We start from the raw sequence: 115,343 nt of genomic DNA, 5'->3' as shown, positions 1-115,343 counted from the left end.
CAGCGCCGGGTGCAGCGTATCGCGCGCGATCAACTCCACGGTTGTCTCGATGGTCGCCGTGGGTTTGGGAGGCAGGTTGTCGGCCAGATCGAACGCGCCCATTGGCACTTCGAACTGGCTCAGGAACGGGAAGCTGCGCACGTAGGCTTTCGCCTGCGTGAAGTCGAGGAGCCGGATATCGGGCGTGCGGATCATTTTCTCCATGAGCGCGGGGCGCGCGGAATCAGCCGTCAGGAAGGCCACGTCGACCTTGCCCGCCAGTAAGGCGTTCACGGCGTCCTCGCCGACGAGCGGCAGCATCTGCGCGTTGTTGTTCGGTTCGACGCCGTTTGCCTTCAGCAGTAACAGCACGATCTGGCGCGTGCCGCTGCCTTCGCGGCCGATGGCGAGCCGTTTGCCCTTGAATTCCGAGAGCCGCGTGAGCTCGGGGCCGCGATAGAAGACGAAGAGCGGCCAATTGCTGACGCTGCCGAGCGACATCAGGCCTACCTGCCGCGTGTCGGGCGAAACGACGCTCGGGATACTCGTAAGGCCGCTCTGCACGAAACCGAGATCGACATGAAAGGCGGGATCGGCGAGTCGATCGAGGTTCTCCAGCGTGCCTGACGACGTCAGCACGCGCAGCGTTACGCCGTTGCGCGCGAAGATCTCCTTGTACTTTTGCGCGGCATACCAGAAGCGGCTGTACTCGGGACCCGCGGAGATTGTCAGAGTATTAGGTGGAGCGGGCTGGATGACGCGGATGGCCACCCAGATCACCACGGCACCGACAATCACCATTATGCCGAGTGAGACGGCCAGGTCGAGCCACGAAATGCCGACATAATAGGCGGCGTGGCGGGATCCAGGCTCATCTGGCGTGGTCTTGTCCGGATGGTCCGGAGAACGTCCGGTGGGAACATTGTTATCCATTTTCGACGCAGACAGCGTAGCTTCAGGATCCGGAACTGGCCGACAGTGTTTGACAAACCTTTCAGTCCGGTGCGGCCTTCAGGGATCAATGGAACGGAACATGCCAATTTAAGGCAACCGGAATGCCGTCCAGCGGCGGGAAATGGTGCAGCGGCTAAAGACCTTCAGCAGCACTATCAAACTCGGTCGAGGCCGTTCGCCGCCCGTTGATCGACTCATCTATTCTAGTTCTTCGGGCAGCGGCATATAGCAGGCTTGCAATTCCAGGAGCGCCCGAACTTCGGGAAAGCGCGGGTACACAGTGCGCGTTCGACGGTGATCACGCGCGGCGTGTCGCTAGCGAATAGGGGGCGGCCGTCGAAATAGCCCCAATCCGTTCACCCTGACCTCTCGCTCTTAACGTCCCACCACCCCATCCACCGCTTTCAACACCAGTCCGAAAAACTCATTGGCGTGAGCGGAATTCAGCCAGCGGACCACCACCGCCATCTTGCGCTCCGGTTCGATCCATGTGAACGAACTACCCGCGCCAATGGCAAAGTAGCTCGACGCCGGCACGCTCGGAAACACGCGGCGTTCGTGATTGAGCCACACCAGATAACCGTAATACGGCGCAAGCGCACAAGGCGTTTTCATACGCGCGAGCCATTCGCTCGAGATGATCCGGCGCCCGTCCACTATTCCATCATCGACAAAAAGACGCGCCACCTTGAGCTGATCATTCGCGCTGATCGACAGCCCGCCACCCCAGTGCGTTCCCCCCGGAATCGACTGCACGCGCTGCCCGTTGAGTTCAATCCACGCATTGTCATATCCCACCCATTGCCAGTCGTCACTCGCTCCAAGCGGCTGCATGATCGCTTCGCGAAACACCTCGGGCAGCGGTCGGCCGAACAAATGCAGCAGCGCCAGTGAAAACTGGTTGATGCGGACATCGTTGTATTCCCAGTACGTTCCAGGTGCTTGCACTCGCCGCAAATCGCCCTTCTTGCCATCGGGTGCACGACCGAACGTCACTGCACGAAAGTGGTCCGCCTGATCTGTCAGTCCGAAGCACTCACCTCGCCATTCACTGGTCTGCTGAAGCAGGTGCGCCCAAGTGATGCGAGCATTGTGCTCATCGTCGAAACCGATACCCGGTACGCGTATATGGACCGGCTCGCTCACATTCGGCAGCAAGCCGCGATCAAACGCCACGCCCGCCAGCAAGGCAAGGTAAGTCTTGGCGATGCTAAAAGTCAGGTCGGCGCGATCAGGCTCACCCCACGTCGTGAGCATCTTGCCATCGACGGAAATCGCACCGGAAACCGGACCGCGATCATGCACGGGACCCAGCAACCGGTTCCATGGCGGCGGGTCGTTTACATGTACGCCCCAAGTGCCATCGACATTGCGGTCCCAGAGCGATTCATGAACTATCGCGAACTGTATGGCTTGCTGCAAATCCTTCATATCTGTCATGTCCAGTTGTTCATCCAACGGTTTAGTGCACTTTCAGGCGCGTTCGCGCCCACAGCAGCGTGAAGAGACTGATGATGGCCGCGAGCATCAAATAGAACCCAGGCGCCAGGTTATTGCCGGTAACCGCGATCAGCGAAGCGACCGCAAGCGGTGTGAACCCGCCGAAGACAGTCGTGCCAACGTTGTAACCCACCGCCATGCCGGTGGTGCGCGTACGGACCGGGAAAAGATCCGACATCAGCGCGGGAATAGGTGCGAAATAGATGGCCTTGAGTACCGCGACCCAGATAATCGCGGCCAGCAATGTGAGCAGCGATGGATGCGCATTCATGAACATGAACGCCGGATAGATGGTCACGAAAAATACCGATCCCGCGCCAAGCATGATGCGGGTGCGGCCCACTTTGTCGGACCAATGGCCGACCATCGGCGTCAGCACCATGACGATAAAACCTGCCGCCAGCGTCGCGATAAATCCATACGAGGGTGCAAGCCCAAGCTGCCTGCTTGCATACGTCGGCATGTAGAGCAGCATGTAGTTGGCGGTAGTCGTCAGCACCAGCGAACCGATGCACACCAGCACCCGCTCCTTCTGCGTAGCCATCACTTCACGAATGGGCGAAGCGGATCGTTCCGTGCGTTCGAACTCGGGGGTTTCATCGACATGCCGGCGGATATACCAACCCACCGGGCCAATCAAGAGGCCGAACAGGAACGGGATGCGCCAGCCCCAGCCTTCGAGTTGCGCAGGCGTGAGCGTGCTCGTGAGCACCGCGCCGAACGCCGATGCAACCAGTACGCTTGCTCCCTGGCTCGCGAACTGCCAGCTCGCCATGAAACCGCTGCGCGCGGGCGCATGCTCGGTGAGGAAAGCCGTCGAGCTGCCAAACTCGCCGCCCGCCGAAAAACCCTGCAACAGCCGCGACGCAAAGATGCCGATGGGCGCGAGCACACCAATGGTCGCGTAACCGGGCATCAGCGCGACCATGCCAGTTCCGAGGGTCATCATGGCGATGGAAAGCGTTAAGGATGCCTTACGTCCTTTGCGGTCGCTGTACGAGCCCAACACGAACGCACCCACCGGACGCGCAAGATACGACAAAGCAAAAGTACCCAGCGTCAGCAGCAACGACACCGTTTTATCGGTGGTCGGAAAGAACAGTTTCGATAACGTCGAGGCGAAATAACCATAGACCACGAGATCGTAGAACTCGAGCGCATTGCCTATTGATGTCGCGACAATCAGCCTGTAGATGCTGACATGTCGCCTTGATGCGGGCAAGACGGTGACGGCGGAGTCAGTGCTCATCGCGCTCCTCCGCTCGAAAGCGAGCCGTCAGGTTGGCCGAGATCCCAGAACAAACCGGCCATGATGCACAGCCCCTCTCGTACCACCGGGCCGAGCAAATGCTCATCGGGTGCGTGCTGCGAGCAGCCGGGGTAGGAATGCGGCACCCAAAGCGTGGGCATGTTAAGGATCTCCGCGAAAGCGTCGTTGGGCAGCGTGCCGCCGAGGTTCGGCAAGAGCACGGGCGCTCGCCCAGTGGTGCGTTCAAGCGAGCGCTCGGCCCATTTCACCCACGCGTTATCGGGGTCCACGCGCGTGGCGGGCGAGCCCCGCTCCACCTCGATACTGACCATTTCAAAGCCTCGTTCATCCAGATGACGACGCACGATCTGCTCGAGATTTTTCCAGTCCGTTCCGACCACGAAGCGGATCTGCATGTACGCGAATGCGTGCGGCGGGATTGCATTGACCGGCTTCTCGGGATTGCCGGTCCGGAACGCCAGCACCTCCAGGTTGTTCCAGCCGAATACACGTTCAGCGGGGGTGAGGCCGGGTTCGCCATAACCCGTGTCGACTTCCGGCTCGCCCGGATTGCCGCCGACCGTAATGCCCTCCAGCGCGCGCCGCACCGCTTGCGGCACTTCAGGTGGCCTGAGGCCTTCAACGAGGATGCGCCCGTTGGCGTCGACCATCGACGCAATCGCGCTGGCCAGCACCACGCCGGGATTGCGCAACAAGCCGCCCCAGTTGCCCGAATGATGGCCGCCTTCGCGCAGGTTTACATCGAGCTTGAAATTGATGACACCGCGCGAGCCGAGAAAGATCGTCGGGTGCGCGGCGCCTAATCGCGGGCCATCGGACGCAATCAAAACGTCGGCGCTCAATTCGTCGCGAAGCATCTCGCACACTGCATGCAGGCCGGGCGACCCGACCTCTTCACCGGTTTCAACCAGCAGCTTCAGATTGAAGCCGAGCCTTCCGCCTCGGGCGTCGAGCACGGCCTTGAGCGCGGCCAGGTTGATGCTGTGCTGACCTTTGTTGTCGGCGGTGCCGCGTCCGTACCAGTGATCGCCGGCGACAGTGACTTGCCACGGTGACATGCCATCGCGCCACTGCGCGTCGTAGCCCCGTACGACGTCGCCATGCCCGTAGGTCAGGACCGTAGGCAGGTCATCGCTCTCGTGACGATGAGCGACCAGGAACGGCCCCGCGCCCTTCGCGGGATTGTCGACCAGCCGCGACGTGAATCCGAGTTCGGCGAGAGCAGGCGCTATCTCGTCATTGAGATACGCGCTCAGCCACGGACCGCTTTCCGGCTCCTGACTTTCGGTGCGCATCGCCACGCGGCGCCGCAGGTCTTCGAGAAAAATGCCTGAATCGTACAGATCGGCCGCAGCTTGAATAGCAGACTCGCGCGTCACTTCTTGTCTCCGGTAAGGCACGGCAAAGGGCACGCCAAAGGCGTTGGGTCTTCTGATCCGGGAAATCGATGACGCGATCTTGATACCGCCGATATTTATGGACAATGACAATATTTGGCACTTTCCCTTGCCGAAAAGGCAAAGCTCCTACGAGACTGCATCATGCAAACCACCGCGCTGCGTTATTTCCTCGAAGTCGCTCGAAGCGGGTCGCTAAGCAAGGCGTCCGAGCGGCTGTTCGTCGCCGTATCCGCACTGAGCCGGCAGATTGCAAAGCTGGAGGACGAGATGGGTATGCCGCTGTTCGAGCGTCGGCCGCGAGGCATGGTCCTCAGCGAGGCGGGACGTCTCTTGGCCGCGCACGCGCATCGCAGCCTGATGGAGCAGGATCGGGTGACCGAGGAGATCAGAGGCTTGACGACGGACCGGCGCGCCACGATCCGCGTGTCGAGTTCCGAAGGGGTTGCCCGGGATTTCTTGCCGCAGGTGTTTGTGCACTTCCTGAAGACCTGGCCGGCGGCGCATTTTCAACTGGATGTCGACGGGCCGTCCGAAGCCACGCAGAGAGTGCGCGATGGCACCGCCGACATTGCCGTGTGTTTCAGCGTCGCGCCGGAAAAGGACGTCAACGTGCATTACGCGCAGCGCGCACCGATCTTCGCGCTGGTCGCGCAAGACCATCCGCTAGCGCAGCAGAAGTCCGCCTCGCTCGCCGACCTGAAACCATGGCCGCTTGCGATCTTCCATGAGGGCGTAACCGTCAGACAATTATTCGATATCGCCTGCAGTCTCGAAGGCCTGAGCTTCGAGCCCGTGTTCGTGAGCAACTACGGCGGAGCACTGCAGACGTTCGTTCAGCAAACCAACGCGGTCACGCTGGTCGGTTACCTGACGGTGCGCAGCCGCCTCAAGTCGGACAACCTGGCGGCTGTACCTATCAGCAATCCTGAGTTGCATCAGCGGACGCTGCAGGTCCAGACCATGGCCGGGCGCACGTTGCCCAAGGCCGTGAATGCGTTTCTTGAACTGCTGATTACGGCAATTCAAGATCCCTCGTGTCTCGACTGACGCGCCCTGTTTTTACTCGCTAGCGCTGTGTTCATTTCCACCAGTGCGAAAAGGCCGATGCCCAATCCTGATTGGACACCGGCCCTCTAGCGCGCCTTTGTTTTCAACAACGCTTTCGTTCTTCGGCAAACTTCGCTTTAGAAATTGAAGTTGTCGATATTCGAAGAATCAAACGTGGTCGGCGGTCCAAGCACGACTTCGCCGCTCTTGCCGACCGTGCGTTTGCCCAGCTTGCCTGCGTCGAAGCTATCGCCTTCCTTGCCCGTGATCGTGCCTGAAGCAAGGTTAGCCGCCGCGTACGCCGCGAGGTAACCGAGTTGACCCGGATCCCACAACTGGAATGCCTTCACTGTGCCGTTCTTGATGAACGCTCGCATCTGGTTCGGCGTGCCGAGTCCGGTCACCATGACCTTGCCTTTGGCCGGGGAAGTCGAAACATAACGGGCTGCCGCCGATATACCCACGGTCGTGGGGGAAATGATGCCCTTCAGGTTCGGATACGCCTGCAACAAACCCTGCGTTTCGACGAACGACTTCTGGTCGTCGTCGTTACCGTAGGCAATCTTCACCAGCTTCATCTTGGAGTATTCCGGCTTCTTCAGCTCCTCCTCCATCCACTTGATCCAGGTGTTCTGGTTCGTGGCGTTCGGCGTGGCAGAGAGGATCGCGAACTCGCCCTCGCCTCCTATGAGCTTCGACATCAACTGCACCTGCCCTCGTCCGATCGCCTCCGAGTTGGCCTGATTGACGAAAATCTGGCGGCCGTCGGGTGCTGTATCCGAGTCGAAAGTAACAACCTTGATGCCCTGAGCCATCGCCTTCTTCAGGTACGGAACAACCGCGTTGGCGTCGTTGGCGGCGATCACGATCGCGTCCTGGCGCTGCGTGATCAGCGTGTTGATGTACTGGACCTGTGACGAGGCACCGGCATCCGATGGCCCGACTACCTTGCCCTGCCCGCCCATCTCCTTGATCGCCGCCAACCCGCCGTCGTCGGCAATCACTTCATACGGGTTGTTGATCTGCTTGGGCAGGAACGCTATTTTCAGGTCTTTTTTCAGATCCGCGGCGTTCGCGCTGAGCGGAATCATCGCCGCCGCGGACACCGCGATCAGCGCGGCGCATAGCGCCGGACCGCGAATGGACTTGAAGGGTTTGAACATGCTTGTGTCTCCTGATGTCGCGCGCTGCTCCGGTTCAATCGATGGCCGGAGTCTTCACGCTGGTTTTAAAAAGCCAAGCTTCATGAAAGCGTCTGCGTCATCAAGCGCTTTTCGCGCATGACACGCCAACGTGCAACAAGGTTCGGAATCAGCACCGACGACAACAACAAACCACCGGTCACAATGGTCAGCGTCTCGCTCGACACATCAGAGAGCGTCAACGCATTGCGCAACACGCCAATGATCAGCAACGACAGAAGCACGCCGATCATGGACCCGCGTCCACCGAAAATGCTCACGCCGCCGAACAGCACGGCCGCGATCACCGACAATTCGAAGCCCTCGCCGTTGTCGCCGCGAGCGCTGGTGAAGCGCAACGTGTAGACCACGCCTGCGAGCGCACTCATCGCGCCGGACAGCATGAAAAGCTTGAGCTTCGTACGCGCCACGTCAATGCCGGAAAACTGCGCGGCAACCGGATTCGCGCCTATTGCGTAGAGGCTGCGCCCGAACGGCGTAGCCTGCAGCAGCACAGTGAATACGACAGCCCCAATGATGACCAGGACAAAGGGCATGGGCAGGAACGCGGCAACCGTATCCATCCCGAACGCTGTATAGGACGCGGGAAAATCCGCGACAGCCTGGTCACCGAGCAGCACGTACGCCAGGCCGCGAAACAACGCCAGGGTGCCGATGGTGACGGCAAGCGAGGGAAGATTGAAGCGCACGATCACCAGCCCGTTGAACAGGCCGGCAAGCGTTCCCGCGACCAATACAATCGCAATCACAAGCGGCATGGGCAGGCCCATGTGCCAGAGCACGCCCATCAGCGCACTCGATGCGCCGAGCACCGACGCCACCGACAAATCAATTTCAGCCGCGACAATGATCAGCGTCATTGGCAAGGCGATCAGCGCGATTTCGGTGAAGTCGGCGAGCATGTTCGAGAGGTTGGCGCTCGAGAGGAACATGGGCGACAACACGCGCCCGAGGATCAGTCCCAGCACGAGCACCACCACGAGCATGGTCTCCCACGAGAGATGCCGGCGCCGGGTCATCGTCAGTGCGGAATCGGGTTTAGCCATGATCGCGTTTCCTCATCATGCGACGCGCGACCGAGCGCGCCAGCAGTGTGTCGAGCGTGATCGCCGCGACGATCAGCGCTCCCTGAATGGCTTGCTGCCAGAACGGTGATACGCGCAACACCACCAGCGCAATGTTGATCACGCCAAGCACGAGGGCACCGAGCGTCGCGCCGAGGATGGTGCCCACGCCACCCGTGATCGCCACGCTACCCACCACGGCTGCGGCGACCACCTGCAGTTCGATGCCCTTCGCGGTGCTCGCTTCAACCGTACCGAAACGCGCCAGCCACAACACGCCCGCGAGACCCGCAATTGCGCCGGACAACAGGAAGCCGATCATCACGCGACGCTCTACGCGAATACCTGCCAGCCGTGCAGCCTCCGGGTTCGACCCGATCGCGTAATGCTCACGCCCGCCGCGATATTGCTTGAGATAGACACCAATCGCGAACAGCACGGCCACCGCTATCAGCACCAGGTTCGGCAAGCCGAGCAGCGAACCCGTTGCAATGCGAGAAAACGCATCTGGAAGGCTCGTTGCATTGATCTGGCCGCCGTGGACCCAGGCGTAATCGGCGCCGCGCACTATGTAGAGCGTCGACAAAGTCGCCACCAGCGAAGGCACGCGCCCGAACGTGATCAGCGTGCCGTTCACCGCGCCAATCGCAAGGCCGATACCAATGCCCGCGAGCATTGCGACCGCGATCGGCATGTGCGGGAACATTACGAAGAGACTACCGACCGAATAAGCGCTGACACCGACAACGGACGCCACCGAGAGATCGATATGCCGCATCAGCATCACGACGGTCATGCCCGCCGTGAGCAAGCCGATGATCGATACATTGAGCAGCACGTCGCGCAGATTCTGCAGATTCAGGAACTCGGGTTTCACTGCGGCGGTAGCCGCGACTAGCGCGATCAGCACGACAAATAACGTCGCCTCGCGGCTGCGAACCAGGTTTGCCAGCAGGTTGCGGCGTTTGGGCTTGGGCGCGTGCACGGCGGGCATGGCGGGAGAATGTCGTGTCATCATGCCGCCTTCCCCAACGTGGACGGCGACGCGCCGAGTGCGGCGCTCATCACGCGTTCTTCGTTTGCATCGGCGCGTGCGATGTCAGCGCTGATGCGCCCTTCGTGCATGACAAGAATGCGATCGGCCATGCCAAGCACTTCGGGCAGTTCGCTTGAAATCATCAGGACTGCCATGCCTTCGCGCACCAGTTCCGCGAGCGTTCGATACACTTCCGCCTTGGCGCCGACATCAATACCGCGGGTCGGTTCGTCGATGATCAGCACTTTAGGCCCTGTAGCCAGCCACTTTCCGAGTACGACCTTTTGCTGGTTGCCGCCCGACAGTGTGCCGACCGGCGCGTCCAGATCGCTTGCTTTGAGCCGCAGGCGTTTGCCCCAGTCGGCGGCGAGCGTATTTTCACTGCGCGACGAGATCAATCCGTGTTTGACAAGCCGTCCCAGCACCGTCAGTGAAGCGTTGCGCGCAATGCTCAGTTCCAGCGCGAGACCTTGCGCACGGCGGTCCTCGGGCACAAGCGCGAGCCCGGCGCGGACTGCCGCCTGCGGCCGGCCGAGTTGCAACGGCTTGCCCACGATATGAACCTCGCCCCCATCCACCTGATCGATGCCAAAGATCGCGCGCGCCACCTCGCTACGGCCTGCGCCAACAAGCCCTGCCAATGCCACGATCTCGCCTGCGCGGACCTCGAACGAGACGTTCTTGAACACGCCGTCGCGCGTCAGGTTGCGAACTGACAGACGCACCTCGCCGGGCGCGACATCGGCTTTCGGATAGAAGGTATCAAGATCGCGTCCGACCATCTTGCTGACGATCGAATCAATGGTCATGTCGGCGGTCATGGCGTCGAAGACCTTGAGGCCGTCGCGCATGATCGTCAGGCGCTGCGTCAGCGCGAATACTTCGTCCAGCCGGTGCGTGATGAAAAGAATGGCGGCATCGCGTTCACGCAATGCGCGCACGATTGAGAACAGGCGCTCCACCTCGGTCAACGACAATGCCGCTGTCGGCTCGTCCATGATCAGCACATTCGCGTTCAGAGAAAGTGCTTTAGCAATTTCGACCACTTGCTGATCGGCGATGGACAAACCGCGCACCAGCCCTTCCGCACGCAGATTAACACCCAGCGATTGCAGCAGCGCGTCCACTTCGCGATTCATTTCGTCATAGCGAATCCGACCGAGCCGGTCGCGCGGCTGACGTCCCATGTAGATGTTTTCCGCGATGGACAGGTCCGCAAACAATGTAGGTTCCTGATAGATCACGGCGAGACCCGCATCGCGTGCTTCAGCGGGATTCGCGAACGTACGGGCGTGTCCGTCGACCAGCAATTCGCCCGAGTCCGGCTGGTAAACACCTGCTAGGAGCTTAACGAGGGTCGACTTGCCTGCACCGTTCTCGCCGAGCAATGCATGCACTTCACCCGGCCACATCGCGAGGCTGCCGTCGCCCAGCGCACGCACACGGCCAAACGACTTACTCGCGTGCCTTAGCTCAAGCCGAGGCGGATTGTTGTTGCCCATACTGTCTCCTTCAGATGCGATAGATACGTTCCGCGTTGCTCTTGAACAGGGCATCTATTTCGGTATCGCTTAGGTCTTTAACAATCGACGCATACGCGTTCCACAATCCTTCATATGTGGCAAACAAACGGTCGACCGGAAAGTTCGACGCGAACATCGCGCGCTCGCAACCAAACGTATCGATCGTCTCCAGCACATACGGCCGAAAACTTTCAACGCTCCATTGATGATCGAACATGGCAAGACCGCTGATCTTCACCGCTACATTCGGACATGCGGCGAGCGCACGCAAACCGTCACGCCATGCACGAAACCCCTCCACCGACGAACGATCCACGAACATGCCCGCATGATTCACGATGAACTGCGTATCAGGATGTTCCCGCGCAAGCTCAGCCGCTTCTTTCATTTGCGACGGGTAGAGCTGCAGATCGAATGACATCGAATACTTCTTCAGTAAAGCGAAGTTTTCTCGCCATTGCGGTTCACGCATGTAGTGCCGGCCCACGTAGTCATAAAGCGGATTCGCGTGCACGTTTAGAATCTGCCGAATGCCGCGTGTGTTGGCGAATGCGGCGTGCCCTTCGAGCACTTCCTCAGCGTTATCCGCCGATAAATCAGCGCCCGCGACAATCGCATCCGGCAACCCATTGCCTTCGTTATCTGCAACATGCTGCAGCCAGCGCGTTTCTTCTACTGGATCGGCGGGATCGTGATTGGCATCCACATGCACGAGCTTCAGCACCTGGACCGGCGTTGCATCCCGCAACAAGTCGCCGATCAGATAGTCGTGCTTCAGCTCGCGTGCATCGCCGACGAACGACTTACCCGGATTCGCCAACCACGGATAGTGATGCGTCTTTAAATCCCAAAGGTGAATGTGCGGATCGACAACCTGCATGGATATGTCCTCGTGCCGCTAAAACTCGCCAGAAGCGCGTCAGGGTAGATGGAAGACCGGCACGAGCGCGTGCTGCACCGGCGAGTGGTCAGGGTTTGTTTCCATCAAGTCGGCCATGCTGTCCCACCATTTGCGCATGATGGGCAGATCCGGCAAGGCGTCCATGCTGTGGTCGCGCTCACGCTTGAGCGTGGCGAACAGGTGCCCGGTGGTTTCGTCGAGAAAAATCCGATAATCCCGGATCCCGGCTTGACTTAACGCCTCGGCCAGCTCGGGCCATATGTCGCGATGACGCCGCTCGTATTCATCGCGCTGGCCCGGTTTGAGGGTCATCCTGAACGCAATCGTCTCCATTGCGGCTTGCCTTTTTTTAGGTGTTGAACCAGTTGAATCCCGGCCTTTGCGTTACGACTATAATTCGCCGACTGATAACATGACAATCCGAAGTCAAGATCAGCCGATCGCAAAACCGAATCGCATTATGGACGCACGAGGACGCCCGATGACCCAGAACGTCTCCCAGATTGCCCTCGTCAACCGCCTGAAATTCAAACATCTCGCGCTGCTTGTCGCCCTCGACGACGCCCGCAACCTGCACCAGGCCGCCGAGACAATTAATGTCGCGCAGCCTAGTGCCAGCCGCATGCTGAGCGACATCGAAGAGGCGTTCGGCTTCCTCCTGTTCGAGCGTAATGCTCGCGGCATGCAGCCCACGCCGCTCGGTGTCGCCACGCTCGCCTATGCGCGCCGCTCGCTTGCTGACCTCACCCGCTTCGCCGCCGACCTCGAAAGCAAACGTCGCGGCGGTCATGGTCAACTGACCGTGGGCGCAATCATGGGCGCAGCGCCCGACGTGCTCGCCATGGCCATCGCCGAACTGAAAAGCGAGCGGCCGCTGCTCAACGTTCGTATTCTTGGCGAGACCAGCGACCAAGTGGTGCAATTGCTGCACCGCCGCGAAGTAGATCTCGCACTCGGCCGTCTCACCACGCCGCTGCAGCACAACGACTTCGACTTCGAACCGCTCTCGCGCGAGGCCATGCGGCTGGTCGTGCGCGCCGCGCATCCGCTTGCCCATGAAACCTCGCTTTCACTCGACGCGCTGATCTCGTGGCCCTGGATCCTGCAACCGATCACCAGTCCGGCGCGCGCGTTGTTCGAAGAAGAGCTTGCACGCGCCGGGCTTGCTTCGCCCTCCAACGTGGTCGAGTGCGCGTCGATCTTCGCCACGCTTCAGCTTTTGCAGAATAGCGACGCCGTCGCCATGCTGCCGGAATCCGTCGTACGCGATTACCTGCGCGCGCATTTGCTGATCGAACTGCCCATCGAGATCGGCAAAAGCCTCTCGGGATTCGGCTTGCTGCGGCGCAAACATGAAACGCTCAGCGAACCCGCCGAATACTGCATTGCGTTGCTGCGCAAGTACTCGGCCGGCTCGTTCACTGAAGGTTGACGAACAAGCCGCCGTCCACTAGCAGCGATGCCCCCGTCACATAGCGCGCGCGATCAGACGCGAGAAACGTCACGCACTGTGCAACGTCATCCGGTTCGCCCAGGCGTCCGAGCGGAATACGTTTTTCGAAGTACGCTCGCTTCTCGGTATCGGCGAGATCTTCCGCGTTCAGGTCGGTTGCAATCGTGCCGGGCATCACCGAATTGCAGCGGATGCCGTAAGGCCCCAACGCGATCGCGCACGACTGCATCAGCGAATGAACACCCGCCTTGGTCGGCGTGTAATGCGTCTGCATGGCGCCGCCGACGAGCGCGCTGATCGAACTCGTCGCGACAATCGAACCGCCGGTGCCTTGCAGTTTCATCTGGTTGGCGACAGCCTGAGTCACATAGAACGCACCGTTCAGGTTGACGCCAATGGTCGCTTCGTACACCGACGCCGGCATGTCGAGGAACGAGTGAAATGGACAGATGCCGGCGTTGCTGGCGAGGACGTCGACATGACCGAACGCGTCGACTGCCTGCTTCACGAGTTCGAGCCCCGTCTCACGCTGCGCGACATTTCCTTCGACCGCGATGACTCGCCGGCCAAGTGTCTCTATCTCGCCGACCACTTCCTGCACAGCCGACAAGCGTCCATACGAGCGGTCGTTATCGCCCCAATAGTTCAGTACGACGTCCGCGCCTTCCTTCGCGCAGGCCACGGCAATCGCGCGGCCAATGCCTCGCGATCCACCCGTGACGATCACCACCTTGTTCTCGAGCAGCACGATTAAACCTCAGCGTTTCAATGTTTCAGTGTGTATAAGGACGCACAAGGGTGCATTCAGGATTGAGCCGCACACCGAAACCGGGTGTCTCCGGCACCTTCATCCGGCCGTTCACGGGCACGGGTTCATCGAGCAACAGCGGATTGAACATGGGCACGACTTCGTCGGCTTTCGGCGCCATCATCAGGAACTCCGCGAACGGCGAGTTGTGCCGCGTCACCACGAAGTGATAGCTATAGACGGATGAACCATGCGGCACGACCAGCACGTTATGAGCATCAGCTAGCGCGGATATCTTGATCAGTTCCGTGATGCCGCCGCACCATCCCACATCCGGCTGAACCAGATCGGCACAACCCATTTCAAACAGCATGCGGAAACCCCAGCGCGTGGCTTCATGTTCACCGGTCGTCACCATCATGCCGCGCGGCACCGAGCGCCGCAGTTCGGCGTAACCCCAATAGTCGTCGGGCGGCAGCGCTTCTTCGAGCCACTTCAGGCCGTATTCCTTGGCCGCGTGCGCGAGGCGCGTTGCGTAGTTCAGGTCGAGGCTCATCCAGCAGTCGAACATCAGCCAGAAATCATCGCCTACTTTCGCGCGCATATCGGCGAGCTTCGCAATGTTCTTCGCCAGCCCCTCCTCGCCTTCCGCGGGTCCGTGCTGCAACGGCATCTTGCCGCCGATAAAACCCATCTCCTTCGCGAGATCAGGACGTGCGCCGGTTGCATAGAACTGCAGTTCGTCGCGTACAGGTCCGCCTAAAAGATGAAACACCGGTTCCTTGCGAACCTTCGCGAGCAGATCCCATAGTGCAAGATCGACGCCCGATATCGCATTCAGCACAATGCCTTTGCGCCCGTAATAGAGCGTGGCGAAATACATCTGGTCCCACATCTTTTCGATGTCGGTCACGCGTTGGCCTTCGAGAAACCGCGCCAGATGTTTCTCCACGATAAACGCGCCGATCTCACCACCAGTGGTAACCGCGAAGCCGACTGTGCCATCGCTTGCTTCAATTTCCACAACCAGCGAACCGAGCACATTAATGCCGAACGACTGGCGACTTTGCCGATACTCGGGGTACCGCGCCATTGGCGTGGAGATATGGTCGTCGATCCAGTGATCGGCGCCCTGGTCGTGATAGTCGGCGCCACCGCCGCGGACGGTGAACGCGCGAACGTGACGGATGGTGGGCATGGACATGATCGGACTCCGTAAGGGTTCTAATGTTCAGGACGCTTTGGTGCGCTTGTCGTCGATATACGCGGACGCATTCGCGGGCCGTACGAATACGATAATCGCCAACGCTGCGAGCACGGCGACGAATCCGAGCAACACGAGGCCGGCACTCGTCGATACATACACGCGTTCCGCAGCCGTGCGCACCATGGGCGCGACGAAACCGCCGAGGCTACCGAGCGAATTGATCAACGCGATGGCTCCGGCCGCAGCGGCGCCAGTCAGGTAATGCGTGGGAAAAGTCCAGAACAGCGGTTGTGCTGCGATCAGGCCGCTCGCCGCGAAACACAACGCGATCAGCGAGATCACGGGTTGACCTGCGAGTCCCGAAATCGCGATACCGGCACCGGCCACGACCAGCATCAGCACGGCGAGCCATCGATGCTGGCCATGACGATCCGCATACCGCGGCACCGTCCACGTGACCAGCACAGCACACAACCAGGGGATGGCCGTGACGAAACCGACCTTCGCACCCACGTTCGCGCCAAGCAATGCCGCTACCTGTTGCGGCAGATAAAAGATCACGCCATACACGGACATCTGAATCAGGAAATACACGGCCGACAGGATCAGCACACGCGGATCGATCAACGCGGCGAGCACACTGCGCGGCCCATGCGCGGACGCTGTCTGTGCATCGTGGGAGAGTCGCGCAAGCAGCAGCTCACGTTGAGAGGCATCTAGCCAGCGGGCCTTGGACGGATCGTTGTCGAGATACCAGAAAGCCCATATACCAACGATGGAGGCAAGAACGCCTTCCACCAGGAAGAGCCATTGCCAGCCTGCAAAACCGAGCGCGCCATGCAGGTCGAGCAACGCACCAGACAATGGACTGCCGAAGATGAACGCAAGCGGTGCGCCGAAATAGAACACGCCTAGCGCCCTCGCTCGCGCCGATTGCGGAAACCAGCGCGTGAGGTAATACACAATGCCGGGGAAAAAGCCTGCCTCAGCCACACCCAGCGCGAAGCGCAGGACATAGAACATGGTGGCGGTATGCGCGAACGCCATTGCTGCGGAAACAAGCCCCCATGTGACCATGATCCGGCACATCCAGAGCTTTGCCCCCACGCGATGCAGCAGCAAGTTGCTCGGCACTTCAAAGAGCGCATAGCCCACAAAAAACACGCCCGCCCCGAACGCGAAGGCCGCATTCGAAAGACCCGTATCGTGCTGCAGCGCTTTCTGCGCGAAGCCGATATTTGCCCGATCGAGAAACGCCAGCATGTACATCAGCAGCAGGAACGGCAGCAGACGACGCATCACGCGAGCGACGACGGCGTCCTCCGCAGTAGCGGTATCGCTCATGCGTGTCTCCAGATATTTATTCCAGATATTTTTATGAGGCAGGCGTGCCGTCAGCGACACCCGCCACGCTTCAGTAGGTCGCGCGGCCACCGGACAGATCGAACACCGACGCTGTGCTGAACGCGCAGTCTTCCGAGCTGAGCCACAGGATTAGCGACGCCGCTTCTTCCGGCAGGAGGAAACGATTCATCGGGATCTTGGAGAGCATGTAGTCGATATGCTGCTGCGACATGGAATCGAAAATCTCGGTCTTCGCAGCGGCCGGCGTCACCGCATTCACCAGGATGCCGCGCGTGGCGAGCTCCTTGCCGAGCGACTTCGTGAGCCCGATCAGGCCGGCTTTCGAGGCGCTGTAGTGCGACGCGTTCGGATTGCCTTCCTTGCCTGCCACCGACGCAATATTCACGATCCGGCCGTAGCCTTCTTTCAGCATGTGCGGTACGACGGCGCGGCAGGTGAGATATGGGCCAACGAGGTTCACGTCAATCACGCGGCGCCAAACATCCGGCGCGAGTTCCCAGGTCGTGCCGTTGCCACCCGTGATGCCCGCGCAGTTGATCAAGACGTCAATCTTTCGATGTGCTTCCAGCGTCTGCTGCGTTGCTTGCTCAACCGATGCTTCTTCCGTCAGTTCGACTACGGCAACGCTGACCTTACCGCCCTTGGCGAGTTCGCCGCGGGCCCGCTCAAGGCGTTCGGCGTCGATGTCCCAGAGCGCAACTTCAGCGCCCGAGGCGAGCGCGCGTTGCGCCACCGCATAGCCAATACCGCGGGCGCCGCCGGTGATCACCACGGTGCGTCCGGCCAGATCGATCTGGTTCATCGTGTCTCCTTTGTCTCTAGGACGATTGTTCGTTTCGGCACCCTGTTTCGGCACCTGCTTAAAGCCACTCATGAATGAACTATAGGGGCACACTCATAGCCAAACAATCCGACTATCCGATGGTCCGATAGCAAAAGTGAATCACAAGGCAGTAGAGGAACTGTTCGGGTTCGGGTTTAGCCTGATGACGCCTGCCAACGTTAAGCGCCAAGCTTGGTGAATCGGTCGTTCTTGCCGCATGGCCCGTTGCGGGCACGCTGCTTGCTCTAGCCGAGAGGCCCATTGATTCAGGGGGAACATGGACATCACTAACCAACGATGCCTCCCGTAAGTATTGTCATCATCATGCCGGTAGCCTGCTACGCGCATTTAACCTGACGGAGAACGTTATGGAACCTGTTTCACACGGAATCATTTTCTGGCTGATCATTGGCGGAATTGCCGGCGCGCTCGCTGGCCGAATCGTTGATGGAGGCGGCTTCGGAATTATTGTGGACATCATTGTCGGCATTGTCGGCGCGTTCATTGGCGGCTGGCTGGGCGGCGTGCTCGGCTTGCATCTGGGCGGCGGTATCATTGGTTCGCTAATCACTGCTTTGATTGGCGCCGTGATCCTGCTAGCCATTCTTCGACTCTTTAGCCGAGGGCGAACCGTTTAGCCGCATACGCACCGGGCCGACACTTTAATTACACCGGGTGGCAATAACCGCAATTTGTTTGACCAAAATCCCGCGCAGGTGCTTTGCCTGCGCGGGATTTTTCCGTTGGTTTCTCCAAATCTACAAACCTTCTAAAATTTTTTCATCCCTTGTTCATACCTCGTCTTTCATCCTCGCCTTCATGCTCTAAGGCATCCTGATTAGTCTAGTTAAAAGCTGATTGAAAACCGGCCCCTGTCCAGGTTGATTGTCTGCGGGTTGATCGTATATTTCAAACGGTCCTCAGCGCCAACACCAATGGTTCTGGAACTATCCTTCTGTCATTCTCGACGTGTCTTTCCTGCGAGTCAGCAAAGCTCCGCCAAGCTTTGTTTTGGCGCAGGATTCACGCATTTCACGGCCGCTACGCCCAAGGAAAATACAATGATGGGATTGAGACGTCCACGCTGGGTTTTACGCCCTTCATTCATTGCGCAGAATTTCATTCAACATGGTTAAGAGAAAAAGTACAGAACGGTTCCATGCTTCCCTGAAAGCTCACGGACCGTTTTTTGGGCGCGTGCTTGCCACGCTGGCTGTCCTTCTCACAAGCGCTGCGCTCTGTGCACCGGCAGCGGCTGACGCACCGTCGCTTAAGGGCAAGCGGATTGGCATCTCCGTTGCAGGAACCGAGCATTACTGGGACTTGAAGGCTTATAAGGGACAAATTGATGAGGTGAAGCGTCTTGGTGGAATACCCATAGCGCTTGACGGCGGTCGCAAGGATAGCCAACAGATCGCGCAGCTCCAGGCGCTGATCGCGGAAAAGCCCGACGCCATCATTGAACAGCTTGGCACCGCGGCCGTGCTCGAACCCTTGCTCAAGAAAATCCGTGAAGCGGGCATTCCGCTATTTACGGTCGATACCGCCAGCCCGTCGAGCATCAACGTAACGACATCGGATAATTTCTATATTGGTGAGCAACTTGCGTTGAAGCTGGTCAACGATCTGCATGGCGAAGGCAATATTCTCGTCTTCAACGGTTTCTACGGCGTGCCGGTCATGGCCATGCGCTACGACCAGTTGCGCGAGGTGCTGAAGTGGTATCCGAAGATCAAGATCATTCAGCCCGAGCTGCGCGACGTGATCCCGAATACCGTGCAGGACGCTTACTCGCAGGTCAGCCAGTTGCTGGCCAAGTATCCGACCGGCACCGTTCAGGCTATATGGGCAGGGTGGGATATACCGCAGATCGGCGCGACGCAGGCTGTTGACGCGGCGCATCGCTCAGAGATCAGGACCTACGCGGTCGACGGCAGTCCCGACTTCGTCGCGCTCGTCAAGAACCCTCAATCCAGCGCCTCGGCGGTGGTCGCCCAACAGCCTTATCTGATCGGCAAGACTGCTGTGGACAACGTAGCCCGCTATCTGGCGGGCGATCACACGCTGCCGCTCGCCACCTATGTGCCATCGATTCTCGTCAGCAAGGACAACGCTGCAGAAGCGCAGAAGACGCTGGGCCAGGCCGATGCCAAGTGAACGGATCAACACTCGCAGGCTGGCCGGACACCCCGGCGAGAGGTATAGGGACACCGAGGCGTTCAAGCGTAACGAAGCGGCCGGGTCGTTGGTTAGCTTGAACGAATAGCAAGCTCTCTTGCGCGGCTAAACGAGTAGTCTATTCATCGGCAAATATTCTTCTTCCTTCGAAGCGGATAGGCACGGGTGTCAGGCGTGCGCCAAGGCACGGACCGTCAACGCACACGCCGTCGTCGAACCGGAACATCGCGCTGTGATGGGCGCACATGAGAAGCTCGCCGCCATAGGCGCAAAACGTGTTCGGTTCATAGTTCAACGGTATGGAGAAGTGCGGGCATACGTTGCGATAAGCCCACGCTGTGTCCCCTCTGCGTAGCACCACGACTTCGGTCCCTGCTTCAAGACCGCCACCGTCGGGCACGTCGTCGAGATCACAGAGGGGCACTCTGTTGCTCGCTCTTTCGTCCATGGCACCTCACTCCTTTGCAATCCGGTTCTGCGGGTCGTTCATCGCGCTTTTCTCAGTGCGCTGCGTGCCGGGGATTCGCTGATTCCTTGCGCGCGGGCAGAACCATGGTCCCTGGATCATGGAACACAACACGCCGGCCCACGGGGAAAAGCTGCAGCCCGAACCGTCGCGATACATAACCCCACAGACCTTGAGGAAAAAACATCGTGACGACGATGGCGAGCGTGCCCAGTCCGATCAAATACCAGGTCCCGAAATCCGACAGGAACTTGTTCAACAGGAAAAATATCAGCGTGCCAATGATCGGCCCTTCAAGCGTCCCCAACCCGCCAATCATCACGATGAAAATCGCAAAAGCGGTCCAGTTCACGGAGAACGCGGCGTCGGGTGAGATCCGAAGATTGCTTACAAAATAGAGCCCACCCGCGAGCGCGGCGCCGCCTGACGACACGAGATACACGCTAAACCTGGCACGTTTCACATCAACACCCTGACTGTTCGCCGCCACCGCGTTGTCGCGCATGGCAGTGAGCGCGAGGCCCCGTTTCGAGCGCAGGAAGGCGTACAGCAAGCCGATAGTGACAACCACAATTGCCAGTGCCAACCACAACGTCAGCGATTCGCGCAGTGACCTCGGTACGTCTTGTAGCGCCGTCAAGCTTGTGCCCGACCCACCACCGAGCCACGACAGGTTTGCCATAGTCAGGCGGAAGACCTCCGCGATCACCCATGTGCCTATGGCGAAGTACCCGCCCTCCAGCCGGAACGCGACCAGCGAGACCGGCACCGCGATCAGTGCGGCTATAGCGCCAGCCACCGGCACGGCTACAAAGGGCGACAAGCCGCCGTAGTTCGCGAGTATCAGCATGGCGTAACCGCCAATACCGAAATACGCCTGTTGGCCGATCGACACCATGCCGCCGTAACCTGCGAGCAGGTTCCACATCATGGCGAAGACCAGATACGCAGCAATTTGCGTGAAGTCGCGCAAGGTGTCACGGCCGGCCCAATAGGGAAAACTCGCGACCAGCACAGCGACAATCAACAGCGCAAGCACGGCCACCCTGCTCGCCCTTGTTGCGCGCCGGATTTCGAAATGTCGTTCAGAGACGTTCATGTGATTAACCTCCCGGCGCTCATCACGCGGTCTTGGGCAACAGGCCTTGCGGCCGGATCGTCAGCAGAGCCAGAAACAGCACGTGCCCCAGCCAGATGCCCCAGCCCGGGTCGATGTAAAAACCGATCTGCTGAGCAACGCCGAGTGCGACTCCGCCGAGGAACGTTCCCCAGAACGAACCCATCCCGCCGATGATCACCGCCTCGAACGCATAGAGCAGCAGCGAGGGGCCATCGGACGGAGAAACGGCCGTACGCATGGCATAAAGCGTGGCGGCAAGCGCGATCAGCACGAACGCGATGCCCATTGCGAGGGCGAACGTCCTGCGTGGCGAGACGCCCATCAGTTGCACGATCTCGCGATCGTCTGAAGTAGCGCGAAAGACCCGGCCGAGTGGCGTGCGGCCAAAGAGCCACTGCAGCCCAAGCGTGGCCGCCACCGTGACGGCAAACGTAAGAAGTGGCAGGAGTCCGAGCGCTATCCCACCGGGCAACGCGATGCTCATGGACTCAAAGCCACCGGTTGCTAGCGCGCGCGGGTCTGCGGAAAACACTTCCTGCAGCACGTTCTGAATCACGATCGAGAGGCCGAAGGTGACGACAAGCGATGGCAAGGGGTCACGGCCGCTGACCCGATTGAGCACGGCGTATTGCAGTGCATATCCCGCGCAGAACGCAATCCCGATCAACACCGGGACGGCAGCCCACAGCGGCATATGAGCCAGGTTGGTCAGCACGAACAAGACGAACACCAGCAGCACGATGAAGTCACCATGCGCGGTATTGGTCAGGCGCATGACACCGAACACCAGTGACTGACCCATTGCGAAGAGCGCATAAAGCGCCCCAAGCAGCACGCCTTGCAAGAGGATATTGAAGATTGAACTCATGACACCGCTCCGAAATAAGCTTGCGTAATAGCCTCGTCGGAAACTTCCGCCGACGCGCCCGCCAACGACACGCGGCCCTCCTGAAAGCAATAGAATCGCTTCGACACGCGTCGCGCCAGTTGCACGTCCTGCTCGACGATGATCGCGCTCATACCGTCCGCAACAATCGACGGCAGCGCTGCATAGATTTCCCTGACCACGACCGGTGCGAGACCAAGTGAAAGCTCATCGCACATGAGAAGATCTGGATTACTCATCAATGCACGACCGAGTGCCACCATCTGCTGTTGGCCACCGGACAACGCGGTTGCCGGACGGTGGCGCCGCTCCTTCAGGATGGGGAAAAGCGCATAGACCGTGTCAAGGGTCCATCGACCGGGCCGCGAAGAATATGCGCCGAGCAAGAGGTTTTCCTCAACGGACAGACTCGCGAACAGCCGCCGCCCCTCAGGCACAAGCGCGATCCCCATTCCGACAATACGTGCGGCAGCCACGCCGCCGACCGCCTCACCCTTATAAACAATCTGCTGCGCAGGCGCAGGCAACAGTCCGGCCAGCGCCTTCAGTAAGGTGGACTTCCCCGCACCGTTCGACCCAATCAGCGCAATCACCTCGCCGCGCTCGACCGTGACATCAATGCCGAAAAGCGCCTGGAAATCCCCATAAAAAGCGGTCAGGCCGTGAGTTTCAAGAATGGCCGGCATGATCAACCCTCCAGGCCAAGATAGACGCGCCTGACTTCGGGGTCGTCCATCACGGCTGCCGGGCTGCCCTGGGCAAGGTGCTTGCCAAAATGGATGACCAGTAACCGGTCGGCGACGGCGAGCAGCGCATGCACCACATGCTCGATCCATACGATCGTCACTCCCCGCTCCTTCACGCTGCGAATTTCATCGACGAGTTCGTGTGTCTCGCGCTCCGTCAGGCCACCCGCTATTTCATCAAGCAGCAGCAGTTTCGGCCGGGTCGCCAGCGCGCGAGCGAGTTCAAGACGCTTGCGGTCCAGCAGCGTAAGCGTGCCAGCCAGTTGGTCCGCACGGCGCTTGAGACCGGTGCGCTCGAGGACATCGACACACAGGTCGGCCGCTTCACGTTCCTTCAGCGCGCCGCCAAAGGTGGCGCCCACCAGCAGGTTCTCGAAGACCGTCATGCCGCCGAATGGCCGCGGCACCTGATACGACCGGCCGATGCCCGCTATACATCGGCGGTACGGCGCCAGCTTGCCGATATTGGCTCCATCGAATTCGATCGTGCCGGCGTCCGGCCGCACGTCACCACTGATGAGGTTAAATAGTGTGGTCTTGCCCGCGCCGTTCGGTCCGAGAATGCCGTAGGTCTCGCCTTGCTCGATCGCGAAGCTGATGTTGTCGGTGACCTTCAGCGCACCGTAGCTCTTCGACACACCGGTCAATCTGAGAACGCAACTCATGCTCGCCTCCCTCTAGCCAATCAACTTGAGCGGGCCTGACAGCGGCACGTTCGGCGCGAGCTGGTTGTTCACGATCGCGAGGTCGAAGCGATGCGTCTGCCCCTTGATCCACTGACCACCAACCAGCGGGGTCTTCGCCACGTTCTTCACCGGCCCGCTTCCCCATGCAACGTGACCGACGACCGTATCGAGCTTCGTCGATGCCACCGCGTCGCGAATCGCTTCGTTCGAGTCCACGTCCTTGCTACGCTTGAGCGCGTCCACCGCGATCTCAAACAGTGCGTGCGCGAACCCGATAGGCTGGGTCCATTGTTTCGATGTCGCCTTCTCGTACGCATCGGCTAACTGGCGGGCCGACTGCCCCGTCAGCGACGACTTGAACGGGTGGGAGGGCGACCACCACACTTCCGTGGAGAGACCGTCACCAAGATCGCCGAGCGCTTCTATCGAAGTGGGAAACAGGAGTGCCTTTCCGATCGAAATAACCTTCGGCTTGAAACCCTGTTGGCGCGCCTGCACGAGGAAATTCTTCGCGTCGGGCGGAATCACGACGCCCGTCACGATCTGTGCGCTGCCTTGCTTGAACGCTGCGATTTGTGCCGAGAAGTCCTGCGTCATGGATTGAAAGCGGCCGGGGTCCTTCAACGTAAAGCCCTTTTGCGCGAGTACGGGCGGGAAGCCGAGCTTGCCGTCGCCCCATGCGTTGCCGTCACCGTCGTTTGGAAAGAGTCCTCCGACCGACTTGTTGGTCTGCACCGATTGCCACATGCCGGTGTACACGGCGATCACATCTTCAAGGCCCCAGAAGAAGTGGTACGTAAAACGGAAACCCTTCTTGGGATCGCCCTTCCTGCCGAAGAACCACGGTTGCCACGGGACGACCGTGGAGACGCACGGCATCTCGTTGATCTCGCACGCGTCGCTTACGGGATTGGCCGTCTCCGGCGTACCCGAAACCAGCATGATGTCGACCTTGTCCTTCAGGATCAGATCATTCGCCACCTCGCCGGCGCGGTTCGGATTCGACTGGCTGTCCTTGACAAGGATGGTGACCGGATACTGCTTTCCGTTGATCGCAATGCCGTTTTTCAGCGCCGCCTGCATCTGTCCGATGACAAAACGATCGGCTTCGCCGAATGGTGCGAGCGGGCCAGTTTGCGGCGACACGTAGCCAATCTTCAGCGTGCGCGGACTGGCCGCGCTCGCGATGCGCGCAAACAGGGGTGAAGCCGCGACAAGCGCACCGCCCGCCGCGAGCTTCACGAAATAACGACGAGCGCCGTAGATGGAATGATCGTCCATGTTTGTCTCCTTCAGTCTTTTATGGGCTGAGCCGGCCTTCTTGCGTGCCTGGCTCAGCGCGCATCAGTTCGGGCGGCGGCCCTCGTAAGCGGCTTCGAGCAAGGCCCGCAATGCGGCACGCTCGATCGGCCTCGGATTCCAGTAGGGGTTCTTCAACGCGATATCCAGCGCCACGCCAATATCCGATTCCTTCAGGCCAATATCCTTCAATGCCGTCGGTGCACCGTTGTCACGGGCGAGATCGAACACGCCAAGCGCCGCATCCGGTGCCCCAAGCGCACGCGCGATCCGCTGCATGGCGTGCGGCGCGGCTTCGCGGTTGTACGCAAGCGCATGCGGCAACACGATGGTGTGTGTCTCGGCGTGCGGCAAGTTGAAGGTGCCACCGAGCGTGTGGCACAGCTTGTGATGCAACGCCATGCCAACGCTGCCGAGCACGGCACCGCACAGCCACGCGCCGTAGAGGCAATCGGCGCGGGCATCGAGATCATCAAGGCGGGAAACGACGCGGCCTATGCCTGCTCCCAGCGCGCGAATGCCCTCCTCCGCCATCAATCCGGTAATCGGATTTGCATCTTGCGCGTAGAGCCCCTCGGCCGCGTGCGCGATTGCGTTGATGCCGCTTGTGACGGAAAGCGAGGCTGGCAGCGACAGCGTCAGCTCAGGATCGTAGATCACCGTCTTCGGCAACACCCGCAGGTCGCGCCCGGTCTTCTTCAAGCCGGCTTCAGTGAGTCCGTAGACAGGCGTCATTTCCGAGCCTGCATACGTGGTCGGAATTGCAATAATCGGCAGGGAGGTAGTCAGTGCGATTGCCTTGCCGAGTCCGGTTGTGGACCCACCACCTATTGCCACGGCACAGTCCGCGCCCAGCTTCGCGGCGTAATCGCTGGCCTCCTGCGCGGTCTCGACAGGCACATGCATGACTGCCTTCGAAAACACGCCAACCGCCCGCGACCCGAGTCGCGCGGCGAACGCTTCGGCCTGTTCGCGCTGCTGCGGTGCGGACAGCACGATGGCTCGTTTAGCCCCCAGCAAATCGATCTCGCGCTCGAGGTGGACAATGCTGCCTGCACCAAACACCACACGCGAAGGCAAGCCCTGATAGATGAACGGGTCCATGATCAGCGCGGGTAGTAAGGCGGAATGTTGGCGTCGACGTTCACCCAGACCGACTTCGGCTGCGTGTATTCGCGCATGACTTCAAAGCCCATCTCTCGGCCATATCCGCTCGAACCCACTCCACCGAACGGTGACGCTGGGCTCACGCGCTTGTAGCAATTGATCCAGACCATGCCGCTTTTCAACTGACGTGCAAAGAGATGCGCGCGTTGCAGGTCACGTGTCCACATACCCGCACCCAGGCCGTATTCGGTGCCGTTTGCAATGGCCAAAGCCTCTTCGTCGCTCCCGAATGTGCTCACCGTGACGAACGGTCCGAATACTTCTTCCTGCGACACGCGATCAGTCGGCTTAGCGGCAACAATAGTCGGCTCTACATAACAACCGTTGGCTAGCGCGGCGCTATCCGGCGCCTTGCCGCCTGAGAGAATTCGGCCTCCCTGTTCGCGTGCGACATCGACATAAGACAGCACGCGGTCCCGATGATGGCGCGACGTCAACGGCCCCATCTCGGTGGCCGGATCGAGCGGATCGCCAATCTTGATCGAGCGCGCCAGCGCGATAAAACGCTCAAGCAGTTCGTCCGCGACCGATTCATGCACGATCAGCCGCGATGCAGCAATGCACGCCTGCCCCTGGTTATGAAAGATACCGAACGCGGAGCCTTGCACGACAGCGTCAAGATTGGCATCGGCGAATACGACGTTCGCTCCCTTGCCGCCCAGTTCGAGTTGCACCTTCTTGAGATTGCCGGCCGAGGCCTGCACGACCTTGCGCCCGACGGCGGTCGAGCCGGTGAACACCACCTTGCTGATCTCCGGGTGCTCGGCAATATATTGCCCTGCGACCTGACCCAGGCCAGGCACGATGTTGACCACGCCCGGCGGGAAACCTACCTCGGCCATCAGTTCGGCAATCGCGAGGCTGGAAAGCGGCGTGAGTTCGGCCGGCTTCATGATCACGCAATTACCCGCCGCAAGCGCGGGCGCCATCTTCCAGCTGGTGAACATCAGCGGGAAATTCCACGGCACGACCTGTCCGACCACGCCGACGGGTTCGCGCATCACATAGTTCAGAAAGCCCGCTTCAACTGGAACAACCGTCCCTTCGAACTTGTCCGCCATGCCGCCGAAATAACGGAATGTGACGGCCGTGCGCGGCACGTCGAGATTGCGTGTATCGCGAATCGGATGGCCCGTATCCAGCGATTCGAGCCGGGCCAGTTCATCGGCATTTGCTTCAATAGCGTCGGCGAGCTTGAGCAGCAGGCGGCCGCGATCCATCGGCGCCATGTTGCTCCACTTCGGAAACGCGGCTTTCGCCGCGGCGACGGCGCGGTCTATATCCGCAGGCCCGGCCATCGACACATTTGCGATTACGGAGTTGTCGTGCGGGTTGAGCGATGGCAGCGTTTCACCGCTCTCGGCGGGAACGAAGCGGCCATTGATGAATAGTTGCGTTTGCATAGTGGTCCTGCCTGATGGGAGCTGAAGACGAAGCCCTGCCCGCGACGCCGGCAAGACCGGCGTCGTTCGGGACCTGACGAAGCAAAAGGGGTTTAAAGCGGTACCGGATATGGCGGGAGTTCACCGCTCTCATAACGCTTGGGCAAATCGGGTGTCGCGTTCTCCCACACGAGCAGCATCGAACGCTTTTGCGAATAGCCCTTGTGGCGAATATCGGCAGGCATGGCCGCGATGTCGCCAGCGTTCATCGTGATACGGGCGCGGGGTTCGCCCGTGTCCTTGTCGCCGACGTCCCAGATGATCTGGTCGGAGAGTTGCAGGAACCACTCCACGCGATCGTTACCGTGAAAGACCGGCAGCACGAATTCCTCTGTGGTCGGGCAAAAGAGACTCTGCTTGCACACGGAGGTGACCGACGGATTCCAGGTAACGTCCGAGCGCGAGAGGTATTTGAAAAGACTGAACGCATGCAGCTCATGTTCGAAGCCCGGCTCGGCGTGGATCTCCGGCTCGTCCTGGCCGACATCCGCGAATTGGCGGTTGACCGGGAGGTCATCGCGCAAGGGCGAATCACCCACGAGTCCCGGCATGCGTTTCGTCGCAATGCGCGTGCGCTCGATCGCGCCAATGTTGTCACCATGCTTGATACCAAATGCGGAACCCGTTTCTTCGGGAGCGGCGAACGGATCAAACCCTTCGTTGACCCAGTCCTTCAGGATTGCCTTGAAGGTCGCCATGATCAGCGGCGTTTCGAATTGCTGCGTGTAGTCGACGCCGGCTTCCTTGAAGCTCGCGTTATACGAACCGGCATACATGTCCACGCGGCCGTAGTGATTGCGTGTGCCGATCACTTCGTCGAAATTGACCCAGCCGTAGAAAAATCCCCACGCCACGTCACGCATCATTGCGCGCAGGAAGTCGTCGGCGTGCATCTGGTGCGAACGCCTTTCTCCGTTCGACGGCCATTTGACCGTGACAAAATACGCATCGCGGCTGAATTCGAAATCGCCTAGCGTGAAAGTACGGTAACCGCTCGTTGCGTCCGGGTCGGTCGCGGTGACACTTTGAAAACCTGCTGACTGGTCCATGGTTTGTTCCTCGAAAATTGATCAGGTCGTTGCGACGGCTCGCGGCGTCACTGAATACAGATCTCCGCCCACTTCTCGACCGAGCAGGACCCAAGGATGGTCTGGACGAGCAGGACGCCTGTTTCACGAGCTTTGAATTGGTAAGCAGCGCCCGCTGGCAGCAGCGCTTGATGACCGCGGCGCAGACGCACATAACCCATCGGCTGGCCTGCAGGTTCACCTTCGAGACGCACGCTGCCTTCCGTGTCGGCGTTGACGAGCGGACCGTCGGAGGGCTTGATGAAAAACACGTCGATCTCGCCGTCGAGCACTACCGCGAACTCGTCGTGCGACGCGCTGAACCATGGCGAGACGCCTTCGGCACGAACAGTCTCGATCACGTATTTAAGGTTTTTGCCGACGACCACTTTTTCGTACGGTGCAGCGTGGCTGGCCACCTCGAATACATTGGACATGGCGTAATGTCCGGGTTTGCCCTTGATGATTTCGATGGTGCCCTTGCGGTAATTGCCGAGGCTGCCGAGATAGGTCTCTTGCATGTCTGTCTCCATTGCTCCGTAAAAGACGGTTGTGAACGCGTTGCCTTGGAACGAAGATTAGGGCGGCGCGCGCAACGGGGCAATGGATTGAGGTTCGCGTTTGGCGAACCATGCGTGCTCGGAAAAGACGCTAGGGAAAGTACTGAGGAGCGTACCGGGAAGCACGCCGCTCGGCGCTTGTCCCGCTTCTCCCACTTATCCCGCTCATGCGTCACCGAGCTCATCGTCGACGCTCTTCGTTTCATCATCGGGCGGCGAGATACCGAGCGCCCGGTCCCACTGCGGTTCGCGCAGGTAGCGCGCACGCAGGAACTCGACGAACGCCTTCACTTTAGTGGTCGACCTGTGGGACGCAGGATAAACCGCCGAGAGCCATAGCGGCGGTGCAGCATACTCGGGCAGTACACGTACGAGACGTCGTTCGAGCAGGTCGGCGGCTGCCACCATGGTCGGCAGATAAGCGACGCCAGCGCCGGCGCGAGCGAATTCGAGGAGCAGGTGAACGCTGTTTGTCTTGAGCACCGGATTGAGTGCGATCTCGAAACATTCACTGCCCTTCATGAGGGGCCAGTTGTCGCCCCACGGGTAATACGAATAACGCGCAAAGTCGTGCCGCACGAGGTCAAGCGGCGTTTCTATGACGGGTTCTTCCTTCAGGTAACCGGGCGCCGCGCACAGCACGCCACGCACCGGAAAGAGCTTGCGCTCGACCAGCAGGTTCGACGCGGGCGGGTAGATCTGCAATGCCAGGTCAAAACCCTCCTGCACGGGATCGATCACGCGATCGTTGACCGTGACCACGAATTCGATACGGGGATGCGCCTCGCGAAAAGCAATCAGCGCGTGCGAAAAGTGACCCAGCGCGAAACCAGGCAGCACGTGAACGTTGAGCGTCCCGCTGAGCGAGTGTGTTTCGGCGCTCGTACGACCGGACAGTTCGTGGACTTTATTGACGAGCTGGGCGCAGTCGCGATAATACGACTCTCCCACTTCGGACAAGCGCACGGCGCGCGTGGAGCGATGAAAGAGCGCGACGTTGAAATGCTCTTCAAGCTGCTTGACTCGCGATGTCACGACCGACTTTGCAACACCGAGCTGACGTGCCGCGTTTGCGAAGCTCTGCGCCTCGGCGGCGCGCACGAACGCTTCCATCGATATGAAAAGGTCCACGCTGTCTCCTGATCGTTTTGTCTGAAGCGCTATTCTCTAGTGGAGATTCTAGTTTCTTTGGCAGCCACGCGGCGGCACGTTAAGCGCTGAGCGGCGCCCACGACCTGAATTGATCTTAAAGCCCGCGCACGCAGCCGCATTCCAGTTACACACAGTCCGCAACCGATCGATTCAAATCGACGATCCAGACACACCGGATACCGCGTAAAGCGCATCCTCGGCAAGATTACAAAAGGGAAAGCTGAAATGAAGCTGTCATTCGAAGTCCTTGAAGCGCTGGACGCAATCGACCGCACTGGCACGTTCGCCGAAGCGGCCGAGTTGCTGCACCGGGTGCCGTCGTCGCTCAGCTACCTTGTCCAGAAGCTCGAAAGCGATCTCGACGTCGTGCTGTTCGATCGCACCGGCAGGCGCGCCAAGCTCACGCATGCGGGACGTGTCGTGGTCGAGGACGGCAGGCGGCTGTTGCATGCAGCAGAACAACTGGAACAACGGGCGCAACGCATCCAGGAAGGCTGGGAAGCGGAGCTGCGAATCTGTATCGACGAGATCCTGCCGCTCGATGCTTTCTGGCCTTATGTACATGCGTTCTACGACCTGAAGATGGATACGCGGCTGCGTCTGTCGAGAGAAGTGCTTGGCGGCACCTGGGACGCGCTTGTCACGCGGCGCGCGGATCTTGTGGTCGGCGCGGCCGGCGAGCCGCCGCATCTGCCTCATCTCGTGGCGCGACCGGTCGGATCGCTGCGGCATGTGTTCGTGGTCGCGCCCGATCACCCGCTTGCGGACCTGCCCGAACCGCTTGGAATAGATACCGTTGCGCGTTATCGCGGCGCGGTGATCAGCGATACATCGCGCGAGTTGAGGCCCCGGTCGGTCGCCACCGCGACCACGCAGGAATGCATCGCGCTGCCCACGCTCAGCGCCAAGCTCGCCGCACAATGCGAAGGTGTGGCCGTGGGCACCATTCCGGAGTGTCTCGCCGCGAGACCGATCGCCGAAGGCAAACTTGTAGCCAAGCGCGTGACCGGCATGCGCGAAGTCACTGACTGCTACCTCGCGTGGCGCGACGATGAAACCGGACGGGCGTTGCAATGGTGGGTCGAACAACTGGATCAGCCCGATCTGATCGATCGTTTCATAGCACGCATCTAAAGGGGGGCGCTCGCGCCGGTGGACGGGTTTTGGGTTCTGGCGGGAATGGTCGGAGGTCTATGCCGGGTTGTTAGGTTCCGGGGTTAATGGTCGGGGTCTATGCCGGGTTGCCAGGTTCCTGCGTTAGCGATCGGGGTCAGTGCCGGGTTGCCAGGTTCCTGCGTTAGCGATCGGGGTCAGTGCCGGGTTGCTGCTTTCGGACTTAGTGGTCTGCATGAGTCAGATATTCTCTTTATCGCTATTAGCCACTGTGCGTGGCCGCACGTCATTTCTTTGTCCAAAGCGACAAAGAAACGAAGCAAAGAAAACGCTTTCAGAACGAGGGCTCACAAGTGTCCACAGCGTGCAGTTCCCATTCATGGGTGCCCCAAAAGCACGGTGCTCGCCAGAGCCACGGATGTGTGAACCCCTCTTTCTCCGAACACGGATACCCACACGCTTCGCCACCAGTGACTGAACCTGCCAAAGGAACACGCCGCGCTATCCGCGAACAACCTCCCTCCAAATTTGTACGCACGTCGAACCTCGCAGCCAAACCCACGAAATAACAAAGCTCAAAAATACGTAAGGCCGTAACCCACGAAAATGGGCCTGCTAGCCCGCAGCTAACTCACCAAAATCTGAGGCAGTAAATACGCGTCAAGCTGCTACGGATCAAGCTGTGATCTACGAATACGACCGCGCAGATCAGGCAGTCAACCTAGAAAAAAATGCAGCCGTCAATGCGCGTGAGGCCGTGCGGATTTCTTGGCAATGGTGCTTGCCCGAGAGCGTTGGGGGCGAAGCGTGTTCGTGTCAGGATTCGCGAGAAGGAGGGGTTCAAACATCCGTGGCTCTGGCGAGCACCGTGCTTTTGGGGCACCTATGAATAGAAACTGCACGCTGTGGACACTTAGGGTAGCGTGGTTTGAAAGCGCTTTCTTTGCGTCATTTCTTTGTCGCTTTGGACAAAGAAATGACGCGCCGCCACGCGCAGTGGCTAAAGGTGATAAAGAAATTAGCTAACCTAAGCAGACCACTAACACTGAAAGCAGCAACCCAGCATTGACCTCGACCGCTAACCCTGGAACCCGGCAACCGAGCACCTACCCCGACCAACCCCTCCCCCTACCACCCGTATTTAACCTCCACCCCAATATAATCGGCATTGCTGCCGCCCACCGCGCGAATCGCATCGCCGACCTGGAAATGCACCGCCTCGACCGAGCCGATCAGATTCGCCGCGATGGTCCAGTCCGCGCGCAATTGCACATACATGCCGGTCCACAAGCTGCCGTGACCGGCCGTTCCCGGCACAGGCACGGAGCCTTGCGCATACACGGCGTCGGCCGTGGTCTCACGCCACTGGAAGCCGACGGCCGCCAGCAAGGACAAGTTGCTCACCGGCTTCAACGTAATGCTCGGCTTGACGTGAATCAGGTTGCTGTAGCCGGTATAACCGGCCAGCGTGAAATAGTAGCCGTTGGGAAACAGCGGGTTGAACGTCCCGATCCTGCCATCACCCGGATGACGATCGCCCGATGCCGCGTCAATTTGAATACCCGCACGCGGCGTCCCGGGAACATCACTGAAGGTATAACCGGCCAGCGACCCAAGCGCCCACGCACCAATCGTGCTATTGCCAACATGCCCGCTTTGCAGCATTGACTCGACATCCCAATCCACCTGTCCCGCCTTGCCGGTGTAACGCAAGTCGAATACATCGCGATGCTCATCGCCGGTCGCGTCAAGAAACTGCGCGTTGTCGCGGTTATAGCGCGAGTAGTATCCGGACAGATCGCCCGGCCCCACGTCCTGACGCTCGAAACGCACACCGCTGAACGTCAGGTGACGGTTCGAGACGTCATCGAAGTCGCTGGCATCGCGGTACTGAACCGGCTGCGTGGCATAGGCTATGAAACGCCAGCGCTGGATCTCCCAGTCGGTCCAGACCCCGTCGAACGCTTGCCGCACATTCGGACCGTCGCGGACCGAAATAAAGCGCTGCAAGTCGAACGCCATCTCCTGACGTCCCACCCTGAACTTGAACGTGCCGCCACCGAGCGACCCGACGTAAGTGATGAACGCCTGCTCGAGATCAAGCGGGTTTTTGTCGACCGGTGTCACGGAGTCCTTACCGTAAGGCTGAGCATCTTCGATCTGCGTAAAGATCTGCAGATGATCGCCGAGGCGGAGGTCGGCGTGTACTTCGGCGCGTTGCAGCAGGTAGGTATCGTCGTGATTCGCACCCACCCCGAACAACGCCGCATTGTTGACTTCCAGCCGCTCGCGCAAGTTCGCACCGAGCGAGAGGTACGACGCCGGATCGTTACCCAGCGGCATGGTCTTGAGGCCGTCCAGCGGCTCGCGCGGCACGCACGGATTCGCGAGCACCGACCAGTCCTCTTGCCATCGATTGAACAAGACCGTGGGGCGCTTAGCGTCGCAGGTCGTCACGGGCGTGGGCGCAGGCGGCTGTACATCGCCCGCATCCGATGCAGCGCGAGCGTCCATTGCCGCAACGCTCGCACTCATCGCCAACGTGAAACCCGAAAGCGCCAGCAATCTTCCCGAGCACCGCGAACGTCGCGTCTGCGTCATTGAGCGGCTGTGTCGTGGATCTCGGCGATATACCCCCCGGGGAATTCGACGATCGACGTTTTGCCCCTGCCAGTCTGGTACGGCGCAAACAGTACCTTGGCGCCTGCCGCCTCGGCCTTCGCCAGTGTCGCTGCGAGGTCCGTCACCTGGTAGCCGGTCGTCTCACGCCCGAACGGATACGGGAGCTTGCCGTCGGTCACGAACACCATCATCTTGCCGAAGCCCGATTCAATCCGGATGCAGCGCATGGTTTCTCCTGGACGACCGATCACGCCGGCATCCGCATGCCGATCGTCTGACACAACCTTGCCTTGCGAGAACCGCACGAACCGGCGCACGAAGCCATCGACGGCCGAGCGGGACATGTACACGCGATTGTCCGGCACCGATTCAAGCCGCCCGTATGACGGCGCTTTCGTATGCCAATACAACTGCATGTTCAAGCCGCCGGGCCAGCGGATCAGCGCGTCCTTGCCGATAGGGTCATCGAATGGCTCGACAGTCACATCCGCACCCGCGGCACGGGCCGCGTGCACGGCGCGGTCCATGTCGGTCACGAGATAGCCGGTACGCTCGTCGCCGAACGGATACGGGATTGGCGTCTGGAACGCAAACACGGACAGCATGCCGACCGGCGTCTGCACGTATTGGGACGCGGTCTTGCTCGGCGTCGGCGTCACGGTGAAGACCGCACGCGGCGAAGCCTTGCCGCCGAAGGTCGCCAGGAAGCTGTTGACGAATGCATCGATATCTTCGTTTGACACATACACGTGGGTCGTATCGTACTGAGGACCGACGGCGACGTTCGTACTCGCCGACGCGGGCTCGAGTTCAGCCGCGGCCTGAACGACACCGGGCGCGCTCGCCGCGCCGAGCAACGCGCAGGCGAAGGCGACTGCGGCGGCGAGCCGGGAGACAGTAATGCGCGACATGAAAACTCCTGTTTTTATTCGGTATAAAGGTAGATAAGAAAGCGGCGCGCTTGATTCACTTGCCGCCGTTTCCCGGCTCGGCGCCGGGCGCCGCTTTCGCTGATGCGGGCGTCTCCATTTGCTGGACCTGAACGCTGACCGGGAACAGATGAGCACGCACCACGGGTATCGTATGCTCCCCGAGCACGATGCCCAACAAACCTGCGAGCGCGATCAACGGCGGTGCGGGTGATTGCACACGCACCAGGCAATACAGCAGGCCGACCACAAAGCCTGCTGCAAGCGAAATAAGATAGGGCATCGTCGAAGCCTCTTGTCTAAGCTAAAGCTACTCTTTCCAGTCGGAGCCCAGAATCAGGCCGCAGAAATTCATGCGCCGATAGTTCGGATCGCAACGCTCGAGTACGTCGGCGTTGACCGTACCGAATGTTGTTGCGGGACGGTTCGCCATCGCCTGCGCGAACACATCGATGATCTGTTCCTTGAAGCCCTTACCGCGCGGATATTCGACTAGTACTGCGTTGCGCTCCGCGCGGCCGACCTCATCGAAATGCATGCCGAGCAGATCCGTCTCGACCCCGGCCGCGACCAACCCGGTCAACGCGGACATGTGCGAACAGATGCCGAACGTAGTGTGCAGCGCAATCGCATTCCAGACATCGGCTATGGCGTCCTTGGGCACGTCATAGCCGTCAAGAAATTCCCTGACCGCATTGGCACCGTCCACTTCGAAGCGCAACTGAGAGTCGCGGTAAAGCGCGGTCAGCCCCATGTCGTGAAAAAGCGCGGCTACGTACAGCAGTTCGGCGTTGAAGACAACCCGCCTGCGAACGCCGATCAGCGCCGCAAACAGGAACACCCGCGATGAATGGCGATAGAGAATGTCCGGCTCGATAGCGCGCGAAGCGGCAGCCGCCGCACGCGCCATCTTGCTGTCTGGAATCGCGATTCCCGCGATGCGCTTTGTCATCGCCATCTCCTTGCCCGGGCTTGCCATCACCTCTGCTCATATGCCCTCATGCAGCCTCAAGAAACCTGAATCGTCCTGAATTCGCCGCGACGTTTCAGAACGCGAAACAACTGCAACCGAGGGCGCCCCAGAAGCCGTTTGGATCACTGACCGGGACCTGCTTGCGCCACGCCCACATGTGACCATGAGCATGGATGCCGCACAGGTTGGCGCAACCATCAGCGCACGCCTGCTGGACGACCGCGCCGGGCTGGTATCGGCTATAACCACCGAACTCCGCTACCGGCGACCACGACGGACTAACCGGCAACGGCGGCGGTCCAAGCGCGCTGAACTCGGCATCCGCATGGACAACCCTTCCGTTGACCACGGTCAGTACTGACGACAGGTATTTGATCCGCGTTTCATCGACCGTGAAATAGTCGTCGTTAAGCGCAGCGAAGTCCGCAAACTGCCCGGGCACCAGCGCGCCCTTACGCGCCTCTTCGCCCGAGAACCAGCTACTGCCCACCGTATAGCGGCGCAGCGCTTCCATGCGGTCCAGGCGGTCCTGCGGTGCGTACATCTGCATGCCGCCAACCGTGCAGCCCGACACCATCCAGTACAGCGACACGAACGGATTGAAACTTGCCACGCGCGTGGCGTCGGTACCTGCGCCTACTGGCAGGCCTGCTGCCAGCATCTGTTGGATCGGTGGCGTCCTGGCGGCTGCCTGCGCCCCATAGCGATGGACGAAATACTCACCCTGAAACGCCATGCGGTGCTGGATGGCGATACCGCCGCCAAGCGCCGCGATGCGGTCGATGTTGCGCTGTGAAATGGTTTCGCAATGGTCGAAGAACCAGCGCAGGCCGTTGAACGGCGTGTCCTTGTTGACGCGTTCGAACACGTTCAGGAAGCGGTCGACGGACTCGTCATAGGTCGCATGCAGACGGAACGGCCAGCGGTTCTGCACAAGCAGCCGGACCACCGCTTCCAGTTCCGCTTCAAGCGTCTCCGGGAGCTCCGGACGCGGCTCGAGAAAGTCCTCGAAATCGGCCGCGGAAAAGACCAGCATTTCACCTGCGCCGTTCAGACGCAGGAAGTCATCGCCTTCGCCCGGCTTGGTCATCTTCACCCAACGCGCGAAGTCCTCGATCTCCTTCTTCGCATTCTGTGTGAAGAGGTTATAGGCAATGCGCATGGTCAGCTCACCGCGTTTGGCCAGCGACATGATCACGGCGTAGTCGTCAGGATAGGCCTGGTATCCACCGCCTGCATCAATTGCACTTGTGACGCCGAGACGGTTGAGTTCGCGCATGAAATGCCGCGTCGAATTCACCTGGTCGTCGTAAGCAAGCTTGGGTCCTTTCGCGAGCGTCGCATATAGCAAACCCGCATTGGGGCGCGCAATCAACATGCCGGTCGGATTGCCGCGCTTGTCGCGCTGGATTTCGCCGCCCGGCGGGTCAGGCGTGTCCTTGCTATACCCCACTGCGCGTAGCGCCGCCGCATTCAGCAATGCGCTGTCATAGAGATGCAGAATGAACACGGGAGTGTCCGGCGCAATGGCGTTGATCTCTTCGAGCGTCGGACCGCGCCGCTCCGCAAACTGCAGCTCGTTCCAGCCGCCGATCACGCGCACCCATTGCGGTGCGGGCGTACGCGCCACTTGCCGGCGCAGCATCTCGAGCGCATCGCCAAGCGACGGCACGCCGTCCCAGCGCAATTCCATATTAAAGTTCAGGCCGCCCCGGATCACGTGCAGATGCGAGTCGTTAAGCCCAGGGATTACAGTGCGCCCTTTCAGGTCGACACGTTGAGTGCCGGCGTGGGCGAATTGCATCGTGTGAGCGTCAGTGCCGGTGGTGAGAATTTTTCCGTCCTTGACCGCAAGTGCCGTAACGAAGGATCGCTTGTCATCCTGGGTAGCGATCTTGCCGTTAAAAAAGATGGCATCCGCAGACGCGGCGGCAGGGGTTGGCGCTGTCATCGTCGTCCTCATGCTTTAGGGTACGCAACGGCGGCGAACGTGGTCCATCCAAAGGCGGAAATCACTGTTCGCGGCCGTGTGTTGACGTGCTTATCTATGTGCTTGTCTAGGTGCTTCTTCCATATGCTTCGGTGCCGCGCGTTTCAGCCGCCCGCTTCGCTCGCGTGCTCGCCGAGGATCTGCTTCGCGTAACGCACGCCAATACCGTAGGCGCTATGTGCCTTGAAGATATCCATGCAGCCCTCGTATGTCTCGCCGCGACCCCAGTCGCGTTGCAGCTCGCACATGAATTGCAATGAGGTCATGGGGACAGCGCCAGCCTGGATAATCCGCTGCACGGCACGCTCATGCGCTTCTTCGGTGATGTCTCCGCAAGCGTCGGTCGGGACGTAGATCTCGTATCCCGCGGCGATCATCTGCACGGTCGGAAACGCCACGCAGACTTCCGTCCACAAGCCGGCGAGCACGATCTTCTTGCGCCCGGTCGCTTCAATCGCCTTGCGGAAGTTCACGTCCTCCCAGGAGTTCATCGAGGTACGATCGATCGGTTTTTGCTCAGGAAAGACGGCCTGAGGTTCCGGGATGAACTCGCCGCTGAAAGTCTGCGCGGCGATCGTCGTGAGGATCGTGGGAACCTTGAACAGCTTTGCGGCTTTCGCGAGGACCTGGACGTTGTGCACGATGGTCGTGCGGTCATGGGAATGCGTTCCGAAGAACATCTGCGGCTGGTAGTCGATCAACGCTAGAGCACAGGTATCAGGGGTGAGTAATTCATGCGGCATGGAATGCTCCTTGGTCTGGCCTCAGACTGAATCGGCACGGCGACGCACACCACCGTGTAAAATGTCGGCAACCGGGATGGCAGGCAATGAGGCGCATATGAGCCGCATCTGAGCTGCATCTCGATTCCGGTTTGAGGCTACAGAGAGGGAGTCTTAAAGTCCTGAGGACGACCTGAATCCTTCTTAAAGGATCGAGCCGCTCGCGCGTGGACGCGCAGCCGCAGCAAGGCCGCATTCGGCGGACGATGCGGGGGCAACATTCAGTGGCGGGAGGATATAGCCGGGTGCAGCAATGCCATGGCTGTGCTCAGGCATAGGTACGTCAGATAATGGATGAGGCAACCGCATTTCGCTCGCATCGCCCTGCCTTTTTTGAAGCTCGTCGAGGCTTGCGGCGGCACGGCGTTCGAGTTCGCCCGCGCCTTGGCGCCGCGCATGATCGAGTGCGGATACGAACCACGATTCAGCGTCCGTCGTCTGGTGCGCAGCGAGCGCGATCTCCCCTCTCACCCTGCGCAGTTCCGGGTAGTACCAGCGCTCGCCCGTTTCCTCGCAGTGACGCAATGCTTCGTTGATTGCGGTCATCGCATCGTCACGCCGTCCGCCACCCAGCGAAGCCCGTGCGAACTGCGCAAGCAGCAGCGTCAGCGGTGCAAGAAAGCCGCTCTTGCGCAATGCGTCGAGCGACGCGCGGAACTGCGGCAACCGACACTGACCTTCGCCGGACATCGATTGCAGGTATTCCTCATAGCAGTCACAGCAAGTCGCCCAGATCGCGAAGCCCGCGTGCGATGCACGGCTTCTCAACATAGCGATGCCAGCCTCGGCAACAGCTTGGTCAAACATCAGCAGTGCGATCGGTATAAGCGCCTCAACGAGTACGTAACACGTCACCATGTCATGCTCGTATTCAAGCGCGGCATCGAGCGCGTGTTGTGCGAGCCTCAACGCTTCCTGCGTTTCGCCCTGAACCCATGACACCCGCGCAAGCGTAGCGCGCGCGACAATGCCGTGATCGATCCGAAAGCCGACTGTGTTCCAGCGATGCTGCCCATACACGTACGCGTTCAGCATCCCTTCGAGCTGCTCGCGGGCAGCCGACGGCTCGCCCGCATAGTGCAGCGCAACGCCTTCGATCCGGCAGCCGATGACACGCTGGGTCCGGTTCTCGAACTGCTGTGCAAGCGCGCCGAAGCGGCGCGCGAGCAACAGCGCTGCCCGTGCTTCGCCGCCGTACTGGAAAGCATTCCACAAGCCCCAGAGAGCGCGCGATTCGAACTCGGTGTCGCTCGCAGCCACGGCGAGCGACAACACCTCGGACCAGGCATCGCGCACCGCCACTGTCGGCCCCTCCGTGTACACGAGCGCCGCTGCATAGGCCGCCAGAAGCCGCAGCTTCGTGTTGACGGATACGCTTTCAGGATCAGCGCGGCTCACCGCATCGATCGCGATGCGAGCCCGCTCGCAACACTCGTCCACGAGTGAGACATCGAAGAGAAACGGTACCGCCATCGCGGAGAGCTCAATGCCGACCGACCGGTCGCCGCCGGGAGCAAACGCCCAGTCAAGCGCGGTACGCAGGTTGCCCACTTCATGGCGGAACTCGGCCAGCCATTCGCTGGGCGGACGTTCTGTGTGGTGATACGGAGCACGATCGAAGATCGTACGCACCCAGGTCGCGTGTGCCAGCGCGGCGGCCTTGCGCTCGCCGTTGTCTTCGAGCTGCTGCAACGCGTGGGCCCGCGTGGTCGCAAGCAGGCGATAGCGCGAAGGCACCGCGCCGCTATCGTGAATCACCAGCGACTTCGAGACCAGGCCGCTAAGTGCATCGAGGATCTCGGTTTGCGAAAAGCCGTGGGCGGCCACCATGTGACAGGCGGCATCGAAGGAAAATCCGTTCATGAATACGCCGAGGCAACGCAGCAACGTACGCTCGGTATCGTCAAGAAGACGATAACTCCAGTCGAGCATGGCCTTCAACGTCTGATGGCGTGGCAACACGCCCCTGAAGCCACCGGTCAGGATGCGAAAACACTCATCAAGATGGTCAGCCAGCACTTCAATGCCAAGCACGGCCGCACGCGCCGCCGCCAGTTCGATCGCAAGCGGTATGCCGTCGAGCCGGCGGCATACAAGGCCGGTGAGAAAGAGGCTGCGTTTATCGAAAGAAAAGCATGGATCGATCGTGCGGGCGCGGGCAAGGAACAGCTGCACCGCACTTGTCTGAAGGATCTCGTCGCCAAGGCTTGCATCCTGGGGCACATCGAGCGGCGGCACGTGATACAGCACCTCGTCCTGGATGCGAAGTGCCTCGCGGCTGGTCGCAAGCACGCATAATGCCGGGTTCGCGGCCGTCATGGCGCGGGCCATCTCCGCGGCCGCGTCGATCACATGCTCGCAATTGTCCAGCACGATCAGCACACGACGGCCGGCTATTTCGGCTGCGATCAGATCGGGCGATAAACGCCCCGCTGGCAACTTCATACCAAGCGCACCGGCCAGTGCTTCCAGCGCGAAGCGCGCATTCGATACCGAAGCAAGCGGCACGAACACCACGCCGTCCGGAAAACGCATGGTGGCCTGACCTGCAACTTCCAGCGCAACCCGCGTCTTGCCAATACCGCCCGCGCCGACCAGCGTCAAAACGCGTGCAGCATTCAGAGCACCCAGCACTTGTGCAACCAGGGCCTGGCGGCCAATCAAATCCGATACGCCGGCAGGAAGCATGGTCGAAGTGCATGTCAACAAACACGCGTCGTCTTCACACTGCAAGGGTGGCTCTTCATGCGCCGGTATCAGCCGATAACCGCGGCCCGGGACCGTCTTGATCAGATCACGATCCGCGCCGAGCGCCTTGCGCAAGGCAGCAACATGAACCTGCAGATTGTTTTCCTCGACCACCGTATCGGGCCATACGCGACGCATGATCTCGTCCTTCGAGACCAGCGTTCCCTGCGCGCGGATCAACAGCTCGAGAATGTCGAATGCGCGGCTGCCAATACGCAGCGACTCGCTATTGAGCTGGATTTCCCTGCTCTCCAGGGATATGAGAAGTTGCCCGATCCGGACCATCGCACGCTCGATTCCGAAGGGTGACGGGTGAAAAAAGGGTTGCGGCGCTAAGCGATTCAGTTGGCAAATCTTACGGCACGGACACGAATGGAACATTGAAAAATTTCGATTCGACAAATCGAAAATCTTGATGTGTCTCGGTTAGCAAGCCGTGCGAGCGGGCGCAATGTAGGCGGCACGATATGCAGGCGCTTAGGCCAGCAGTAGATCATCGCCTGCCTTGACGGCTAATTCACCCCTTGTACTATTCAGTAAATCAGGCGTTCCTATAGCGATGATTTTTTAGCTATATAACGCATGAGGGCGCCTTTTTAAGTCGGCTGCATGACAGCTTTAAAGATGGTTTTTGTGCCGGCATGAGTTGAATGCAAGTCGATGGAACGCGGCTGTGCGTCACGGCTCGCCAGGCTGCTCGCTTGGTGGATTCGTTAAGTGGTCAGTTCATGCAGCTTGTGCATGCCTTCGCGCAGCCAGTCCAGCAGCGTGCGTTCGGTGCCCACCGGCACAGGTATCTCAGTGTTCAGCTTGCGCAGGGAGTCCTGCCGTTGCGAAAGCAGGTGACACATCTGCTGACCTATTTCCGGCCGGCTCTTTAACAAGGGCGTCAGGTCCACCTTGTCCAGCCGATAGATTACGGCATGCGTCAAAGCCGTGACTTGCGCTTGAATCGGCAAACCCGCCAGGATGCCTGCTTCACCGATGGAGTCGCCAGGTCCCAGGCGCGCGGATTCGACCGGGCCTGAGGGCCCCGTCACCATCACCGACACAACCCCCGACGCGACGATCATCAGGTAGTCCATCACCTCATCTGACTTGACGACCACCTGATCCGCTTCATATTCATGGCGCGACAGTCTCCTGGATAGCGCCTCGATTTCCTCGCTCTTCAAGGCCCGGAAAAGATCGACGCGCGACAGGAGCCGTTGGCGGCGATCGGCGGCGTCGTGACGAGGCGGCCGTGGAACGCTCAATGGCCAGAGCTCGATTCCCGCAGCGGCGAGATGACGATGGCACAGGTCGTAAAGCTGGTTCGTCACGGCCACGGACTTGCCCATGTCATCGATATAAACCGTGACTTCGTATTCAATCGAATTGATCGAGGCCTGCTTGATAAGCGCATAGGGTGCCGGCGTTTGCAGCACCATACTGCTTCCCGCTACCGCGCGCTCCAACGCGCCAAGGACGGTAGCCGGGCGTTCTTCCGGTGAAATCTGGAGCGCGATGGTCACGCCGTGAAGCGCAACGGGACGGCTGCTGTTGGTGATTTTCGCCTTGGCCGCCACACTGTTTGGGACGATGACAATATTGCCTTGGGACGTGAGCAGGTGCGTCGCGCGCCAGTTCATCTCAAGTACCTTGCCGTCCACGCCATCAACCGAGACCCAGTCCCCAATGTGATAAGGCTCGGTCGTGTTCAGCACGATCCCGGCGAACACATCGCTAAGCGTGCTTTGTATGGCAAGGCCCAGCACGATTGCCAGTGCACCGGAGGTGGCGACCAGTCCGGTCACCGGCAACCCCAGCACGAATGCAAGCGAAGCGACGACGGCTGCAAGAAAAACCAGCGCACCGAGTACGTCCTGGAAGAGGCGTTCCCTGTGCCAATGGCGCGATCGGAACGCTGCATCCAGCGATAACGTAAGAAGACGCGCGCCGATGAGCCACCACGAAACCTCAAGGATCTGAGCCGCAAGATGACGGCCCGGGGACTCAGGCCAGGGGGCCGGCGTGAACGGACTCAGGGCCGATCCGAACAGCACCGCACTCAGCAGCGCGAAGATCCCGAGTCTGAGCAGTAAGCGAAGGGTGTCGTTGCGTGGAAACGCTGCCCGCCAGAGCACGACGTCCACCATGACCAACACAAAGCCAAGAACCAGCGGATCTTTCACAAGACTGCTCCCGACATAGAGAATCTTCAGTGTTGGTGCGCCAAGAACGGGTGCGCACAGTCACATGTTGTTTTGTCTGAATGCCTTCGCATTCTACGGTTTCCTGGTCTTATCGGTCTTAACCGTAGAACGTGTTGTGCGTCCGGCGTTCACAACGTACGCGATGCAAACGCACGAACTTGGGCGAGGAACGCGGGAGCCGTCCTGATCCGGCATACGCCTGGCAGGCGCCTGGCAGGCGCCTGGAATCGAACCCGTCAGGCGTTGCGCGGACCGTCCGGACCGTTGTTTGACCGCAGCTTCACAGCCTGCCAGCCGGCTCGCGCTTCCACCCACTCTGCGACCGCGAGCAAACGCTCGTCGTGTTGTGCCCCACCGATCAGTTGAGCGCCGAGCGGAAGACCAGCGGGCCCGAGGGCGATCGGCAGGGTGATGGCGGGTACGCCCAGGAATGTCCATGGAGCGCACAGCGAAGCGTCGCCGGTATAGTCGAGTCCGACCGGCGCTTCCCCTGTGGCCGGCGCGACGAGCAGCACGTCAAGACGCATCGTTTCCTGCAACCAATGGTCGAAGAGATGAGCCAGCCGCACCTGCGCAGCCCTCGCTCGCGCATAGTCAACGCTCGATACGCCGCGGCCCTCGTTGATCAACGACGTCATCACCGAACTGATCAGGCCGGGCGACCCGTCCAAAAGTGCACCGTGCACCACCGCCGCTTCTACGGCCAATATCGTCGATATCAACGCCCCCATGTCCTCCAGTTCCGCCGGCAAATCGACCGTGACGACCTGCGCTCCATCGGCTTTCAGTTGTACAGCCAACCGGGCCAACGCGCTGTCCTGAGCCGCTTCCATCGCGGTGCCAACTTGCCTGCGCAACATGCCGATACGGATGGCTGCACCGCCGTCGTTGCCCCTGCTTTTCTTCGTGCTGTGTACATGTGAAGAGTGAAAGTCCTGGTCGTCGGAACCCGACACGACTTTAAAGGCGTACGCCGCATCCCCGACGTTGGCAGTAAACATTCCGATGTGATCCAGCGATGGCGCCAGCGGCAACACGCCGGTTCTGGCAATGCTCCCATAGGTCGGTTTAAATCCCACGACACCGCAATACGCTGCGGGGCGAATAATGGAACCGAACGTCTGGGTCCCGAATGCAAGAGGAACAATCCCCGCTGACACAGCCGCGGCAGAGCCGCTGGACGAGCCGCCCGGCGTATGCTTTTCATTCCATGGATTGACCGTCGGACCCGGTTGGCGCCACGCGAACTCTGTTGTAACCGTCTTTCCTACAATGCTTCCACCTGCTTGCCGCAAGCGCGCCACGAGTACCGCATCAGTCTCGGGCATGCGGCCCGCGTACGCCGGCGAGTTGTACTCGGTCGGCATGTCCGCCGTGTCGATGAGATCTTTTATGCCGATGGGAACACCCGCGAGCGGCAACCCTATCTCGGCTTGATTGACCACCGGCTCGTCCGGCAGATAACTGAATGCGTGCAACCACGGTTGAGTTCGTCGCGCGGCCTTATCGGCGGATTCAATGCTTTGCTGGATTGTCAGAACACCGCTCTCGACAGCACGGCGGATGTCGCGCAGGGTAAGTGCGTTTGCTGGTTCGGTCATCTCGTGAATAGTCCCGGTGTATATTGCGTGGCACAAGCGTAGCGTGGCCTAAGCGCGCTAATAGTTTAGTATGCCAGCCACTTGACCCAAGAGAATAATGGCAAAGGGGGTACGTATTTGTCCAACTACCTCTAGCCGGACTGTCTTTGAGCCCGGGCGTTTGCCCAACCTTAGTAGGCATTTTCTCCCGGAAGCCTAATCAACCCGCGAGTGACGGGCATGAGAGACGCGCGTTCATCCCTGACTGAGCGGTTGCGTCCCAAGACGCGAACGTCGGCCGGCCAAACCCCATACGATCACGGCAATGACCAGCGCGAGCACGCCGGCCACGCACAGCGCCGAGGCGAAACCACTTGCGAAACTTGCCGGAGCCGCGGTTGCCAGTAACGCCTTTGCGGTGGGCGCTAAACGCTCGGTCGCGTGAACCGCGTCTCCGGCCAACAGTCTGGACATGAAGTCGGCATCCAGCGAATTCCTTACTGCTGGATCATTGGCCAACGCTGCGTCAAGCGCGGTTTGAGTTCGCGATGCAAGCACCGCACCAAGCACCCCTACTGACATGACGATCGCGGTAAACCGTGTGGTCGTGCTGATGCCGGAAGCCATGCCGGTCCGATTGGGCGGAACACACGCCATGATTGCCTTCTGCGTATCCCCGTTCAGTATGCCGGCACCACAACCCGTGACGATCATGCCCAGCGCGACCAACCAGTACCTCTGATCCATCGATACTAAGGCGGTCAATAAATTCCCCGCGCCGATCAGGCCGAGCCCGACCGTCAACAACGTGACGCTGGAAAACCGGCCCGCAAGCCATGCCCCTATGTAGGGACCCGCAATCATGGCAGTGGCAAACGGAAGCATCCCGATGCCCGCGCTAACCGCCGGCCATCCGAACGCGTTCTGCAGATACAAAGGCAGGAACGTCATCATGACCTGAGCACAGGCTGCATAGCCGAACATGCCAAGCACAGCAGCAACAAAACGCGCCTGACGAAACAGCGACAAGTCGATCATTGCATGAGCGCGGTTCTTCTCCAGTTTCAGAAATACAATAAGTAATCCTGTACATCCGCAGAACCTAGCTGCTGTTCGCAAACTTTCCCAGCCGTCTGTTTGTGTTCCGATCAGCGCCCAGATACCGAGCGCCAGTGAGGCACCGAACAACAGGCTCCCCATTACATCAATAGCCTGAGATTGTGGGTTGTGCGACTCGCGAATAGAGCGGTGCACGCACCAGGCGAGCACCGAACAGACTGGAAGGTTCAGGAGGAAAATCCACCGCCACCCGAGCCACTGCGTAATCACGCCGCCGATTAACGGCGCGACCGTGGTCGCCAGCCCCATGCACATACCCCATACAGCCCAGGCGCGCGCTCGCGAGGGTCCCTCCTGGAAGGTATTCGCTATCACGGCGAGCGCGGCGGTCAGCAACATCGACGCGCCCACCCCTTTTACCGCACGAGCGAGATTCAGGAAAAGCGCGGTGGGCGCGAGCCCGCATCCGAGCGATGCCACGCAGAAGACACCCAGGCCGATCATCATCATTTTTTTTCGGCCGAAGCGATCGGCTATGCCGCCAGCGGCCAGCAAGCACGATGCGAAGGCGACCATGTACGCACTCACGACCCACTCAACGTCCGCAAAACCTACGTGGAACGATCGCGCGATCGAGGGCAGGGAAACGGCAACGACGTTGGTATCGAGAACGATCAACGCGCAGGTTGCTGAGGCGGTGCCCAAAACAAATCGCGCTGCTCGCTTGCTCAACGGCGGGTTGAAATCCGTATCAGGCGAACGCTCGTTGTCCGCAGGCAAAGGGCTATCCGGGCGCTGCTGTTGAGACGATTGCTCATGGTTTATAAGCGGACATCTTCGAAACATGGATACCACCATCGAGAGGAAATTGATGGAGGTCATCCTATCTGTAGCCGTATTAAGCGTCACTAACGTAAGATCACAGAATTATTCACGAAAATGTTAATACAGTGAAGCTCGAACTTCGTCATATCCGATGCTTCGTTTGCGTTGCCAAGCACCTCCACTTTGCCCGCGCGGCTGAGGAGCTGGACATCGCACCGCCCTCGCTTACCAAGCAGATTCAGGAAACCGAGCGGCTGTTGAACGTGCGGCTGTTTCATCGGACCAAACGCAGCGTTGCGTTGACTGCGGCTGGAGAGGCTTACTTGCCTGAAGCGCTGGCCGCCCTTGCCCACTTGTCACGCGGGCAGGAGCTTGCCGCGTTAGCCGAGCGTGGAGAGCTGGGCCGGATCGAAGTGGGATACGTTGCGTCGGCGGCATTTGCGGGCGTGCTTCAAAGCACCGTCCGAGGATTTCGCCAAGACAATCCCCGCATTGAGATAGTCCTTAGCGAACTTGCGATGGACCGCGTGCCGGCAATGCTTGCTGAAGGTCTTATCGACGTCGCGTATGTCAGGCCGCCCATGCACTATCCAGAGGAAATCCAGGCGATCACGCTGTATCGCGATGATTTCATTCTTGCAATTCCTGAAGACTCGCTGCTGGCGGAGTCGGCAAGTGTTTCTCCTGCCCAATTGCGCGACTGTGTTTTTGCGGTGCCCGAGCAGGACTTTGGGACGTTTGAAGTCGGGCGAAGGGGGCGTTTTCAACCGCAGTTGGGCCAGAGGCCCGGACCGTTGGCAGCAGTACTGGCTTGTGTTTCGCTAGGGGGAAATGTTGCGGTGGTACCGCGCACGCTCAGCGACTGCGTTTCATTTCCAGGCGTGATTTATAAGGCGATTACTGGCAAACCGATCGTATCGGAAGTCGCCATGGCATTTCGCCGCCATGAACGTGCACCTGCCGTACGCGCTTTTATCAGTTATACGAAGCAGTTGTAGTTCGACGGCGATAGCCGTCGAATATGAGTTGAGCTCGGGCGCTTGTTTGGAGCAGGGCTCGCCGGGAACCGCGTTTCAAGTGTTGCCGGTTGACACGCGTCGGCAAGATAGGCGTTGAGGTGGCGCGCGGAGGACACAGCGGCTGTCAATGCCGTGTCCTCCCCGTTTTGGTCGTGCGTCGTTGCGTTAGTGACCGCCACCGTTTCCGCCGCCGTTTCCGCCACCGTTTCCGCTGCCGTTTCCGCTGCCATGGCCACCACTGCTTCCGCCACCGCTCGATCCTTTCCCGGATGAGCCACCGCCCTTACCACCAGCGTTTGCGCCGCCATTAGACCCTTGGCCGGATGAGCCTTTGCCCTGGCCGCCGGATGAACCACTGCCTTCGCCTCCGTTAGAACCGTGGCCCGACGAGCCAACTCCATGGCTGCTGCTGCCGTGGCCGCCGTCGTTGCCATGACCGCCATCGTTGCCGCGACCACCATCGCTTCCGTGGCCGCCATCGTTGCCATGGCCACCGTCGCTGCCGCGACCGCCATCGTTGCTGCCGTGACCGCCGTCGCTGCCGTGACCGCCATCGCTGCCGCGACCACCATCGTTGCCGTGACCAGCATCGCTGCCGTGACCACCGTCGCTGCCGTGACCGCCATCGTTGCCGTGACCACCGTCGCTGCCGTGACCGCCGTCGCTGCCGTGACCACCATCGCTGCCGTGGCCGCCGTCGCTGCCATGACCGCCGTCGTTGCCGCGACCACCGTCGTTGCCGCGACCGCCGTCGTTGCCACGACCGCCGTCGCTGCCGTGACCGCCATCGCTGCCGTGACCGCCGTCGTTGCCGTGACCACCATCGCCGCCGCGACCGCCGTCGCTGCCGTGACCGCCGTCGCTGCCGCGACCACCATTGCTTCCGTGGCCGCCGTTGCTGCCATGACCGCCGTCGTTGCCGCGACCACCGTCGCTGCCGTGACCGCCGTCGCTGCCGTGACCGCCGTCGCTGCCGTGACCGCCATCGCTTCCGTGGCCGCCGTCGCTTCCGTGGCCGCCGTCGCTGCCATGACCGCCGTCGTTGCCGCGACCACCGTCGCTGCCGTGACCGCCGTCGTTGCCGTGACCACCATCGCCGCCGCGACCGCCGTCGTTGCCGTGACCGCCGTCGTTGCCGTGACCGCCGTCGTTGCCATGGCCACCATCGCTGCCGTGACCGCCGTCGTTGCCGTGACCGCCGTCGTTGCCATGGCCACCATCGCTGCCGTGACCACCATTGCTGCCGTGACCGCCGTCGTTGCCATGGCCACCATCATTGCCATGACCGCCATCGCTTCCGTGGCCTCCGTTGTTGCCGTGGCCGCCGTCGCCTTGACCTGACCCGCTGCCCGTATTACCGCCAGAGTTTCCCCCTGAGTTACTGCCAGAACTACTACCGGTCGACCCGGAACCACCACCAGAGCCAGCACCTGCGCCGCCCGAACCACCGGACGCACCGCTGCTGCCACTGCCACTGCCCGACCCACCACTACCACCGTTAGAACCCGATCCGCTACCCGCACCGGCGCCGCTGCCGCCCGACCCACCGCCGGATGCACCGCTACCACCGCCACTTCCACCACCACTCCCCGACCCGCCGCTTCCGCCGTTAGAACCCGATCCGCTACCCGCGCCGGCGCCGCTGCCGCCCGAGCCACCGCCGGACGCTCCGCTACCACCGCCACTTCCACCCCCACTCCCTGACCCACCGCTTCCACCGCTAGAACCCGATCCACTACCCGCACCGCCCCCGCCGCCTGAGCCACCACCGGATGCACCGCTACCGCTGCCGCTGCCACTCCCACCACCGCTCCCATGTCCGCTGTTACCGCCAGATCCCGAGCCGCCGCTGTTGCCGTTGCCAGACCCCGTACCGCTACCGCCACCACCGGTACTACCGTTGGCCGTCCCCGTCCCAGCGCCAGTACCGCTTCCCGAACTCCCTGCACCACCTCCGCTCGCACCGGCACCACTACCGCCTGAGCTGCTGCCTGTACCGCCGCCCGACACGCCACCCGAGGCTCCGCTCCCCGTCCCCTTGCCTTGGTTACCTGATCCCGTACCGCTACCTGAAGTCCCGTTCGACGAATCATCGCCGTGCCCTTCAGCGGCAACGCCGCTGTTAGACCCTGTCGCCGACGCGACGGCGGAACCCGACTCCTCTGAACTGGATGTATCGGACTCCATGCCATATCCATCATTCTCGGGTCCGCAATTTCCCGCCATCAGCTTGTGGTGACTGTCGTAACAAGGCAGCAATGGTGCTGCCGAAAGCGGTGTGCTTCCGGCTTGCGCATTGGCCATCGGCGGAATGGCGCTGGCGATAACAATGCAGCTCACTCGAAGAGCGGTCTTCAAATTTCTTTTATAAGCAGTACTCATATTTCCCCCGGATTGAAACGCGTTGTTATTCCGCGTTCCCCCTCAATCAAGGACGCGACGTGATCCTAGAATGACAGCCTGAAAGAAGCGTTCTGTGCGCTGCGCCACGTGAGTCGGGGGAGATGGTTCGAGAGGGTGCGAGAGAGCGCAGAGAACGTTTGCGCATACCGGTCAAAGACACATGGAAAACCCGGTACGCTAATCGAAAACCCTGATGCGGCGCCTGTTTTATAGGGGTTTTATCGATTCCGAACGCCCATCACGTGTTCAATTCCGATGCACCCAGATCTTGTGCAACGCAATAAGACTCAAACACGTAGAAAACAACCGTCGACAACGCTCTCGTCGTGACTGCGAGGTCATCTTGCAGAGGGAGCGAGGGGTTGGCGATGCAATCGAAAAAACAAGGTGGAAATCACAACATCGCGTAGGGAAACACCGGCGTGATTGCTGCTGGGGAGATAAACCGAAGGATGGTAAAACGATGGAGAAAAGAGATCACCGCCTAGCCGAACTATCTATTGGCTGGCCAGCCGGCGGGTCAGGCCACCGGCGCCGGATTAAAAAAAACGGGGGTGGTATGCAGCAACAACCCGCCTTTCCTGTTTCCCAGCGTGGTATTCGCGCTGCGGTCCGCGCCGCCGCGCTTCAGATCCGTGTCGTACCACTGCATCTCGCGGATGATCGCCCGTGCAACGTCCGCGTTGGCGGTGCGGCTCGTCAATTGGTCTACGCCATCGCCGACCTCGGTCACTTCGGCTTCGGAAAACATCACGGTCGCGCCCGCATGCATCGGAAGATCTGTCGCAAAGCCGACGGCGGGAATCGCCGCGAGTCTGGAGAGGGCGTCGCTGCCGCCGCATGCACGCCGATCGCAAGATCGGAGGCAGGACACGTTTCGCGCAGCCACTGATTCAGCCGTTCTAGATAATGCGTAGCAGTACACATGATGTAGTCGATCATCGACTGGAAACCGACGTGTGCGTTGGCCTGCAGCACGACAACGTCACCATCGAATCGCCCTGCCGTTGCAATCGGACTCGCGCGGACAGGCATCAAGTGCTCAGGCGGTAGCTTTCCGCACCGGAGGCTCACGGTCATCACTTCGCCGCCAAAGTTTGGAGTGAGGCTGATATTGCGCACGGCGCGAATAGGCGCCATGGCCTCGCGACTGCTCGCCCATCACTGACGCTGTTCCTTGACGCGCGAAACGAGTTGCGTCGGGCTCACGAACTGCAGCGCGATCAATACCCATACCAGCGTGATCGCCATGTAGATCATCGCCATTGCATCGATGGATTGAGGCGCGCGCACGCCCGTCGAAAAGACCGCGTAATACAGCGCGACCACCAGCGTTTGCGTTGTCGGCCCGGCGGTAAAGAACGTCAGCTCGAACATGCCGATAGTGCGCACGAGCACTAGCAAGCCCGCCGCCAACATGCCCGGCATCAGCAGCGGCAGCAGCACGTAGCGGAAATACTTCGCTGTGTTCGCACCGAAAATACGCGCGGCTGCTTCAAGGTTCGGATCGATCTGTTCAATGAACGGTGTCATCACGAGAATGACGAACGGCAGCGCGGGCACCAGGTTCGCCAGGATCACGCCGCTCAACGTCCCGGCAAGACCGACCTTATACATGACGGTTGCCATGGGGATACCGTAAGTGACGGGTGGGACCATCAGCGGCAGCAGGAACACGAGCATCGCGAAACGCTTGCCGCGAAATTGCACGCGGGCAAGCGCGTACGCGGCCGGCACACCCAATGCAATCGACAGGAGCACCACCGCGCCAACCACCTCGACCGTCACCCACAACACGCTCGCAAGCTGGAAGTCGCTCCATGCCTGCGCGTACCAGTGCAGCGTGAATCCTGCCGGCAGCAGCGTGCCGAACCAGCGCGTTGCGACCGAGTTGACGGCAACGGTCGCGATCAGCAGCAGCACGTTGAACAGGAAGAACGCCATCGCGCCCCAGACGAACATCTTCCAGAGCCGGTCGCCAAGGCTTAAGCGCGGTTTCATCGGCTTGGCCGGTTGTGCGCCGTCGTTGTGGCTATCGCGAGTAGCCGAGGTCTGAGTGGGAGCCGTCCAGGCAGGTGCATGATTATCGGTCACCATCAGCCTTTACCTCCGGTCACCGGACCTGTGTAGAAGAAGCGGCGCGCGCTCAGCATGCCTGCCACTACCAGCAACTGTACAAAGCCCATCACCATCGCGATCGCCGAGGCGAGGGAATAGTCGTAGCTTTCGAATGCGGCTTCGGCCGCGGCTATCGAGATTACTCGCGTGGGTCCGGCCGGTGCACCAAGCAGCACTGCCGACGGGAACACCGAGAACGCCTGCACGAAGGACAAACACGCGGCCATGGTCAACCCGGGCATCAACAGCGGCAGGTAGATCTGGCGAAACTGCTCCCTGGGACTGGCCCCCAAGGTGGCCGCAGCGCGCGCAAGCGTAGGATCAATGCCTGTCACATACGAGAGCGTCAACAGAAAAGCGAACGGAAACCCCGACACGATCAGCGATATCAACACGCCCCAATAGTTATGCGTGAGACGCACTTCATCGCTATATAAATGCAGTCCGTGCACCGCTTGAGAGAACCATCCGTTCGGACCGAAATAGGTCAGCATGCCGTCGGCGATCAGCACCGTGCCCAATGTCACGGGAATCACCAGCAGCGTGGTCACGAACTTCTGATACGGCGAACTCCGGCGCAAAGCAAAGGCGACCGGAACCGAGAGACCCACGTTGATGATCGTCGCCGGCACCGCAAGCTTCAAGGTGACGATGATGGTGGGCCACATCGCGGTGTCGGTGAAAAAGGCGATGTAGTTCGCGAACGCGGAGCCGCCGTTCATCGGCTGGAACGACAGCACGAGGCCGTACACGAACGGATAAACAAACAGTGCGAGGATAAAGATCAGCGCGGGAGAAACCAGCCACGCCTTCGCGTCACGCGGGACGGCGGAAGGGAGCGGAACGTTCGGCAGGGTCGGCGAGTTCATGGCGTTTCCCCGTCGTACACCAGCGTGCGCGATGGCGGAACACGCAGGCAAATTGGTTCACCCACCGCCACGTCACCCGTCACGCGTGCCCACAGATTGCCGAACGCGGCCTTCACGCGAATCAGCGAATCGTGGCCGCCGTACTCCACGGTCAGTACCTCTGCATCGAACGCATTCTCGGCTCCTGGCGCAGACCGATCAAGGTCTTCGGGACGCATGGCGACACTCACGCGTTTGCTGTCGAAGCCGGCCATCGGCATGCCGATCAGCCGCACGCCGTCCGAGCTCACGGCCACCCCTTCGCCCTGCATGCCTTCAAGCGTAAATTGCGCCACGTTCCGATACCCCATGAAGCGCGCGACATGCAAGTTGCCCGGCCGTTCATAGATTTCCTTCGGCGACGCGACCTGCTGCACGGTCCCTTCACGCATTACGACAATGCGGTCGGCCATCGAAAGCGCTTCGTCCTGATCGTGGGTCACGTAGATCGTTGCGCGTCCGAGCTGGCTGTGAATGCGCCGGATCTCGGCACGCATTTCAATGCGCAGCTTGGTATCCAGATTCGACAACGGTTCGTCCATCAGCACAAGCGCCGGTTCGATCACGATCGCCCGCGCGATAGCAACGCGCTGCTGCTGGCCGCCGGACAATTGCCCCGGCAGCTTCTTCTCCTGACCAACGAGCTGCACCATCTGCAGCGCTTCGTACGCGCGACGGGCGGCTTCGCTCTTCGCCATGCCGCGCATCTTGAGACCGAACCCCACGTTGTCGAGCACGGACATATGCGGGAACAGCGCGTAGTTCTGGAACACCATGCCGAAGCCGCGTTTTTCCGGCGGCAGAACATCTATCCGCTGGTCGTCGAGCCAGATCCGTCCGCCGGTGAGCGGTTGCAAGCCGGCGATGCAATTAAGCGCCGTCGACTTGCCGCATCCGGACGGCCCCAGCAACGCGATAAATTCCCCGCGTTGGATGTTCAGGGCGAGACCGCGGAGCGCCGCGACCGCCTGACCTTCGGCGTTCATGAAACTGCGGCTGACCGAATCAAGGCGCAACTCATCAAACTGATGCTTCATGGCAGGTTCCCGAGGCTAAGAACGACACCGTGCAGCGGACTTGACGCAATCATCAAGCCGCCGCACGGCCGTTAAAATTACGCCGACTCTAAAACTACTTCGACTTCTGCGAGCCGATCTCGCGGTCCCATTTCTGGAACGCGGCGACCATCGCGCTAGCGCTCAGCGGCACCACATGCGGATGATCGGCAAGCAGCTTCGCGTATTCCGGCCGGCCGTACTTCTTGATGACTTCCTGGCTCTTCGCCGGCGCCTGATCGATCGTCACGCCCTTCACTGCCGGACCCGGATAGAAATAACCATCGTCGAAGGTCATTGCCTGCTGCGCGGGTTCAAGCATGAAGTTCATCATCTTGTAGAGCACGTCGAGCTTTTCCTTCGGCACGCCGTTCGGGATCACCATGTAGTGGGCGTCGTTGACCCACGTCATGTTGTCGAAGGACTGGACCTTGAATTCGGCCGGCACGATGCCGAGCGCGCGCGGGTTGATATCCCAGCCGGTCACGGTCACCGTCATGTCGCGCGAGCCTTCGCCCAGTTCCTTCATCACTGCCGACGTGCCACCCGGGTAGTAAGGAATGCAGTCGTTCAGTTGCTTGAGGAACGCCCAGGTCTTGTCCCAGCCGTTGATCGGGTCTTGCGGATTCTTGTCGCCGAGCACATAGGGCAAGCCCATCAGGAAGGTGCGGCCGGGACCGGAATTGGCCGGGCGTGCATAGATCAGCTTGTCCGGATGCGCCTTGCACCACGCGAGCAATTGGGCAGGCGTCTTCGGCGGATCAGTCACCTTGGCCGGGTTGTATTCGATCAACGGACCCGCGGGCATGTACGTCACTTCAATGCCGTAGCCTTGCGCCAGATCCTGCATCTTGCGCGGACCGGGCGCGTATTTATCGAGTACGCCGGGGAATGCCGCGGCTTGATCCGGCAGCAGCTTCATCCAGAGCTTTTGTTCGATACCCGCGGCAAGCGCGTCCGTGCCGGTCAGCACGAGGTCGATATCCGAGCGGCCGGCCGCCTGCATCGCCTTGATCTTGCCGGGCAACTGCGGTGCGGGTGCGTTGGTGAACGTGATGTTGGAGACGAGTTGCGGGTACTTCTCCTTGAAGGCTTCGAACGCCTTCTGCGTCAGTTGCAGGTTGCCCGCCACGTCCACGATGTTGATCGCCACCGGGTCCGCCGCGTGTGCGGCAGGTGCGGTAACCATAGACACCGCGGTGACCGCGGTAACCGCCGCCACGGCGCTCAACGCCATGCGCAGCACTCCCAGCTTCGCCGACAAACGGACGGACCGAATCATTTCGTCTCCTCGTTCTTTGTATGGATTTTATTGCGGATCGCGCGCCACGAATGGACCGCAGCAAGATTGGCTTCGCGGCGCATTCATCGATGTATGTTGTCGTATAAGAACATAGCGGTGACGAGGCGCGTTTTCTATCACCGTAAACCCCTAACCGCAATGACTTGGGTCTTCCAGGCAAAAGTCCGACAGATATCGCTCTAACCCGCTCCAACCCTTCTGGATATTCGTTCCCACGATTTAAACGGAGACGAAATCAAATCAATACGAAGGCAGCATGACGTCGAACAGGGGCGTAAATATCATAGGCCACGTTGTACGACAACCTATGTTTTGAGCGAACGAAGAGATACGGTGTTTAGTAACACGAAAAAAGCGAATGAAGGAAATTATTGCCCAAAAGAGCCGCTCCCCGGCGCGCGAAGCGCCGGGCAAGCCTGGAAACCAACATCCATCTCAATGACCTGCCGAGGCCGGCTGCATTGGCACTCCGGACGACGCATCGGCGGCCGGTGATCCAGGGCGCGCACTCTCCTCGCTGCGCGACGCGGCGACCGAGAACGCGAATGTGTTGACGCCCCCGACGCTGGCAGCGGACACCTTGCCACCATGCATTTCCGCAGTCGCCTTGACGATCGCCAAGCCCAGTCCATGATTCTCACGGCTGTTGGTCCGGGAAACCTCCGCGCGATAAAACCGGTCGAACAGATGATCGAGCACGGAGCGCTCGATCGGCTCCCCCGGATTGGCCACAGCCACGCGCACCTGATCACCTTCGCGGGTGATCGAAACCTTGATGGTCGATCCCGGCGCGCAATGCTGGATCGCGTTCATCAGGAGATTGATGCACGCGCGCCCGAATAGCGACTTGTTCACCTGCACGAGCGCGTCGCCGGTAGCGACCGCGCGCACGTGCGCCTCCTCGAGCGGGATCTCTAGAAACTCCAGCGTGTGGGCGACTTCCGCGGCAAGCGATGCATCGACAAGCCCCGTCGCGCGTTCGCCCTGATCGGCTCGCGCGAGAAACAGCATGTCGTTGATGATCGCCCGCATGCGCTCGAACTCTTCCAGATTCGACTGCAACGTGTGACGCAGGTCGTCGACCGAGCGGTTGCGGGTCAGCGCCACTTCGGTCTGCCCGATCAGGATGGTGACGGGCGTGCGCAACTCGTGTGCGACATCGGCATTGAACGATTCAAGCCGCCCGTAAGCGCCATCAAGACGCTCAAGCGCCCCGTTGAATGAGTTGGCGAGATCGTTGAGTTCCAGCGGCAGCGAGCGCGTATTCAGCCGCTGCGAGCGATTGTTCGGGCTCACCGCCGATGCATCGCGGGTCAGCCGCGTGAGCGGCGCAAGCCCGATCCGGGTGACCGAATAACTCAGCAGCAGCACCCCGAGACTGCCCAGGGCGGACAAGGCGGCAAGCGCAAAGCCGAATGCCCGCATGGTCCGTGCGTTGGCTGAATAACCGGCCGCGACTTGCAGCATCACGGCCGGCCGCGCGCCATACGCGGGCAGCTCGACCGTGTTGGTCAGCATGTCGTTTTCGCTGCCGGGACCGGTTCGCACCCGTGCATAGCCGCCCGACCAGCGGTCCATGACCTGTCCGGTGACGGGCTTGCCGAAGTGGTAGGACGAATCGGCGCTCCACACCGAATACAGCGTGACCCCGTCGCGCGGGGTCATGTCGGTGAGCTTCTCGCGCGCCATTTTCCATTTTTCAGGCGTGATCGCGTGATAGACGATGATCCGCGCGATCTGCGTGCGGTCGTCGAGTGACTCGCGCAAATGCAGTTCGAGTTGCGTGCGCAACACCAGGAAAAGCCCGGTTCCGACCAGCGTGAAGACAAACAGCGCGACGGCCGCGAACATGAAAGCCAGACGTCGGGCGATGGATCGATTCATGATGTTCCCGCTTCTTCGCGGACCTCCAGCACATAGCCCATGCCGCGCACCGTGTGCAGTAATTTGGTCGGGAATGGGCCGTCCAGCTTGGCCCGCAAGCGCTTGATCGCGGTTTCCACCACATTGGTATGGCTGTCGAAATTGACGTCCCAGACCAGTTCGGTGATCGCCGTCTTCGACAGGATATCGCCCTGGCGGCGAGCCAGCACGCTCAGCAACTGGAATTCCTTGGCCGTCAGGTCCAGCCGCACGCCGTCACGCGTGGCCCGCCGGCCGATCAGGTCGACGTACAGGTCGCCCAGGGAGATCAGCGTCGACTCCTGCACGCGAGTGCGGCGCGCCAATGCATGCAGCCGCTCGACCAGTTCCAGGAAGGAGAACGGCTTGGTCAGGTAGTCGTCGGCGCCTTCGCGCAGGCCCCGCACCCGGTCGTTGATCTGGTCGCGCGCGGTCAGCATGATGACGGGCGTGGCCTTATGCGCGCGTAGCGACTTCAGCACGCTGAAGCCGTCGCGTTTGGGCAGCATCACGTCGAGCACGATCACGTCGTAGTCGAATTCGATCGCGAGATGCGTGCCTTCCTCGCCGTCAAGGGCAACGTCGACTATCCAGCCCTGCTCGGTCAAGCCGGAGCGCAGGTAGTCAACCACCTTGTGTTCGTCTTCCACGATGAGCAGTTTCATGCGCGCCTTCTTATGTACGTCTTCCCATTATAGGAAAACGTTGTGTCCCCCTCCGGCGAGTGGCGAACCCCGGTCTGGCGTGCTCCGGCGCGCGCGGCCCGGGTCGGGCCTCGCCACTCGCGTGTCAAATCAGTCCGGCGGGCTGGTGTTGGTTGCCGCCGTTTTCTCCGGTGCTGCCGTGGTCACATCCCAGCCGCCCCCCAACGCTTTCACCAGCGACACCGACATCGTCCATTGCTGGCCGTGAATCTGCACGTCCTGGCGCTCGCTCGTGAGCAGCGACTGCTGGGCAGTGATCACATCGAGGAAGGCAACCAGGCCGCCCGAATAACGATCGTTGGCAAGCGAGAGCAAACGCCGCGCGTCAGTGACGGCCTCCTGCGACTCCTTCGATGCCGCGTCGAGCACCGACAACCCGGTCACGCCGTCCTGCACCTGCTGGAACGCATTGAGCACCGTCTGGCGATAGTTCGCCTCAGCCGCCTGGTACCCCGCACTCGCAAAGTCGACATTGGCGGCACGCCGGCCGCCATCGAAGACGACTTGCGAGAGCGTTGCACCCAGTGTCCACATCAGCGTCGGTGCGCTCAACAAGCTGGCGAACTGCGTGCTTTCCCAGCCGATGCCAGGCATCAGCGAAAGGCTCGGGAAAAACGCGGCTTTCGCCACGCCGATCTGCGCGTTTGCAGCAGCCATCGCGCGTTCTGCCGACGCAATGTCAGGGCGCCGCTGCAGCAGATCGCTCGGCAGTCCGAGCGGAATCGCGGGCACAGCGGTATCGATCACCTTCGGCTCAATGGCGAACTGCGGTGCGGGAACACCGATCAGCGCAGCAATCGCATGCTCGAACTGGGCGCGCTGGTTGAGCAGCAAGCGAGCCTGGACCTTTGTAGAGTCGAGTTCGGATTTCTGCTGCAGCACGTCAAGCCCGGATACTGAACCGAGGTCATGTTCCGTGGTCACGTAATCCAGCGCCTTCTGCTGCAGGACAACTGAACGGTTCAGCACGTCGATCTCGGCATCGAGTTCGCGCATTGAAAAGTAGTCGCTCGCCAGGTCCGTGGTCAGCACGAGCCGCGCGTTGGCGAGATCGTCGCGTGATTGTTCGGCGGATGCTGTCGCACCTTCCACTTCGCGGCGAATCCGGCCAAACAGGTCGGTGTCGTAGTTGATAGTGGGACCGAGCTGGATGTTGTTCTGCACCGTCGACTGGGTCGGCGTGGCGTAGTTGGTCAGCGGCCGGTTCTGCGATATCCGGAAGCGCGACCCGTTGGCGCCCAGATCGACCTCGGGCACCTGCTGCGCCTTGTTGTTCGCGAGCGTTGCACGTGCCTGCGCGTAATGCGCGCTGGCGGCGGCGAGCGTCTGGTTCTGCGCAAGCGCTTGCTGTTCGAAGCCGTTCAACGATTCATCGCCGAAACTGGTCCACCACTCCGGAGCCAGCGGCGCGTGCGACGGCTCGGCGAGACGCCAGTACGAGTCGGTATGCCACGCGGGCGGTGCATCGGCGTGAGGCTGCTTGTAGTCCGGCCCAACCGTGCAAGCGGACAGCAGAACCGCTCCGGACGCCACCACGGTCGTACTGGCCAGCAGCGTCTTGAGCCGTGCCGGCAGAGTCGGCCGCTGAACCGGCCGCTGAACCGGCCACTGGCGCGCGCGCTTCACGACGTCCCCTTCTTGGCAGGCTGCTGCGGCGCGATCAGGACATGGTCGCCGTCCGCAATCGAATCGCTCGGATTGATGATGATCTTGTCGGTTGCTTCAATGCCGCTTTCAATCTCCAGCGACGGTCCCAGGTCCTGCGCAATCACGATCTTGCGCAGGTCGACCTTGCCGTTCTGGTCGACCACCGCAACCCGCGGCCCTTCCGAGCGAAACAGCAGCGCATTGCCCGGCACCAGCAAAGGTGCCCGCACGGTAGCCGGCAGCGCTACCTGTACATACGCACCCGGGCGCAGCTTGTTATCCGGATTGGGCAGGCGCACTTCGATCTGCAGCGAACGGGTCGGGACATCGATTGCGCCGGAGATATTGGCAATCGAGCCGTGGAACTGCTGGCCCGGCAATTCCGCCTGCGTGACGATGACATCCTGCCCTTGCTTCACGTTCTGCGCATAAGCCTGCGGAAGCTGCACATAGACTCTGAGCGGGTCCGACTGCGCCAGCGCGAAGAGCGCCCGGCTTGCACCGCTGCCGGCATCGATCAAATCGCCCACGTCCACGTTGCGCTGCGTCACCACGCCTGCGAACGGAGCGACGATGCGCTTGAACGATTCAAGCTGCTTCAGGCGCTGAACGTTGGCGTTCGCTGCCGCAAGATTCGCGACGTCCTGCGTGTACGTGCTCTGGCGTTCATCGAGTTCCTGTTGAGACACCGCATCGCGTTGGCGCAACTGCTGCCAGCGCTCGAACGAGCTCTTCGCGAGCACGAGACTGGACGACGCCTGGTCCCGTTGCGCCACCGCCTGCGCGAGTTCCTGATCGATCTCAGGGGTATCGAGATCAGCGAGCAACTGGCCTTGCTTCACCCGCGTGCCAATATCTGCATACCAGTGCAGCAGATAACCCGTGGCGCGCGCGTAGATAGGCGACTCCACGTAGCCGCGCAACGTGCCCGGCAGCAACGTGTCACCGCCGCCCGCAGCTTGCTTGGGCGAGACGACGTTCACATACACCTTCGCGTTTTGCTGCGAGGTCGCGGCCACCGAGTGGCTTTGCATCACGTCCGACACCACCGTGCGCCCGGCGCCCAGTACGAGCAGGACCAGCACCACGATGATCGCGATCTTCGCGCGTTTCCATTCACGGCCGCGAGGCGGTAGTGCGTGGCCGCTCTCGGTGTCCCTTGCAGGGATCGCCAGTGAAGCATGAGTTTTTTCTGTCATATCAGTCAGCCATATTTAACTTGGAGCATGCTCGCCGGCGCCATGACCCGGGCCATCGTGGCCGGGGCGGCCGGGGTGGCCTGAGTTGCCGCCGCCATGATCGTCGCCGTCACCCGCCAAACGATCACGCCGCCGGGCCAGCCGGCTGTGAATACCCGCAAACACGAGCGGCACGAAAAAGAGTGTGGATACAGTAGCAAACAGCAATCCGCCGATCACCGCCCGCCCGAGCGGCGCGTTCTGTTCGGCGCCTTCGCCGAGACCGAGCGCCATCGGAATCATGCCGATGATCATGGCAAACGCCGTCATCAGCACCGGCCGGATACGGCTCGCGCCGGCTTCCAGCGCTGCAGTGAGCGGCGGTGCGCCGGCTTGCAACCGCTGGCGCGCGAAGGACACCATCAGGATACTGTTCGCGGTCGCGACACCCATCGTCATGATGGCGCCGGTGAGCGCCGGAACGCTCAGGTGCGTGCCGGTGAGGAACAGCATCCAGACGATGCCGGCAAGCGCCGCCGGCAACGCGCTGACAATGATCAGCGGGTCAACCCACGACTGGAAATTCACCACGATCAGCAGGTACACCAGCACGATCGCCATTGCCACGCCGACACCCAGCCCAAAGAACGACGATCGCATGGTCGCGACCTGGCCGCGCACGATGATCTGGCTGCCGCGCGGCAGGGTTGCGCGGGCCTGGTCCACGAGCTTGTCGACCTGCCGCGCAATGCTGCCGAGGTCACGCCCTTCCACGCTCACGAACACGTCGATGACCGGGCGGATGTTGTAGTGCGTCACCACCGCGAACTGGTTTTGCGGCGTGACCTGCACAAGGTTGCCGAGCAGTTGCGTGGGCCCGGTGGCGCTGCCGGAAACCGGCGTGCGCAGCAATTCGTCGATCGATGACACCTGGTACTGAGGCGTCTGCACCGCGACCTGATATTCAACGCCGTTCTTGTTGTTGAACCAGAAACCCGGCGATGTCTGCGAGCTGCCCGACAGCGAAATCAGCACGTTCTGCGCGACGTTGCTCGCCGTCAGGTTGAGCTGCTGGAGCCGGGTGCGGTCCATCTGCAGGTTGAGCGCGGGTTCGTCGAGCTTCTGCTGGATGTGTGTGTCCACCGTGCCGGGAATCTGGCGGATCGATTTCATCAGCTTCGCCGCGACTGCGAAATTACCCTGCTGGTTGGCGCCGGAAATCTGCACGTCGATAGCGGCCGGCAGACCGAAGTTCAGGATCTGCGTCACGATGTCCGCAGGCTGGAAGAAAAATTCGACGCCCGGAAAGCGCTGCGGAAGTACGGCACGCAACTTGTCCACGAAGTTCTGCGTGGGCTCGTGGTCCGGCTTCAACGCCACCTGGATCTCGCCGTCGAGCGTACCGATCGTGCCCGCGTTGCTGTACGACAAGTTGATGCCGCTATACGGCAAGCCGAGGTTATCCAGGATTGTGTTGAGCTGAGCCGCGGGCACGACCTGCCGCACCACGTCTTCAACGTGATCAGCCAGCCGCGCGGTTTCCTCGATCCGCGTACCCGTTGGCGCACGCATATGCAGGCGAATATCGCCGGCGTCGACCGTCGGGAAGAAGTCCTCGCCAAGCACGAACACCAATCCCACCGACAGCACGCAAAAGCAGAGAAACATCGTTGCGAACATCCGGCGCCGCACGAGCAGCGTGCTCAGGATCACGATGTAGGTGGCGCGCATGCGCTCGAAGCCCGCATCGAAACGGTGATACAGACGCATGAACAGATTCGGCTTCGAACCGTTCTTCGGCTTGTGCGCATGGCCCATCAGCAGCATTGCGAGTGTTGGCACCAGCGTACGCGACAGGATGTACGACGCCAGCATCGCGAACACCACGGCCTCGGCGAGCGGCACGAACAGGAATTTCGCCACGCCCGTCAGGAAGAACATGGGCACGAACACAATACAGATACACAGCGTGGAGACGAGTGCAGGAACCGCGATTTCGCCGGCCCCTTCAAGAATGGCCTCGTGCAGGTCCGTACCCATGTGCAGGTGCCGCTCGATGTTCTCGATGGTCACCGTGGCATCGTCCACCAAAATACCCACCGCCAGCGCGAGCCCCCCCAGCGTCATGATGTTGATGGTCTGCCCGAGCGCATGCAGCACCAGCAATGACGAGAGGATCGACAACGGAATGGAGACCGCGATAATGCAGGTGCTGCGCCAGTTGCCGAGGAACAGCAGGATCATCGCGGCCGTCAGTGCGGCGGCGATCAGCGCTTCGCGAATCACGCCCTGCACGGCTGCCTTGACGAACACCGACTGATCGAAAAGCGGCGTGATGACGAGGTCCGGCGGCAACGAGGCCCGCGCACTCGGCAACAGCGCGTAAAGAGAATTGACGATGGACAGAGTAGACGCGCTGCCGCTTTTGAGTATCGAGATCAGGACGCCGCGATGACCGTTCTGACGCACGATATTCGTCTGCGGAGAGAACCCGTCGCGCACATGGGCGACTTCTCTCAGGTAGGTGGTCGCACCGTTGAGCGTGCGCACCGGAATGTCGTTCAGCGCGGCAATGGTGGCCGGCGAACCATTCATGTTGATCGTGTATTCCTTCATCCCGATCTTGGCCGTGCCGGTCGGCAGGATCAGGTTCTGTGCGTTGAAGGCACTCACCACGTCCGAGGGCGTGAGGCCCTTCGCCAGCAGCGCGCGTGTATCCAGATCGACCGAAACCAGCCGGCTTTTGCCGCCGTACGGATAAGGCACGGCCGCACCGGGAATGGTCACCAGTTGCGGTCGCAGAAAGTTCAAGGCGGTATCGTTCAGGTCCTGCTCGGACAGCGTGGTACTGGACAATCCCAGTTGGATCACCGGGATACTCGAGGCCGAATAACTGATCACGAGCGGCGGCGTGGCGCCCGGCGGCATCTGCTTCAACTGAGCCTGCTCGACCGCTACCGTCTGGGCAATAGCGGTCTGGATATTCGCAGTGGGTTGAAGAAATATCTTCAGGATCGCGATACCGGGCAGCGATTGCGACTCAATGTGCTCGATGTCGTTGACGGTCGTGGTCAGGCTGCGCTCATTGACCTGCGTAATACGGTTGGCCATGTCCTCGGCTGACAGGCCCGTGTAATTCCAGATGATGCTGACGACGGGGATGTTGATGTCCGGCAGGACGTCGACCGGCGTTGTCAGGAGCGCAAACGGCGTCGCCAACAGGATCAGGATGGCCATCACGATAAACGTGTAGGGCCGCTTTAGCGCAACGTTGACGATCCACATTGAGGCGCGCTCGAAAAAAGCAGGAAAGAAAAATGAACCGCTGGAATGCAGCCACGACGCCGTCCAGGCAAAGCCATCAGGCAATGCTTGCACACGACGAGCCGGATCGAGTGCGGCCCGAAGCCGTGCGGCCTTTCATGCAGCCAACAGGCCACCGATAGGCAACTCACGCCCCGATCTTAACGGGCAGGTGCCAACGCCTAGATGGCGCCAAAATGGCAGAAATGTCAGGAAACGGATCTTTCAGCTGATTTTCCAGCGGCAAACGTTTTCGCGTAATCGGACTCCCTTTCATACTCGATACAACCTCGATACACGCGGGAGACTTCACGATAGTTTCGCGTCCACCCACGACACAAAAGCGGCCACCAGCGGCGACTCCGTCAGCTCGTGCCGGCGCACCCAGTAGTACGCGTGCTTGGCCGGCACCGTGATACGAAACGGCCGAACAAGCGTGCCATCGGCAAGATCGTCCCGGGCGGAAAAGCTATCGCCCAATGCTACTCCCTGCCCCCGCACTGCAGCCTCGATACCCACATGCGCAACGCCAATTTCAAGAATACGCAAACCTTCGAGTTTGTCAGCCGAAGCCTCTGCCAACCATCGCATCCACGATTCGGCGTGCTCGCAGAACAAGGTCCGGTTCGCCAGGTCCTGCACGGTGCGAATCGCGCGAGGCCCGTTCATCAATGCCGGGCTCACCACCGGGAACAGGACCGGATGCGTGATGAGCTTGACATCGCGATCACGCCAGCGGCCCTCGCCGTATCGGACGCAGAGGTCGACATCGGAGGAGTAGATTTCCTTGTCGGTGTTGGACGGGATCAGTTTTAAGTTGACTGCGGGGAACTGCTCGAGGAAGTCCCCTATATGCCGCGCCAGCCATCGCGAGGTGAACAACAGCGGGGCAGACACCACCAGATCCCCCGCAATGACGGGCGATTCCAATCTGACCACTGCTGTTGCGATCATGTCGAACGCATTCTTGACCGGTTGCAGCAGCGCCTCGCCGGCGGGTGTCAGTTTCACCCGCGCCTTGGAGCGGATGAACAACGCCACGCCCAGGGTGCTCTCCAGCACGCGCACCTGATGGCTGACCGCGCTTGCCGTGACGTTGAGCTCCTCGGCCGCGCTCGCAACCGTCCCATGGCGCGCCGTTGCTTCGAACGCACGAAGGGGATTGAGCGGGGGCAACCGATGGCGCATACGTAAACCCGGAGCAAATGAAGAAACGGAAGATACTGAGAAAAATTTGATTTAAGGTTAATTTAATTCTCTCTACAAGCAAAAAATTTGATTGCTTAAGCTAAGCGTCACTCCGAAACACTTCCAGGCAAACGCATGAACACGACTGACGCAACCGAACGCCTCTGGGGCGGCCGCTTCAAATCAGGGCCCTCGCTGGCGCTGGAAAACTTGTCCCGTTCGGACCCCAGCTTCTTCCGTCTTGCGCCTTACGATCTCGCCGGTTCGCGCGCCCATGCAAACGAACTGAAGCGAGCCGGCATCCTCACCGCCGACGAGCTTGCGCAACTGCTCGATGCAATGCAGCAAATAGAGACCGAGTTCGTTGCGGGCGAGCTCGCCCCTATCCTTGCCGACGAAGATGTCCATACCTTCCTCGAGCGTGAACTGACGCAGCGGCTCAAGGCGATCGGCGGGAAGTTGCGCGCGGGCCGCTCACGCAACGATCAAGCGGCAAACGACCTGCGTTTATATCTGCGCGACAAGGCTCGCAAGCTGGCATTGGCCGTGATCGAATTGCAGCACGCGCTGGTTGAACAGGCCGAGGCGCACGTGCAAACCGTGACCGCCGGCTTCACGCATTTGCAGCCGGCACAGCCGATCGTGTTCGCACATCAGTTGCTGGCGCATGCGCAGTCGATTTATCGCGATGTCGATCGGCTGGTGGACTGGGATCGCCGCAGCGCGCGTTCGCCACTGGGTGCAGCGGCGCTGGCGGGATCGGCAATCTGCTTGCGGGCCGATCTGTCCGCGCTAGAACTCGGCTACGACGGCCCGTGCGAGAACTCCATCGACGCCGTCGCTTCGCGCGACCACGTTGCCGAGTTCACGTTCATCACGAGCATGCTCGCGGTCAACCTGTCGCGGCTCTCGGAAGAAGTGATCCTGTGGACCTCGCGGCAGTTTCGCTGGGTCGAACTCGACGACGCGTATGCGACCGGCAGCTCGATCATGCCGCAGAAGAAAAACTCGGATATCGCCGAGCTGACACGTGGCAAGGCAGGCCGATTGATCGGCAACCTGAGCGGCTTGCTCGCCACGCTCAAGTCGCTGCCGCTCGCTTATAACCGCGATCTCGCGGAAGACAAGATCGCGGCATTCGACAGTATCGATACACTCGAACTTGTGCTGCCCGCCATGGCCGGTATGATCCGCACCATGCACGTGAACGTGGATGAAATGCGCCGCCAGGCGCCGCTCGGGTTTACGCTCGCCACCGAAGTCGCGGACTGGCTCGCGCTGCGCGGCGTGCCGTTCAGCGAAGCGCACGAGATCACTGGCGCGCTGGTGCGGGCCTGCGAACAGCAGGGCATTGAACTGGGCGACGTGTCGGTGGCAACGCTCGCAGCGGTGGATGCGAGACTTGAACCCGGCGTCCTCGATCATGTCACGCTGGACGCTGCCGTCGCGGCGCGCAGCGGTTACGGCGGCACGGCGCCGGCACGCGTGGCCGAACAGATCGCGCGCCTGCGCAGCGCTATTGAAGAACAGGTCGCGTGGGCGGCTTACTACAAGGGACCTTCATGCTGAGCGCATCGAATGACCGTGCAGGGGCATCCGGCAACGCCGACAGCTTCACTGATATCTCGCACTTCGAGCACGTACCGCGACGCTATTACGGGCGTTATCTCGCCTCGGTCGTGATCCTTGCGATCATTGCGTATGTTGTCGTGGCATTCGCACGCGGGCAGATCGACTGGGTTGTCGTCGGGCGTTTCCTGACGGCCAAGTCAATTCTCACCGGCCTCGTTAATACCATCGTCATGACGATCCTCGCGATGGCGCTGGGCATCGTGCTTGGGGTGATCGTCGCGATCATGCGGCTCTCGACCAACCCGGTCATGCAAGCAGTCGCGCACGGCTATGTATGGCTGTTTCGCGGCACGCCGGTGATCCTGCAATTGTTGTTGTGGTTCAACCTCGCGCTGGTGTTTCCGGTCATGGGCATTCCCGGCCTGTTCGAATTTCGCACGGTCGACATCATGACGCCATTTCTCGCCGCCCTGCTCGGACTGGGAATTAATCAGGGTGCCTACACATCGGAAGTCGTGCGCGCGGGGTTGCTCTCGGTGGACACTGGCCAGTACGAAGCCGCGAAGTCCATCGGCATGCCGAGACTCCAGGCGCTGCGCCGAGTGATCCTGCCGCAAGCCATGCGCGTGATCGTGCCGCCTATTGGCAACGAACTGATCGGCATGGTGAAGCTGACCTCGCTGGCAAGCGTGATCCAGTACGCGGAGATGCTGCACAGCGCCGAGAACATCTACTATGCGAATGCTCGTGTGATCGAATTGCTGATGGTAGCGGGCGCCTGGTATCTGGTCATTGTCACGGTTCTTTCCCTGCTGCAGTCGCGGGTCGAACTGCGCTTCGCGCGCGGCGCGGGCCGCCCATCAGCGAAGCGGTAACTTCACTCAACCGCGAACCCAGGCAACCATGAACCCACTAGTCAAAGCGGTCGACCTGCGCAAGTCCTATGGCGAGTTCCAGGCCCTGCACGGCATCAACCTCGACGTCGCGAAAGGCGAAGTGCTGTGCATCATCGGACCATCTGGCTCGGGCAAAAGCACCTTCCTGCGCTGTATCAACCAGCTCGAAACCATTACCGGCGGCGCGCTATGGGTCAATGACGAACTGGTCGGATACCGGCGTGTCGAGAACAAGCTTTATCCGCTGTCTGAAAAGCAGATGGCGCGGCAACGTCTTGCAACCGGCATGGTGTTCCAGCGCTTCAATCTTTTCCCGCACATGACGGCGCTGGAAAATGTGATCGAAGGGCCGGTTCAAGTATTGAAGAAAAAAAAGTCCGAGGCAGTTGAAGAGGCGCGCGCGTTGCTGACTCGGGTCGGGCTCGGTCACAAGTGCGATGCGTTTCCGGTCGAGTTGTCGGGTGGCCAGCAACAACGGGTTGCCATTGCACGGGCGCTTGCCATGCATCCTCAACTCATGCTCTTCGACGAACCCACCTCCGCCCTCGACCCCGAGCTGGTAGGCGAAGTACTGAGCGTGATGCGCGACCTGGCCAAGAGCGGCATGACAATGATCGTTGTCACGCACGAACTCGGTTTCGCGCGCGAAGTGGCGAACCGCGTGGTCTTCATGGACCAGGGCAAAGTGGTCGAAAGCGGCTCGCCCGAACAGGTGCTGTCGCGACCGCAACAACAGCGGACTCAAGAGTTCATTTCGGCCGTCCTTTCCTAGAGTGACGGGCGCGCGTGGCAACGGCTTGCAAACCCGCTTTTAAACCTTCCGTCAACCTCATGTCCAGGCGACTTTTTATGATCGATTCCTTATTCCGGCGCACCCTTGTCAGCCTCGCGTTTGGCGCAGTTTCGCTTGCCGCATCGTTGGCTCATGCCCAGACGCCCGTGGCGGGCAACGGCACGCTCACCGCCGCTATCGTGCCGAACTATCCGCCGTTCGAATACAAGGACCCGGCAACCGATGAACTGACCGGCTTCGACGTCGATCTCGGCGTGGCGCTGGCCGCAAAGATGGGTGTGAAACTGAAGTGGGAAGAGACCAACTTCGACCAGATGATGAGCGCGCTGACCACGCACCGCGTGGATGTGATCCTGTCGGGTATGACGGACTTGCCGACGCGCCGCGAGGCAGTCAACTTTCTTGACTACATCAAGTCCGGGCCGCAGTTTTATACGCTGAAGGCGCGCAGTGGCGAGTTCAAATCGATCGAAACAGTGTGTGGAAAGCATGTAGGCGCGAGCCGCCGTACGTCGTGGCCCGACGACATCAAGACGTGGAGCGACGAGCACTGCGTCAAGGCAGGGAAGCCGGCTGTTATTGTGGTGGGTACTGATGGTTCAGCCGATGCCCGCTTGCAGTTGCGTCAGGGGCGCATCGACGCTGCTGTGCAAGGCGGTGAGACGCTTCCTTATCAGAACACGCTTGAGAAAGACGCGTACGCGCCGATCGGCCAACCGTTTTTGTCGCAATACACGGCTATTGGCATGGCGAAAAACAGCCCGGCTTTAAACGATGCGCTGAGCCAGGCATTCGGCAAGCTGATCGCCGACGGCACCTACGCAAAGATCCTGAAGAAATGGGGCTTGCAGGAGCATGCGGTGTCGAAGGTCATCATCAATTCGCAGGAGTAAGAGAGGACCGTCAGACGCTGATTGACGCGTAAACGTAAAACGGGCGTTGTCAGGGCTCCCCTGACAACGCCCGTTTTTTAATCCCGCTTCAGATTACCGTTCGACCTGACGATTCCAGCGCGCGTCCCATTGCGGACGATTTGCGTTGATCACATCCCAATCAACCACGTTGACCTTCTTCACGAGGTCATCGAGGTTGCCCAGTTGCTTCTGCATCGAGTCGGGCATGGTCGCCTGGCGGTTGGTCGGGATCTGGCGGCCGGCGCTCGCTGCCTTGCTTTGTGCAGATGCCGAGATCATGAACGCCGCGAGCTTTTGCGCGAGGACCGGATCGGGGTTGTTCGCGACCACACATTCATCGACGAGCAGCAGCACCGGACCTTCCTTGGGGTTCACGTAGGCGACGGGAATTCCCTTTGCCTGCAGGTCACCCACTGCAGTCGGCGTGAGCGGGAACAGGCCGGCTTGACCGGTCTGGACCATCTCTGAGATCTTCGCCGAGTTCGGGATGTACTCGATCACGTTCCGGCCCACGGTGCTTTGCCATTTCGTGAAGCCAGGTTCGACGTTCTTCTCTGAGCCACCCTCAAGCCGGTTGATCATCAGGAAGCCATGCAGGCCGAACGTGCTGCTCGAGGCCGACTGGAACACCACTTTGTCCTTGTATTTCGGATCAGCGAAATCGAGCCACGACGTTGGCGGCGCCCAGCCATTTGCCGCAAAGAGTTTCGTGTTGTACGCAATGCCGGTCATGCCGAGCTGCACGCCCGCTCCGATGTCGCCCTTCATGCGAGCGAACGGATAGAGCTGCTTGAGTTCGGGGCTGTCGTCGAGTTTTTGGCAGACGCCCATGCTGACTGCGCGTGCCATCACGCCATCGTCGAGGAACACTACGTGGATTTGTGGTTTGGCTTTGTTCGCGAGGAGCTTGGCGAGAATGTCTGATGATGTGCCGGGCACCACAACCACTTTTACGTTGTTGGCCTTTTCGAATTCGGGCAGGACCTCGCTCGTGTAGGCCTTTTCCATCGGGCCGCCGTTCATGCCAATGTATATGGTTTTGTCTTCGGCTTGCGCGGACGTGGAGAGGGCTGCTGCGCACAAGGCAGCTATGCCCACACTGGCTACTGTATGAAACGCTTTCATTTACTGATCTCCTTTAGAGGTGGTCCTGCCAGATTTTGTTCGCACTTTTTTGGGGTCGTTCAGGCAAATCTCTCGATAGAAAATGCATCGATAAGCGTGCTCGTCGCGCCCTCTACAACCAGGTCGGAAAGCACCTCCCCAACCCCCGGCGCAAGCAAGAAACCCCCACCCGAAAATCCAAACGCATGCAGCAGTCGCGGCGTGGTCCGGCTAAAGCCGATCACTGGGTTATCGTCAGGTGTACTGCCTTCCACACCTGTCCAGGTCCGCAATAACAACGCCTCTTTCAACGCGGGTAAAAGCGCGCACGCCGCCCTCATTACCGTCTGCGTAGTCTCCGTGAGCGGCTGCGCATACTCACCATCGCCCAACCCACGACCACCACCAATCACTACATTACCGCGCGCCACCTGACGGGCATAAATACCACCGCCATAGACCCCAAGATTGTGATCGATGAAATACGGCAGCGGCTCAGTCACCCACATGTTCGGATAGATCGGCTCCATTGGAATGGTCTCGCCAAAATACCCGGCCACCGTGTTGCCCCACGCGCCAGCCGCATTGATCAGCCAGTCGCTCTGAACCTCGATCGCAGCGCCCGAATCATGCCGCGCCTCCACAACAAACCGTTCCCCCGCACGCACGATGTTCGTCACCGCGGTCTGCTCGCGAACATCAGCACCAGCGGCACGCGCCGCGCGCGCAAACGCGGGCGACACCACGCGCGGATTTGCGTGACCGTCACCAGGACACAACGAGCCACCCACCGCAGCCGCCCCCAGCCACGGGTAACGACGCCTGAACGTAGGTCCGCTCATCAACTGCAAATCAAGGCCGAACGGGTTGGCAAGCTGCGCATACGCTTCAAGCGCCGCCAGATCGGCAACGCTGCGAGCCAGCCGCAAATGCCCCGAAACAACGAACTCTCCATCCGTGCCCACGAGTTCCGGCAGCCGGTCCCAGATCGATCGTGCACGCACTGCCAGCGGTAATTGCTCGGCCGGCCGCCCCTGACGGCGCACGCCGCCGTAGTTCACGCCGCTCGCCTGCGCGCCGCAATAACGGCGCTCGAAAAGCCCGACCTTCAGACCGCGCTTTGCAAGCATCAAGGCCGTCGATGACCCTACCAAACCGCCGCCCACCACCAGCACGTCAAAGCGCAAAGTCTCAGTCATCGCGTGCGTGCTCCGGCATGGCCGACAGATGATCCGCTTGCGAGCCTTCGTCCATCATCGATATCGATAAAGGCACGGGTTTGATCGGCGCCTGTCCACGCAAACGCCCGACCTCAGCGATGGGTTTGCCCGTCTCCACGCTCAGCAATTCCGCCGCTGCGGCGCCGCACATGCGCCCCTGGCAACGACCCATGCCCACGCGTGTGAGCGCCTTCAGCCTATTGACCTCACTCGCTTCGCCCGCACGAATGCAGCGGCGCAGCGTGCCGGCATCGATCTCCTCGCAACGGCACACCGTCATATCGTCCGGCCAGTGCGACGCGCAATCGAGGGGCGGCGCAAACGCCTGCTCCAGCCCAACACGAAATGCGGCGATGTTCGCCAGTCGCCGGTCCAGCTTCGCTGCCTGAGCCTGAACGTTAGCGTTCCAGGCGCGATGCCCGAGGTCTTCCAGCATCGCCAGCGCCGCGCGACGGCCAGCCAGTTCCGCCGCATCCGCACCCGCGATACCCGCGCCATCGCCGGCAAGATAAACGCCCGGCACCGAACTGCGACCGGCCGGATCGCGCTCCGGCAACCACGCGCGATTAAGCTCATCGAAGCGGAAGCGGCAACCTGCCAGGTCCGCAAGCTGCGTTTCGGAACGCAGGCCATAACCAAACCCGACCGCATCGCAGGGGATGGTCAGCTCTTGCTCGCCATTGCCATCGCGATAGGTCATGGCCTGCACGGCTTTATCGCCCGCCGCGCGCACAAGCGTCACGCCACGCTCGATACGAACGCCACGCGCCGCCAGCCAACCAACGTAATAGAGACCCTTCGCAAAGGTCGACGGCTGCCGCAACAAACGCGGCGTCGCGGCGAACTGGCGCGCGAACGGATTGGTATCGAGCACCGCCTCCACCTGCGCGCCCGCCTTGGCGTATTGATACGCCACGAGGTAAAGCAACGGCCCCGTTCCCGCGAACACCACGCGACGCCCAATCGCGCAGCCCTGCGATTTCAGCGCAATCTGCGCCGCGCCGAGGGTATAGACACCCGGCAGCGTCCAGCCCGGAAACGGCAGCACGCGGTCGGTCGCGCCGGTCGCTATCAGCAAATGCGAATAAGGCACTGCGCGCTGACGTCCAGCATGCAGCGTGTCGAGCCGCGCGGCGCCGCATCCCCACACCAGCGTGTCTGGCCGATAGTCGATCTTCGAAAGCAACCCAGCCATGGTCGTATGCACCGCGTCGGCCTTGCCTGCTTCCATGCCATACAACGTGCGTTTGCTGCGGGCGAAACCCGCATCCGCTGGCGGCTGCCTATATATCTGCCCACCGGCACGCGGCGCTTCATCGATCACGACCGGCACAATGCCCGCCGCCACCAGCGTCTCAGCCGCCCTCACACCGGCCGGTCCCGCCCCGACAATAACGACCCGACGCATGCTGTTTTTATCAATCGTCGTACTCACGTTCCGCTCGCTCCCGCAGGCCGGGTCAGCACGCGCATGCCTTCCTTCACGAAGGTCGAGCACGCCCTGATCCTTGTGCCCTCTTCCAGTTGCACCCAGCAGTCCTGACACGCGCCCATGAGACAGAATCCCGCACGCGGTTCACCGCTGAACTCGGTGTCACGCACCCGCCGTGTGTGCAGCAGGATGGCGCTTAATACCGTATCGCCTGTCATGGCCGTGATAGCGGCACCGTCCAGCGTCAGCGTCACCTGCTTGCGATGCGCTTCCGCAAGACGCACGAATTGCGGTGCGGCATCGGCCGCGGTATGCGACTGGCCGGTCGATGTTGCGCTGGGAAGGTTCGTCATTGAATAGATAAAAGTCGTAGGCGCCGGGCGAATCAATGCTTATCGATCAATGTGACCCGATCAATGTGACCCGATCAGGATCCGGTTCAGTCCATACACGCGGTCGAGCACGATCATCGCCCCGGCCGTAATGAAGATCACGAGCGCGGATACGGACGCCATCATCGGGTCAATCGATTCCGTCGCGTACATGTACATGCGCACCGGCAACGTAATGGTTTTTGGCGAGGTCACGAAGATCGACATGGTTAGTTCATCGAAGCTGTTGATGAAAGCAAGCAGCCAGCCGCCCGTGATGCCAGGCAGGATCATCGGCAGCACGATGCGTCGAAACGACGTCCATCGATCCGCTCCCAACGACTGCGCCGCATGCTCGATACTGCGATCCATGCCGCTCACCGAGGCGAGCACCAGCCGCATCACAAACGGCGTGATGATGATCATGTGCGCCGCGACGAGCCACGTGAACGTGCCAGTTGCGCCGATCATCGCGAAGAACCGAAGGAACGCAATGCCAAGCACGAGGCTTGGAATCACCAGCGGTGAGAGGAACAAACCATTGAGGAATTCGCGCCCCGGAAAACGTTCACGTCCGATAGCAAGCGCCGCCGGCAACGCCAATGCGAGCGACAGCGTGGCCGACGCAAACGCCAGCTTGATACTGTTGAAAAATGCCGAGATGAAATCCGGGTAGTCGAGAATCGCGCGGAACCAGCGCAACGAAAAGCCGTGCGTGGGCAGCGTCAAGGTCTGGTCCGGCGTGAACGCAACCAGCACGATGATCACGAGCGGCGCCAGCACGAACAAGATCACGAGCGTGTGAAAACTCAGGGCAACGAGGCCGTTCTTTCGCATGGCAGCGGTCTCCTTAACCTTAACCGAGGCTTCTGGAGTAACGACGCTCCAGAACCCGGTAATACGTGATCATGATCACGAGGTTCGCGATCAGCAACAGGATCGCGATCGTCGCGCCGAGCGGCCAGTTGAGCGACCCGAGAAATTCATCGTAGACAGCGGTGGCCGCTACTTTCAGGCGACGGCCGCCGAGCAGGCCGGGAATGGCAAACGCGCTCGCCGACAAGCCGAACACCATCAAGCTGCCCGACAGGATGCCGGGCGCGATCTGCGGTAACACGATGCGCCGCAACGTGGTTGTCGGTGACGCCATCAGCGAAAGCGCTGCGTTTTCAACCTGCGGATCGAGCTTCTGCAGAGAGGTCCAGACGGGAATCACCATGAACGGCAGCATGACGTGAACGAGCGCAATCACGATCGCGAAGGTGGTGTACTCCAGCTTGTACGGACCCAGCCCGAAGAGGCCGAAGAACTGGTTCACGATACCGCCCGTGTTGAGCAACATGCTCCAGCCGAACGCACGGACCACGACTGACACCAGCAACGGTGCGAGGATCACGAGCAGGAACATCGAGCGCCACGGATCGCGCATGCGGTACAGCACATACGCTTCAGGCGCACCGATCGCAACGCACAGCAGGGTCGTCAGGATCGCGATGCCGAAGGTCCGCGCAAAAATGGCCTGATAGTAGCTGTCCGTCAGCACTTCAACATAGTTGCCGAACTGGAACGCGGCGATCGGACCACTGGCCGGATCGAAGCGATAAAACGTCAGCACAACGGTCATTGCGAGCGGCGTCAGCACGAGGACCGCGAACAGGATGAACGCAGGCAAGCTCATCAGCCAGGGCGGCACGAACGCGTGCCACGGCGCGCGGTCTTTCCTCACCGCGGCGCTATTTTTTGATTCCGTCGAGTCAATGGTACTAGCCATGGCTCGCTTCCTGAAGCACGCGTACGGCATCGCGATGCCAGTCGATGCCAACGATCGCGCCTTCGGCCACAGGTTCGGTGCCCTCGTTCTGGCTGCAGACCAGCACTTCGCCCACGGCGGTATCCAATCGATACAGCCATTGGCTGCCGAGGAAAAATCGGCTGGTAACAGTCGCCGCCAAGCGCCCCGTTCCCACCGCGCACAAGTGCAGTTTTTCCGGACGGATGCATAACGTCACCGTATCGCCTTCGCGCCACACCGTGCCTGCCTCAATGCAGGCAATACCGGTCAGTTCATGCCCCAGATCCACATGCACTTCGTTGTGACGCGCTTCGGTCACCTTGCCCGCCAGCATGTTCGCCTTGCCGATGAACTGCGAGACAAAGCGATTCTCCGGCCGCTCATAGGCGCGATACGGCGAGTCAACCTGCGTCACACGTCCTGCTTCCATCACGACCACGCGGTCGCTGATGGACAGCGCCTCCGACTGATCGTGCGTGACCATTACCGTAGTCGTGCCGACCTTGCGCTGAATCCCGCGCAATTCGAACTGCATCTCTTCGCGCAGCTTGGCGTCGAGGTTGGACATGGGTTCGTCGAGCAGCAGCACCGGCGGCTGGATCACCAGCGCACGCGCAATAGCGACCCGTTGCCGCTGACCGCCTGAGAGTTCACGTGGATACCGCGCCGCCAGCTTATCGAGCCGCACAAGCGCCAGCGTCTCGCGAATCCGCTCCGCACATTCGGCCTTGCCGACACTGCGCATTTCGAGCCCGAAGCCAACGTTCTGCGCGACCGTCATATGCGGAAACAGCGCGTAGCTCTGGAACACCACGCCCAGGCCGCGCTTGTTCGGCCGGACATGCGTGATGTCCTTGCCGTCGAGCGAGATTCGCCCGCGCGTTACATCGATAAAACCCGCGATCATTTGCAGCGTCGTGGTCTTGCCGCAGCCCGAAGGACCCAGCAGGGAAACGAATTCGCCTTTTTCAACCGAGAGACTCACGTCGCTCACGGCGTGCAGGTCGCCGTAGGCTTTTGTCAGTTTGTCCAGCACGAGAAACGACACGGTGGCCTCCAGGGTCTAGCGAAAAACAGTTGAACGGACGCGGGGTATTTACGCAAAGCGACGCAAAAACAGCACGTAGACAGGCGGAACGCGCTTCTTATGCGAAGCGCGTCAAAGGACAGATGCAAGACAGGTTCGAGCGCAGCAACCGGGGATGACCGCGGAGGCCTGACGTCCCCTTGGGCGCGCCGCGGTTCGCGTGCGCCCAAGCGGATGAAAGGAGTTGGCGTCGGGGTGGGACGCCAGGTTTAGTCTCGTTTTGATTCTTGTTTTAACGCTACTGCAAAGTCAGATCAAACGTCGAATTTCACGCCTTGCGCAAGCGGCAATTCACGGCTGTAGTTGATCGTGTTGGTTGCGCGGCGCATATAACCCTTCCACGCATCGGAACCCGATTCGCGACCGCCGCCGGTTTCTTTTTCACCGCCGAACGCACCGCCAATCTCAGCGCCGCTCGTGCCAATGTTCACGTTCACAATGCCGCAATCGCTGCCCGCCGCCGACATGAACTGCTCGGCTTCGCGAATGTCGTTCGTGAAGATCGCCGACGACAAACCCTGCGGCACGCCGTTTTGCAGTTGCAACGCTTCGGCGAAGTCGTCGTAGGTCATCACGTAGAGGATCGGCGCGAAGGTCTCGCGTTCGACCACTGCCGTTTGTGCAGGCATGCGAACGAATGCCGGACGCACGTAGTAAGCATCGGCGTGACCGCCTACATCCACGCGCTCGCCGCCCTTCACATTGCCGCCTTGCTCGCGGGCATCGCCCAATGCCTTCTGCATTCCGTCGAACGCAGCACGGTCGATCAGCGGACCAACAAGCGTATCTGACTCGAGCGGGCTGCCCACTTTCACCGATCCAAACGCTTTTTCCAGACGCGGCAGCAATTGGTCGACCACGCTGGTATGCACGATCAGGCGACGCAAAGTCGTACAACGCTGTCCCGCCGTGCCAACTGCCGAGAAGGTCACGCCGCGCACGACCAGATCGAGGTCCGCGCTGGGCGCAACGATCATTGCATTGTTGCCGCCCAGTTCGAGAATGCTGCGGCCCAACCGCTTCGCCAGCACTTGCGCCACTTCAATCCCCATGCGCACGCTGCCGGTCGCGCTGACCAGCGGCACCTTCGGCGACTCGGTCAGCACCTGGCCAACATCGCGTGCGCCGAGCAGCAACTGGCTCAGGCCTTCAGGCGCGACGCCCGGGTGGGTCTTGTCGAATTCACGCAAAGCCTTTTCGAACAGCGCGTGACAGGCGATAGCCGTCAACGGCGTCTTTTCCGATGGCTTCCAGACCACTGCGTCACCGCACACGAACGCCAGCGCCGCATTCCACGACCACACCGCGACCGGGAAATTGAACGCAGAGATCACACCGACCACGCCCAGCGGATGCCACGTTTCCATCATCCGGTGGCCCGGGCGCTCGGAGGCGATCGTCAGGCCGTAGAGCTGGCGCGACAGGCCAACGGCGAAGTCGCAGATGTCGATCATTTCCTGCACTTCGCCCAGGCCTTCTGACGTGACCTTGCCGGCTTCCAGCGTGACGAGGCTGCCGAGCGCGGCTTTGTGTTCGCGCAGCACATTACCGAAAACGCGTACCAGTTCGCCGCGTTGCGGCGCAGGCACGGTGCGCCATTTGAGGAAAGCGGCGTGAGCAGCGTCGATCTTGCGAGCGGCATCGGCGGGAGTATCTACGGCCAGTCCGGCCAGCGTCGCGCCGTCAAGCGGTGAACGCGCCGTGAGGGCATCGCCCTTCCATTTGCCAAGGTCTACACCGAGTGCGCCAAGAATATCGTTCAGTTTCATCACTTCCTCTCTATGTCGGATGGCTGCCGGGCACGGCGGCGCGGCCTGGGGGCCACAGTCCGTCAGTACCGCTCTGCAACCTGCTCCGACGAGTCAATACATGCATTCGTCGGAACAGAGTTTCAGGGCTTAAAAAAACCGCTGCAATTGATTAATCGGCATGACTTGGTGCGTTGGGGGAACCAACTGCGCCCCGTCAAGCGTTCATCTGCGTTCAGGTTATGCGATTAGAACGCGTTTCACCGGATCTGGCGAGCCTGTGACGGGCTGCTCGTGATCTACACCCGCGTCTACCGGCTCGCCAACGCAAGCTTGAGCCGTCGCACGCCTTCGAACACTTCGGCCTCGCCCGGCGCAGCAGCGAACGAAAGCCGCATACTCGATTCGTCAGGATCGCGTGCGTAAAACGCCGGTCCGGGAACATAGATCACGTTCTGCTCGATCGCGCGCTTGAGTAAATCGGCGGAATGACGGCCGCCCTTCAATCGCGCCCAGACAAACATGCCGCCTTCGGGCATCACATATTCGATCTCATCGGGAACGAACTGGCGCAGTGCGCTGCATAACGCCTCGCAACGCTTGCGATAAGCCAGCGCGATGGTCTGCACATGGTCAGCCAAGCGCCCGCGCTCCAGGTAATGACGCGCCGTTTCCTGCGCGAGCGGCGAGGTGCAGAGATCGCTCGTCTGTTTTGCAACGAGCATGCGGCGCGTGATGGCAGGCGGCGCAATCGACCAGCCAATGCGCAAGCCCGGCGCCACGATCTTCGAGAGGCTGCCGAAATACACAACCCAGTCGCTCGCGCCCGGAATGGCATCGGCGAATGTGGCGATGGGCTTTACCGGCTCACCCGAGAAACGCAGTTCGCCGTAGGGGTCATCTTCGACAAGCACGAAACGGAACCGCATCGCGAGCCGCGCAAGCGCTTCACGACGGATCGCCGGCAAAGTCGCGCCAGTCGGGTTCGCGAAGGTGGGCACCGTGTAGAGCAGCTTCGGGCGCGTAGCCGGATCAAACGCTTCGAGCTGGACAGTAAGAGCATCCACATCGATACCTTGCGCGTCCGTGCGCACCGGGATCAGACTTGCTCCCGCGAGCCGCAGCGCCTGGATCGCGGCAGGATAAGCCGGCTCGTCAATCAGCACAGCGTCGCCTGGTGCGACCAGGATCTTGATCAGCAGGTCGAGACCCTGCTGCGAGCCCGTGGTCACGATCACGTCATCCACATCACGCGTCACGCCCCGATCGTTCATCAAACGCAGGATCGCGCGGCGCAGAGCGGGCGATCCTGCTGTGTCGCCGTATTGCAGGCACGCAATCGGATCGGACGAATAGGCGTCTTCCAGCGCCTGGCCGATACCCGCCCGGTCGAAAAGATCCTTCGACGGATAGCCGCCCGCGAACGAAATCATCCCGGGCCGGCCAAGGTATTTGAAAAGCTCGCGGATCGCCGAGCCTTGCGGCGCCTTGAACGGTTCCGTGAAGTCGTAGAGATCGGCGGCGGAATTCACGCGGCCGCCGTCATCTTGAAGATGCCCGTGGCATTGCCGGCATCGAAACCGAGATCGAGCTTGGCTCGCCCGGTGGCCTCGTCCATGACCGCGTCGCGGCTGATGAACTCGTAGAAGGAGCCCGGCACATCGCGCTCGATCCTCGCGTCGTCCGCGCCGATAAAAACCCGGCGCACGGGATCGGCGCGAAACGCCGTCTGGCGCACGCGGCCCGACTTCGAAATTTCAACGCTGTCCTTGATCGGACGGCCGAGCGTGCGCTGGGCATCGGCAACGGCGAAGACATCTTCCACACGGTCGGTCGCATGATTGAACGCGTTGCCTTCGGTCGCGATCCAGGCCATTTCCGCCGACTCCGCGCGCAGCGTTTCATAGTCCGTCAGGCGCGGCACCGGGTGCTGACGCTCAAAACAACGCACGAGCACCGGCAGCAGGTCGAGGGCGGCAGCCAGCGGCAACGAGCGGTCCCGCTCCAGTTCGGCCAGCGACGCTAACGCTTGCGGCGTCAGCGGATCGACACTCTTGCCGATCACGTTCGTTACGGCTTGCTGGAACTCGGGACTGAAACGCTCGGGATGCAGTTCGCTCACGAAATACTGCGCGATTTCATCGGGGGCATCGGCGTGCATGTACGAGCGCCCCGTCATCTTGATGCGATCGAGCGGGTACGTGCCGTTCAGCACAAAACCCAGCGGTTTCAGAATGCGCGTGAACGCCGCCTCGCCCGGCGGCAAGGCGCCGGATTGCGCCCAGCGCACGGTGCGCAGCGCGCCGTGGTCGAACTGAACGCGGGTTTGCGTGTGCTGAAGGTCGTCCGTATAAGCGCGGCCCGTTGGTACGCGCTCGAGCAGGCCGGCGAACAGCGCCATGTTCGTCGCCTGCGCCAGTTCGGCACGGATGACCTTGCCTGGCGTGGAATTGGCAAGCATGGCCGGTAAGTTCATCAATCGCACTAACCCGGCTACATCAGATTCCGGAAGGGCGATAGCAAGCAATGCGGCGAGATTTGAGTTCATTTATCCAGTTCCGGCTGATCCAGCGTGGCGCGAGCCCAGGGCCCGGTTCGGCGATTCATTGGAAGGCGATTCTGGAGGGCGTCAAAAAGCCGCGCAATTGATATAAACTCATCAGTTCATTCGCAAACAGAACCAAGTCACCTAATTCCTCGACGCGCGAGACGCAAACGGTACCGGTAAAACATGAGAAAAGGCATTCCCAATCTGGTCGCCTTGCAGATCTTCGAGGCCGCCGCACGCCACGAGAGCTTCACCCGAGCGGCCAATGAGCTTTCGCTCACGCAAAGTGCGGTATGCCGCCAGGTTGCGGGACTGGAAAGCCGGCTGGGGGTCGCTTTGTTCCTGCGCATCAAGAAGCGCATTGTGCTGACCACGCACGGCCGTCATTACGCGGCGCTCGTGCGCAAGAACCTCGACCGGATTGAGCGCGATACGCTCGAACTGATGGCGCAACGCGGTGTGGGGCGGATTCTGGAGATAGCGGTCGTTCCTACACTGGCCAGCCAGTGGCTGATCCCGCGCCTGCCGCAATTTCGCGCGCTGCGGCCGGACATCACGGTGAATCTGTCGATACGCACCGAGCCTTTCCTGTTCAGCGATTCGCCCTTCGACGCCGCGCTGTATTTCGGCGATTCGGTATGGCCCGGCACGCAGGGGAAACTGCTGTTCCGCGAGGGCAAGGTCGTACCGGTGTGCAGCCCTTCTCTCCTCGCCGGAAGTGCGCCCGGCTCATCGATTTCGCTTGAACAACTTGTTGATTTGCCACTGCTGCATTTATCGACACGGCCCGACGCCTGGCGCACCTGGTTTCGTCTGAACGGGCTTGAGCACGATGTTCGAGCGGTACGCGGCGCGCGCTACGAATTGTTCACCATGCTCACCAGCGCGGCTCAGGCGGGCTTGGGGGTCGCGTTGCTGCCCGAAATTTTGCTCGCGGACGAATTGTCGTCCGGCCGGCTGGTCGTGCCGCTGAATAAACCGATGTCCGGCACGTCAGGTTATTACCTCGTCGCACCCGACGAAATTGCCAACGACGAACCGTTTGTCGCGCTCTCGGACTGGTTGAGTTCGATCGTGCCGCAGGCGCAAACGGAGGCGGAGGCGTAGATCAAAGGGCCGGCGGATTCGGTGACGGGTTCGATAAATTCCCCGCCTTCACGAAATCGATAAAAACACGCAACGGTGCGGGCAGGTGACGATGCCCCGGATAGTAGAGAAATGGGCCCGAAAAGCTCGGCCACCACGGTTCGAGAATCGGCTCCAACGCGCCGCTATCCAGATACGGACGCAGCATTCCCTCGAACAGGTGAATCACGCCCACGCCTGCCACGGCCGTACTGATTGCAAGGTCCATTGCCGCGCCGGGCCTGACCAGAAGCGGTCCCGTAGGATCCAGCCGTATCACCTCCCCGTCCCGCTCAAAATCCCACGTAGGCTTCGCGCCGCCGGCAAACTGCCCGCGCAAGCACGCATGCGAAAGCAACTCGCGCGGGTGCTCGGGTCTGCCGTGCGTATCGAGATATTCCGGCGCAGCAGCCGTCGCGAACCGCTGCACGCGTGGCCCGATCGGAATGGCGATCATGTCCTGCTCAAGCCGCTCGTCATAACGAATGCCCGCGTCACAGCCGATCGACAGCACATCGACGAAACCATCCTCGACCACGACTTCCACGCGGATGTCCGGATAAGCCTTCAGGAACGACGCAATAACGGTTGGCAACACAATCCGCGCGGTGCTCGACGGCACGTTCAGTTTCAGCGTGCCGCTTGGCTTGTCCCTGAAGCCGTTCAGGACATCCAGCGACGCTTCCATCTCGCTGAACAACGGCGCCAGCTTTTCCAGAAGGCGTAGTCCGGGTTCGGTCGGGGCCACGCTGCGAGTGGTCCGGTTGAGCAAGCGCAGCCCGAGTTTCGCCTCCAGACGACGCACGGCAATGCTCAGACTCGAGGCGGAGACGCCGCTAATCCGGGCTGCATCGCGAAAACCGCCGGCGCGAGCCACTGAAATGAACGCGGCAAGATCATTTAATTCCATGGTCACTGTTCACATTTTTAAACAACCCGTGCAATTTAGACCGGATTATCTAACAACACAATCGCCGCCATACTGGCTTCACATTCATCAAGGAGAGCGCGTCATGTCGAATTTCAGCCCTACCGCCACTTTTGAGCTTGGCCGACGTCCGGTGCATCGCCTGGGCTACGGCGCCATGCAACTGGCTGGCCCCGGCGTGTTCGGGCCGCCGAAGGATCGTGATGTAGCCATAGCCGTTCTGCGTGAAGCGGTGGCGTCGGGCGTCGATCACATCGATACAAGCGATTTCTACGGACCGCACGTCACCAACCAGATCATTCGCGAAGCGCTTCACCCGTACCGGGATGATCTTGTGATCGTCACCAAGCTTGGCGCCGTGCGCGGCGAAGACGGTGGCTGGCTACCGGCGATGGAACCGGAAGATCTCAGGCGCGGCGTCCACGACAACCTGCGCAATCTCGGCCTGGATACGCTTGACGTGGTCAATATGCGCATCATGGGGAATATTCATTCGCCGGCGGAAGGATCGATTGAAAAACAGGTTACAGCGCTTGCCGAACTCCAGCGCGAGGGGCTCGTGCGCCATATCGGCCTGAGCAATGTGACCGCGGCCCAGATCGCCGAGGCGCAGGGCATTGCAAAAATTGTCTGCGTTCAGAACCACTACAACCTGGTTCATCGAGAAGACGATACGCTGATCGACGAGCTGGCGAGCCAGGGCATTGCGTTTGTGCCGTTCTTCCCGCTTGGCGGGTTCACGCCGATTCAATCGTCCGAGCTGTCCACTATCGCCCAAACGATCGGCGCGACACCGATGCAGGTGGCGCTCGCCTGGCTCCTGCACCGCGCGCCCAACATTCTGCTGATTCCGGGCACGTCGTCGCTCGCGCATCTGCGGGAAAACATGCAGGCGGCGCAGTTACGGTTGTCGGACGCCGTGCTTGCTGAACTCGACGCGATCGGCCCAGCCAACGGCGAACACTGAACGCGTGGAACGCTACATCTGGCGGATGCGGCTGACCTGAGCGAAGCTCAATGCAATCGCGCCTCTTAACGGCGTTCCACTGCGGTCCGCAAACGCGTTAACGCGCGGCAGCATTGAACGGACGAGCGGCCCGTTAGCGTCAGAGCGACGGGCCGCCAAGCATTGCTGGCCAACGCTCCCCTCTATCAGACTGGGGTTCACTTCTGCGGAAACCATCGGGTTGGATGAGCACACTTGATCGGCCAGCACTCGCCCCAAAGGATCGATGATCATGCCACTTTGATGACTGCCCTCGTCCGAACCATTACTAAAGACTACGAACAATCCGTTATCGGATGCTCGCGCGATCAACGACCGCCGCAACCAGTCGGCTTCGCCCACGCTCTCCATGGCGTGCGGCCGGGTTCGTTGCCGCGTTGAAAGAGGCTGTAACGAAGGCTTCTGATGGTCATCCGAACCATATGTCCGATGCGGCGCAACAAGCAATGTCGCGCCCATGAGCGCCGTCGTGCGAACGTTCTCGATCAGATAGTTATCTGCGCCAATCAGAATGCCGATACGGACGCCCCACTTCGTATCCAGGACCGTGTACTGCTCGCCACGTTCGATGCCGGGGTGTTCGACCGCGTTCAGTTTGCGATGACAACAACGCACGCCGCCCGGCATGCAAATCACGTAACTGTTGAACAACCTCCCATCCGTTGCCCGCTCGATAAATCCGACACCCGCAGCCACGCCGGTGCGCTCGACTGCATCGGCGACTTGATCGATTGAACGCCCGTCGAGCGGCTCGGCCAGCGTTGCAAGCTCACGGCGACGAAGGTTCAGGGTATCGGCGTATCCCACAAGACTGGCTTCAGGGAAAACAACCAGCGAGATTCCTTTGAGCGCCGCACCCTCAAGCCACGCGGACACGTTCGCAACGTTCTGCGATGCATTCCCGCGCAGCGAAATGAGCGGGACTGTCGCAACCTGAAAGGGGAAAGACATGTCGTTCACCACCTGATTGAAGAACCCGTTGAAGAGTGCATTGGACCGCCAGGCCTTCAATAAGTAAAATGAATCATTCGACATATTCAATTACTTTACGGAATGGAACTTAAACTTCTGCGGGCCTTCCTCACCGTGACTGAACTCCACCATTTCGGGCGCGCTGCCGAAGCGCTTAATGTCACTCAACCCGCCCTCAGCAAGCAGGTAGCGGCATTGGAAGACACATTGGGGGCGCGGCTGTTTGAACGCGGCAGGCATGGCGCTGAACTGACGTCATTCGGCGCCGAGTTCCTTGCGGGCGCGCAAACACTGGTACGCGATGCGGACGAACTGGTCGCACGGGCGCGCGAAGCCAGCAGTGGAAAGCGCGGATATTTGCGTGTCGGTCTCGGGCTTTCGACCTTGACGCTGGCGCCGCAACTGATCGCGGAATTTCGAAGACTGAATCCGAACGTCAGCGTGTCGCTCAATGATCTTTCTTCAGCCGAGCAGACCCGCCGGCTTCTCGCGGGGAAGCTTGATGTGGGCTTCCTGCGCATGCCGGCCGATAGCGGGTTGTCTTGCGTGCCGTTGCTCAGCGAGGCATTGGCGCTTGCCGTGCCTCAGCACGCAAAATGGAAGCGCCTTCCGTCAAATTTGGATGAGCTCAACGAACCCGGCTTGATCGCGCTCGCGCGCAGCAGTGGCCCCGGTCTGGCAGCGCAGATAGATCGTTGGTGCAGCGAGCATGGTTTCGTGCCGCGCGTGATTCAGCAGACGGATGATATCCAGTCTGTTCTGGCTGCTGTCGCTGCAGGCGTCGGCGCTGCATTTTTGCCGTCCCGGGCGAAGTATCTGCTGCGGGATGCCAGAGTGTTGCCCTTGCGCGATGCGGCCGCCCGTTGGCAAGTCGGGCTGGCTTGGCAAGCGACACGCGATAACGCGGTGGCGGCGCGCTTCATCGAATTCGTACGCGCGTCGAAGATACCTGCGTCTTGAGGAATCGGCGGATTGAGGTATCAAGAGGACACCCCACGCTTTTGATGTAAAATACTGTACATCCATACAGCTATTTTCATTATGTCCGTTCCCAGCGGAAATATCGGTACATCCGGTTCCTATGCGCCAATCGCGTTGAGCCGCTTGCGTGCTGGAGCGCAGCGGTGACAGCCACGCGGCACATCGCGCATCTGGACATGGACGCCTTTTATGCGTCCGTTGAACTGCTGCGTTACCCGGAACTGCGCGGCCAGCCGGTCGTGATCGGCGGCGGCCGGAACGCCACGCCCGAAACACTGGCGGACGGCACTCGGCGCTTTAAACGGCTGCGCGATTACGCGGGCCGCGGCGTTGTCACCACCTCGACCTACGAAGCACGCGCGCTCGGCGTGTTTTCCGCCATGGGCATGATGAAAGCCGCGCAGCTCGCGCCCGACGCCATCTTGCTGCCCACCGACTTCGATTCTTACCGGCACTACTCGCGCCTCTTCAAAGAGGCGGTGGCCACGTTCACCACGCAGATCGAGAACCGCGGCATCGATGAAATCTACATCGACCTGACGGACCTGCCGGGCGACCCCGCCGAGACCGCCGCACGCATCAAGCAGGCCGTGCGCGATGCGACCGCGCTGTCGTGTTCGATCAGCGTCGCGCCGAACAAGCTGCTGGCGAAGATCGGCTCGGAACTGGATAAGCCCGACGGCCTGACGATCCTCACCCCCGCCGACATCCCCTTGCGAATCTGGCCGCTGCCGGTACGCAAGGTGAACGGCATCGGGCCGAAGGCGAATGAAAAACTGGCGGCTATCGGCATTGAGACCGTCGGTGATCTGGCGCGTGCGGACCCCGAGATACTGCAGGCCCGCTTTGGCCGGACTTACTCGGCATGGCTCCTGGACGTGGCGCAGGGGTTCGACGAACGGCCCGTCGTGGTCAGCTCCGAGCCGAAGTCGATGAGCCGCGAAACCACCTTCGAGCGCGACCTGCATCCACGCCACGATCGCGCGGAACTCTCGGCGGCGTTTACCGACCTCTGTACGCGCGTGGCCGACGATCTGCGGCGCAAGGGGTACGAGGGTCGCACGGTCGGCATCAAGCTGCGCTACAACGACTTCAGTACGGTCACGCGTGATCTGACGGTCCCATTTCCAACAGCCGATGCAACGGAGATCCGGCGCGCCGCGACCGAGTGTCTGAAGCGCGTGCCGTTGGACCGTCGACTGCGTTTGCTCGGGGTACGCGTGACGGCGTTGCTGCCGGCGGGATCGTATGCTGCCGAGCCGCAATCGGTTCAGGGTGAATTGCCGTTTGCGGCGGATTAGCCAGGAGAGGAATCGTCGTGTTTCAAAACGATCTGTTCGATGCCGTGCCGCTCGAGCTTGTGGAAGACACCGAAAGCGGGATTCGCTACCTGCCCGACGTGATCCCGCAAGCCACTGCGCGCGCGTGGTTTGAGCAGACGCTGGCCAACGTGACGTGGGGCAATCAGCGCCGGATGATGTACGAACGCGAGGTCGATGTGCCACGCCTGATGGCGCATTTCTCGCTGGATGCGGCGGATTTACCGGAGCCCCTGATGGAAGCGGCGGTACAAGTGCGCGTGATTGCCGGCGCGCAGTTCAACAGCGTCGGCTTGAATCTGTATCGCGATGGCAACGACAGCGTCGCGCCCCATAACGACAAGACGCAAGGGTTGGTGCAGAAGGCGCCAATAGCAATCCTGTCGCTGGGCGCGACGCGCCGCATGACAATCCGCGCGAAGTCGGGCAAGGGCCGCACGCTCAATGTGGATCTGCAGGCGGGCAGTGTGCTCGTGATGAGCTACGCATCGCAATTCACGCACAATCACGGCATACCGAAGATGAGCGGAGTTGACGGGCCGCGCATCAGCCTCGCGTTTCGATGCTTTGATGCATCAACGCTTAAGCAGCGCTAGGAACTCAGCAACACTCCTTGTTTTAATCTCGAAAGGAGTGCGCCGAAGGTTGTCCTTATCGGTTCATTAATGGCCGCCGTCGTCTTTGCAGCTCGGGCCATCTCTGATGCGTGAAACGCCTGAGACACTTGATTCGTCCCGTGGTATTTTTGTTTGTCCCGCGCCGGCAACCCGGCAGGTCTGAACTTCGGCACTCAGGCTATTCGTATGAACATCCGGGCCCGATATTTATCCGCGATCTGCATCAACGTGCTCTTGCCGTGGCTCGCCTATCACCTTGCGTATCCGCAATGGGGCCACCTCGGCGCACTGGCCGCTTCCACACTGCCGCTAATTGCGTGGATGACGTGGGACCTTTTACGTTTTAGTCACTTCGACGCGCTAAGCGCGATCGTCCTGGTCGGCACGTTGTTCTCGCTAGTGGTTTCATTCTTTATCGATAACCCCCATACGCGCCTTTTCGAAGAACCCATTATTTCGGGCTTGATCGGCATTGCGTTTTTGATCTCGCTCGCCTTTGCAAAGCCGATCGTATTTTATCTCGGGCGGTCGACCATAGCCCGCGAGCAGGACGGAGGAACGGCTAAGTTCGATCAATGGTGGCGCGACAATCCCGACCTCGTAGCGGCCATTCGAAAAATGACGCTTGTATGGGGAGCGGGTCTGACGGCTGAGAATGCCGTGCGGCTGTTGCTGAATATCGAATGGGAAGATGCGGCGTGGATTGGCAGCGTCTCTACTATTCTTCGATACGCGACGTATGGCGTGTTGATGCTATGGACCTTCCTCGAGAGAAGGCGCATCAGGCGAATGAGTCCGTCGGCATTGCCCGCAAAGTGAGCGTGATGCAGCGGTTGCAAAGCGGCGGTAAATAGCTCGGCCCGTCCCCTGCATCCGCACGCCTGGCGAATTGAATTGCGAACCTGTCGCGGCCGGGAGACGCGAACATCCAGCGCCTCCCGGTGACCGCTAGCCAGGATGCAACGTCGGTTAAAACGCCTCCCAATCAGCAGCAGCGGCCAATGCAACGGGCTTCGACTTCTCTTTGATCAGCACCGGTGTCTTGAGCGCTGCGGCGACCGCAACCGGAGTCGTGCTCGAACCCGAACTCACAGCAATCGCGCGTTTCTTCGATACCGCCAACGCGCGATGCGGCACGCCACGCGCCGGCTTCGCGCCGAGCGCCGTCTTGCTGACTTCCAGACCGCCGTCGTTCAACTGGAACACCGACACGGCCCCCTTCAACGCGCCCGCCTGATCCTCCAGCGATTGCGCCGCGGCCGCGGCTTCTTCCACGAGCGCCGCATTTTGCTGAGTCACTTCATCCATTTGCGTGATCGCGCGCGCCACTTGTTCAATGCCGCTGCTCTGCTCTTCGGACGCAGCCGCGATCTCGCCCATGATGTCCGTCACACGCTGCACCGCGCCGATGATTTCCGACATCGTGCGGCCCGCATCGCCAACCAGCGTCGTGCCTGTCTGCACGCGCGAGACCGACGTGTTGATCAGCTCCTTGATCTCCTTCGCTGCCGCCGACGAGCGTTGCGCGAGGCTGCGAACTTCTGCCGCCACGACTGCGAAACCCCGTCCTTGTTCACCAGCACGCGCGGCTTCCACCGCCGCATTCAACGCGAGGATGTTGGTCTGGAACGCAATGCCTTCGATGATCGTGATGATGTCGGCGATCTTCGTTGAACTCTGGTTGATGTCGCCCATGGTGGTGACCACTTGCGAAACAACCGTGCTGCCCTTGTTCGCAATGTCCGATGCGTTGGCGGCCAGCGAGCTTGCCTGACGCGCGTTTTCGGCGTTCTGCTTCACCGTGCCGGTCAACTCGTCCATGCTCGAAGCAGTTTCCTGCAACGCCGACGCCTGCTCTTCCGTGCGCGAGGACAAATCGATATTGCCCGCCGCAATCTGCTTGGTCGCCGATGCAATGGATTCACTGCCCGAGCGCACCGTGCGTACTGTGCTGACGAGGCTGGCTTGCATCTTCGCGAGACCCGACAGCAGTTGCCCCATCTCGTCGCGCGAGGTGACAATCAGCTCACGGCGCAGATCCCCGGCAGCGATAGCATCGAACTGCGCAAGCGCTTCATCAAGCGGACGCCCGATCGAACGACGCAGCGACAGCCAGGAGAAAAGAGCCGCCGCGAGGCCAACCAGAATGGAAGCGATGCCGACAATACGGAAGTCGCCGAATGCTTCCTGCGAGTTGTCGTAGTCGCTCTTCGCGGAGTCGAATTGATACCTGCGCAGCGCGTCGCCAATCGTGGACAACTGCCTGAACGCAACCTGCATGGCTTCCGCGGAAGCGACAATTTTGTCTGCGTCGTTCGCCCTGATATTGGCGTAACCGTCGTCCAGCAGCTTCTGGAGTTCAAGGCGCTTGGCTTCGAAATCTTCAGCCAGTTTGTGTTCGCCCGGACCCTGGGGCAGCGCGGCGTAGGTCGCCCACTCCTTGTCGGCACGCGCGCGCATTGTTGCCCCGGTTTCAATGGCCGTCTCCGCACCGGGCTTGCCAGCCAGCAAGGCCGCACGATCGAAGCTGAGCCGCTCACGGGCAGTAAACATTTCCGCGTTGCCGGCCGCGACAGCGCTAGGCATCTGGTTCATGAAAAGACCGCGAGTTGTGTCGTTACCGCGGCTCATTCCCCACAACCCCAGTCCGCCGATTACGATCAGCAACAGACCCAGAAGCGCCATCGCAATGCCGAGGCGGCCTTTAATCGTCGAAAACATGTTCGTCTCACTTTTGATATCTCACATCGACATTTAAGCGGTGGCGCGGGTCGATGCCGGCGAGCGCAACCGAAGCCGACTCCATCCACCGGCCCAACCCCTTTAACGGCAAACCCCGGCGCCACTTGAGCGATTGCTTAAATCACGTTGACTTACATTTCAATAATTATTGAAATGTAAAAACGTTTGCTGTACGCTAACGGCATGAACTCAAACACCGTAGTTCGCGCGCTGGGCGCGCTCGCGCATGAGTCGCGCCTGGCCATTTTCCGCGCACTGGTCGTGGCGGGTCCCGAGGGTCTCGCGGCCGGCGACATTGCTCAGCAACTCGGCGTCTCGCCGTCGGGTCTTTCGTTTCATTTGAAAGACCTTTCATACGCAGGTCTGGTCAACGCGCGGCAAGACGGCCGCTTCATTTTCTACTCAGCAAACTTCGACGCCATGAGCGGACTCATTGGCTTCCTTACCGAAAATTGCTGCGAAGGCGGCACGTGTTCGGTGAGTGCGCCCTCGAAACGCTCCCGCTGAATGGCGTTGATAAAACAGCAAGCCCCTCTTTAACGATTCATGGAGACTCATGCACATGGCCATCACGATTTACCATAACCCCGCTTGTGGCACGTCGCGCAATACCCTGGCGCTGATCCGTCATGCCGGCATTGAACCGGAAGTGATCGAGTACCTCAAGACGCCGCCCAGTCGCGACACGCTATCCAGCATGATCAAGGATGCGGAGCTGAGCGTCCGGCAAGCGATCAGGGAGAAAGAGAAGCTGTTCGCGGAGCTCGGTCTCGCCGACACCTCGTTGACGGACGAACAATTGCTGGACGCCATGCTGGCGCACCCTGTCCTTATCAACCGCCCGTTCGTGATCACACCCGCAGGCACGCGTTTATGCAGGCCCTCCGAACTGCTGCTGGAGATCTTGCCCGAGGCGCAGAAAGGACCTTTCAGCAAGGAAGATGGCGAGGTCGTGATCGACGGCAAAGGCAACCGGGTTCGCTAATGTCATCAGGAATGCCAAACATTAGCCACGCACACGTCGACATTCCGAGTGTCGACAAGCTGGCGCCCAAGTCCGTTGCAACACACCCGCCGCGGATTCTGCTGCTGTATGGTTCGCTGCGCCCCACGTCATACAGCCGCCTCCTGACCCTCGAGGCCGAACGCATCCTTAACCATTTTGGCGCCGAGACAAAAGTCTTCGATCCGCACGGCCTGCCGATCACCGACAGCGTTCCAGCCGATCATCCGAAAGTAGCGGAGCTACGCGCGTTGTCCGCATGGTCGGAAGGACAAGTCTGGTGCAGCCCGGAACGGCATGGAACGCTGACCTCGGTATTCAAGAACCAGATCGACTGGATTCCACTTGAAATCGGCGCAGTGCGACCCACGCAAGGCCGCACACTTGCGGTCATGCAGGTAAGCGGCGGATCGCAGTCGTTCAATGCGGTGAATGCGTTGCGCGTGCTCGGCCGATGGATGCGGATGGTGACGGTTCCGAACCAGTCATCGGTAGCAATGGCCTACAAGGAGTTTGACGCCAGCGGCCGCATGAAACCCTCCGCGTATTACGACCGCGTAGTGGACGTCATGGAGGAACTGGTCAAGTTCACCTTGCTCGTGCGCGATCGTTCGTCTTACCTCACCGATCGCTATAGCGAGCGCAGGCAAGCGTCGCCGGTGGAAGCTACAACGCTCGCACACGCCGCCATGACGCATGAAACCGCCGCGCCGGATGATGAAGACGTGGAGTAGCGCCGCAACATTAGTGTCGTAAGCCTTGACTTCATTCGTCCCAAGCGGATATTTTCGACCCTGACGGATTCCTCGTACGAGCCGCCCTTCAAGCATATCGAGACTAGCCGCCCATAAGAACTGATGGAGACAAGAATGAACAACACACTCGCCCGACGCTCTGCGTGCGGCCTCGTTACGGCAGCCATCCTGAGCTTCACCGCGAGCGCGGCGCATGCAGCGGCGGACTCAGTCAAGCTCGGCTTCATTACAGACCTTTCAGGGCTCTACTCCGACTCCGATGGCCAGGGAGGTCTTGAAGCAGTCCGTATGGCGATCGACGACTTCGGTGGCAAGGTGAACGGCAAGCCTATCGAACTGCTGTATGGCGATCACCAGAACAAGGCGGACATTGCGGCGTCCAAGGTACGCGAGTGGATCGACCGGGATGGCGTCAACGGGATCATCGGCGGCACGAATTCGGCCACCGCGCTCGCGACCAACCAGATTGCCGCTGAAAAGAAGATTCCGTACATCAACGTGGGCGCGGGTGTTGATGCACTGACCAACGAGCAATGCACGCCTTACACGGTCCATTACGCCTACGATACCGTCGCGCTCGCCAACGGCACCGGCCAGGCGGTGACGAAGCAAGGCGGCAAGACCTGGTACTTCCTCACCGCCGACTATGCATTTGGCAAGGCGCTGGAAAAGACCACGTCGGAGGTCGTGAAGGCGAACGGCGGGCAGGTGCTGGGAGCAGTGCGGCATCCGTTATCGGCATCGGATTTCTCGTCGTTCCTGTTGCAGGCGCAAGCGTCGAAGGCACAGGTCCTGGGCCTTGCAAACGCGGGTGGCGACACCATCAACTCGATCAAGGCCGCAAAGGAATTCGGCCTGACCAAGTCAATGAAGATTGCCGCCCTGCTGATCTTTCTCACCGACATCCACAGCCTCGGACTTGAGACCGCCCAAGGTCTGCTCGCGACCGATAGCTGGTACTGGAACAAGGACGCCGAGACCCGCAAATGGGCGCAGCGCTATTTCGCCAAGATGAAGAAGATGCCGACCAGCTTGCAGGCGGCGGACTATTCGGCGACGACCACTTACCTGAAGGCGGTGCAGGCCGCGGGTTCGACCGACAGCACGAAGGTGATGGAGCAACTGCACAAGATGAAGATAGATGACATGTACGCCAAGGGTTACATCCGGCCCGACGGCACCATGATTCACGACATGTATCTGATGCAGGTGAAGAAACCCTCGGAGTCCAAGGAGCCTTGGGACTTCTACACGATCACCGCGACCATACCCGGCGAACAGGCTTTCGGATCCAAAGCCATATCGCGTTGCGCGTTGTGGAAGTGAGCCTGGAAGTGAACCTGGAAGTGACCCTGGAAGTGAGGCGAAGCGAACGACGCTCCTGGGCATGGTGACGTTCGCAGCCGGAAACGTATCAGCTAGCGAATGAGTTCAGGAGAGAGGGCAGCTCCTTCATGAATGCAGCGCGGGCTCGCAGCCCCGCTGCACCCGGCTCCGGTTTCTCGTCCTGAATCAGGCGCGCAAATACGTAGGTCTTGCTCCCCTTTGTAGCCCAGCCGACGAACCAGCCATAGCCGTGCGCTTTATCGTCCGAACCATCGGGGTGGTGAGGAAACCCCGTACCGGTCTTGCCGTGGATGTCCCATCCGTCAGGAAGCTGGCTGATCTCCGTGATCTGACTCGTCATGTCGAATGCATGCGGGGTAACGGGCAGTTGCCGGTTCACCAGCTTCTCGAGGAACACGACCTCCTCCAGAGGAGAAATCTTCAACGAGGAGCCAATCCATGCACGAGTGAGGCCATTGTGCTTGCCGGGGTCGCCCGAGACGTCCTTGTTCCCATACTGGAACGAATCGACATACTGCTGAAAACGCGCTTGTCCAAGGGACTGCGTCACTTGCTGCGAAAACCAGACCACCGAGTATTTGATCCAGCGCGACGGGTCTGTCGGTTGACGCCATTCGGCACCGCCCCAATCTGGGTAGCCAGCGCGAAACGGCAAGGCCGGGGTGAAGGCGTCTTTAAGGAAGCCAGAGTCGTAACCCATCAGGCTGATGGCGATCTTGAACGTGGATGCAGGCGTGACACGCTCGCTGCAGTTGCCTTGCTGCACAACTAGCTTGCCCGTCGCGGCATCGGCGACTGCTGTGCATATAGTCCTGGCCTGGGCGGTTGAAGCAGCTAGTCCTAATGCCAGGACAGTCAATGCAAGACATCGCGAATAAATCAATTTCATCCGGTTCCCTTCCAGTCAAAAACGGTCATTGGATTCAACAGACTTTACCGTTTTTGACTGGAAGCAACCAGTCGACCTTCGCTAACGCTGACCCACGTCCACTGATAATCATGCCGACGGATCGGGATCAGGACCGGTAGTCGGGAAGGTCGTCGGCTATCAGACGTAGCGCCGCTTGCCATGCCAGTTCAATGATGGTGTCCGCACCTTCCGAGTCGAACTGCCGCGCGGTGAGTTCGCGGACATGAGCCGGCGGAATCCGCAATTGCACGCCTCCGGCCAGCGCCTGCACCTGCGCCTGGCAAGCGCGCTCGAGAAAATAGATCTCGTGAAACACGTGCGCAGCGGTCGGACCGCCAGCGAGCAGACCGTGATTGCGCAGGATCATCGCCTTGTGCGGGCCGAGATCGGCAACGAGACGCGCGCGTTCACCCAGGTCGAGCGCGATGCCTTCATAGTCGTGATAACCCAGCTTGCCGTAGAACTTCAGCGCATGCTGACTGATAGGCAAAAGCCCTTGCTCTTGCGCCGACACGGCGGTCCCCGCCGCCGTATGCGTATGCACGACGAAAGCAATGTCCTCGCGCGCCATATGAACCGCCGAGTGGATCGTAAAGCCGGCCTCATTGACGGTAAAGAGCTCAGGCGTATCGCGTGCACGCTCGTCGATCACCTTCCCCTCGTAGTCGATCTTCACAAGGTCCGACGCGCGCATTTCGTGGAACAACACGCCGTATCGGTTAATCAGGAACGCTGGTTTCGAGCCGGGCAAACGCGCAGTAATGTGCGTGTCGATCATGTCCGTCATACGGAAATGCGCCATCAGCCGATACAACGCCGCCAGATCCTCGCGAACCTTTTGTTCGGCCGCCAACATGGGCGTAGTAGTCGTTTCCATGATCCGCTCTTTCCTCCTGATGACTCGGCTTGAGGCTTAATAGTGAGGCTTGGTGGCGAAGCTTGGTGACGCAGCTTAGTGACGCAGCTTAGCGACGCCTTAGCGACGCTTCACGCCCGGCAGCACGCACAGCATTTCATAAAGCAGGTTTGCTCCCAGCAGCGACGTGTTCCCGCTCGTATCATAAGGCGGCGACACTTCGACCAGATCGCATCCGATCAGGTCCAGCCCATGACAACCACGGATGATCTCCATGCCTTGAATCGTCGTCAACCCGCCAATCTCGGGCGTGCCCGTGCCCGGTGCCCACGCTGGATCAATACCATCAATGTCAAAGCTCAGGTACACCGGACCGCCCGCCACCTTGGCGCGGACCTCAGCCATCAGGGGCTCGAGCGACTTGTGCCAGCACTCTTCCGCCTGCACCACGCGAAAGCCTTGCCGACGGCTCCAGTTGAAGTCATCAGCGGTATAACCTTGGGCGCGCAGTCCGATTTGCACCACACGCTCGCAATCGAGCAAGCCCTCCTCCACCGCGCGCCGGAAGGTCGTGCCGTGGGCGATCTTCTCGCCGAACATGTGGTCGTTGACATCGGCGTGAGCATCAACATGGACGAGGCCAATCTTGCCATGCTTGCGATGCAACGCGCGCAGGATTGGCAGCGTGATCGTATGATCGCCGCCGAGAGTCAGCGGCACCACGCCCTGCTCGACAATGCGGTCGTACGACTCTTCGATGATCCGCACCGCGTCCAGCAGATTGAAGGTGTTGATGGCCACGTCGCCAATATCAGCCACCGAAAGCGAGTCGAACGGAGCGGCGCCGGTCGCCATGTTGTAAGGCCGGATCAGGACGGACTCGGCGCGAATCCCGCGCGGGCCAAATCGGGTACCGGGACGCAAGGACGCGCCAATGTCCAGCGGGACGCCAATAAACGCAGCGTCCAGGCCAGCGGCCGAGGTGAGATGCGGCAAACGCATCATCGTGGCAATACCGCCAAAGCGCGGCATTTCATTACCGCCGAGCGGTTGGTGAAAGATCTTTTCCATGGCACGTCCTCACATTCGTTCGTCGAACTGTCTGGATTGAATTCTGGCGTTCAACGGCGCACCGACAAAGTGCTGGTGCGAAATATTTAGTTCAGTTATTTCTAAAGTATCGGCACGTCCGGTCCGAGGGCATTGCCTGGCCGCCCTTTCGCCGGGCACTTCGCTTGCCGACAACCGTATTCGATGGAGTTTGATGTGGCCACTGTTTTACCTGAAGCACGCCTGTTGCGCATTTTTACCTGCGTGATCCGACATCAGGGTTTTGCCGCGGCGCAGCAGGAACTCAATCTGTCCACGTCGGCCATCAGCACGTACATGAGTCAATTGGAGTCGCTGGTGGGCGTGGTCTTGTGTCATCGCGGGCGCGGCGGCTTTAGTTTGACGCCAAAGGGCGAGGAGTTTCATCAGGAAGCGTTGCGGCTGCTTGGCGAGGTTGAGGGTTTCGAGCGTTACGCCGCCGGGCTGCGCGGAGAATTGCGCGGCAGTATCAAGCTTGGCGTACTGGACTCCACGGTCAGCGATAAAGCGTTGCCGCTCGCCGAGATCATTGGTGCATTCACGCGCGAGCATCCGGCGCTGCATTTGCATTTGCATGTGCAAAGCCCGTATGAATTGCAGCTTAGCGTGCTGGGAAACCGCCTTGATCTGGCGATCGGCGCATTTCAGTTGCGCATGAACGGGCTGATCCATCATTCGCTTTATCGCGAGCAGCACTGGTTGTATTGCAGCGACAGCCATCCGCTTTTCAATGAGCGTCAGATCCCGCAGGAAACGATCAGCCAGCAGCGCATGGTCGGGCGCGCCTACTGGAGTCAGACGGAGCTGGCGCGGCATGGATTCAAGCGTAGCGAAGCGACGGTGGACAGTATGGAAGGACAGTTGATCCTGATCTTGTCTGGCGCGTTTATTGGCTTCCTGCCGGAACACTACGCACAGGCCTGGGTCGACAAGGGACGGTTGCGTGCTCTCGCACCGGCAGCGTTCGGCTATGAGGCACCGTTTGAGTTGATCGTCAGGCGCGGTCGTTCGAAGGAACCTTTGATTCAGAAATTCCGCGATACGTTGAAGGAACATCTCGGGCGCTGAGAGCTGGAAGAGGAATTCGATCCGTCTCGCCCAACCGAAACATTCTCGGATGCTTGGCTCCGATGAATCCAGGCTCGACCTGTCCGCCTATTTCCTCATACGATTGTGCGCTGCCGAACATCACATCGTGCCTGCAACAGGCACCATCGGCCGTATCTGTCCCTGCTCTGCCCATCGTTTGACTTCCAACTTGTTAGACCAGCCGCGCGAGCCTGCGGGACGACGGCGGACAGCCACGTTTAATTAACCCGAGACACTATGAGCCAGGCGGATTGTCAGTTTGAGATCGTGAGCGATGAAGACAGCTTTCAGGCTTTACAGCACGAATGGGATGATCTCTGGTCGAGCGCGCACGGTCAGTATGGCCAGTCGTTCAGCGTGTGCTGGCTGGCCTGGCAACATGTCGCCAAGCCGCGCGGCAGACGCCTCTCCTGCATCGTGCATCGCGAGAACGGGCAACTTGTCATGGTCTGGCCGCTCGTGACGTACCGCCGGCTCCTGTGGACTTATCTCTGCCCCTTGAGCCCTGAAGCCGGCGATTACACAAGAGTGCTGGTCGCCGATAGCCCCGCCGCCCCGGCTCTGATTGCAGGCGCGTGGCAGACGGCGGTGAAGCGTTGCGGTGCCGATTTCATCAAGCTGCCGTACGTGGATGAAGGCTCTGAACTGCATGCGGTCGCCTCGCGCGAACGCCATGTGATGATCGCTGCGCGCACCGTCGCCGCGTTTGCAAAGCTCCGTGACGAGACCGAATGGGACACGTTTTGCAAGACGCTGGGCACGATGAGCGGGAAAAAACCGGGTGCGCTCGAACGCCGCTTGTCGAAGGAGGGTCAGCTTACAGTGCGCCTGACGGATCCCGGCAACGCCCCCGAGAACGCGGCGCTAGTCGAGTGGATTCTGGCGCGCAAACGCGCGTGGGGCGATCGGGTCGGTAAAAGAGGCGAGTGGCTCGACTCGTCGCACTACCGGGATTTTCTCGTCAACCTCCTCTGTCCGGCCAACGGACGCGCGATGGCCCGTCTGTTCGTGGTCACCCTGGATGGCGCGCCGGTCGCGGCCACGGTGGTCGGCGTGGGCACGACTTGCGTCGACGGCCTGATTGCCAGTTTCGACGCCCGGTTTGCCAGGTTCGGTCCCGGTTCAATCGTTGTTGAACACGTCATCAAATGGGCGTTCGATCAACGCCTGAATGTAGATTTCGGCGTGGGTGCCGAACGCTTCAAAGCCTATTGGAGCCGCAACAATATTACCGGGGCGTGGAGCGGGCAGATTGCCAATTCGCGCTGGGGCGTGCTCGCTTTTCGCAGCAAAAAAACCGTGCGGGCGATAGCACGGTGGGTGGCTCGGTTAAGGGGCTTGTTAGCGGGACGAAGGGATGGCGCCTCGACCTTCGCCGCCAGCGATCCCAGCGGTAAGCGCTCACTCGATCTCCCGATGAATCCGTCCTGACGAGTCCGGTCACGAGTCCCGTCGATGAAGCGAACTTCATGCGTGCATCGGTGCTGCAAATGCACGGTGTCAAAAAAATAGGGGAATAATCTGCCGCGATGGTTCGTTTAGCTCATGAGTGCCGCGCATCCCGATGGCGGTTGCTGTGCGCTCGCCCAAAAATCATGGGGAACACAAATGAACTTCAAACGCATTGCATCGACGTTGCTGGCGATCCTGACCGTCTCGCTCGCAGTCTCCCTCGCCGGATGCCAAACCGACAGTTCAACCCCCGCGTCGGGGTCGAGCTCGAACGGCACCAACAATGCTGGCGGGTATTGACGGATATTGACGGGTATTGAGAGTTCACCCGGTTGAAACCGATTAAAACGATCGCGTCGATGAGCGTGTTCTGGATGCCGGGAACATGAGCGATCCGCCGCGTCCTCCCGGGATGCCGGAGCCTGATTTCCAGCAGGCGCTTACCGCATTCAGGGCGATCGCGGGCCAGAACGCCGTTCTCGTGGGAGACGGTGCGGCGCAGCCGTATCTGGATCCGTTCGCGCCAGGCGACGCGCACGCTTACGAAGCGTCGGCCATTGTGCTGGTGTCGAATGTCGAGCAGCTTCGCGCTGTGCTCGGCGTGGCGAATCGGTACGGCGTACCCTTGTGGAGTGTATCGACCGGACGCAACTTCGCTTATGGCGGCGCATCTCCCCGACTTAGCGGCAGCGTCGTGCTGGACTTGCAGCGCATGAACCGCATCATCGAGATCAATGAGACGCTCGGTTATGCGCTGGTCGAACCGGGTGTCAGCTACTACGATCTTTATCAGGCACTTCAAGCGCGAGGCATCAGCTTGTGGCTTGATCCGCCGGCCGCCGGCTGGGGCAGCGTTGTTGGCAATACGCTGGAGCGCGGCTTCGGCACAACCTCATACGGCGATCACGCTGCCATGCAGTGCGGAATGGAAGTCATGCTGGCGAACGGCGAGATCGTACGCACCGGCATGGGCGCAATGAACGGCAATCAGGACTGGCAGGTATTCAAGGCGGGTTTCGGTCCCTCCTACGATGCCATGTTCATGCAGTCGAATTTTGGCATTGTCACCAAACTCGGCATCTGGTTGATGCCGAAGCCCGAAGGCTACATGCTGTGCCTTTATAAGTTCAGACACGACGCCGATCTTGAGAGCATTGTCGAGACGCTGCGGCCCCTGAAACTCGACGACACAATACAGAGCAATGCCATCATCGAAAGCGCGGTGCGGTGGGCCGCCGGCGTGTCGACGCGCAAGCAGTGGTATCAAGGTGCGGGCGCCATGCCCGATACGGCTATAGAGACCATGGCGCGTAAGCTCGGCATAGGCCGCTGGAATCTTCGCTTCTGCCTGTATGGCCCCGAGGCACTGGTGAAAGCGCGTCGCGATGTGATACATCAGCGCTTCTCATCCATCGCCAACGCCGAGTTGATCGAGTCGCCCTATACCTATACCCATGCCAATGTTGAACCCGAAGGCGGCGGCAATCGCAGCCAGGTCGGCATTCCCAATCTCGACGCATTCAACTTGCTCAACTGGCCCGGCGGCTCCGGCGCGCACATCGATTTCTCGCCCATCTGTGCGCCGCTTGGCCGCGACGCGGTCCGGCAATATCGAATGATCAGGAACCAGGCAGCGCACTATGGCTTTGACTATTACGGCGGTTTTACGGCCGGCCCGCGCAGCATGCATCACATCTTTGCGGCAATCTTTAATCGTGACGATCCGGTGCAAGCGCGTAACGCGGGCGAGCTGCTCAAGACGTTGATCAACGACTTCGGTGCGGCTGGTTGTGGTCAATATAGAACCCACCTCGCCTTCATGGATCTTGCCGCGTCCCAATATGATTTCAACAATCACGCGTTGATGCGCATGAGCGAGAGCATCAAGGACGCGCTCGATCCAAACGGCATTTTGTCGCCGGGAAAACAAGGTATCTGGCCCAGGAATATCAAGGAGCGCGACTGATGAAAACTGGCCGGCGTGAGTTCATCGGAGCTGCGTCACTGGTGGCGGCATGCGGGGGAATGCCATGGCCCGCGCAGGCAAGTGTGCGATCAACGACCCTACACAACGAGTACGACGAGCAAGCAGTGCGTGGCGACTCGCTCATCATCATCTTCGATGAACGCGTGGCCGACAGCCGCGCTTTTGCTTTCAGATCGCGCACGCGGGGGGTACGCACTGTGCCTCTGGGAAACGACATTGGCACGCTGTGGTTTCAACACCTGATGCCCTTGGCCAGTTCGCCCGGTAACGTCATTGCCGGACTGACAAGGCACGCCGACGCGTTCCTATTGACCCGCTTCGCACAAGGCATCGGCTTGCGGATTGCGCAGCACTCGGCCGAAGCGCATGCGGGCCCAGACACGCTCGTTATGTGGCGGCTCGATACTAGCCGCAATCGGACATGATCCTGACCGTTGCCACGAGCTTGTTCCCGCGGTCGCGCGGCCAAGTTAGCGCGAGAAGCGTGATCCAATTCGGCACGACCGGGCAATCGGTAATAAAGAGCATGCACGGGAACACAAGGCACAAAAGAACGTAACGTTGACCTTCGAGTTGACCGCCGAATACGCACCCCATTGCCCGCTATCAATCCCCTTTACGGTGCCGCTCCGTGTGCTCAAACGCACCCCGTTGAAGCAGCGTGCTTATGGTTGTGATGTAGCGCACACATCAGACAGTTTTCTCGTTGGTCCCCGCATTCGTCGTCGATACACTTTGGCTAAATCGTAAATCCGGGGAAGTCGATGCAACCCATGACGGGCTTCATGCTTTACGGCGTCTGCGCAGCAGTAGTCGCCGCGATTGCAGGCAAGAGGGGTCTGAGCTGGAGCGCTTATCTGCTCGTGATGCTGCCCTTGGGGCCGGCGATCGCGATTATCGTGCCGCTCTTCACGCAGGGTTCGGCCAACAGCCTGATGACAACGGCGCTCGTTTTTTGCGTCCCGCTGGCCGCGTTGCTAGTGGCGCTGTTCAGCAAGGGACCATCGACCCTGACATCAGGCACCGAATCACGCGAACAGAAAGGCGCCTAGCGCGGCGAGCGCCTATCCAGAACAACGCACGTCCCAGCGTTCGCGACGCCGTGCCTTGTTGCCTGCTCATTGCCCGAGATCGCGCCTGCTCTCACCGAATCGAATGGCATGCGCTAAATAAAAAAAACAGCGCCGGTCATTCAATGACCGGCGCCGCTACTCAATCAACCACGCGAAGCTCGCTCAGGCCGCGACGGGCTCTTCCTCCACTGCACGGATCGTCAACGGCTCGGGCGGCGTTCCGTACGCGTAATCGAGCGTCATGCGCATATAGTCGTAGCTCTTGCGAATGGCAGCGCGAATCTTGTTGATCGTCTCCACCGGCGGATTGGTGCCCAGCAACGTAGCCACGATATCCAACGCCATCCACGGGTGCTCGTCGTCGTAATGGGCGTGCACCTTGAGCCAGCGCATCGCGGACTTGCGAATGGGTTCAGGAAAGGTCAGTGCGTACGTTTCTTCAGAGCAGACAAAACACGAGAAGTCCCCCGTTGCGCCTTCCACTGCGTAGTTCGTTGCCGCCACTGCTACCGCCAGTTCGTCGGTGAGGCTGACATGCCCACACCAGTGCGCGAGCGCATGCATCTCGCTGGGCACCTCTTGCGACAACAGGTCGTCAAGTTCAAGGCCGCTCGCTCCCGCCCATTGCAGCCAGTGCTTGGCATGCATGTTCTCAACCCGGATATTCTGGATAAGGTAGGACCGCGCCATCCCTTCGCCATGCGAATGGCCGAACCGTGCTTTCATGAGGTTCGACGCCATGAACTGCGGAAACTGCTCAATGACCGGGAAAAAGCCAATCAGAAAACGATGCGTGCTTTCCATGTCGAGAGTCGCGTCCTTCATGGCCTTGCACAGCGGGTGATAGACAACCTTTTGCTTCGCTTCTTCGCAATCCTTGACTACGTCTTGGAGCCATTGAGGATAGCTGGTGATGTTCTTGAGTTCGCCGGTACGGGTGAAGTCTGCTTTCATCGGATGATCTCTCACAGGAATGGGTTTCAGGTGGTGGGCCGCGGCATCCCATGCGGGCAAGCCGGATTTCAACTCGCCATCGTGATGCCCGCCAAGCTTCGGGGAGCCAAAGCATTTCCTATATGCAGATGCGCACATTTCGCGGAACATTTAATCAAATCCATTTCTTCAGACAACATCGCAACGACGTCCCTTTTTCGACGCCCAGCAGTGTCGCGGCCCGGGGACCTTGGAGCAGTGAAACGGTGGAGAGATCAAGGCCTGCAGAGGGTTGACGCAACCCGCTTGAGATGTTCCCCGGCGCGGCGTATTGAATGTGCTCGGAAGTGTGTGCGTGCGGCGCCACCCGCCGGGGCATGCGTTGTTGCTAGATTTTGGCGGAGATGGACTATCCGCTTCCGCTTTAAGCCGCCAGCCGGCCGATGCTCATGGCTGGGCGAACTGACTCTGGCGGATAGACATGCCAGGCACCGTCGTCGTGACGGAAAAAGAACAGCGTGAAAGAGCTGCATGCGGATCCCGATGCGCGTTCCACTTCAATGCAAACGCACCGGCAGCGCCCTGCACGGATACGATGAATGGAGCGCACGTGCAGATGGCCGGCGCTCACCGCGCCCATCCATTTTTCAACCCGTACGCGCAAGGACTGCTCCGACGCAACCATAAGATTCTCCGAGATTTTTTATTTCATCCCCCCCACGAGACCATGTTAGGAGCGCCATAAGTCCTTGTCCGTCGGGAGAGGTCGATTGTGGCTTAAGGCACTGCTGGTTTTCTTGTCGGAATATCCCTACGACCGATCGCGCTCGGAACTCAAACCATGTTTGATCGCATAGCGGATCAGTTCGGCGTTGTTTTCAGTGCCGAGCTTTTGCATGAGGCGCATCTTGTGCGTGCTGATAGTCTTGGCACTCAGCACCAGCACCTCGGCTATGGCATTGATGCTTTTGCCCGCTGCCAGCAGGTGCAGCACCTGGAACTCACGATCCGAGAGAATCACGTGCGGTGCGGCGTCGCTGGAATGGGTGTCGAAGACCATGACATCGACCAGCTTCGGATCGATGAACCGCCCCCCGCCGGCAAGCTTGCGAATGGCCGCGAGCAAGATGTCAGGATCGCTGTCCTTCGTGACATAGCCGGTTGCACCGGCACGCACCGCACGCGCGACGACCTGCGCTTCATTGTGGATGCTGAGCACCAGGACCGGCAGCGCAGGGTATTCGGTGCGCACACGCCGGATGAGGTCTACGCCGCTGATGCCAGGCATCGTCATGTCCAGGAGCAAGAGATCCACGCGGCAGGTACGCAGTTTCTCGATCACCTCGGCGCCCTGTGCCGCTTCGCCCGCAACGTCAATATCCGTTGTCGTCGCGATGATCTGCTTCAGTCCGCCGCGCATAATGGCGTGATCGTCGGCGATCAGGATCCTGATCATGAGCGTTCGCCTCCGCCCAACGGGACGTGAATAGACACCACGGTCCCCGTTTCAGGCGAACTGTCAATTCTCAGCGATCCCCCAATCAGCCGGGCGCGCTCGCTCATACCAAGCAGTCCGTATGAATATCCCTTGCGAGCTGCTGCCGGATCGAAACCGCGGCCGTCGTCGCTGACGTACAGATCAAGCGCCGTCTCGGTGCTGGTCAAGGTGACGTCTACGCGCGACGCACCCGCATGGCGTGCAACGTTGGTCAGCGACGCCTGCACGATACGAAATACCGCCGTGGCATGGGCATCTTCAAGAACTGGCTCGCGACCATTGATCCAGAGCTGGCAGGAAAGACCTTTGCGGCGGCCGAAGTCCTCCACCAGCCACTCCAGCGCCGACACAATGCCGAAATTGAGCGCGGCGGGCCTCAGATGACTTGCGACGTTACGCACCATCCATATGGTCTTTTCGACCAGCTCGCGCATATCGTCGACTTTCTTTGTCGCATCCGCATCATGGGCCAAGCGCATCTTGAGCAATGAAACGTCCATCTTCAACGCGGTCAGCAACTGCCCGAGCTCGTCATGAATTTCCATCGCAATGCGTTTTCTTTCTTCTTCGCGAATCGCTTCCATGTAGGCGGACAACTCGCGCAGTTGCTCGCGCGACTCCAGGAGTTCCTGCTCGATGCTTTTACGCTCGGTAATGTCCTGGATCGTGCCGACCAGCTTTAACGGCTGCTTAGCTATGCCGACCCCGGCGCCGGGCATCGCCTCGGCCTGGAATTGGACGATGCGCACCACACCGTCTGCTGCCCTTACGCGGCAATCAAGGCCGCATGGCTGCCCCTCATCCAGCAACGCCCGTACAGCGCGGCGCACCAGCGCCCGGTCCTCGCGATGCACCGCCGCAAGAAAAGTGCGATAGCCCGGCCGCGAAAGCTTTGGCCCCAACCCGAGGATCCGATACATCTCGTCTGACCAATGGATCACGCCAGCCGTTGTGTCCCACTCCCAGTCACCGAGCCGCGCAAGCCGTTGCGCGTTCGCGAGGCTCGCTTCGCTCGCCCGCAATTTCCCCTCCGCCAACTTGCGCGCTGTCACGTCATTGAGGCCAACGTAGATGGCCGGCGCGTCGTCGAAGCTCGCCACCCGGGCGGTCAGCATTGCCCAGAACGTGCTGCCGTCCGGCCGCCTGAAATTGACTTCAGTATTGCGAAAGCCACCGAACATGCGAAGCTGGCGCACCAGCCTGTCTCGCGTCGCCGGGTCCACATAGAAGTCGATAACACGAATGACCGTGTCGGTCTGGGCCGCGAGGCCGAACAACTTCCGAAACGGCTCGTTCATGTAGAGCAGCGACCCGTGCGGCATCGACGTGATGCAAAACGGTAGCGGACTGGTCTCCACAATGTTGCGGAATCGCGCCTCGCTCGACAGCAACTTCGTTTCGGCCCGCCTGCGCTCCTCTATCTCCAGCCGCAGGCTTGCATTCGCCTGCGCGAGTTCCCCGGTGCGTTGCGCGACCCGCACCTCGAGTTCGTCGCGCGCACGCGCCAGCGCCGCTTCCGCTTGCTGGCGCACGCTCACTTCGTTCGACAATTGCCGGTTCTGTGCGACAAGCTGCTTGTGCATGGCGCGTAGCGCCAAATGCGTGCCGATCCGCGCCATCATTTCGTCGATCCGGACTGGCTTCGTCACGTAGTCCGCGCCGCCGGCGGCGAAACCCTCGACCAGATCCTCGATGCCGGTCAGCGACGTCATGAAGATCACCGAGATGTCCCGCGTGCGATCGTTCATCTTGAGCCGGCGGCAAGTTTCGAAACCGTCGATACCGGGCATCTTCACGTCGAGCAGGATCAGATCCGGCTGCGAAAACTGTGCGCGTTCGAGCGCCTCCTCGCCATCCAGCGCGACCAGAACGCGAAAGCCCTCGTCAGCGAGACTGTCGACCACGAGGCCGAGATTAGCCGGCATGTCATCGACAATCAGGATTGCCGGCGGCTCATTGACGCTGCCGCTGCCGTTCGGGTTGGCGCTTACCTCGCTCATGGCGCCGGCCTCGCTTCAAGATAGTGCTCTACAAGCAGGAGGATCGCCTTCGACTGATAACCCTTCGCCAGAGCACGCAGATGCGTTGTGAATGGTTCGTACTGCGGATCGATTAATGATACCCGGTCCGCCCACGCAATGATGTCTCGCATGTTGCCAATTCGCGCAAGATGATGCAGCTCATCCATTTGCGGCGCCGGTATGGCAACCGGCACATCAGGTAATGAAGACTGCGGGGAGTGCGCCCTTGCGGCATAGGTCCACTCAAGGTTCAGCAACGCGCGTATATGGGTCAGTAACCGGCCGAAGTCGACCGGCTTGGGGAGGAATGCATTCACACCCGCCGCAAGGCTCTTTTTCTCGTCGGCACCGGTTGGGCTGGCGGTCACCACAATGATCGGCACATCTGTCAGTCCTGGTGTCTGACGTAACCGGCGCGTGGCTTCGAGGCCGTCCATGCCGGGCATCACGATGTCTGTGACAATCAGCGCCGGCCGCTCGCTTTGCGCCTTGACCAGCCCCTCGTCGCCGCTCGCCGCCTCGACGATTTCGAAACCAAGCCGGCTCAGCAAATCCGTAATGACGGTGCGATTGACCGCTATGTCGTCGATGACCAGCACCTTCCTGCGCGGCCCCTCGTAGCCCGTCGCAACGCGTGCATCCGGTTCGCGGGACGTGCCTGAACCCCCCGTCGTGGCTGGGGCCAGTTCGAACCAGAAGGTGCTGCCCTGCCCGAGCACGCTCTCGACGTGGATCTCGCCGCCCATCGCCAGCAAGAACTCCCGGCTAATGGCGAGCCCGAGCCCGGTGCCCTCGGAACGACGCTCGGGATTGCCGACCTGTTCGAACGGTTCGAAGACGGTTCTCAGCTGGTCTGGGGGAATGCCGATACCGGTATCGCGTACCTCGAACCGTATCGCCTGGTAAGCAGTCTGCGTGACAAGCAGGCTGACCCTGCCGGAGTCGGTGAATTTGACGGCGTTCGCGAGCAGGTTAAGCAGCACCTGGCGCAACCGCCGCGCGTCCGCGCGCACGCCACCCGGCACGTCGGGCGCAATCGCACAGACATAGTCGAGCTGCTTCTCCTCCGCCTTCACGCCGATGATTTCGCGAATCGCATCGACGAGACTGAGCAAGGCTACATCGACAATCTCAAGCCGCAGTTTGCCCGCCTCTATCCTCGCGAAGTCGAGCGTGTCGTCGATCAGCGTCAGCAGGTGTTCGCCGCTGCGCTGGATGACGGCCACGCCGGCGCGTTGCCGTTCGCTCAGCCCGCTGTCGCGCTGCAGGATCTGCGCGTAACCCAGGATGCCGTTCAGCGGCGTGCGTAGTTCATGGCTCATGTTGGCGAGGAATTCGCCCTTGGCGCGGTTCGCCGCCTCAGCCGAACGGAGCGCCTCGCGTTGCTTGGCGGCGTTACGTTCGTCGAGGTAGGCGACGTGCAGGCGTACGCCCATCGCATGAAATGCGGCGACCACGCGATCAAGTTCATCGGGCCGGCGGGGCTGGCGGCGCTGCAGGCTGAACGGTTGCGGCGACTCGCGAAAGTCGTAGCGGTCGACCAGCCGCGCGATTGTCGCGAGGTGTCGCGTAACGAGCCGCCAGAAGATATAGATGATGAAAAGCGCAACGAGAAAGGTGTTGGCCGCCTGGCTTACCAGGATCACGAGCGCGGTTTGCGCCAGCTCGCGATACAGACCGGAGAGCGTTGCCTCCACGTACAGGGTGCCGAGCACGCGTTGCGTGCCGTGGACGCGGTAGGAGATGAGAAATTGGCGCGATATGACCGCGTCGTTCATGCGCTGGCCAGCGCGCACCACCAGCGGCGAGGCGACCGAGCCAGTCTCACGGACCTCGGCGGCACGAATGTCGGCAAGGCGCAGCATGCCATCCAGTTCGAGTTGAAGCTGCTGCCGGTCGAGCCGCCAGAGACCCTCGCTGAGGCTGTCGCGATAACTCTGGTCGATATCCGACAGCCGGTTTTCGATGAGCGCGATCCCGCGATGATAGTCGCCGTAGAGTTGCAGCGCGGTTAGTAGTAGCGTAACCACGCAACTGAACAGAAGGACGGTCGCGATAAGCCGCATGACCACGCTGTGGCGAAAGCGGCTCAGCGGAGTCCACAGCGCGCTGAACGTGTTGAGAACCATATCCCCTCGCGAGTTATTTTTTTCGTTCGCACTCAAGGGTGGGGCGCTGGCGCTGGGGGTTAGCGGTTGATGCCAGGTTGCCAGGTTTCAGGGTTAGCGGGCAGGGTCGATGCCAGGTTGCCAGGTTCTGGGGTTAGCAGTCGGATTCAGTGCCGGGTTGGTGCTTTCGGCCTTAGTGGTCTGCATGAGTCGGATTTTCTCTTTATCACTATTAGCCACTGTGCGTGGCGGCACGTCATTTCTTTGTCCAAAGCGACAAAGAAACGAAGCAAAGAAAACGCTTTCAAACCACGCTACCCTAAGTGTCCACAGCGTGCAGCTCCCATTCATAGGTGCCCCAAAAGCACGGTGCTCGCCAGAGCCACGGATGTGTGAAACCCTCCTTCTCCGAACACGGATACCCACACGCTTCGCCACCAGTGACTGAACCTGCCCAAGGAACACCCCGCGCTATCCGCGAACAACCATCCACCAAATAAGTAAGTATAACGAACCATGACGCCAACCCGCCTCCGAATGAGACCGCAGAAATGCATGAAGCCGTAATCAACGAATGTAACCGTGCCAACCACACTAACCAAGCAGCTAACCCGCTAAGAACCGTAGTAACAGATACGCGTGATGCCGCGCGGGTTCCTTGGCAATGGTGCTTGCCCGAGAGTGTTGGGGGCGAAGCGTGTTCGTGTCAGGATTCGCGAGAAGGAGGGGTTCACACATCCTTCGCTCTGGCGAGCACCGTGCTTTTGGGGTACCCATGTATCAGAACTGCACGCTGTGGACGCTTATGAGCCCTCGTTCTGAAAGCGTTTTCTTTGCTTCGTTTCTTTGTCGCTTTGGACAAAGAAATGACGTGCCGCCACGCACAGTGGCTAATAGTGATAAAGAGAATATCCGACTTACGCAGACCACTACCGCTGAAAGCAGCAACCCGGCATTGACTCCGACCACGAACCTAAGAACCTGGCACTGACTCCGACCGCTACCGCCGAACGCCCCAACCCTAACTCCAACCGCGCCAGCAAAAACCCCTCCCTCGATCCTAGCCGTTTGCGGCGATACTGACCGGGCCGAACGAGTTCCCCAAAATCTCGTCGATGCAATCGGCCAGATCGCACAGCACACCCGATTCGTCTACATCAAGCGTTTCCGCGTGGAATTTGCGCAGCTCCCACATGGTGTCCGCAAGACGCCTGATCGATATGGGACCGCTATTGATCAGAGGCCAGCAATGCATCAAGTACGCGAGCGGAATGACATTCCTGTTCTCGCACCATGAATCGAACAAGCGCAAGCAGATAGTGTGGATATGCTCCACCGCATTTTCGCGCTCGGACAGATACGGAATCATGGTGGATAGCCGCTAAGACCCAATTTGATGCTTCAGAGTCTAGGCGGCTGAAAGGCATTACACAGTCAGGAAACGCGGAAAATAGGCAGGGACGTATGCTGAATTCCCTGTCAGGAAATCCTTACACGGACATAAATGCGATGAGGGGACGAGGAATGACCAGGACGGCCGCCGACAAGGCAGCCCCCTGAGTGAGTGCGTAAGGAGCCCGCTTTCGTGGCCCCTCTCGCGGCACAAACTAAGTCCGGCTCGAGCCCTTAAGGCAAGCTACTAAGGCAAACCCTTAAGGCAAGCCCTCAAGCGCGCCCCGAGCTTTCTTCAACAATAGGCCCAGGCGCGTTTTCCAAGGCGCTATCGTGACGAAGCAGAAGAACCGCTGCCACGCCGACCAGCCCGGCCCCGGACAGACAGAGCAAGCCAGCAGCAAAACTACCGGTACTGTCCTTGATCCACCCCATCGCGTAGGGTCCGAAGAACCCAGCCAGATTACCCAGCGAGTTCACCGCGGCAATGCCGCCCGCTGCAGCCGCACCCGAAAGAAACGCGGCGGGCAGCGTCCAGATCACCGGCAGGCAACCGAATATGCCAAAGCCGGCAATGGACAGGGCAATCATTTTCAGCACAGGATCGTCAAGTGCCGTCGATGCCGCAATTCCACCGGCAGCCACCAGCAGCGGGATCGCCACATGCCACTTGCGCTCGAGCTTGCGGTCGGAGCGGCGTCCCCAAAGGATCATGCTGAACGCGCCGACAATGTACGGCAGCGACGTCACAAGGCCCGTCTGAACATTGCCAAGGCCAAATCCTTTGACAATCTGCGGCAGGAAGAAGCTCAGGCCGTAGTTGGTCGCGTTCGCACCGAAGTAGATGAGCGCGACGGCAAGAACCCGCGGATTGAACAAGGCTTCGCGCACGCTGAAGGAACGCACGGCCTCACGCTGCGCGCGTTCCTGAGCTTGCCGGGCCACGAGCCAGTCACGCTCCTCGGGTGCAAGCCAGGTTGCGTCCGCCGGTTTGTCGGTGAGATAAAACAGGACAACGAAAGACAAAAACAGGGCCGGCAACGCTTCAATCAGATAGACCCACTGCCAGCCCGCGAGGCTCGCAAGTTTATCGAGGTTGAGCAGCGCTCCGGAAATAGGGGCGCCTATGACGGTGGACAGCGGAATGGCCACCATGAAGGAGCCAACCACACGCGCCCGGTACGTCGCCGGAAACCACAGCGTCAGAAAGAAGATAATACCCGGGAAAAATCCCGCTTCAGCAATCCCGAGCAACACACGCAACGTGTAGAACACATGTGCCGCCGAGAGTCCCGTCAACCGCGAGATCTGGGGGATGAACGCCATGGCCCCGGCCAGGATGCCCCAGGTGAACATGATTCTGGCAATCCATCGGCGCGCACCGAACTTCTCCAGCAGCAAGTTCGACGGAACCTCGAAAAAGAAATAAGCGATGAAGAAAATCCCCGCGCCGAAGCCGAAGGCGCTTGAGGAAAACCCGAGGTCTTTATTCATCTGCAACGCGGCGAAACCCACGTTGACGCGGTCCAGGTACGCTATGAAATAACAGAGGATCAGGAACGGGACAAGTCGCTTCGTCACGCGTCCCAAAGTGCGGGATTCGAGTTCCACTAGCCTTCCTCCAAGTCAGAGTTAAACGTTTATTGTGTGTCGAATGTTCATATCTCTTTGCCGTTGAAAGCATAGTGCTCCTAAGACGAAGCGGGAAGTAGTATGTGCCCGTGGAACGCTGATTAGTGATGAGATAGTGCGAAGCCGGCTACCGGCATAATTCGATGAATCAGGGGCAACGTGCGTTGGATTCGGAAGAATTGTCTGCGGGTAATGACGTATGAACCCCTGTAAGAAGGTTCTCGCGGCTTCGTGCCCGTGACACGTCAGCGCCCCGCGCAATTGGGCATTAAGCGGCGACGCTTCAAGGCGTGTCCTGGATTTGTCGACCAGCGCAATCTGTCTGTCACGGCGCACTGTCCGTCTGCTGACCGCGCGCTTGAGGCCGTCCCTTGCGGCGTCCTCTCGCACACGCCATATGGATCGCAGTCCCGTAACACAGGAGCGCGTAGCGCTTCAACCCGGTTGGAGGTCCTCAGGGGAAGGCACATGCGAAGCAATTGGACAGCCGGCATTCGCGCGCTGGCCTGGGCCGTCTTGATAACGGGCGTGGCCAGCCTCGCGGGCAGCCTGTCAGTGACCGGCATTGCCCGCGCCCAAGCCAGCAATCCAGGGCTTGCCGCGCCGGCCGCACCCATGCACATTCGCATCCTTCGCGTGCGCGACGAAGTCGTTCGGGAAAGGCGCTGGGATTTTCTGATCGCAGCGCTGGACCACACAATACCCATGTACGGCCCCTACGTTATCGATGCATACTCCGAGCCCATGTCAACGCAGCGCGAGATCGAGGAGGTCATATCCGGTCGCCTGATCAATGTGATTGCGAGCGATCCCGGTCACCCGGACCTCAACGCGCAGACCATTCCGATTGCCATTCCTATCGACAAAGGGCTTCTTGGTTATCGCGTCGCACTGATCCGGCGCGATCAACAAACGCGCATCAATGAAGTCAACGACATCCAGGGCCTTCGTCTCCTGAACGTCGGGCAGGGTCAGGACTGGGGCGACGTGCCGGTGTACCGGTTCAACCGCATCCCCCTGGTCACGGCAAGCCACTACGATCAGCTGTTCCCGATGCTGGTTCACCGCCGTTTCGACCTGTTCCCGCGCGGCGCGCTTGAGATCACGCCTGAGCTCATTTCGTTTCGGACGCTGTACCCCGACATGGCGATAGATACCCATCTGCTGATCCGCTATCCCTATGCGCAATTCTTTTACGTCACCAAGTCTGATCCGCTGATCGCCCAGCGAATCAAGGACGGGCTCAAGGCAATGCGCAAGGATGGGAGTTTTGACGCGCTCTTCCAGAAAAATTTTGGGCAGGCCGTTGCCGGCCTGCATCTGGAACGGCGTGTCGTGATCGAGTTGAACAATCCGTTTCTTCCGCCGTGGGTGCCGGTCGAGCGCAAGGAACTCTGGCTCGATCCGGTCACGGCCGGCAACCCCGGTTGAGGCGAAGAAGCTATGAAGCAAACCGGCGTAAACCCGATCAGAAACACCCGATCAGAACCGATACCCGATAGAAACAAACGAGATGATCGGATTGAGTTTGATCTTGGTACTGCTGGTCACGGTGCCCAGTTGCGACTGGGTTGTCAGCGTGGCACGCGTTGAAAGCCACATATAAGAAAGCGACGCATCGACCGACCAATGCTTGTTGATGTTATAGGAAAGCCCCGCGTTGATAACCGGCGCAAACGAACTGCTCAGCTTGACTGTAGTCGGCCCTTCAAGTGCCGTCCCATAGCTTGGGGAATACAGGAAACTGCCGCTCGACATGGCCGAACTCAACTTCACACCGCTATACCAGACATACGAACCACCGGCGCCAAGATAAGGCCGAAGCTTGCTCTGCGCGTCGTTGAAGTAATACTTCAGCAGCAGGGTCGGACTCCATTCATAAGCCGTCCCGATCTGCCCGAGTGACGAAAGCGATCCGCTTCCGGACAGATCGAACTTGGGCGGTACGCCGAGCACGGCGGTGGCGGCGATGTGATCGGTAATGAAATACGTCGCTGTCAGGCCGAACGTGTCCGCGTTGTCGACCGATGCTCCCGTACCGGTTTCGGTCGTGCTCGTGCCGAGGGCATTGACCGTCAGCGGCTTGCTCGAATCCTGCGGCGCCAGATGAAACCAGCCGAGGTTCGCCACGATGTCGCCTGCGCTCTGTGCATGAGCAGCCGTACTGATCAACAACGCGGCCATCACGTTCACCACGTTCGTCAGGCCCAATGCTCGTTTCTGCATGCTCATGTCTCCTCCGTTTTATCCGATCCTGTCAGTGGATCTGGAGAAGATTCTATGCGAACGATCGTACGAATAATTCCCTCTACGCTGGAGAAATACTTCTGGAATCTGGTAAGAATTCGAAACGCGTTTTTGCTGTGCACTCGCTTACCTGACCCATCGCGACAACCACGTTTCTGGCGTCGCACGGCCGAAGTGGTGCGAGTAGCGGAGGACGGTTGGAGTCCAGAGAGCGCATCTCATCGAACGATGATTTACGCGGGCGGTAAAACAGCCCGAGTGCCTGGATCGACCGTTTTAGATTGCTTCGGGCGGCTACATGTGGCTATCTGATGCACGAGAACGTTTGCCAGGCATGACCCGATTAGCGGTTCGAATGGGCTTATGTGTTCGCAACCGGTAACAACCTCCCTGGCCCTTACAAAGCAGGCGTTTATCTTCGCAAGAGTTTTTCGAACTAGCCCTCTCTTGCGCCTACAATACCCCCCGATTCATCCCGTCCGCGTCACCGTATTCAAACCCGCCACGCGCTTTAACTGGTCCACAGGCAGCATGGTCACTGAAACCTCATCCTCCGATTCCCTCGCCGTCGCCCAGCGCGTACGCGACCTGATGAATCGCCACGGCATTGGCAAGCGCCAGCAGACAGCCGAGCTTTGCCGCATCCTCGACCTCAGTTTCTCGCAAGGACATCGAAAGCTACGCGGCAACAGCCCGTGGACGCTCGCACAGATCCGCCGCGTGGCCGACGCATTCGGCGAACCTGCCTTGCAGCTCTTCGATGCGAAGAACGCCGACGTAGACGACACCGAAGGCACCGCCCAGGATGCCGTCCTTATGCTTGGCGCTGTCGAAATTCCGTGTGTTGCGTGGGTTGGCGAAGCACTCGAACCGGGCAGCCGCCCGGATTTCATTGCGCAAAACATGAACGGCCGCTGGCTCGTGACAACGCACGAAGGCGTGTTGCTGCACGCCGCTCACGATGTCCACAAGATCGAGATTCAGCCGCGCCGCACGGAT

97 protein-coding genes and 1 pseudogene (2 of these 98 only partly in view) are annotated in these 115,343 nt (G+C 60.4%); 28 read left to right on the top strand and 70 right to left on the bottom strand.

Features of this window, described 5'->3' with window-relative positions; genetic code table 11:
- The 4 genes from SBC1_RS29750 to SBC1_RS29735 all read right to left on the bottom strand — a co-directional run.
- Nucleotides 1-912: the 5' portion of a TAXI family TRAP transporter solute-binding subunit gene (locus SBC1_RS29750; RefSeq protein WP_165103391.1), read on the bottom strand. The gene continues 510 nt to the left of window position 1, outside the view; only the first 912 of its 1,422 coding nucleotides appear in the window; its start codon is at nt 910-912; the stop codon falls past the left edge of the window.
- A 396-nt stretch (nt 913-1,308) separates the two neighbouring features.
- A complete protein-coding gene (locus SBC1_RS29745; RefSeq protein WP_370469697.1) occupies nt 1,309-2,373 on the bottom strand; it encodes a serine hydrolase domain-containing protein in 1,065 nt (354 codons plus the stop codon).
- Nucleotides 2,374-2,395: 22 nt separating this feature from the next.
- On the bottom strand, nt 2,396-3,682 hold the full coding sequence (locus tag SBC1_RS29740) for an MFS transporter (protein ID WP_165103388.1): 1,287 nt from the start codon (nt 3,680-3,682) through the stop codon (nt 2,396-2,398).
- Nucleotides 3,679-5,082, bottom strand: coding sequence for a M20 family metallopeptidase (locus SBC1_RS29735; RefSeq protein ID WP_165103385.1), 1,404 nt, complete (start codon nt 5,080-5,082; stop codon nt 3,679-3,681). Before SBC1_RS29735 ends, SBC1_RS29740 begins: the two co-directional genes overlap by 4 nt.
- Before the next feature lie 162 nt (nt 5,083-5,244).
- Between SBC1_RS29735 and SBC1_RS29730 the strand changes: the two genes are divergently transcribed.
- Nucleotides 5,245-6,150: a LysR family transcriptional regulator gene (locus SBC1_RS29730; protein ID WP_165103382.1), complete on the top strand. Its 906-nt coding sequence runs from the start codon at nt 5,245-5,247 to the stop codon at nt 6,148-6,150.
- 137 nt (nt 6,151-6,287) lie between these two features.
- On the opposite strand, the gene rhaS is transcribed toward SBC1_RS29730, so the two are convergent.
- The 6 genes from rhaS to rhaM all read right to left on the bottom strand — a co-directional run bounded on the left by rhaS (nt 6,288) and on the right by rhaM (nt 12,209).
- Nucleotides 6,288-7,313, bottom strand: a complete 1,026-nt coding sequence (gene rhaS, locus SBC1_RS29725; RefSeq protein WP_165103379.1) for a rhamnose ABC transporter substrate-binding protein — start codon at nt 7,311-7,313, stop codon at nt 6,288-6,290.
- An 80-nt stretch (nt 7,314-7,393) separates the two neighbouring features.
- Nucleotides 7,394-8,398, bottom strand: coding sequence for an ABC transporter permease (locus SBC1_RS29720; protein ID WP_165103376.1), 1,005 nt, complete (start codon nt 8,396-8,398; stop codon nt 7,394-7,396).
- Nucleotides 8,391-9,431, bottom strand: a complete 1,041-nt coding sequence (locus tag SBC1_RS29715) for an ABC transporter permease (RefSeq protein ID WP_165104885.1) — start codon at nt 9,429-9,431, stop codon at nt 8,391-8,393. The genes SBC1_RS29720 and SBC1_RS29715 overlap by 8 nt, the downstream gene beginning before the upstream one ends.
- Entirely contained in the window at nt 9,431-10,954 is a 1,524-nt protein-coding gene (locus tag SBC1_RS29710) for a sugar ABC transporter ATP-binding protein (RefSeq protein WP_165103371.1), read from the bottom strand. Before SBC1_RS29710 ends, SBC1_RS29715 begins: the two co-directional genes overlap by 1 nt.
- A 10-nt stretch (nt 10,955-10,964) precedes the next feature.
- On the bottom strand, nt 10,965-11,855 hold the full coding sequence (locus SBC1_RS29705) for an amidohydrolase (protein WP_165103368.1): 891 nt from the start codon (nt 11,853-11,855) through the stop codon (nt 10,965-10,967).
- Between the two features lie 39 nt (nt 11,856-11,894).
- Nucleotides 11,895-12,209, bottom strand: coding sequence for an L-rhamnose mutarotase (rhaM, locus tag SBC1_RS29700; protein WP_165103365.1), 315 nt, complete (start codon nt 12,207-12,209; stop codon nt 11,895-11,897).
- A 148-nt stretch (nt 12,210-12,357) separates the two neighbouring features.
- Between rhaM and SBC1_RS29695 the strand changes: the two genes are divergently transcribed.
- Entirely contained in the window at nt 12,358-13,308 is a 951-nt protein-coding gene (locus tag SBC1_RS29695) for a LysR family transcriptional regulator (protein ID WP_165103362.1), read from the top strand.
- Here SBC1_RS29695 and SBC1_RS29690 read toward each other — a convergent pair.
- The 4 genes from SBC1_RS29690 to SBC1_RS29675 all read right to left on the bottom strand — a co-directional run bounded on the left by SBC1_RS29690 (nt 13,295) and on the right by SBC1_RS29675 (nt 17,451).
- The gene (locus SBC1_RS29690) at nt 13,295-14,077 is read right to left on the bottom strand and encodes an SDR family NAD(P)-dependent oxidoreductase (RefSeq protein ID WP_165103359.1); all 783 of its coding nucleotides are present in this window, start codon (nt 14,075-14,077) and stop codon (nt 13,295-13,297) included. The two genes, SBC1_RS29695 and SBC1_RS29690, sit on opposite strands and share 14 nt — an antisense overlap.
- Nucleotides 14,078-14,102: 25 nt before the next feature.
- Nucleotides 14,103-15,281 (bottom strand): L-rhamnonate dehydratase, encoded by a 1,179-nt coding sequence (rhmD, locus tag SBC1_RS29685; protein WP_165103356.1) that lies wholly within the window; start codon nt 15,279-15,281, stop codon nt 14,103-14,105.
- 27 nt (nt 15,282-15,308) lie between these two features.
- Nucleotides 15,309-16,628 (bottom strand): MFS transporter, encoded by a 1,320-nt coding sequence (locus SBC1_RS29680; protein WP_165103352.1) that lies wholly within the window; start codon nt 16,626-16,628, stop codon nt 15,309-15,311.
- A gap of 70 nt (nt 16,629-16,698) precedes the next feature.
- Complete coding sequence (locus SBC1_RS29675; protein ID WP_165103349.1) at nt 16,699-17,451, bottom strand: SDR family NAD(P)-dependent oxidoreductase; 753 nt, start codon at nt 17,449-17,451, stop codon at nt 16,699-16,701.
- 389 nt (nt 17,452-17,840) lie between these two features.
- Between SBC1_RS29675 and SBC1_RS29670 the strand changes: the two genes are divergently transcribed.
- Together SBC1_RS29670 and SBC1_RS29665 are read left to right on the top strand one after the other, a co-directional pair.
- A complete protein-coding gene (locus SBC1_RS29670) occupies nt 17,841-18,110 on the top strand; it encodes a GlsB/YeaQ/YmgE family stress response membrane protein (protein WP_097267655.1) in 270 nt (89 codons plus the stop codon).
- A 490-nt stretch (nt 18,111-18,600) separates the two neighbouring features.
- Nucleotides 18,601-19,629, top strand: a complete 1,029-nt coding sequence (locus SBC1_RS29665) for a sugar ABC transporter substrate-binding protein (RefSeq protein ID WP_165103346.1) — start codon at nt 18,601-18,603, stop codon at nt 19,627-19,629.
- Between the two features lie 139 nt (nt 19,630-19,768).
- Here the strand turns inward: SBC1_RS29665 and SBC1_RS29660 are convergent, their stop codons facing one another.
- The 11 genes from SBC1_RS29660 to SBC1_RS29610 all read right to left on the bottom strand — a co-directional run bounded on the left by SBC1_RS29660 (nt 19,769) and on the right by SBC1_RS29610 (nt 30,220).
- On the bottom strand, nt 19,769-20,098 hold the full coding sequence (locus SBC1_RS29660; protein WP_165103342.1) for a Rieske 2Fe-2S domain-containing protein: 330 nt from the start codon (nt 20,096-20,098) through the stop codon (nt 19,769-19,771).
- Between the two features lie 52 nt (nt 20,099-20,150).
- Complete coding sequence (locus SBC1_RS29655) at nt 20,151-21,215, bottom strand: branched-chain amino acid ABC transporter permease (RefSeq protein WP_165103338.1); 1,065 nt, start codon at nt 21,213-21,215, stop codon at nt 20,151-20,153.
- Nucleotides 21,216-21,237: 22 nt separating this feature from the next.
- On the bottom strand, nt 21,238-22,104 hold the full coding sequence (locus SBC1_RS29650; protein ID WP_165103335.1) for a branched-chain amino acid ABC transporter permease: 867 nt from the start codon (nt 22,102-22,104) through the stop codon (nt 21,238-21,240).
- Nucleotides 22,101-22,808, bottom strand: coding sequence for an ABC transporter ATP-binding protein (locus SBC1_RS29645; protein ID WP_165103332.1), 708 nt, complete (start codon nt 22,806-22,808; stop codon nt 22,101-22,103). Before SBC1_RS29645 ends, SBC1_RS29650 begins: the two co-directional genes overlap by 4 nt.
- A gap of 2 nt (nt 22,809-22,810) precedes the next feature.
- The gene (locus tag SBC1_RS29640; protein WP_165103329.1) at nt 22,811-23,533 is read right to left on the bottom strand and encodes an ABC transporter ATP-binding protein; all 723 of its coding nucleotides are present in this window, start codon (nt 23,531-23,533) and stop codon (nt 22,811-22,813) included.
- Nucleotides 23,534-23,545: 12 nt separating this feature from the next.
- Entirely contained in the window at nt 23,546-24,835 is a 1,290-nt protein-coding gene (locus SBC1_RS29635; RefSeq protein ID WP_165103326.1) for an ABC transporter substrate-binding protein, read from the bottom strand.
- 63 nt (nt 24,836-24,898) lie between these two features.
- On the bottom strand, nt 24,899-25,957 hold the full coding sequence (locus SBC1_RS29630; RefSeq protein WP_165103321.1) for a maleylacetate reductase: 1,059 nt from the start codon (nt 25,955-25,957) through the stop codon (nt 24,899-24,901).
- A gap of 2 nt (nt 25,958-25,959) precedes the next feature.
- Entirely contained in the window at nt 25,960-27,423 is a 1,464-nt protein-coding gene (locus tag SBC1_RS29625) for an aldehyde dehydrogenase family protein (RefSeq protein WP_165103318.1), read from the bottom strand.
- A 92-nt stretch (nt 27,424-27,515) separates the two neighbouring features.
- On the bottom strand, nt 27,516-28,511 hold the full coding sequence (locus tag SBC1_RS29620; protein WP_370469696.1) for a hydroxyquinol 1,2-dioxygenase: 996 nt from the start codon (nt 28,509-28,511) through the stop codon (nt 27,516-27,518).
- 47 nt (nt 28,512-28,558) lie between these two features.
- Entirely contained in the window at nt 28,559-29,050 is a 492-nt protein-coding gene (locus tag SBC1_RS29615) for a hydroxyquinol 1,2-dioxygenase (protein WP_165103315.1), read from the bottom strand.
- A gap of 204 nt (nt 29,051-29,254) precedes the next feature.
- Nucleotides 29,255-30,220, bottom strand: coding sequence for a LysR family transcriptional regulator (locus SBC1_RS29610; protein WP_165103312.1), 966 nt, complete (start codon nt 30,218-30,220; stop codon nt 29,255-29,257).
- 246 nt (nt 30,221-30,466) lie between these two features.
- Between SBC1_RS29610 and SBC1_RS29605 the strand changes: the two genes are divergently transcribed.
- Nucleotides 30,467-31,375, top strand: coding sequence for a LysR family transcriptional regulator (locus SBC1_RS29605; RefSeq protein WP_165103309.1), 909 nt, complete (start codon nt 30,467-30,469; stop codon nt 31,373-31,375).
- Nucleotides 31,376-32,482: 1,107 nt separating this feature from the next.
- Here SBC1_RS29605 and SBC1_RS29600 read toward each other — a convergent pair.
- The 10 genes from SBC1_RS29600 to SBC1_RS29555 all read right to left on the bottom strand — a co-directional run bounded on the left by SBC1_RS29600 (nt 32,483) and on the right by SBC1_RS29555 (nt 47,078).
- Nucleotides 32,483-33,955 (bottom strand): alginate export family protein, encoded by a 1,473-nt coding sequence (locus tag SBC1_RS29600; protein ID WP_165103306.1) that lies wholly within the window; start codon nt 33,953-33,955, stop codon nt 32,483-32,485.
- Nucleotides 33,952-34,887: a glyoxalase gene (locus SBC1_RS29595; RefSeq protein WP_165103303.1), complete on the bottom strand. Its 936-nt coding sequence runs from the start codon at nt 34,885-34,887 to the stop codon at nt 33,952-33,954. The genes SBC1_RS29600 and SBC1_RS29595 overlap by 4 nt, the downstream gene beginning before the upstream one ends.
- Before the next feature lie 55 nt (nt 34,888-34,942).
- The gene (locus SBC1_RS29590) at nt 34,943-35,188 is read right to left on the bottom strand and encodes a DUF1427 family protein (protein WP_165103300.1); all 246 of its coding nucleotides are present in this window, start codon (nt 35,186-35,188) and stop codon (nt 34,943-34,945) included.
- A 27-nt stretch (nt 35,189-35,215) separates the two neighbouring features.
- Entirely contained in the window at nt 35,216-35,857 is a 642-nt protein-coding gene (locus SBC1_RS29585) for an HD domain-containing protein (RefSeq protein ID WP_165103297.1), read from the bottom strand.
- 94 nt (nt 35,858-35,951) lie between these two features.
- Complete coding sequence (locus tag SBC1_RS29580; RefSeq protein ID WP_165103294.1) at nt 35,952-37,829, bottom strand: amidohydrolase; 1,878 nt, start codon at nt 37,827-37,829, stop codon at nt 35,952-35,954.
- Between the two features lie 143 nt (nt 37,830-37,972).
- A complete protein-coding gene (locus SBC1_RS29575) occupies nt 37,973-38,611 on the bottom strand; it encodes a hydrolase (protein ID WP_165103291.1) in 639 nt (212 codons plus the stop codon).
- A gap of 183 nt (nt 38,612-38,794) precedes the next feature.
- Nucleotides 38,795-41,683 (bottom strand): winged helix-turn-helix domain-containing protein, encoded by a 2,889-nt coding sequence (locus tag SBC1_RS29570; protein WP_165103288.1) that lies wholly within the window; start codon nt 41,681-41,683, stop codon nt 38,795-38,797.
- A gap of 428 nt (nt 41,684-42,111) precedes the next feature.
- Nucleotides 42,112-43,572, bottom strand: coding sequence for a mechanosensitive ion channel domain-containing protein (locus SBC1_RS29565; RefSeq protein ID WP_165103285.1), 1,461 nt, complete (start codon nt 43,570-43,572; stop codon nt 42,112-42,114).
- Nucleotides 43,573-43,829: 257 nt separating this feature from the next.
- Nucleotides 43,830-45,194 (bottom strand): amidase, encoded by a 1,365-nt coding sequence (locus tag SBC1_RS29560; RefSeq protein ID WP_165103282.1) that lies wholly within the window; start codon nt 45,192-45,194, stop codon nt 43,830-43,832.
- Between the two features lie 234 nt (nt 45,195-45,428).
- On the bottom strand, nt 45,429-47,078 hold the full coding sequence (locus tag SBC1_RS29555) for an MFS transporter (RefSeq protein ID WP_241202363.1): 1,650 nt from the start codon (nt 47,076-47,078) through the stop codon (nt 45,429-45,431).
- A 104-nt stretch (nt 47,079-47,182) separates the two neighbouring features.
- On the opposite strand from SBC1_RS29555, the gene SBC1_RS29550 reads away from it, so the two are divergent.
- A complete protein-coding gene (locus tag SBC1_RS29550) occupies nt 47,183-48,055 on the top strand; it encodes a LysR family transcriptional regulator (RefSeq protein ID WP_165103279.1) in 873 nt (290 codons plus the stop codon).
- On the opposite strand, the gene SBC1_RS40440 is transcribed toward SBC1_RS29550, so the two are convergent.
- From SBC1_RS40440 to SBC1_RS29490, 12 genes and pseudogenes are all read right to left on the bottom strand, one after another.
- Nucleotides 48,037-50,169 (bottom strand): hypothetical protein, encoded by a 2,133-nt coding sequence (locus tag SBC1_RS40440; RefSeq protein WP_165989106.1) that lies wholly within the window; start codon nt 50,167-50,169, stop codon nt 48,037-48,039. The two genes, SBC1_RS29550 and SBC1_RS40440, sit on opposite strands and share 19 nt — an antisense overlap.
- Nucleotides 50,170-51,047: 878 nt before the next feature.
- Nucleotides 51,048-51,625, bottom strand: a pseudogene (garD, locus tag SBC1_RS29540) (galactarate dehydratase); the annotation flags it as partial.
- 15 nt (nt 51,626-51,640) lie between these two features.
- Entirely contained in the window at nt 51,641-52,480 is an 840-nt protein-coding gene (locus SBC1_RS29535) for an ABC transporter permease (protein ID WP_370469711.1), read from the bottom strand.
- A gap of 95 nt (nt 52,481-52,575) precedes the next feature.
- A complete protein-coding gene (locus SBC1_RS29530; RefSeq protein WP_165103270.1) occupies nt 52,576-53,466 on the bottom strand; it encodes an ABC transporter permease in 891 nt (296 codons plus the stop codon).
- Nucleotides 53,463-54,542: an ABC transporter ATP-binding protein gene (locus SBC1_RS29525; protein WP_165103267.1), complete on the bottom strand. Its 1,080-nt coding sequence runs from the start codon at nt 54,540-54,542 to the stop codon at nt 53,463-53,465. The genes SBC1_RS29530 and SBC1_RS29525 overlap by 4 nt, the downstream gene beginning before the upstream one ends.
- Before the next feature lie 94 nt (nt 54,543-54,636).
- Complete coding sequence (locus tag SBC1_RS29520; protein WP_241202407.1) at nt 54,637-55,749, bottom strand: extracellular solute-binding protein; 1,113 nt, start codon at nt 55,747-55,749, stop codon at nt 54,637-54,639.
- Nucleotides 55,750-56,298: 549 nt separating this feature from the next.
- Nucleotides 56,299-57,747, bottom strand: coding sequence for a heavy metal sensor histidine kinase (locus SBC1_RS29515; protein ID WP_165103261.1), 1,449 nt, complete (start codon nt 57,745-57,747; stop codon nt 56,299-56,301).
- Entirely contained in the window at nt 57,744-58,430 is a 687-nt protein-coding gene (locus SBC1_RS29510; RefSeq protein ID WP_031363551.1) for a heavy metal response regulator transcription factor, read from the bottom strand. The genes SBC1_RS29515 and SBC1_RS29510 overlap by 4 nt, the downstream gene beginning before the upstream one ends.
- A gap of 129 nt (nt 58,431-58,559) precedes the next feature.
- A complete protein-coding gene (locus tag SBC1_RS29505) occupies nt 58,560-60,023 on the bottom strand; it encodes an efflux transporter outer membrane subunit (RefSeq protein WP_241202406.1) in 1,464 nt (487 codons plus the stop codon).
- Between the two features lie 68 nt (nt 60,024-60,091).
- Nucleotides 60,092-61,315, bottom strand: coding sequence for an efflux RND transporter periplasmic adaptor subunit (locus SBC1_RS29500; RefSeq protein WP_165103258.1), 1,224 nt, complete (start codon nt 61,313-61,315; stop codon nt 60,092-60,094).
- Between the two features lie 15 nt (nt 61,316-61,330).
- Complete coding sequence (locus SBC1_RS29495) at nt 61,331-64,579, bottom strand: efflux RND transporter permease subunit (RefSeq protein ID WP_165103254.1); 3,249 nt, start codon at nt 64,577-64,579, stop codon at nt 61,331-61,333.
- A gap of 327 nt (nt 64,580-64,906) precedes the next feature.
- Nucleotides 64,907-65,785 (bottom strand): LysR substrate-binding domain-containing protein, encoded by an 879-nt coding sequence (locus SBC1_RS29490; protein ID WP_165103250.1) that lies wholly within the window; start codon nt 65,783-65,785, stop codon nt 64,907-64,909.
- 135 nt (nt 65,786-65,920) lie between these two features.
- Between SBC1_RS29490 and argH the strand changes: the two genes are divergently transcribed.
- The 4 genes from argH (at nt 65,921) to SBC1_RS29470 (ending at nt 69,939) form a co-directional block, all read left to right on the top strand.
- On the top strand, nt 65,921-67,354 hold the full coding sequence (gene argH / locus SBC1_RS29485) for an argininosuccinate lyase (protein WP_165103246.1): 1,434 nt from the start codon (nt 65,921-65,923) through the stop codon (nt 67,352-67,354).
- Nucleotides 67,348-68,232, top strand: coding sequence for an amino acid ABC transporter permease (locus SBC1_RS29480; protein ID WP_165103243.1), 885 nt, complete (start codon nt 67,348-67,350; stop codon nt 68,230-68,232). Before argH ends, SBC1_RS29480 begins: the two co-directional genes overlap by 7 nt.
- A gap of 28 nt (nt 68,233-68,260) precedes the next feature.
- The gene (locus SBC1_RS29475; RefSeq protein WP_165103240.1) at nt 68,261-69,025 is read left to right on the top strand and encodes an amino acid ABC transporter ATP-binding protein; all 765 of its coding nucleotides are present in this window, start codon (nt 68,261-68,263) and stop codon (nt 69,023-69,025) included.
- A 77-nt stretch (nt 69,026-69,102) separates the two neighbouring features.
- Nucleotides 69,103-69,939 carry an ABC transporter substrate-binding protein gene (locus tag SBC1_RS29470; RefSeq protein WP_165103236.1) on the top strand — a complete coding sequence of 279 codons (837 nt, stop codon included), beginning with the start codon at nt 69,103-69,105 and terminating at the stop codon, nt 69,937-69,939.
- Between the two features lie 93 nt (nt 69,940-70,032).
- Here the strand turns inward: SBC1_RS29470 and SBC1_RS29465 are convergent, their stop codons facing one another.
- The 10 genes from SBC1_RS29465 to SBC1_RS29420 form a co-directional block, all read right to left on the bottom strand.
- Nucleotides 70,033-71,085 carry an ABC transporter substrate-binding protein gene (locus SBC1_RS29465; protein ID WP_165103233.1) on the bottom strand — a complete coding sequence of 351 codons (1,053 nt, stop codon included), beginning with the start codon at nt 71,083-71,085 and terminating at the stop codon, nt 70,033-70,035.
- A gap of 59 nt (nt 71,086-71,144) precedes the next feature.
- Nucleotides 71,145-72,263, bottom strand: coding sequence for an FAD-binding oxidoreductase (locus tag SBC1_RS29460; RefSeq protein WP_165103229.1), 1,119 nt, complete (start codon nt 72,261-72,263; stop codon nt 71,145-71,147).
- Nucleotides 72,256-73,692, bottom strand: coding sequence for an NAD(P)/FAD-dependent oxidoreductase (locus tag SBC1_RS29455; protein ID WP_165104881.1), 1,437 nt, complete (start codon nt 73,690-73,692; stop codon nt 72,256-72,258). Before SBC1_RS29455 ends, SBC1_RS29460 begins: the two co-directional genes overlap by 8 nt.
- A 23-nt stretch (nt 73,693-73,715) precedes the next feature.
- Nucleotides 73,716-74,069: a (2Fe-2S)-binding protein gene (locus tag SBC1_RS29450; RefSeq protein ID WP_165103226.1), complete on the bottom strand. Its 354-nt coding sequence runs from the start codon at nt 74,067-74,069 to the stop codon at nt 73,716-73,718.
- Between the two features lie 60 nt (nt 74,070-74,129).
- Nucleotides 74,130-74,924 (bottom strand): ABC transporter permease, encoded by a 795-nt coding sequence (locus SBC1_RS29445; protein ID WP_165103222.1) that lies wholly within the window; start codon nt 74,922-74,924, stop codon nt 74,130-74,132.
- A gap of 19 nt (nt 74,925-74,943) precedes the next feature.
- On the bottom strand, nt 74,944-75,858 hold the full coding sequence (locus tag SBC1_RS29440; protein WP_165103219.1) for an ABC transporter permease: 915 nt from the start codon (nt 75,856-75,858) through the stop codon (nt 74,944-74,946).
- On the bottom strand, nt 75,851-76,927 hold the full coding sequence (locus SBC1_RS29435; RefSeq protein ID WP_165103216.1) for an ABC transporter ATP-binding protein: 1,077 nt from the start codon (nt 76,925-76,927) through the stop codon (nt 75,851-75,853). The genes SBC1_RS29440 and SBC1_RS29435 overlap by 8 nt, the downstream gene beginning before the upstream one ends.
- 293 nt (nt 76,928-77,220) lie before the next feature.
- The gene (locus SBC1_RS29430) at nt 77,221-78,735 is read right to left on the bottom strand and encodes an aldehyde dehydrogenase family protein (protein WP_165103213.1); all 1,515 of its coding nucleotides are present in this window, start codon (nt 78,733-78,735) and stop codon (nt 77,221-77,223) included.
- Nucleotides 78,736-79,025: 290 nt separating this feature from the next.
- The gene (locus SBC1_RS29425) at nt 79,026-80,246 is read right to left on the bottom strand and encodes a PLP-dependent aminotransferase family protein (protein ID WP_165103209.1); all 1,221 of its coding nucleotides are present in this window, start codon (nt 80,244-80,246) and stop codon (nt 79,026-79,028) included.
- Nucleotides 80,243-81,190, bottom strand: coding sequence for a DUF1338 domain-containing protein (locus SBC1_RS29420; protein ID WP_370469710.1), 948 nt, complete (start codon nt 81,188-81,190; stop codon nt 80,243-80,245). Before SBC1_RS29420 ends, SBC1_RS29425 begins: the two co-directional genes overlap by 4 nt.
- Nucleotides 81,191-81,445: 255 nt before the next feature.
- Here SBC1_RS29420 and SBC1_RS29415 point away from each other — a divergent pair, with 255 nt between their 5' ends.
- Entirely contained in the window at nt 81,446-82,369 is a 924-nt protein-coding gene (locus SBC1_RS29415) for a LysR family transcriptional regulator (protein ID WP_165103203.1), read from the top strand.
- A gap of 1 nt (nt 82,370) precedes the next feature.
- Here SBC1_RS29415 and SBC1_RS29410 read toward each other — a convergent pair whose 3' ends face one another.
- On the bottom strand, nt 82,371-83,297 hold the full coding sequence (locus SBC1_RS29410; RefSeq protein ID WP_165103200.1) for a LysR family transcriptional regulator: 927 nt from the start codon (nt 83,295-83,297) through the stop codon (nt 82,371-82,373).
- A gap of 103 nt (nt 83,298-83,400) precedes the next feature.
- Here SBC1_RS29410 and SBC1_RS29405 point away from each other — a divergent pair, with 103 nt between their 5' ends.
- Nucleotides 83,401-84,282, top strand: coding sequence for an aldo/keto reductase family oxidoreductase (locus SBC1_RS29405; RefSeq protein WP_165103197.1), 882 nt, complete (start codon nt 83,401-83,403; stop codon nt 84,280-84,282).
- Nucleotides 84,283-84,294: 12 nt separating this feature from the next.
- On the opposite strand, the gene SBC1_RS29400 is transcribed toward SBC1_RS29405, so the two are convergent.
- Complete coding sequence (locus tag SBC1_RS29400; protein WP_165103194.1) at nt 84,295-85,272, bottom strand: nitrilase-related carbon-nitrogen hydrolase; 978 nt, start codon at nt 85,270-85,272, stop codon at nt 84,295-84,297.
- A gap of 102 nt (nt 85,273-85,374) precedes the next feature.
- On the opposite strand from SBC1_RS29400, the gene SBC1_RS29395 reads away from it, so the two are divergent.
- The 4 genes from SBC1_RS29395 to SBC1_RS29380 all read left to right on the top strand — a co-directional run bounded on the left by SBC1_RS29395 (nt 85,375) and on the right by SBC1_RS29380 (nt 89,029).
- Nucleotides 85,375-86,253 carry a LysR family transcriptional regulator gene (locus tag SBC1_RS29395; RefSeq protein ID WP_165103191.1) on the top strand — a complete coding sequence of 293 codons (879 nt, stop codon included), beginning with the start codon at nt 85,375-85,377 and terminating at the stop codon, nt 86,251-86,253.
- Between the two features lie 197 nt (nt 86,254-86,450).
- Nucleotides 86,451-87,575 carry a DNA polymerase IV gene (gene dinB, locus SBC1_RS29390; protein ID WP_241202405.1) on the top strand — a complete coding sequence of 375 codons (1,125 nt, stop codon included), beginning with the start codon at nt 86,451-86,453 and terminating at the stop codon, nt 87,573-87,575.
- A gap of 17 nt (nt 87,576-87,592) precedes the next feature.
- Nucleotides 87,593-88,189, top strand: a complete 597-nt coding sequence (locus tag SBC1_RS29385; protein ID WP_241202362.1) for an alpha-ketoglutarate-dependent dioxygenase AlkB — start codon at nt 87,593-87,595, stop codon at nt 88,187-88,189.
- Between the two features lie 207 nt (nt 88,190-88,396).
- On the top strand, nt 88,397-89,029 hold the full coding sequence (locus SBC1_RS29380; RefSeq protein ID WP_165103185.1) for a VC0807 family protein: 633 nt from the start codon (nt 88,397-88,399) through the stop codon (nt 89,027-89,029).
- 150 nt (nt 89,030-89,179) lie between these two features.
- On the opposite strand, the gene SBC1_RS29375 is transcribed toward SBC1_RS29380, so the two are convergent.
- Nucleotides 89,180-90,931, bottom strand: coding sequence for a methyl-accepting chemotaxis protein (locus SBC1_RS29375; RefSeq protein WP_165103182.1), 1,752 nt, complete (start codon nt 90,929-90,931; stop codon nt 89,180-89,182).
- A 204-nt stretch (nt 90,932-91,135) separates the two neighbouring features.
- On the opposite strand from SBC1_RS29375, the gene SBC1_RS29370 reads away from it, so the two are divergent.
- The 4 genes from SBC1_RS29370 to SBC1_RS29355 all read left to right on the top strand — a co-directional run bounded on the left by SBC1_RS29370 (nt 91,136) and on the right by SBC1_RS29355 (nt 94,036).
- Entirely contained in the window at nt 91,136-91,459 is a 324-nt protein-coding gene (locus tag SBC1_RS29370) for a helix-turn-helix transcriptional regulator (protein ID WP_165103179.1), read from the top strand.
- A gap of 55 nt (nt 91,460-91,514) precedes the next feature.
- Nucleotides 91,515-91,937: an arsenate reductase (glutaredoxin) gene (gene arsC, locus SBC1_RS29365; RefSeq protein WP_165103176.1), complete on the top strand. Its 423-nt coding sequence runs from the start codon at nt 91,515-91,517 to the stop codon at nt 91,935-91,937.
- Entirely contained in the window at nt 91,937-92,689 is a 753-nt protein-coding gene (arsH, locus tag SBC1_RS29360) for an arsenical resistance protein ArsH (protein ID WP_165103173.1), read from the top strand. The genes arsC and arsH overlap by 1 nt, the downstream gene beginning before the upstream one ends.
- Before the next feature lie 135 nt (nt 92,690-92,824).
- Nucleotides 92,825-94,036, top strand: a complete 1,212-nt coding sequence (locus SBC1_RS29355; protein WP_165103170.1) for an ABC transporter substrate-binding protein — start codon at nt 92,825-92,827, stop codon at nt 94,034-94,036.
- Between the two features lie 88 nt (nt 94,037-94,124).
- Here SBC1_RS29355 and blaOXA read toward each other — a convergent pair whose 3' ends face one another.
- The 3 genes from blaOXA to speB all read right to left on the bottom strand — a co-directional run bounded on the left by blaOXA (nt 94,125) and on the right by speB (nt 96,894).
- Nucleotides 94,125-94,946: a class D beta-lactamase gene (gene blaOXA / locus SBC1_RS29350; protein WP_165103167.1), complete on the bottom strand. Its 822-nt coding sequence runs from the start codon at nt 94,944-94,946 to the stop codon at nt 94,125-94,127.
- 127 nt (nt 94,947-95,073) lie between these two features.
- Nucleotides 95,074-95,844, bottom strand: coding sequence for a class II aldolase/adducin family protein (locus SBC1_RS29345; protein ID WP_165103164.1), 771 nt, complete (start codon nt 95,842-95,844; stop codon nt 95,074-95,076).
- A gap of 99 nt (nt 95,845-95,943) precedes the next feature.
- A complete protein-coding gene (gene speB / locus SBC1_RS29340; RefSeq protein WP_165103161.1) occupies nt 95,944-96,894 on the bottom strand; it encodes an agmatinase in 951 nt (316 codons plus the stop codon).
- A 195-nt stretch (nt 96,895-97,089) separates the two neighbouring features.
- Between speB and SBC1_RS29335 the strand changes: the two genes are divergently transcribed.
- From SBC1_RS29335 to SBC1_RS29310, 6 genes are all read left to right on the top strand, one after another.
- Nucleotides 97,090-97,980, top strand: a complete 891-nt coding sequence (locus SBC1_RS29335) for a LysR family transcriptional regulator (protein WP_165103158.1) — start codon at nt 97,090-97,092, stop codon at nt 97,978-97,980.
- A 258-nt stretch (nt 97,981-98,238) separates the two neighbouring features.
- Nucleotides 98,239-99,432 carry a GNAT family N-acetyltransferase gene (locus SBC1_RS29330; RefSeq protein WP_165103154.1) on the top strand — a complete coding sequence of 398 codons (1,194 nt, stop codon included), beginning with the start codon at nt 98,239-98,241 and terminating at the stop codon, nt 99,430-99,432.
- Between the two features lie 177 nt (nt 99,433-99,609).
- Nucleotides 99,610-99,753 (top strand): hypothetical protein, encoded by a 144-nt coding sequence (locus SBC1_RS29325; RefSeq protein ID WP_165103151.1) that lies wholly within the window; start codon nt 99,610-99,612, stop codon nt 99,751-99,753.
- Between the two features lie 85 nt (nt 99,754-99,838).
- Nucleotides 99,839-101,419, top strand: a complete 1,581-nt coding sequence (locus tag SBC1_RS29320; RefSeq protein ID WP_241202361.1) for an FAD-binding oxidoreductase — start codon at nt 99,839-99,841, stop codon at nt 101,417-101,419.
- Nucleotides 101,419-101,865, top strand: a complete 447-nt coding sequence (locus SBC1_RS29315) for a hypothetical protein (RefSeq protein WP_165103148.1) — start codon at nt 101,419-101,421, stop codon at nt 101,863-101,865. Before SBC1_RS29320 ends, SBC1_RS29315 begins: the two co-directional genes overlap by 1 nt.
- Nucleotides 101,866-102,204: 339 nt before the next feature.
- Nucleotides 102,205-102,492, top strand: coding sequence for a hypothetical protein (locus tag SBC1_RS29310; protein ID WP_165103144.1), 288 nt, complete (start codon nt 102,205-102,207; stop codon nt 102,490-102,492).
- A 183-nt stretch (nt 102,493-102,675) separates the two neighbouring features.
- Here SBC1_RS29310 and SBC1_RS29305 read toward each other — a convergent pair whose 3' ends face one another.
- The 6 genes from SBC1_RS29305 to SBC1_RS29280 form a co-directional block, all read right to left on the bottom strand.
- Nucleotides 102,676-103,467, bottom strand: a complete 792-nt coding sequence (locus SBC1_RS29305) for a TenA family transcriptional regulator (protein WP_165103141.1) — start codon at nt 103,465-103,467, stop codon at nt 102,676-102,678.
- A gap of 790 nt (nt 103,468-104,257) precedes the next feature.
- Complete coding sequence (locus SBC1_RS29300) at nt 104,258-104,902, bottom strand: response regulator transcription factor (RefSeq protein ID WP_165103138.1); 645 nt, start codon at nt 104,900-104,902, stop codon at nt 104,258-104,260.
- On the bottom strand, nt 104,899-106,944 hold the full coding sequence (locus SBC1_RS29295) for a response regulator (RefSeq protein WP_165103133.1): 2,046 nt from the start codon (nt 106,942-106,944) through the stop codon (nt 104,899-104,901). Before SBC1_RS29295 ends, SBC1_RS29300 begins: the two co-directional genes overlap by 4 nt.
- On the bottom strand, nt 106,941-109,094 hold the full coding sequence (locus tag SBC1_RS29290) for an ATP-binding protein (RefSeq protein WP_165103130.1): 2,154 nt from the start codon (nt 109,092-109,094) through the stop codon (nt 106,941-106,943). Before SBC1_RS29290 ends, SBC1_RS29295 begins: the two co-directional genes overlap by 4 nt.
- 1,039 nt (nt 109,095-110,133) lie before the next feature.
- Nucleotides 110,134-110,442 (bottom strand): hypothetical protein, encoded by a 309-nt coding sequence (locus tag SBC1_RS29285; protein WP_165103127.1) that lies wholly within the window; start codon nt 110,440-110,442, stop codon nt 110,134-110,136.
- A 296-nt stretch (nt 110,443-110,738) separates the two neighbouring features.
- Entirely contained in the window at nt 110,739-112,076 is a 1,338-nt protein-coding gene (locus SBC1_RS29280; RefSeq protein WP_165103124.1) for an MFS transporter, read from the bottom strand.
- Nucleotides 112,077-112,565: 489 nt separating this feature from the next.
- Here SBC1_RS29280 and SBC1_RS29275 point away from each other — a divergent pair, with 489 nt between their 5' ends.
- Nucleotides 112,566-113,528 carry an amino acid ABC transporter substrate-binding protein gene (locus tag SBC1_RS29275; RefSeq protein WP_165103121.1) on the top strand — a complete coding sequence of 321 codons (963 nt, stop codon included), beginning with the start codon at nt 112,566-112,568 and terminating at the stop codon, nt 113,526-113,528.
- Between the two features lie 51 nt (nt 113,529-113,579).
- On the opposite strand, the gene SBC1_RS29270 is transcribed toward SBC1_RS29275, so the two are convergent.
- Nucleotides 113,580-114,281, bottom strand: coding sequence for an OmpW family protein (locus SBC1_RS29270; protein WP_370469709.1), 702 nt, complete (start codon nt 114,279-114,281; stop codon nt 113,580-113,582).
- A 594-nt stretch (nt 114,282-114,875) separates the two neighbouring features.
- Here SBC1_RS29270 and SBC1_RS29265 point away from each other — a divergent pair.
- On the top strand, nt 114,876-115,343 hold the 5' portion of the coding sequence (locus tag SBC1_RS29265; protein ID WP_165103115.1) for a helix-turn-helix domain-containing protein. The gene runs 387 nt beyond the window's last position; 468 of the gene's 855 nt are visible here — the first part of the coding sequence; it begins with the start codon at nt 114,876-114,878; its stop codon lies beyond the right edge, outside the window.

The sequence above is a fragment of the Caballeronia sp. SBC1 genome, from assembly GCF_011493005.1.
GTDB lineage: Bacteria > Pseudomonadota > Gammaproteobacteria > Burkholderiales > Burkholderiaceae > Caballeronia.
This window is presented reverse-complemented; position numbering and strand designations above follow the sequence as displayed.

Excerpts from the sequence above, each read along its gene's own strand:
- argH (WP_165103246.1), top strand. The coding sequence starts at position 65,921 with ATGAACACGACTGACGCAACCGAACGCCTCTGGGGCGGCCGCTTCAAA.
- SBC1_RS29620 (WP_370469696.1), bottom strand. The coding sequence starts at position 28,511 with ATGGACCAGTCAGCAGGTTTTCAAAGTGTCACCGCGACCGACCCGGAC.
- SBC1_RS29510 (WP_031363551.1), bottom strand. The coding sequence starts at position 58,430 with ATGAAACTGCTCATCGTGGAAGACGAACACAAGGTGGTTGACTACCTG.
- SBC1_RS29305 (WP_165103141.1), bottom strand. The coding sequence starts at position 103,467 with ATGAAAGCAGACTTCACCCGTACCGGCGAACTCAAGAACATCACCAGC.
- rhmD (WP_165103356.1), bottom strand. The coding sequence starts at position 15,281 with ATGTCCATGCCCACCATCCGTCACGTTCGCGCGTTCACCGTCCGCGGC.
- dinB (WP_241202405.1), top strand. The coding sequence starts at position 86,451 with ATGGACGCCTTTTATGCGTCCGTTGAACTGCTGCGTTACCCGGAACTG.
- SBC1_RS29730 (WP_165103382.1), top strand. The coding sequence starts at position 5,245 with ATGCAAACCACCGCGCTGCGTTATTTCCTCGAAGTCGCTCGAAGCGGG.
- SBC1_RS29430 (WP_165103213.1), bottom strand. The coding sequence starts at position 78,735 with ATGAAACTGAACGATATTCTTGGCGCACTCGGTGTAGACCTTGGCAAA.
- SBC1_RS29705 (WP_165103368.1), bottom strand. The coding sequence starts at position 11,855 with ATGCAGGTTGTCGATCCGCACATTCACCTTTGGGATTTAAAGACGCAT.
- SBC1_RS29710 (WP_165103371.1), bottom strand. The coding sequence starts at position 10,954 with ATGGGCAACAACAATCCGCCTCGGCTTGAGCTAAGGCACGCGAGTAAG.
- SBC1_RS29680 (WP_165103352.1), bottom strand. The coding sequence starts at position 16,628 with ATGAGCGATACCGCTACTGCGGAGGACGCCGTCGTCGCTCGCGTGATG.
- SBC1_RS29395 (WP_165103191.1), top strand. The coding sequence starts at position 85,375 with ATGGAACTTAAACTTCTGCGGGCCTTCCTCACCGTGACTGAACTCCAC.
- SBC1_RS29655 (WP_165103338.1), bottom strand. The coding sequence starts at position 21,215 with ATGAACGTCTCTGAACGACATTTCGAAATCCGGCGCGCAACAAGGGCG.
- SBC1_RS29535 (WP_370469711.1), bottom strand. The coding sequence starts at position 52,480 with ATGAAACCGCGCTTAAGCCTTGGCGACCGGCTCTGGAAGATGTTCGTC.
- SBC1_RS29675 (WP_165103349.1), bottom strand. The coding sequence starts at position 17,451 with ATGAACCAGATCGATCTGGCCGGACGCACCGTGGTGATCACCGGCGGC.
- rhaS (WP_165103379.1), bottom strand. The coding sequence starts at position 7,313 with ATGTTCAAACCCTTCAAGTCCATTCGCGGTCCGGCGCTATGCGCCGCG.
- SBC1_RS29570 (WP_165103288.1), bottom strand. The coding sequence starts at position 41,683 with ATGGTCCGGATCGGGCAACTTCTCATATCCCTGGAGAGCAGGGAAATC.
- SBC1_RS29665 (WP_165103346.1), top strand. The coding sequence starts at position 18,601 with ATGGTTAAGAGAAAAAGTACAGAACGGTTCCATGCTTCCCTGAAAGCT.
- SBC1_RS29515 (WP_165103261.1), bottom strand. The coding sequence starts at position 57,747 with ATGAATCGATCCATCGCCCGACGTCTGGCTTTCATGTTCGCGGCCGTC.
- SBC1_RS29460 (WP_165103229.1), bottom strand. The coding sequence starts at position 72,263 with ATGACTGAGACTTTGCGCTTTGACGTGCTGGTGGTGGGCGGCGGTTTG.
- SBC1_RS29640 (WP_165103329.1), bottom strand. The coding sequence starts at position 23,533 with ATGAGTTGCGTTCTCAGATTGACCGGTGTGTCGAAGAGCTACGGTGCG.
- SBC1_RS29720 (WP_165103376.1), bottom strand. The coding sequence starts at position 8,398 with ATGGCTAAACCCGATTCCGCACTGACGATGACCCGGCGCCGGCATCTC.
- SBC1_RS29520 (WP_241202407.1), bottom strand. The coding sequence starts at position 55,749 with ATGGTTACCGCACCTGCCGCACACGCGGCGGACCCGGTGGCGATCAAC.
- SBC1_RS29345 (WP_165103164.1), bottom strand. The coding sequence starts at position 95,844 with ATGGAAACGACTACTACGCCCATGTTGGCGGCCGAACAAAAGGTTCGC.
- SBC1_RS29355 (WP_165103170.1), top strand. The coding sequence starts at position 92,825 with ATGAACAACACACTCGCCCGACGCTCTGCGTGCGGCCTCGTTACGGCA.
- SBC1_RS29560 (WP_165103282.1), bottom strand. The coding sequence starts at position 45,194 with ATGACCGAACCAGCAAACGCACTTACCCTGCGCGACATCCGCCGTGCT.
- SBC1_RS29635 (WP_165103326.1), bottom strand. The coding sequence starts at position 24,835 with ATGGACGATCATTCCATCTACGGCGCTCGTCGTTATTTCGTGAAGCTC.
- SBC1_RS40440 (WP_165989106.1), bottom strand. The coding sequence starts at position 50,169 with ATGATTCGTCGAACGGGACTTCAGGTAGCGGTACGGGATCAGGTAACC.
- speB (WP_165103161.1), bottom strand. The coding sequence starts at position 96,894 with ATGGAAAAGATCTTTCACCAACCGCTCGGCGGTAATGAAATGCCGCGC.
- SBC1_RS29580 (WP_165103294.1), bottom strand. The coding sequence starts at position 37,829 with ATGACAGCGCCAACCCCTGCCGCCGCGTCTGCGGATGCCATCTTTTTT.
- SBC1_RS29525 (WP_165103267.1), bottom strand. The coding sequence starts at position 54,542 with ATGAAGCATCAGTTTGATGAGTTGCGCCTTGATTCGGTCAGCCGCAGT.
- SBC1_RS29290 (WP_165103130.1), bottom strand. The coding sequence starts at position 109,094 with ATGGTTCTCAACACGTTCAGCGCGCTGTGGACTCCGCTGAGCCGCTTT.
- SBC1_RS29310 (WP_165103144.1), top strand. The coding sequence starts at position 102,205 with ATGCAACCCATGACGGGCTTCATGCTTTACGGCGTCTGCGCAGCAGTA.
- SBC1_RS29410 (WP_165103200.1), bottom strand. The coding sequence starts at position 83,297 with ATGGAATTAAATGATCTTGCCGCGTTCATTTCAGTGGCTCGCGCCGGC.
- SBC1_RS29405 (WP_165103197.1), top strand. The coding sequence starts at position 83,401 with ATGTCGAATTTCAGCCCTACCGCCACTTTTGAGCTTGGCCGACGTCCG.
- SBC1_RS29600 (WP_165103306.1), bottom strand. The coding sequence starts at position 33,955 with ATGACGCAGACGCGACGTTCGCGGTGCTCGGGAAGATTGCTGGCGCTT.
- SBC1_RS29470 (WP_165103236.1), top strand. The coding sequence starts at position 69,103 with ATGATCGATTCCTTATTCCGGCGCACCCTTGTCAGCCTCGCGTTTGGC.
- SBC1_RS29590 (WP_165103300.1), bottom strand. The coding sequence starts at position 35,188 with ATGCCCTATCTTATTTCGCTTGCAGCAGGCTTTGTGGTCGGCCTGCTG.
- SBC1_RS29270 (WP_370469709.1), bottom strand. The coding sequence starts at position 114,281 with ATGGCCGCGTTGTTGATCAGTACGGCTGCTCATGCACAGAGCGCAGGC.
- blaOXA (WP_165103167.1), bottom strand. The coding sequence starts at position 94,946 with ATGAAATTGATTTATTCGCGATGTCTTGCATTGACTGTCCTGGCATTA.
- SBC1_RS29495 (WP_165103254.1), bottom strand. The coding sequence starts at position 64,579 with ATGTGGATCGTCAACGTTGCGCTAAAGCGGCCCTACACGTTTATCGTG.
- SBC1_RS29285 (WP_165103127.1), bottom strand. The coding sequence starts at position 110,442 with ATGATTCCGTATCTGTCCGAGCGCGAAAATGCGGTGGAGCATATCCAC.
- arsC (WP_165103176.1), top strand. The coding sequence starts at position 91,515 with ATGGCCATCACGATTTACCATAACCCCGCTTGTGGCACGTCGCGCAAT.
- SBC1_RS29420 (WP_370469710.1), bottom strand. The coding sequence starts at position 81,190 with ATGAACTTACCGGCCATGCTTGCCAATTCCACGCCAGGCAAGGTCATC.
- SBC1_RS29475 (WP_165103240.1), top strand. The coding sequence starts at position 68,261 with ATGAACCCACTAGTCAAAGCGGTCGACCTGCGCAAGTCCTATGGCGAG.
- SBC1_RS29480 (WP_165103243.1), top strand. The coding sequence starts at position 67,348 with ATGCTGAGCGCATCGAATGACCGTGCAGGGGCATCCGGCAACGCCGAC.
- SBC1_RS29500 (WP_165103258.1), bottom strand. The coding sequence starts at position 61,315 with ATGACAGAAAAAACTCATGCTTCACTGGCGATCCCTGCAAGGGACACC.
- SBC1_RS29465 (WP_165103233.1), bottom strand. The coding sequence starts at position 71,085 with ATGAAAGCGTTTCATACAGTAGCCAGTGTGGGCATAGCTGCCTTGTGC.
- SBC1_RS29745 (WP_370469697.1), bottom strand. The coding sequence starts at position 2,373 with ATGACAGATATGAAGGATTTGCAGCAAGCCATACAGTTCGCGATAGTT.
- SBC1_RS29630 (WP_165103321.1), bottom strand. The coding sequence starts at position 25,957 with ATGGACCCGTTCATCTATCAGGGCTTGCCTTCGCGTGTGGTGTTTGGT.
- SBC1_RS29740 (WP_165103388.1), bottom strand. The coding sequence starts at position 3,682 with ATGAGCACTGACTCCGCCGTCACCGTCTTGCCCGCATCAAGGCGACAT.
- SBC1_RS29650 (WP_165103335.1), bottom strand. The coding sequence starts at position 22,104 with ATGAGTTCAATCTTCAATATCCTCTTGCAAGGCGTGCTGCTTGGGGCG.
- SBC1_RS29715 (WP_165104885.1), bottom strand. The coding sequence starts at position 9,431 with ATGACACGACATTCTCCCGCCATGCCCGCCGTGCACGCGCCCAAGCCC.
- SBC1_RS29660 (WP_165103342.1), bottom strand. The coding sequence starts at position 20,098 with ATGGACGAAAGAGCGAGCAACAGAGTGCCCCTCTGTGATCTCGACGAC.
- SBC1_RS29615 (WP_165103315.1), bottom strand. The coding sequence starts at position 29,050 with ATGCAAGAGACCTATCTCGGCAGCCTCGGCAATTACCGCAAGGGCACC.
- SBC1_RS29575 (WP_165103291.1), bottom strand. The coding sequence starts at position 38,611 with ATGCCGCATGAATTACTCACCCCTGATACCTGTGCTCTAGCGTTGATC.
- SBC1_RS29370 (WP_165103179.1), top strand. The coding sequence starts at position 91,136 with ATGAACTCAAACACCGTAGTTCGCGCGCTGGGCGCGCTCGCGCATGAG.
- SBC1_RS29295 (WP_165103133.1), bottom strand. The coding sequence starts at position 106,944 with ATGAGCGAGGTAAGCGCCAACCCGAACGGCAGCGGCAGCGTCAATGAG.
- SBC1_RS29400 (WP_165103194.1), bottom strand. The coding sequence starts at position 85,272 with ATGTCTTTCCCCTTTCAGGTTGCGACAGTCCCGCTCATTTCGCTGCGC.
- SBC1_RS29275 (WP_165103121.1), top strand. The coding sequence starts at position 112,566 with ATGCGAAGCAATTGGACAGCCGGCATTCGCGCGCTGGCCTGGGCCGTC.
- SBC1_RS29415 (WP_165103203.1), top strand. The coding sequence starts at position 81,446 with ATGAGAAAAGGCATTCCCAATCTGGTCGCCTTGCAGATCTTCGAGGCC.
- SBC1_RS29555 (WP_241202363.1), bottom strand. The coding sequence starts at position 47,078 with ATGTTTCGAAGATGTCCGCTTATAAACCATGAGCAATCGTCTCAACAG.
- SBC1_RS29585 (WP_165103297.1), bottom strand. The coding sequence starts at position 35,857 with ATGACAAAGCGCATCGCGGGAATCGCGATTCCAGACAGCAAGATGGCG.
- SBC1_RS29330 (WP_165103154.1), top strand. The coding sequence starts at position 98,239 with ATGAGCCAGGCGGATTGTCAGTTTGAGATCGTGAGCGATGAAGACAGC.
- SBC1_RS29455 (WP_165104881.1), bottom strand. The coding sequence starts at position 73,692 with ATGCGTCGGGTCGTTATTGTCGGGGCGGGACCGGCCGGTGTGAGGGCG.
- SBC1_RS29490 (WP_165103250.1), bottom strand. The coding sequence starts at position 65,785 with ATGCGCCATCGGTTGCCCCCGCTCAATCCCCTTCGTGCGTTCGAAGCA.
- SBC1_RS29375 (WP_165103182.1), bottom strand. The coding sequence starts at position 90,931 with ATGTTTTCGACGATTAAAGGCCGCCTCGGCATTGCGATGGCGCTTCTG.
- SBC1_RS29450 (WP_165103226.1), bottom strand. The coding sequence starts at position 74,069 with ATGACGAACCTTCCCAGCGCAACATCGACCGGCCAGTCGCATACCGCG.
- SBC1_RS29315 (WP_165103148.1), top strand. The coding sequence starts at position 101,419 with ATGAAAACTGGCCGGCGTGAGTTCATCGGAGCTGCGTCACTGGTGGCG.
- SBC1_RS29695 (WP_165103362.1), top strand. The coding sequence starts at position 12,358 with ATGACCCAGAACGTCTCCCAGATTGCCCTCGTCAACCGCCTGAAATTC.
- SBC1_RS29625 (WP_165103318.1), bottom strand. The coding sequence starts at position 27,423 with ATGCAAACGCAACTATTCATCAATGGCCGCTTCGTTCCCGCCGAGAGC.
- SBC1_RS29380 (WP_165103185.1), top strand. The coding sequence starts at position 88,397 with ATGAACATCCGGGCCCGATATTTATCCGCGATCTGCATCAACGTGCTC.
- SBC1_RS29530 (WP_165103270.1), bottom strand. The coding sequence starts at position 53,466 with ATGAACTCGCCGACCCTGCCGAACGTTCCGCTCCCTTCCGCCGTCCCG.
- SBC1_RS29300 (WP_165103138.1), bottom strand. The coding sequence starts at position 104,902 with ATGATCAGGATCCTGATCGCCGACGATCACGCCATTATGCGCGGCGGA.
- SBC1_RS29670 (WP_097267655.1), top strand. The coding sequence starts at position 17,841 with ATGGAACCTGTTTCACACGGAATCATTTTCTGGCTGATCATTGGCGGA.
- rhaM (WP_165103365.1), bottom strand. The coding sequence starts at position 12,209 with ATGGAGACGATTGCGTTCAGGATGACCCTCAAACCGGGCCAGCGCGAT.
- arsH (WP_165103173.1), top strand. The coding sequence starts at position 91,937 with ATGTCATCAGGAATGCCAAACATTAGCCACGCACACGTCGACATTCCG.
- SBC1_RS29605 (WP_165103309.1), top strand. The coding sequence starts at position 30,467 with ATGAAGCTGTCATTCGAAGTCCTTGAAGCGCTGGACGCAATCGACCGC.
- SBC1_RS29325 (WP_165103151.1), top strand. The coding sequence starts at position 99,610 with ATGAACTTCAAACGCATTGCATCGACGTTGCTGGCGATCCTGACCGTC.
- SBC1_RS29440 (WP_165103219.1), bottom strand. The coding sequence starts at position 75,858 with ATGGCTAGTACCATTGACTCGACGGAATCAAAAAATAGCGCCGCGGTG.
- SBC1_RS29645 (WP_165103332.1), bottom strand. The coding sequence starts at position 22,808 with ATGCCGGCCATTCTTGAAACTCACGGCCTGACCGCTTTTTATGGGGAT.
- SBC1_RS29595 (WP_165103303.1), bottom strand. The coding sequence starts at position 34,887 with ATGTCGCGCATTACTGTCTCCCGGCTCGCCGCCGCAGTCGCCTTCGCC.
- SBC1_RS29445 (WP_165103222.1), bottom strand. The coding sequence starts at position 74,924 with ATGCGAAAGAACGGCCTCGTTGCCCTGAGTTTTCACACGCTCGTGATC.
- SBC1_RS29320 (WP_241202361.1), top strand. The coding sequence starts at position 99,839 with ATGAGCGATCCGCCGCGTCCTCCCGGGATGCCGGAGCCTGATTTCCAG.